The sequence below is a fragment of the Bifidobacterium sp. wkB338 genome, assembly GCF_003688325.1.
In the GTDB taxonomy this organism is placed as follows: Bacteria; Actinomycetota; Actinomycetes; order Actinomycetales; family Bifidobacteriaceae; genus Bombiscardovia; species Bombiscardovia polysaccharolytica.
In genome coordinates, this window is the sequence record NZ_NPOR01000026.1 from 1 (window position 1) to 115,343 (window position 115,343).

Annotated in this window: 89 protein-coding genes, 5 tRNA genes and 1 pseudogene (1 of these 95 running past the window's edge); 18 read left to right on the forward strand and 77 right to left on the reverse strand. The window is 61.7% G+C overall.

Annotated features, from left to right (window positions below; genetic code table 11):
• Positions 1-198 precede the first annotated feature (198 nt).
• On the reverse strand, positions 199-2,307 hold the full coding sequence (der, locus tag CI603_RS05680; RefSeq protein ID WP_121913378.1) for a bifunctional cytidylate kinase/GTPase Der: 2,109 nt from the start codon (positions 2,305-2,307) through the stop codon (positions 199-201).
• The gene (locus CI603_RS05685; RefSeq protein ID WP_121913379.1) at positions 2,304-3,077 is read right to left on the reverse strand and encodes a pseudouridine synthase; all 774 of its coding nucleotides are present in this window, start codon (positions 3,075-3,077) and stop codon (positions 2,304-2,306) included. Before CI603_RS05685 ends, der begins: the two co-directional genes overlap by 4 nt.
• Positions 3,078-3,247: 170 nt before the next feature.
• Between CI603_RS05685 and CI603_RS05690 the strand changes: the two genes are divergently transcribed.
• Positions 3,248-4,516 carry an aquaporin gene (locus CI603_RS05690; protein ID WP_121913380.1) on the forward strand — a complete coding sequence of 423 codons (1,269 nt, stop codon included), beginning with the start codon at positions 3,248-3,250 and terminating at the stop codon, positions 4,514-4,516.
• 30 nt (positions 4,517-4,546) lie between these two features.
• Here CI603_RS05690 and CI603_RS05695 read toward each other — a convergent pair whose 3' ends face one another.
• The 17 genes and pseudogenes from CI603_RS05695 to CI603_RS05775 all read right to left on the reverse strand — a co-directional run bounded on the left by CI603_RS05695 (position 4,547) and on the right by CI603_RS05775 (position 22,161).
• Positions 4,547-4,894 (reverse strand): hypothetical protein, encoded by a 348-nt coding sequence (locus CI603_RS05695; RefSeq protein ID WP_046323764.1) that lies wholly within the window; start codon positions 4,892-4,894, stop codon positions 4,547-4,549.
• Positions 4,895-5,054: 160 nt separating this feature from the next.
• Positions 5,055-6,428: an NAD-dependent succinate-semialdehyde dehydrogenase gene (locus CI603_RS05700; protein WP_121913381.1), complete on the reverse strand. Its 1,374-nt coding sequence runs from the start codon at positions 6,426-6,428 to the stop codon at positions 5,055-5,057.
• A 131-nt stretch (positions 6,429-6,559) separates the two neighbouring features.
• Positions 6,560-8,161, reverse strand: a complete 1,602-nt coding sequence (gene purH, locus CI603_RS05705; RefSeq protein ID WP_121913382.1) for a bifunctional phosphoribosylaminoimidazolecarboxamide formyltransferase/IMP cyclohydrolase — start codon at positions 8,159-8,161, stop codon at positions 6,560-6,562.
• A 52-nt stretch (positions 8,162-8,213) separates the two neighbouring features.
• Positions 8,214-9,590: a DUF6350 family protein gene (locus CI603_RS05710; RefSeq protein WP_121913383.1), complete on the reverse strand. Its 1,377-nt coding sequence runs from the start codon at positions 9,588-9,590 to the stop codon at positions 8,214-8,216.
• Positions 9,587-10,510, reverse strand: a complete 924-nt coding sequence (gene sucD, locus CI603_RS05715; protein ID WP_121913384.1) for a succinate--CoA ligase subunit alpha — start codon at positions 10,508-10,510, stop codon at positions 9,587-9,589. Before sucD ends, CI603_RS05710 begins: the two co-directional genes overlap by 4 nt.
• Positions 10,507-11,721, reverse strand: coding sequence for an ADP-forming succinate--CoA ligase subunit beta (gene sucC / locus CI603_RS05720; RefSeq protein WP_121913385.1), 1,215 nt, complete (start codon positions 11,719-11,721; stop codon positions 10,507-10,509). Before sucC ends, sucD begins: the two co-directional genes overlap by 4 nt.
• Positions 11,722-11,743: 22 nt before the next feature.
• Positions 11,744-12,328 (reverse strand): adenine phosphoribosyltransferase, encoded by a 585-nt coding sequence (locus CI603_RS05725; RefSeq protein WP_121913386.1) that lies wholly within the window; start codon positions 12,326-12,328, stop codon positions 11,744-11,746.
• 300 nt (positions 12,329-12,628) lie between these two features.
• Positions 12,629-13,051, reverse strand: a pseudogene (gene yajC / locus CI603_RS09215) (preprotein translocase subunit YajC); the annotation flags it as partial.
• 66 nt (positions 13,052-13,117) lie between these two features.
• Positions 13,118-14,194: a Holliday junction branch migration DNA helicase RuvB gene (gene ruvB / locus CI603_RS05735; protein ID WP_121913388.1), complete on the reverse strand. Its 1,077-nt coding sequence runs from the start codon at positions 14,192-14,194 to the stop codon at positions 13,118-13,120.
• A gap of 3 nt (positions 14,195-14,197) precedes the next feature.
• Positions 14,198-14,809, reverse strand: a complete 612-nt coding sequence (gene ruvA, locus CI603_RS05740) for a Holliday junction branch migration protein RuvA (protein ID WP_121913389.1) — start codon at positions 14,807-14,809, stop codon at positions 14,198-14,200.
• A gap of 42 nt (positions 14,810-14,851) precedes the next feature.
• On the reverse strand, positions 14,852-15,433 hold the full coding sequence (ruvC, locus tag CI603_RS05745) for a crossover junction endodeoxyribonuclease RuvC (protein WP_045924420.1): 582 nt from the start codon (positions 15,431-15,433) through the stop codon (positions 14,852-14,854).
• A 4-nt stretch (positions 15,434-15,437) separates the two neighbouring features.
• Positions 15,438-16,193 (reverse strand): YebC/PmpR family DNA-binding transcriptional regulator, encoded by a 756-nt coding sequence (locus CI603_RS05750; RefSeq protein WP_121913390.1) that lies wholly within the window; start codon positions 16,191-16,193, stop codon positions 15,438-15,440.
• A 61-nt stretch (positions 16,194-16,254) separates the two neighbouring features.
• Positions 16,255-17,541: a glycosyltransferase family 4 protein gene (locus CI603_RS05755; RefSeq protein WP_121913391.1), complete on the reverse strand. Its 1,287-nt coding sequence runs from the start codon at positions 17,539-17,541 to the stop codon at positions 16,255-16,257.
• The gene (locus CI603_RS05760; protein WP_121913392.1) at positions 17,516-18,526 is read right to left on the reverse strand and encodes a phosphatidylinositol mannoside acyltransferase; all 1,011 of its coding nucleotides are present in this window, start codon (positions 18,524-18,526) and stop codon (positions 17,516-17,518) included. The genes CI603_RS05755 and CI603_RS05760 overlap by 26 nt, the downstream gene beginning before the upstream one ends.
• Before the next feature lie 4 nt (positions 18,527-18,530).
• Complete coding sequence (gene pgsA, locus CI603_RS05765) at positions 18,531-19,205, reverse strand: phosphatidylinositol phosphate synthase (RefSeq protein WP_121913393.1); 675 nt, start codon at positions 19,203-19,205, stop codon at positions 18,531-18,533.
• A 3-nt stretch (positions 19,206-19,208) separates the two neighbouring features.
• A complete protein-coding gene (gene thrS / locus CI603_RS05770) occupies positions 19,209-21,254 on the reverse strand; it encodes a threonine--tRNA ligase (RefSeq protein WP_121913394.1) in 2,046 nt (681 codons plus the stop codon).
• A gap of 76 nt (positions 21,255-21,330) precedes the next feature.
• Entirely contained in the window at positions 21,331-22,161 is an 831-nt protein-coding gene (locus CI603_RS05775; RefSeq protein WP_024628113.1) for a PAC2 family protein, read from the reverse strand.
• A gap of 162 nt (positions 22,162-22,323) precedes the next feature.
• Here CI603_RS05775 and CI603_RS05780 point away from each other — a divergent pair.
• The 4 genes from CI603_RS05780 to CI603_RS05795 all read left to right on the forward strand — a co-directional run bounded on the left by CI603_RS05780 (position 22,324) and on the right by CI603_RS05795 (position 22,693).
• Positions 22,324-22,396: transfer RNA gene (locus CI603_RS05780), tRNA-Gly, on the forward strand.
• 27 nt (positions 22,397-22,423) lie between these two features.
• Positions 22,424-22,494: transfer RNA gene (locus CI603_RS05785), tRNA-Cys, on the forward strand.
• A 23-nt stretch (positions 22,495-22,517) separates the two neighbouring features.
• Positions 22,518-22,589 (forward strand) — tRNA-Val (locus CI603_RS05790).
• Between the two features lie 31 nt (positions 22,590-22,620).
• Positions 22,621-22,693: transfer RNA gene (locus tag CI603_RS05795), tRNA-Val, on the forward strand.
• A gap of 558 nt (positions 22,694-23,251) precedes the next feature.
• Here CI603_RS05795 and CI603_RS05800 read toward each other — a convergent pair.
• The 3 genes from CI603_RS05800 to uppP all read right to left on the reverse strand — a co-directional run bounded on the left by CI603_RS05800 (position 23,252) and on the right by uppP (position 29,249).
• A complete protein-coding gene (locus CI603_RS05800; RefSeq protein ID WP_121913395.1) occupies positions 23,252-23,905 on the reverse strand; it encodes a transcriptional regulator in 654 nt (217 codons plus the stop codon).
• Between the two features lie 744 nt (positions 23,906-24,649).
• Positions 24,650-27,841 carry an InlB B-repeat-containing protein gene (locus CI603_RS05805; RefSeq protein ID WP_259465494.1) on the reverse strand — a complete coding sequence of 1,064 codons (3,192 nt, stop codon included), beginning with the start codon at positions 27,839-27,841 and terminating at the stop codon, positions 24,650-24,652.
• Between the two features lie 532 nt (positions 27,842-28,373).
• A complete protein-coding gene (gene uppP, locus CI603_RS05810) occupies positions 28,374-29,249 on the reverse strand; it encodes an undecaprenyl-diphosphatase UppP (RefSeq protein WP_121913397.1) in 876 nt (291 codons plus the stop codon).
• A 145-nt stretch (positions 29,250-29,394) separates the two neighbouring features.
• On the opposite strand from uppP, the gene CI603_RS05815 reads away from it, so the two are divergent.
• On the forward strand, positions 29,395-30,189 hold the full coding sequence (locus tag CI603_RS05815; RefSeq protein WP_121913469.1) for a fructosamine kinase family protein: 795 nt from the start codon (positions 29,395-29,397) through the stop codon (positions 30,187-30,189).
• A 1-nt stretch (position 30,190) separates the two neighbouring features.
• Here CI603_RS05815 and dnaJ read toward each other — a convergent pair whose 3' ends face one another.
• Both dnaJ and hrcA read right to left on the reverse strand, forming a co-directional pair.
• The gene (gene dnaJ / locus CI603_RS05820) at positions 30,191-31,327 is read right to left on the reverse strand and encodes a molecular chaperone DnaJ (protein ID WP_110412921.1); all 1,137 of its coding nucleotides are present in this window, start codon (positions 31,325-31,327) and stop codon (positions 30,191-30,193) included.
• A gap of 85 nt (positions 31,328-31,412) precedes the next feature.
• Positions 31,413-32,486, reverse strand: a complete 1,074-nt coding sequence (gene hrcA, locus CI603_RS05825; RefSeq protein WP_121913398.1) for a heat-inducible transcriptional repressor HrcA — start codon at positions 32,484-32,486, stop codon at positions 31,413-31,415.
• A 184-nt stretch (positions 32,487-32,670) separates the two neighbouring features.
• On the opposite strand from hrcA, the gene tkt reads away from it, so the two are divergent.
• Together tkt and tal are read left to right on the forward strand one after the other, a co-directional pair.
• Positions 32,671-34,773: a transketolase gene (gene tkt, locus CI603_RS05830; RefSeq protein ID WP_121913399.1), complete on the forward strand. Its 2,103-nt coding sequence runs from the start codon at positions 32,671-32,673 to the stop codon at positions 34,771-34,773.
• A gap of 154 nt (positions 34,774-34,927) precedes the next feature.
• Positions 34,928-36,037 carry a transaldolase gene (tal, locus tag CI603_RS05835; protein ID WP_121913400.1) on the forward strand — a complete coding sequence of 370 codons (1,110 nt, stop codon included), beginning with the start codon at positions 34,928-34,930 and terminating at the stop codon, positions 36,035-36,037.
• Positions 36,038-36,113: 76 nt separating this feature from the next.
• Here the strand turns inward: tal and hemH are convergent, their stop codons facing one another.
• The 12 genes from hemH to CI603_RS05895 form a co-directional block, all read right to left on the reverse strand.
• Positions 36,114-37,037, reverse strand: coding sequence for a ferrochelatase (gene hemH, locus CI603_RS05840; RefSeq protein WP_121913401.1), 924 nt, complete (start codon positions 37,035-37,037; stop codon positions 36,114-36,116).
• Positions 37,030-38,376, reverse strand: coding sequence for an MFS transporter (locus CI603_RS05845; protein ID WP_259465495.1), 1,347 nt, complete (start codon positions 38,374-38,376; stop codon positions 37,030-37,032). The genes hemH and CI603_RS05845 overlap by 8 nt, the downstream gene beginning before the upstream one ends.
• Before the next feature lie 55 nt (positions 38,377-38,431).
• Positions 38,432-39,190, reverse strand: coding sequence for a hydrogen peroxide-dependent heme synthase (gene hemQ, locus CI603_RS05850; protein ID WP_121913403.1), 759 nt, complete (start codon positions 39,188-39,190; stop codon positions 38,432-38,434).
• Positions 39,191-39,459: 269 nt separating this feature from the next.
• A complete protein-coding gene (gene secG, locus CI603_RS05855; protein ID WP_121913404.1) occupies positions 39,460-39,708 on the reverse strand; it encodes a preprotein translocase subunit SecG in 249 nt (82 codons plus the stop codon).
• 60 nt (positions 39,709-39,768) lie between these two features.
• Positions 39,769-40,551, reverse strand: a complete 783-nt coding sequence (gene tpiA / locus CI603_RS05860) for a triose-phosphate isomerase (RefSeq protein ID WP_121913405.1) — start codon at positions 40,549-40,551, stop codon at positions 39,769-39,771.
• Positions 40,552-40,641: 90 nt separating this feature from the next.
• Positions 40,642-41,838 (reverse strand): phosphoglycerate kinase, encoded by a 1,197-nt coding sequence (locus tag CI603_RS05865; RefSeq protein WP_121913406.1) that lies wholly within the window; start codon positions 41,836-41,838, stop codon positions 40,642-40,644.
• 79 nt (positions 41,839-41,917) lie between these two features.
• On the reverse strand, positions 41,918-42,877 hold the full coding sequence (whiA, locus tag CI603_RS05870) for a DNA-binding protein WhiA (RefSeq protein ID WP_121913407.1): 960 nt from the start codon (positions 42,875-42,877) through the stop codon (positions 41,918-41,920).
• A gap of 120 nt (positions 42,878-42,997) precedes the next feature.
• Positions 42,998-43,891 (reverse strand): RNase adapter RapZ, encoded by an 894-nt coding sequence (gene rapZ / locus CI603_RS05875; RefSeq protein WP_121913408.1) that lies wholly within the window; start codon positions 43,889-43,891, stop codon positions 42,998-43,000.
• A 2-nt stretch (positions 43,892-43,893) separates the two neighbouring features.
• A complete protein-coding gene (locus CI603_RS05880; protein WP_147438287.1) occupies positions 43,894-44,937 on the reverse strand; it encodes a shikimate dehydrogenase in 1,044 nt (347 codons plus the stop codon).
• 60 nt (positions 44,938-44,997) lie between these two features.
• Positions 44,998-47,298: an excinuclease ABC subunit UvrC gene (uvrC, locus tag CI603_RS05885; protein ID WP_121913410.1), complete on the reverse strand. Its 2,301-nt coding sequence runs from the start codon at positions 47,296-47,298 to the stop codon at positions 44,998-45,000.
• Positions 47,295-50,252 carry an excinuclease ABC subunit UvrA gene (gene uvrA / locus CI603_RS05890; protein WP_121913411.1) on the reverse strand — a complete coding sequence of 986 codons (2,958 nt, stop codon included), beginning with the start codon at positions 50,250-50,252 and terminating at the stop codon, positions 47,295-47,297. The genes uvrC and uvrA overlap by 4 nt, the downstream gene beginning before the upstream one ends.
• Positions 50,253-50,378: 126 nt before the next feature.
• Complete coding sequence (locus CI603_RS05895) at positions 50,379-50,981, reverse strand: DNA-3-methyladenine glycosylase I (RefSeq protein ID WP_121913412.1); 603 nt, start codon at positions 50,979-50,981, stop codon at positions 50,379-50,381.
• 184 nt (positions 50,982-51,165) lie between these two features.
• Here CI603_RS05895 and CI603_RS05900 point away from each other — a divergent pair, with 184 nt between their 5' ends.
• Both CI603_RS05900 and CI603_RS05905 read left to right on the forward strand, forming a co-directional pair.
• Complete coding sequence (locus tag CI603_RS05900; RefSeq protein WP_147438288.1) at positions 51,166-52,398, forward strand: TspO/MBR family protein; 1,233 nt, start codon at positions 51,166-51,168, stop codon at positions 52,396-52,398.
• Between the two features lie 117 nt (positions 52,399-52,515).
• Complete coding sequence (locus tag CI603_RS05905; RefSeq protein ID WP_046322930.1) at positions 52,516-54,117, forward strand: ABC-F family ATP-binding cassette domain-containing protein; 1,602 nt, start codon at positions 52,516-52,518, stop codon at positions 54,115-54,117.
• A 49-nt stretch (positions 54,118-54,166) separates the two neighbouring features.
• On the opposite strand, the gene CI603_RS05910 is transcribed toward CI603_RS05905, so the two are convergent.
• Positions 54,167-54,856 (reverse strand): MgtC/SapB family protein, encoded by a 690-nt coding sequence (locus CI603_RS05910; RefSeq protein ID WP_015021846.1) that lies wholly within the window; start codon positions 54,854-54,856, stop codon positions 54,167-54,169.
• A gap of 137 nt (positions 54,857-54,993) precedes the next feature.
• Between CI603_RS05910 and CI603_RS05915 the strand changes: the two genes are divergently transcribed.
• From CI603_RS05915 to CI603_RS05925, 3 genes are read left to right on the forward strand one after another with little or no spacing between them, the layout of a single operon-like run.
• A complete protein-coding gene (locus CI603_RS05915) occupies positions 54,994-56,904 on the forward strand; it encodes a bifunctional ADP-dependent NAD(P)H-hydrate dehydratase/NAD(P)H-hydrate epimerase (RefSeq protein WP_121913414.1) in 1,911 nt (636 codons plus the stop codon).
• Between the two features lie 30 nt (positions 56,905-56,934).
• A complete protein-coding gene (locus CI603_RS05920) occupies positions 56,935-57,717 on the forward strand; it encodes a 2,3-diphosphoglycerate-dependent phosphoglycerate mutase (protein ID WP_121913415.1) in 783 nt (260 codons plus the stop codon).
• Between the two features lie 24 nt (positions 57,718-57,741).
• Positions 57,742-58,680, forward strand: coding sequence for a LysR family transcriptional regulator (locus CI603_RS05925; protein WP_046322935.1), 939 nt, complete (start codon positions 57,742-57,744; stop codon positions 58,678-58,680).
• 110 nt (positions 58,681-58,790) lie between these two features.
• Here CI603_RS05925 and CI603_RS05930 read toward each other — a convergent pair whose 3' ends face one another.
• The 9 genes from CI603_RS05930 to CI603_RS05970 form a co-directional block, all read right to left on the reverse strand.
• Positions 58,791-59,906 carry a thioredoxin domain-containing protein gene (locus CI603_RS05930; RefSeq protein ID WP_121913416.1) on the reverse strand — a complete coding sequence of 372 codons (1,116 nt, stop codon included), beginning with the start codon at positions 59,904-59,906 and terminating at the stop codon, positions 58,791-58,793.
• A gap of 156 nt (positions 59,907-60,062) precedes the next feature.
• Positions 60,063-60,809, reverse strand: a complete 747-nt coding sequence (pyrE, locus tag CI603_RS05935) for an orotate phosphoribosyltransferase (RefSeq protein WP_259465496.1) — start codon at positions 60,807-60,809, stop codon at positions 60,063-60,065.
• Positions 60,806-61,777: a dihydroorotate dehydrogenase gene (locus CI603_RS05940; protein ID WP_183122266.1), complete on the reverse strand. Its 972-nt coding sequence runs from the start codon at positions 61,775-61,777 to the stop codon at positions 60,806-60,808. Before CI603_RS05940 ends, pyrE begins: the two co-directional genes overlap by 4 nt.
• Positions 61,774-62,619, reverse strand: coding sequence for a dihydroorotate dehydrogenase electron transfer subunit (locus CI603_RS05945; protein WP_110425264.1), 846 nt, complete (start codon positions 62,617-62,619; stop codon positions 61,774-61,776). The genes CI603_RS05940 and CI603_RS05945 overlap by 4 nt, the downstream gene beginning before the upstream one ends.
• On the reverse strand, positions 62,616-63,677 hold the full coding sequence (pyrF, locus tag CI603_RS05950; RefSeq protein ID WP_121913417.1) for an orotidine-5'-phosphate decarboxylase: 1,062 nt from the start codon (positions 63,675-63,677) through the stop codon (positions 62,616-62,618). Before pyrF ends, CI603_RS05945 begins: the two co-directional genes overlap by 4 nt.
• Positions 63,665-65,098 carry a dihydroorotase gene (locus CI603_RS05955; RefSeq protein WP_121913418.1) on the reverse strand — a complete coding sequence of 478 codons (1,434 nt, stop codon included), beginning with the start codon at positions 65,096-65,098 and terminating at the stop codon, positions 63,665-63,667. The genes pyrF and CI603_RS05955 overlap by 13 nt, the downstream gene beginning before the upstream one ends.
• A gap of 1 nt (position 65,099) precedes the next feature.
• Entirely contained in the window at positions 65,100-65,513 is a 414-nt protein-coding gene (locus tag CI603_RS05960; protein ID WP_015021856.1) for an aspartate carbamoyltransferase regulatory subunit, read from the reverse strand.
• Complete coding sequence (pyrB, locus tag CI603_RS05965; RefSeq protein ID WP_046322941.1) at positions 65,510-66,517, reverse strand: aspartate carbamoyltransferase; 1,008 nt, start codon at positions 66,515-66,517, stop codon at positions 65,510-65,512. Before pyrB ends, CI603_RS05960 begins: the two co-directional genes overlap by 4 nt.
• Before the next feature lie 70 nt (positions 66,518-66,587).
• Complete coding sequence (locus CI603_RS05970) at positions 66,588-69,692, reverse strand: bifunctional [glutamine synthetase] adenylyltransferase/[glutamine synthetase]-adenylyl-L-tyrosine phosphorylase (protein ID WP_121913419.1); 3,105 nt, start codon at positions 69,690-69,692, stop codon at positions 66,588-66,590.
• Positions 69,693-70,410: 718 nt separating this feature from the next.
• On the opposite strand from CI603_RS05970, the gene CI603_RS05980 reads away from it, so the two are divergent.
• Positions 70,411-70,731 carry a hypothetical protein gene (locus CI603_RS05980; protein WP_121913421.1) on the forward strand — a complete coding sequence of 107 codons (321 nt, stop codon included), beginning with the start codon at positions 70,411-70,413 and terminating at the stop codon, positions 70,729-70,731.
• Positions 70,732-70,789: 58 nt separating this feature from the next.
• On the opposite strand, the gene metF is transcribed toward CI603_RS05980, so the two are convergent.
• The 12 genes from metF to lepA all read right to left on the reverse strand — a co-directional run bounded on the left by metF (position 70,790) and on the right by lepA (position 90,614).
• Entirely contained in the window at positions 70,790-71,671 is an 882-nt protein-coding gene (metF, locus tag CI603_RS05985; RefSeq protein WP_121913422.1) for a methylenetetrahydrofolate reductase [NAD(P)H], read from the reverse strand.
• Positions 71,664-74,000 (reverse strand): 5-methyltetrahydropteroyltriglutamate--homocysteine S-methyltransferase, encoded by a 2,337-nt coding sequence (gene metE / locus CI603_RS05990; protein WP_121913423.1) that lies wholly within the window; start codon positions 73,998-74,000, stop codon positions 71,664-71,666. The genes metF and metE overlap by 8 nt, the downstream gene beginning before the upstream one ends.
• A 178-nt stretch (positions 74,001-74,178) precedes the next feature.
• Positions 74,179-74,739 carry a histidine phosphatase family protein gene (locus CI603_RS05995; RefSeq protein WP_121913424.1) on the reverse strand — a complete coding sequence of 187 codons (561 nt, stop codon included), beginning with the start codon at positions 74,737-74,739 and terminating at the stop codon, positions 74,179-74,181.
• An 80-nt stretch (positions 74,740-74,819) separates the two neighbouring features.
• A complete protein-coding gene (locus CI603_RS06000; RefSeq protein ID WP_121913425.1) occupies positions 74,820-75,944 on the reverse strand; it encodes a tRNA (adenine-N1)-methyltransferase in 1,125 nt (374 codons plus the stop codon).
• A gap of 6 nt (positions 75,945-75,950) precedes the next feature.
• Positions 75,951-77,897, reverse strand: coding sequence for an ABC transporter ATP-binding protein (locus CI603_RS06005; protein ID WP_121913426.1), 1,947 nt, complete (start codon positions 77,895-77,897; stop codon positions 75,951-75,953).
• Positions 77,898-79,661, reverse strand: coding sequence for an ABC transporter ATP-binding protein (locus CI603_RS06010; RefSeq protein WP_121913427.1), 1,764 nt, complete (start codon positions 79,659-79,661; stop codon positions 77,898-77,900).
• Between the two features lie 140 nt (positions 79,662-79,801).
• Positions 79,802-80,641 carry an ABC transporter ATP-binding protein gene (locus CI603_RS06015; protein WP_121913472.1) on the reverse strand — a complete coding sequence of 280 codons (840 nt, stop codon included), beginning with the start codon at positions 80,639-80,641 and terminating at the stop codon, positions 79,802-79,804.
• 2 nt (positions 80,642-80,643) lie between these two features.
• Positions 80,644-81,096 (reverse strand): DUF2975 domain-containing protein, encoded by a 453-nt coding sequence (locus CI603_RS06020; RefSeq protein WP_232348597.1) that lies wholly within the window; start codon positions 81,094-81,096, stop codon positions 80,644-80,646.
• Between the two features lie 45 nt (positions 81,097-81,141).
• Positions 81,142-82,689, reverse strand: a complete 1,548-nt coding sequence (locus CI603_RS06025; RefSeq protein ID WP_121913428.1) for a glutamate synthase subunit beta — start codon at positions 82,687-82,689, stop codon at positions 81,142-81,144.
• 1 nt (position 82,690) lies between these two features.
• Entirely contained in the window at positions 82,691-87,265 is a 4,575-nt protein-coding gene (gene gltB, locus CI603_RS06030) for a glutamate synthase large subunit (protein ID WP_183122267.1), read from the reverse strand.
• A gap of 123 nt (positions 87,266-87,388) precedes the next feature.
• Complete coding sequence (hemW, locus tag CI603_RS06035) at positions 87,389-88,732, reverse strand: radical SAM family heme chaperone HemW (protein ID WP_121913430.1); 1,344 nt, start codon at positions 88,730-88,732, stop codon at positions 87,389-87,391.
• Positions 88,733-88,736: 4 nt separating this feature from the next.
• Positions 88,737-90,614, reverse strand: a complete 1,878-nt coding sequence (gene lepA / locus CI603_RS06040; protein WP_121913431.1) for a translation elongation factor 4 — start codon at positions 90,612-90,614, stop codon at positions 88,737-88,739.
• Positions 90,615-90,761: 147 nt separating this feature from the next.
• Between lepA and rpsT the strand changes: the two genes are divergently transcribed.
• Positions 90,762-91,022: a 30S ribosomal protein S20 gene (gene rpsT / locus CI603_RS06045; protein ID WP_046322954.1), complete on the forward strand. Its 261-nt coding sequence runs from the start codon at positions 90,762-90,764 to the stop codon at positions 91,020-91,022.
• Between the two features lie 40 nt (positions 91,023-91,062).
• Here the strand turns inward: rpsT and CI603_RS06050 are convergent, their stop codons facing one another.
• The 3 genes from CI603_RS06050 to CI603_RS06060 form a co-directional block, all read right to left on the reverse strand.
• Positions 91,063-91,869 (reverse strand): trimeric intracellular cation channel family protein, encoded by an 807-nt coding sequence (locus CI603_RS06050; protein ID WP_121913432.1) that lies wholly within the window; start codon positions 91,867-91,869, stop codon positions 91,063-91,065.
• 183 nt (positions 91,870-92,052) lie between these two features.
• Entirely contained in the window at positions 92,053-93,180 is a 1,128-nt protein-coding gene (locus CI603_RS06055; RefSeq protein ID WP_121913433.1) for a branched-chain amino acid aminotransferase, read from the reverse strand.
• 186 nt (positions 93,181-93,366) lie between these two features.
• Positions 93,367-93,990, reverse strand: a complete 624-nt coding sequence (locus CI603_RS06060) for a 50S ribosomal protein L25/general stress protein Ctc (RefSeq protein ID WP_121913434.1) — start codon at positions 93,988-93,990, stop codon at positions 93,367-93,369.
• 236 nt (positions 93,991-94,226) lie between these two features.
• On the opposite strand from CI603_RS06060, the gene CI603_RS06065 reads away from it, so the two are divergent.
• Complete coding sequence (locus CI603_RS06065) at positions 94,227-96,236, forward strand: long-chain fatty acid--CoA ligase (protein WP_121913435.1); 2,010 nt, start codon at positions 94,227-94,229, stop codon at positions 96,234-96,236.
• Between the two features lie 6 nt (positions 96,237-96,242).
• Here the strand turns inward: CI603_RS06065 and era are convergent, their stop codons facing one another.
• The 6 genes from era to CI603_RS06095 all read right to left on the reverse strand — a co-directional run bounded on the left by era (position 96,243) and on the right by CI603_RS06095 (position 101,578).
• Entirely contained in the window at positions 96,243-97,196 is a 954-nt protein-coding gene (era, locus tag CI603_RS06070; RefSeq protein ID WP_046322959.1) for a GTPase Era, read from the reverse strand.
• Positions 97,193-98,611 carry a hemolysin family protein gene (locus CI603_RS06075; RefSeq protein ID WP_121913436.1) on the reverse strand — a complete coding sequence of 473 codons (1,419 nt, stop codon included), beginning with the start codon at positions 98,609-98,611 and terminating at the stop codon, positions 97,193-97,195. Before CI603_RS06075 ends, era begins: the two co-directional genes overlap by 4 nt.
• Positions 98,604-99,158: an rRNA maturation RNase YbeY gene (gene ybeY, locus CI603_RS06080; RefSeq protein WP_046322961.1), complete on the reverse strand. Its 555-nt coding sequence runs from the start codon at positions 99,156-99,158 to the stop codon at positions 98,604-98,606. The genes CI603_RS06075 and ybeY overlap by 8 nt, the downstream gene beginning before the upstream one ends.
• Positions 99,155-100,309, reverse strand: coding sequence for a PhoH family protein (locus CI603_RS06085; RefSeq protein WP_121913437.1), 1,155 nt, complete (start codon positions 100,307-100,309; stop codon positions 99,155-99,157). The genes ybeY and CI603_RS06085 overlap by 4 nt, the downstream gene beginning before the upstream one ends.
• A 40-nt stretch (positions 100,310-100,349) precedes the next feature.
• A complete protein-coding gene (locus CI603_RS06090) occupies positions 100,350-100,697 on the reverse strand; it encodes a histidine triad nucleotide-binding protein (RefSeq protein WP_110412971.1) in 348 nt (115 codons plus the stop codon).
• A gap of 80 nt (positions 100,698-100,777) precedes the next feature.
• Positions 100,778-101,578, reverse strand: coding sequence for a 16S rRNA (uracil(1498)-N(3))-methyltransferase (locus tag CI603_RS06095; protein ID WP_121913438.1), 801 nt, complete (start codon positions 101,576-101,578; stop codon positions 100,778-100,780).
• A 118-nt stretch (positions 101,579-101,696) separates the two neighbouring features.
• Here CI603_RS06095 and CI603_RS06100 point away from each other — a divergent pair.
• Together CI603_RS06100 and CI603_RS06110 are read left to right on the forward strand one after the other, a co-directional pair.
• Positions 101,697-101,785: transfer RNA gene (locus tag CI603_RS06100), tRNA-Leu, on the forward strand.
• 249 nt (positions 101,786-102,034) lie between these two features.
• Positions 102,035-102,901: an RNA methyltransferase gene (locus CI603_RS06110; RefSeq protein ID WP_121913440.1), complete on the forward strand. Its 867-nt coding sequence runs from the start codon at positions 102,035-102,037 to the stop codon at positions 102,899-102,901.
• A gap of 280 nt (positions 102,902-103,181) precedes the next feature.
• Here the strand turns inward: CI603_RS06110 and CI603_RS06115 are convergent, their stop codons facing one another.
• From CI603_RS06115 to aroQ, 10 genes are all read right to left on the reverse strand, one after another.
• Positions 103,182-104,498: a uracil-xanthine permease family protein gene (locus CI603_RS06115; protein ID WP_121913441.1), complete on the reverse strand. Its 1,317-nt coding sequence runs from the start codon at positions 104,496-104,498 to the stop codon at positions 103,182-103,184.
• Positions 104,499-104,599: 101 nt separating this feature from the next.
• On the reverse strand, positions 104,600-105,322 hold the full coding sequence (locus CI603_RS06120; protein WP_121913442.1) for a metal-sulfur cluster assembly factor: 723 nt from the start codon (positions 105,320-105,322) through the stop codon (positions 104,600-104,602).
• The gene (sufU, locus tag CI603_RS06125) at positions 105,319-105,906 is read right to left on the reverse strand and encodes a Fe-S cluster assembly sulfur transfer protein SufU (RefSeq protein WP_121913443.1); all 588 of its coding nucleotides are present in this window, start codon (positions 105,904-105,906) and stop codon (positions 105,319-105,321) included. Before sufU ends, CI603_RS06120 begins: the two co-directional genes overlap by 4 nt.
• A 60-nt stretch (positions 105,907-105,966) precedes the next feature.
• Positions 105,967-107,241 carry a SufS family cysteine desulfurase gene (locus CI603_RS06130; RefSeq protein WP_121913444.1) on the reverse strand — a complete coding sequence of 425 codons (1,275 nt, stop codon included), beginning with the start codon at positions 107,239-107,241 and terminating at the stop codon, positions 105,967-105,969.
• A 21-nt stretch (positions 107,242-107,262) separates the two neighbouring features.
• Entirely contained in the window at positions 107,263-108,042 is a 780-nt protein-coding gene (gene sufC, locus CI603_RS06135; RefSeq protein ID WP_121913445.1) for a Fe-S cluster assembly ATPase SufC, read from the reverse strand.
• A gap of 1 nt (position 108,043) precedes the next feature.
• A complete protein-coding gene (gene sufD, locus CI603_RS06140) occupies positions 108,044-109,270 on the reverse strand; it encodes a Fe-S cluster assembly protein SufD (RefSeq protein WP_121913446.1) in 1,227 nt (408 codons plus the stop codon).
• On the reverse strand, positions 109,270-110,724 hold the full coding sequence (sufB, locus tag CI603_RS06145) for a Fe-S cluster assembly protein SufB (RefSeq protein ID WP_081581024.1): 1,455 nt from the start codon (positions 110,722-110,724) through the stop codon (positions 109,270-109,272). The genes sufD and sufB overlap by 1 nt, the downstream gene beginning before the upstream one ends.
• Before the next feature lie 260 nt (positions 110,725-110,984).
• Positions 110,985-112,649 carry a CTP synthase gene (locus CI603_RS06150; protein ID WP_046322971.1) on the reverse strand — a complete coding sequence of 555 codons (1,665 nt, stop codon included), beginning with the start codon at positions 112,647-112,649 and terminating at the stop codon, positions 110,985-110,987.
• Positions 112,650-112,714: 65 nt separating this feature from the next.
• Complete coding sequence (locus tag CI603_RS06155) at positions 112,715-115,258, reverse strand: excinuclease ABC subunit UvrA (RefSeq protein WP_121913447.1); 2,544 nt, start codon at positions 115,256-115,258, stop codon at positions 112,715-112,717.
• A protein-coding gene (gene aroQ, locus CI603_RS06160) for a type II 3-dehydroquinate dehydratase (RefSeq protein ID WP_121913448.1) crosses the window boundary here: on the reverse strand, positions 115,255-115,343 show its end. Its footprint extends 382 nt past the window's final position; 89 of the gene's 471 nt are visible here — the last part of the coding sequence; its start codon lies beyond the right edge, outside the window — the gene reads right to left on this strand; the stop codon is at positions 115,255-115,257. The genes CI603_RS06155 and aroQ overlap by 4 nt, the downstream gene beginning before the upstream one ends.

Genomic DNA, 115,343 nt, shown 5'->3' on the forward strand with positions numbered 1-115,343 from the left:
AATAGTCAAGAGATCTTGTTTAAGTGACCCAAAGGTTAATCAATAAAACCCGAATTGGGGGACAGACACAAATACTGTCAGCCAAGTTTGCATTGCGAGGCTATTGGAGTGAGATGTCGATGTGCTGCGCCGATCTGCAGGGGTATGAAAAGGTCCCTAGGCTGACTTAAGAGCCGGGCTAGGGACCTTCTACCATCCTTATTTGCGCTTCTTTTTCTCGCGGATATGCACGGAGATCTGGATGGGAGTGCCCTCGAAGCCGAACTCCTCGCGTAGGCAGCGTTCCAGATAGCGGCGATAGCCATGCTCCAGGAAGCCGGTTGCGAAGATCACGAAACGCGGCGGTCTGGTGGAGGCCTGGGTGGCGAAGAGTATCCTCGGCTGCTTGCCGCCCCGCAGAGGATGCGGGTGTGCAGCCTGAACCTTGCCTAGGAAGGAGTTGAGCTTGCCTGTCGGTATGCGCTTGTCCCACGATTCCAGAGCGGTCCGCATGGCCCTGGCCAGCCGGTTGGTGTGCCAGCCGGTCTTCGCAGACAGGTTGACCCGCTCGGCCCAGGTGACCCGGTCGAACTCGGTCTGCCAGAGCCGCTCAAGACGTTGCCGGCCGAAGTCGTCCAGCAGATCCCACTTGTTGAAGACCAGGACGATGGCCCGACCAGCGTCCACGGCCTGGCTCATGACCTTCAAGTCTTGGTCGGCTATGGGCTGGGAGGCGTCGAAGAGGATGAGCGCCAGTTCAGAACGTTCGATGGCCGCCTGCGTGCGCAGGCTGGAGTAGTACTCGGCACCCGAAATCTTGTGCAGGCGGCGCTTGATGCCGGCGGTGTCGATGAAAAGCCAGTCCTCGCCGTCCACCTGTACCACCTCGTCGACCGGATCGCGGGTGGTGCCCGCCACATCGTGAACGACGGCCCGCTCCTCGTGAGCCAGCTGGTTGAGCAAGGAGGACTTGCCCACGTTGGGTCGTCCGACCAGGGCCACCCGGCGCAGACCCTCCGGGGTGAGGAATCCCGAGGTCTTTTCGGCCTTGCTGAGCTGTTCCAGCGCCGCATCCAGCAGGTCGCCTATCCCCCGGCCGTGCATGGCGGAGATGGCATAGGGTTCGCCCAGACCCAGCTTCCAGAATTCGGATGCGGTGTAGTCGGCCATCCGGTCATCCAGCTTGTTGACGGCCAGGACGACCGGCTTGCCCGCGGCCCGCAGCATGGTGACGATCCGTTCGTCGCTGGCGGTCAGCCCCACCTGGCCATCCACGACCAGAATGACGGCATCAGCCAGTGATACGGCTACCTGCGCCTGGGATGCGATGGCGGATTCGATGCCCTCCACATCGCTCTCCCAGCCGCCAGTATCTACCAGCTTGAATTGGGTGCCTGCCCACTCGGCTTCGTAGCTGACACGGTCCCGGGTCACGCCAGGGGTGTCTTCGACCACAGCGGCACGACGGCCAAGAATCCTGTTAACCAGGGTGGACTTGCCCACGTTGGGCCTTCCCACCACAGCCAGAACGCCTACGGCCTTAGGGCCTTGGTCCTGGTCATTCTGGTTTTCAGAGCCGCCCTCCAGCAGGGCACGGTCTTCTTCATCCAGTTCGTAGTCGTCAAGGTTGCGAGCGTACTCGTCATAGGAGTCCTCCTCCATGGCCGAGGAGACCAGATCAATCAGGACCTGCAGGGTTTGTTCGAAGGTCAGATCGGAGTTGTCTACAGTAGTAACCCCGTCGGCGGCGCTCATGAAGGAGGTGACCTTGGAATCCCGGGCATCTCGGGCAGCTAGATCCTCGGCGCCGGCTGATCCGGCCTGAGCCTGGCCGCTGCGACGGGCCTGGCGGACCTCTTCACGGGCTGTCAGCAGCACACGGACCTGGGCGTCCGGGGCCACCACTGTGGTGATGTCTCGCCCTTCGGCCACCACACCCCGCTCCTGGTCGGCCATAATGGCCTGCTGAGCGGCGATGAGGACATGTCGCACAGCTGGAATCGAAGAGACCATGGAGACGTGTTCGGATACCTCGGTTGAGCGTATCTCTTCATCCACATCGCGGTCGTCCAGGCTGACTCTGGGATGTTCGGGGTCGAGCCCCATGACCAGGTGGCCGCCAGTGATGGAATCCGCCACGGCCTCGGTGATCGCCTCCTGGTCAGGCTGGTCCACGTCCAGGTCCAGTCCGCGGTCCATGCACCATAGGGTGACGGCCCGGTACATGGCGCCCGTATCCAGGTAGGCCAGGCCGAAATGCTTGGCCAGAGCCCGCGAGGTGGAGGACTTGCCTACGCCTGCCGGGCCATCGATGGCGACGGTGATCACAGTCCGACCTCCTTATCCAAGGCCTTGATCTCGGTAGCGGAGAGCACCCGGTAGGAGCCCGGGCGGATCTCGCCCAGTCGGATGGGTCCGATCTGGGTGCGCACCAGCCGGGTCACCGGGTAGCCGATGGCACCGAAGATGCGCCGGACTATCCGGTTTTTGCCCGAGTGCAGGACCACCTTGACGATGGTGTGCTCGCGGTTGTGGTCGATGATGGCGCAATGGTCCAAGCGGATTAGTCCGTCGTCCAGCTCAACTCCCTGGGTAACCAGTCGCCGGCAGACGTTGCCGCCAATGTGGCCGCTGAGTGTAGCGATATAGGTCTTCTCCACCTCGTAACGCGGGTGCATGACGTGCTGAGCCAGCTCCCCGTCGTCGGTCATGAGGATCAGGCCCTCGGAGTCATAGTCCAGCCTGCCCATGTGGAAGACCCGCTCGTAGCGGTCCCCGATGATGTCGCGCAAGGTGAACCGGCCCTTGGGATCGTCCATGGTCGAAAGGACCTTGCGGGGTTTGTTCAAGGCCAGGGTGACGTGCTTGTCGTTCAGGTGGATGCGGGATCCATCCACGCGGATCTGCTGGCGGGAGGGGTCCACCCGGCTGCCCAAGGTGGTGACCAGCTCGCCGTCGACCTCGACCCTGCCCTGGGTGATGATCTGTTCGCATTTGCGACGAGAGCCGAATCCGGCCTGGGCCAGCACCTTCTGGAGGCGGATGCCCCCCTCCCGCTGTTCGTGCGCTCTGATCGCCTGTGTGTATGGATGTGGCATCGTTCTCCCAACGTGGCCTGATAGATATGTAACGGATACCGTTCTGAGCGACCGCAGCCGCCGAAAGGTCATATCATACTATATCGGAGCCTAGGGAAGTGTTGTTGGCTTGCCCTAAGCTAGAAACTGTTGTTGTTCATTGTTGTCGAAGGGATTGCAAGGTGGGGAACATGACTATGGAAGCAAGTGCTGAGCCGGTCCTCGAACAGGCCGACGGGCAGGTTGCCGCAAAGCCCGTCCGCAGGCGGATCAGGCCCCGTGATGTTCGTTGGATTCGTGCGGCCGCCGAGCTGGTGGGCACCTTCTTGATCTGCGCGGTCATCTACCTGTCCTACAGCTTCGGCCAGCTGGTCATGGGCCAGCCAAGCGTGGTGCTGCCGGTCCTGGGAACCGCTCTGACCTACCTGGCCGTGACGGCCATGCTGGGCGGCGTCTCCGGTGGACACTTCAACCCTGCCGTCACCGTCGCCGCCATGTTCACCTCGCAAATCGGCATGGTGGACGGTCTAATCTACATCGTCGCCCAGGTGATTGGCGCTATTGGCGCCGGTGCGATCGCCGTCGCCCTTATTCCGGTCAGCAAGTCCGTGCCGGACAGGACCTGGCTCATGTTCTCTGTCAACGGTTTTTCCGGCGGTTCGCCTGCTGCAGCCACCCTGGGCCAGCAACACATCGCCTTCGGGGCGCCCATGGCCATCGTGGCTGAGCTGATCGGATGCATAATCGTGGTGGCTGCGGCCATCACCACCTTGCGCTCCGACGGCCGCGCACGTCGTAACCATGCCCTCTATACTGGGCTGGCCTACGGCGTCGGCGTGCTGGTCACCTACCCCATCACCTGTTCGGGGCTGAACCCGGCTCGGTCTACTGGCATCGCCATCTTCGCCCAGTCCAAGCACATGGCCGTCAGCCCGATCTCGCAGCTCTGGCTCTTCTGGATCTGCCCCCTGCTGGCTGCCTCTCTGGTGGCGTTGGTCATCATCATGACCAACATCATCACCGACAATATGGCCATGCGCGCCATGGGCACCGCTACTGATGCCCAGCCATTTGCACAGGCGGGCGCAGATGCTCAAGCACAAACACAACCTGATGCCTTTGCTGCGACCGGTGTCCAGACTCAGGCGGGCACTGAAGTACAGGTTGATGCCTTTGCTGCCGCGGGTGTCCAGGCTCAGGATCAATCGACCCAGGCATCTCCTGCACCGGTTCAAAACGCTCCTGCAGACACCACGGCTCAGACTGTTGATGTATCGGCTCTTTCCGATGTCGATGCTGGCCATGACGCCAATTCAGGCAAGAATGCTGAGGGTGGCCAGGATGATGTTGCCCCTGCCGATGCAGGAACCATTCCCGATCTTCAGGTAGAGCCCCTTCGCACTGCATCCAAAACAGAAGACGGTGACGAGGCATCCAAAGGCAAGCCCACTGAAAACTGAACCACCGAGGACCGAAAAGCCTGAAAGGGGTCACAGCAACAGCTGAATGCTGAAGTAGGTGACCAGAAGGCCGATGCCCAGGGCGATGCTAATGAAGGCATCGAAGGGTACTGATCGAACCTTCCAAGGGCTGCGATCCTTGAGAGTCAGACGCAGAGCGCCACAAACCAGGGCCGCGACGGACACTAGTCCAGTTGCGGCCCAGGTGTATCCGAGGAAGGCCACGAGCGCGGCAATCAGCACCACCAGAAAGATGATGCCCTCACAGATAGGACGACCCTCCTGAGCCTCCGAGACGAAGGGATGGCCTCGACCAGATGACTTGGACGGCTGCGGGGGCTTGAGATCCGGGTTCTCGGCCTTATCTGCGTCTGCCATGCTCCCCAGTTTGCGCATTCCCGACGACCTCCATTTGTTGCTGCACTTGATCTGCCGGTTCGAGCCTACCAGCGCCGCTGACGCAAAGCGACCGTGCCGCCATCGCTCTTGGACGATGACGACACGGTCGCTGTTTCAACAAGAAGCCGGAGCAGTCGAATCAGTTCTTGTGCTGGAAAATCAGATGCTCGTTGGCGAAGGTGTCGAAGCCCAGGCTGTAGAGCTCGCGGCCGTAGCCAGAGTTCTTGATGCCGCCGAAGGGCAGCTCAGGCATGGTCACCCATCCGCCGTTGATGAAGGTCATGCCGGTCTCGATGCGACGTGCGAGAGCATCCGCATGGTCAGTATCCGAGGAGAAGACCACACCGCCCAGGCCGTAGCTGGAGTCGTTGGCCAGTTCAATGGCCTCATCCTCGTTGGCCACCTTGTAAATGGAGGCCACAGGGCCGAACATCTCCTGGTTGTATACAGGGTTGTTGTGGTCGATGTCCGTCAGAACCGTCGGGGTGAAGAAGGCCCCCGGCGAATCGTAGGGTTTGTTGCCGTAGGCGACCTTGGCTCCACCTGCCACAGCGCTTTCGACCTGCTTGGCCAGGTTGTCGCGGGCGGAGACCATGCACATGGGTGCCAGCGTGGTTTCGGGGTTGCTGGGATCGCCCAGAACCGCGTGCGAGAAAGCGTCGACGATTAGCGAGACGAAGTCGTCGTAACGGTTCTCCGTGACGATGAAGCGCTTGGAGGAGGTGCAGACCTGGCCGGCGTTCATCAGCCTGGCACTTGGGGCCACCTTCTTGAGCAGATCCCAGTCAGCGTCATCCAGGACGATGAAGACGTCGTTGCCGCCCAGCTCCATGGAGGACTTCTTCAGGTTGGCTCCGGCCGACTTGGCCACGGAGGCGCCGCCGCGCTCCGACCCGGTCAGGGCCACGCCAGAGACGCGGGGATCGGCGATGGCACGGTCCACCTGGTCATAGTTGACGAAGAGGTTGGTCAGGCTGCCCTCGGGGGCTCCTGCTTCTCTTACGGTCTGCTCGAAGGCCACAGCCGAGCCTGGCACGTTGGAGGCGTGCTTGAGGATCATGGGGTTGCCCAGAATGAAGTTGGGGGCGAACACGCGCATGATCTGGTAGTAGGGGAAGTTCCAAGGCTCGACCATGAACACGATGCCGGTGGCCTGCTTGACGTAGTAGGCCTTGCCAGCGGGGTTGTCCAGGGGGACGGGAGCCAGCAGCTCCTCGGCGTGGTCGGCGAAGTAGTCGGCGATGTCTGCGCACAACTCCACCTCGGCGCGGGCTTCGCCCACCAGCTTGCCCATGTCCAGGGTCAGGTTGGCAGCCAGGGTGTCCTCGTTCTGGCGGAAGAGTTTGGCGACCTGACGCAGTTGTGTGGGACGGTCTCCGGGGCCTTCTTGCTTGCGCCAGGTCTTGTAGAGGTCATGGCCGCGGGCCAGGGCATTCTCCAGGTCCTCGTCGGTGGCATCTGGATAGGTCTTGACCAGTTGATTGTTAAAAGGATTGACTGTCTGATAGGTCACAATATCTCCTTTGAATTATGAGTACCTAGTCAGCATCATCGCTGCTCAGTTCATTCAGCATAGCACCGTATTGGACCCCGCGGTCAAGGATTTTGTCGTAGGGCGACATTTGACCGCGGGGTCCGGTTTTATCAGTGGAAGAAGTGGCGGGTTCCGGTCAGATACATGGTCAGATCGGCATTCTGGGCGGCCTTGATCACCTCGGGATCACGGATGGATCCTCCCGGCTGTACCACGGCCCTGATGCCGGCCTGGATCAGGTACTCCAGACCATCGGCGAAGGGGAAGAAGGCATCGGAAGCGGCCACCGAGCCCTTGGCCCGGTTACGGCCTTCATCCAGCGTATTGGCCCGCTCGACTGCTAGGTGGCTGGAGTCCACCCTGTTGACTTGGCCCATGCCGATGCCCACAGTCGCTCCTTGGTTGGCCAGGAGCACGGCGTTGGACTTTACGGAGCGGATGGCGCGCCAGGCGAAGGTCAAATCATCCATGGTCGCCTGGTCGGCGGGGTTGCCGGAGACCAGACGCCAGGTGGAGGGATTGTCGCCAGGGGCGTCAATCAGGTCGGGCGTCTGGACTAGTGCTCCCCCGTCGATGGGACGGATGACCGGGCGCTGACGCGGGCGGCGTTGTACAGACAGGATGCGCAGGTTCTTCTTAGTCCGCAGCAGGTCAAGGGCCTCGGGCTCATAGCCTGGTGCAACAATCACCTCGGTGAAGACCGGCTTGATCTGCTGGGCCATGGCCAGGGTGACTGTGCGGTTGGCGGCAATGACCCCGCCATAGGCGCTCATGGGGTCACAGGCGTGGGCGCGGCGGTGGGCCTGGGCGATGTCCTCACCCACGGCAAGACCGCAGGGGTTGGAGTGCTTGACTACGGCCACTGCGGGCAGGTCGGGGAAGTCCCAGACCGAGCGCCAGGCGGAATCCGCATCTACATAATTGTTGTAGCTCATTTCCTTGGCCCCGCCCAGGTGCTCTGCCGCAGCGAAGCCGTCCCGGTCCAACGGATCCAGATAGAGGGCGGCCTGCTGGTGAGGGTTCTCCCCGTAGCGTAGCTGACTTGCTAGACGCCAGGTGCGAGTCAACGTCTGGGTTGGTCTCTGATCCTCTACCTTGTCCTGCTTGTCGTCAACCCATGTGTGTGCTGTCCACTCGGCGATGGCCGCATCATAGGAGGCGGTCAGGGCGAAGGCTTTTGCAGCCAAGCGTGCGCGTTCAGCCAGGCTGAAACCGGTGCCTGAAGCAATGCGCTCGGCGGCCAGAGCATAGTCGTCCGGGTCGGTGATCACAGCCACGCTGGCATGGTTCTTGGCTGCGGCCCGGATCATGGCAGGGCCTCCGATGTCGATGCGCTCCAAGCACTGGTCAGCATTTGCACCATCAAGGACGGTCTGCTCGAAGGGGTAGAGGTTGACCACTACCAGGTCGAAGGGGGCGATGCCCAAGTCTTTGAGCTGCTGGACATGGTCGGGGTTGGTCATGTCGGCCAGCAGACCGGCGTGGATGTGCGGATCCAAGGTTTTGACCCGGCCGTCAAAGCTTTCAGGAAAGCCGGTGACCTTTTCCACCGGGGTGACCTGGACACCCAGATCCTGCAGCTTCTTTGCGGTGCTGCCGGTGGAGATGACCTCGGTGCCTGCCTGGCGGAAGGCCGATGCCAGGGCCTCAAGTCCCTGCTTGTGGTAGACCGAGACCAGTGCTCGGTTGATGGTTCGATTCGTGGTGACCATGGAAACTCCTACTCCTATGCTTGAATGCCGAGGCGCCCCGCCACCCTCGGATCTATTTGCCTGGTCTGCGGGTGGACGAGACCTGTCGTGGTGTGTCTGCTCGGTCGGTTGCTTTGGGCTCCTTTCCCTCCTGACCGCGTGATTGGTTTTGTTTTTCCTTGTTTCCCGCCTTGGCGGAAGTTTTTTTATGGTCTGCCTGGCGCAGATAGTCGATCAGGGCGTCCTTGATGATGACCAGGGCGGCGAGGATGAGGGGCAGCAGCCATACTCCCAGCAGACCAACCCCCAGGGAGGTTCCGATCATGCGTAGCGAGGAGGCAATGGGCACGCCCACCCCAGCCAGTCGCTGGCGGCCCAGAGCCCCGTTGGAGAGTTGGAAAAGCAGAGCAAGACCGAGCAGGGTGACCAGCCAGGTCAGGGCCATTGCCAGGGTTGCGATAAGGAAGCAGACTGCAGTATCTCGGGATTTTAGCCCTGCTTGACGCACGGCGGCATGAATTCTGACCCCCCAAGGACCGGTCAGCAACAGAATGCCGGCAACAACTCCTGCCAGCAGAGGTAGGTTGAGCAGGATCAGACGAACCTCCTGCCGGGAAACGGGCTCTGGGAAAAGTCCAAAGAGGGGCAGCGAGGGCAGACTGGAGGCGTGGCCCGACCAAAGGGTGAAGGTGGCCAGCCTGCCAATGTTGAAACCGTTTCCGAAGAGCCAGGAGACAGCCCAGATGATCAGGTTGGGCAGCCAGGCCAGGGACGCCAGACTTGTCATCACAGCCGAGGCAGTGCCCATACGCGTCAGTTTAAACAGGCGGCCCACATCTCCGTGATAGAGGGCGATCCAGACAACCACGGCGATCATACCGGCAACCAGCATGACTGCCAAGAGTATCGCACCGGCCGTAAGTCCAAGCCGGATGGTCATGCGGACCTGGACTGGCAGAGTTTCTTTGATGAGTTTGGCAAAAGCCTGACGGAAAGGTTCAGAGCGAACCCAAGCCCAGCCGTAACCCAGCAGAAAGACCAGGCTGGTGCGCAGAAGAATAACCGTGGTGGTGTCGACCTGAATGGTCTGGCTACCCTGCATGAGGATGAGGCTGCACAGCATCCAGACAACCAAGCCGGCAATGCAACCACCTACAGACATGCCTATGCGGCCGACCAGAGTACGGATCACCCATATCAGCAGGCCAGTCAGCAGCAGGGGGATGATGGTTAGGGTCAGGGCTCCGGCTGTGAACCCGCAGCCCTGGGTGAGCAGAGTGATCGTTTCTGTCAGGGCCACGGTGGCCATTGACAGGGATGGCCCGCCCTCCTCGATGGAAATGATGAGCAGGAGCAGGGCCATGCATGCACCGAGGGCGACGGTGTAGATAAGTATGGCTAGGAAGGCCTCTAGGGCCCCCCGGAGCCATACTTTCACCCTGTCGGTCATATGATGGCATGCTCCCGTAGCAGATCGCGGGCCAGCCGGGCAGTCTCGCCGGGTGTGGTGCCCACCTTGATGCCGACGGACTCTAGCACTTCCTTCTTGTCAGCGGCTGTGCCCTTGCCGCCCGAGATGATGGCTCCGGCGTGGCCCATCTGTTTGCCCTCCGGGGCGGTAAAGCCAGCGATGTAAGCCACGATGGGCTTGGTCATGTGGGTGGAGGCCCACTGGGCTGCCTCCTGTTCGGCCGAGCCGCCGATTTCGCCAATCATGACACAGGCCTTGGTCTCAGGATCTCGGTTGAAGGCTTGCAGAGCCTCTAGCATGGTGGTTCCCACGATGGGGTCGCCACCAATACCCAGGCAGGCGGTGAAGCCTATAGAGGACAACTCCCCCATGAGCTGATAGGTCAGGGTACCGGATTTGGAAACCAGGCCAAGCGGGCCTCGACCGGCTATGCCCTGCGGGATGATGCCCAGGTCTACACCGACGCCGTTGGGCCGGCCAGACATGGTCATCAGTCCTGGGCAGTTGGGACCGACGATGCGGCAACCGCGTTCCCTGGCCAGGGCCACGCAGTATGCGGTATCGGCCACAGGAATGCCTTCGGTGATTACCACGATTAGGGTAATGCCGGCCTCGATGGCCTCGACTATGGCATCCTTGGCGAATCTGGGCGGGACGAATACCACCGAGGTACGGGCTCCAGTCGCCTTGCACGCTGTTGCACAATCGGCGTATACGGGCACATGATGGGCCTGACCATTCGGACCGTCGAAATCCACCGTCATTCCGGCCTTGCGGGCATTGACTCCGGCCAAGATGTTGGTGCCGGCAGCCATCATGCGGGCCGTGTGAACCATGCCCTGGTGACCGGTCATGCCCTGGACCATAACGGGGGCGCCGTCCTCGATGAAGAGGGTCATCGTCCCGTCTCCTTTCCTGCCTGAGCGGCCAGGGCCACGGCCTGGTCTGCCGCCTCCTCCATGGTGCGGGCCACCTTGAGCCGAGGTTGCTGGGCCTTAGCCAGCAGGTCCAGTCCCTCTGCAGCCTCATTGCCGTCGAAGCGGACCACAATGGGCTGGTCGCCGTTTTGGTCTTGCTTGCCTGCAGCATCCATGGCTGCCAGGATGCCCTGGGCTACCTGCTGGCAAGAGGTGATACCTCCATAAACGTTGACCATGACCGAACGAACCTGGGGGTCGGAGAGGACCACGTCCAAGCTGGTGCGCATGACCTCTGGAGAGGCGCCGCCGCCGATGTCCAAGAAGTTAGCCGGTCCAATAGGAACACCCTGTCGGCGTCCAGACCCGGCGACCGCATCCAAGGAGCTCATGACCAGTCCTGCACCGTTGCCGATGACACCCACCTGGCCGTCAAGATGGACGTAGTGCAGGCCTGCGGCCTTGGCCTTGGCTTCCAAGGGATCCACCTGTGCAGGGTCCGTGAAGCGTTTCCAACCGTCGTGTCGGAAGGCTGCGTTCCCGTCCAGCGAGATCTTGGCATCGAGGGCGTCCAGATGCTTGGTGGCCTCGTCGTCCGGGTCGCCCACCTTGGCCAAGGGGTTGATCTCGACCAGGGTCGCGTCGCTGTCCTGGAAGGTGTGCCACATGCCTAAAAGTATCTGTGTGGCTTGCTCCAGATCTGCGTGGTAGAAGCCGATGCGCTCGGCCATGGTGCGGGCGGCCTGCCTGTCGAAATCCTCCAGTGGTCCAATGTGCAGGCGCCGGACCGATTCGGGGTGCTCACGGGCGATGGTCTCCACCTCGGTGCCGCCGCTGGCCGTGGCCAGGACATCGTAGTCCCGGGAGGTGCGGTCCACTGAGATGGACAGGTAGTACTCGTGCAAGATATTGCGGGCTTCGGTGACCAGGATCCCGCTGACTGGATGGCCGTCGATGTTCATGGGAAGGATGGCCTCGGCCAGTGCCACAGCCTGCTGGTGATTTTCGGCTCGCTTGACTGCTCCAGCTTGTCCCCGGTGACCGATGGTGGCCTGGCCCTTGATCATGCAGGGGTACCCGATAACGTCGGCTGCCTGCCCGGCCTCTTCAGCGGTTGAGGCATAGACAGCCCTTGGCTGGGAAATCCCATGCTCAGCGAGCAGCTGCCTGGCCTGATATTCATACAAATCCATGGTGCTGATCCCCCAATCGTGCTCAGGCGGGCATGTTCATCAGGCAGGTGACTGGGTAGGCGCCCAGAGCCTTGCGGCCATCCAACCCGTTGAGCTCCATGACGAAGCTGAAACCAGCAACCTGACCGCCAGCCTGCTCCACTAGACGTGCAGCTGCCTGGGCGGAACCGCCGGTAGCAATCAGGTCATCAACTATCAGAACTCGCTGGCCTGGTTGCAGGCAACCTTGCTCAATTTCAATGCGGGCGTTGCCATATTCAAGGGCGTATTCCTGGCTGTAGGTCGGCTCGGGGAGCTTGCCGGCCTTGCGCATGGGCAAGAAGCCCTTGCCTAGATCGCTGGCCAGCTGGGGACCAATCAGAAAGCCGCGTGCTTCAAGGCCGGCTACCAGATCGAAGTCCTCTGGCTTCACGGGGAGGGTGCGCTTCATGGCATCGAGGATGATGGCCAATCCCCTGGGATCCGACATGGCCGGAATAAAGTCCCTGAAAAGGATCCCCCTCTTGGGAAAGTCCGGAATGGTACGGATCAATGAGATCAGATAAGCGGCGTCGTCATCGCCCACCTGCTTAAGTTCTCCAACCTTGATATCGTCCGATTGAGCCATGATCTTCTTTCTGCCTTGCTCCTTGGAAGTGGTTGACGGGGCCATCATACGCGCGCCGCGTTTCCGCTCAGAGTCAACCTGACGGAAGGTGTGGCGGGCGTATAATGCTCACGACTTGGCGGAAGTCGAATCCGAAGTCTCGGATTCTTTGGATTCGTCAGAATCCTTGGACGAATCCGATTCGTCCGCGTCGTCGGACTTCTCTGCAGTCTCTGCCTTGTCTGATTTGTTCTCCGGTTCCCGCTCGGTATTCGACTTGGATCCGGCCTCATCCTTGCCCTCTGGGGCTGTAAAGTTCTTTGTGGCAGTATCGTCAGCGGTGCTTTCTTCATCATCGGCCTTGTCATCGTCTTCAGCGGCGGTGACCTCGACTGGGGCATCCGCATCCTCAGACTGGCCCTCAACCTGCTCGGGCAGGGGGTTGCCGTTTTCGTCAACCTCGTCGTCGTGAACGTAGGCGGGGACGATTGGTGGCCTGGTGATGGCCTGGATGCGCCAACGGGACTGCGAACCTTCGGAGTCGATGACTACCTGCTCCTTCTCCAGGTCAACTGAGACGACCTTGCCCAGAAGACCGGTGGTGGTGGCTACCTCGTCACCGGGCTGCAGGGACTGACGGAAGTCCTGGACGGCAGCCTGCTGCTGCTTGCTCTTGCGGGAGCTTCCCCACATCATGGCGATCATCAGGGCGATGATGACGATCATGAAAATCATGGATCCCATGGTTGTTTCCACTCCTTGTTTCGGCGGTTATCAAACGGCGATATGCATTGCTGCGAAAACCCCAGTTTAGAACAGCTTCATGACATCCTCGGGCGGTTTGCGGCCCAGGTGCTCCCAGGCCTTAGAAGTGGCCACACGCCCTTTTGGTGTACGTACCAAGAAGCCCTCGCGCACCAGGTAGGGCTCACAGACCGTTTCGACTGTCTCGGCCTCCTCGCCCACCATAGCGGCCAGGTTGTTCAGGCCCACGGGACCACCGTCGAAACTGTTGACGATGGCCTTTAGGACGGCCAAATCCAGACGGTCCAGCCCCTCGGAATCGATCTGGTAGAGGGCCAGGGCCTGCTTGACATCATCAGGCCCGACCCGGTCAAGATCGTGGACTATGGCCCAGTCACGCACACGGCGCAGGAGGCGGTTGGCGATCCTGGGCGTGCCACGGGAGCGCAGGGCCAGCTGATGGGCGGCGTCATCCTGCAGGACAATGCCTAGCACCTTGGCTGATCGCTCGACCAACTTCTCCAGCTCCTCCTCCGGGTAGAAGTCCAGGTGGGCGGTGAAGCCGAAACGGGCTCGCAGCGGCGAGGGCAGCATGCCCTCACGAGTGGTGGCTCCGATGACCGTGAATCTGGGCAGGGTCAGCGGAATGGAGGAGGCTCCGGGGCCCTTGCCCACCATGACATCCACCCGGAAGTCTTCCATGGCGATGTAGAGTAGCTCTTCGGCGGCCCTAGGCAGACGGTGGATCTCGTCTATGAAGAGCACCTCACCGGCTTCCAGAGAGCTCAGGATGGAGGCCAGGTCGCCGGCATGCTGAACAGCTGGCCCCGAGGTGACACGAATGGGAACCTCCAGCTCATGGGCAACGATCATGGCCAGGGTGGTCTTGCCCAGGCCCGGGGGGCCTGCGAGCAGAATATGATCCGGAGCCACATCCCTCTTTTTGGCAGCCTTCAAAAAGAGGCTCAACTGGGCCTTGAGCCGGGGCTGTCCGATGAACCCGTCCAGGGTTTCCGGACGCAGCTCCTCGTCGCTGACCGGCTCGCCTTCGATGGGCCTGGCCGAGACCATCCGCAGGGATTCCTCTTGCGCATCACCATTCTGGGTATCTATATACCCCGTAGACTTCTGCTTGTCAGCCATGGATCAGCGCCCCCTGTCCAGCCGGGTCAGGGCCTGCTTGAGCACCTTGGGAATGTCGGCAGACTGCAGGGGCAGGGTGTAGCCTCCATCGCGGCATGTCTGCTCAACAGCCTGCTCGGCATCACGTTGTAGCCATCCTAGGGAGATCAGTCCCTCAACCACCTGGTAGGCGCCATCGTCGGTCTGAGCTGGCCCCTGTCTGCCCGTGCCGGCATCCAAATCAAGCTTTCCGGAAAGTTCGAGGATGATCTTCTGAGCACCCTTCTTGCCTAGGCCTGGCGCCCGGGACAGGGCCGCAGCATCGCCGTCAGCCACGGCTTTGGCCAGTTGGTCTGAGTTCAGGGTGGCAAGAATGGACAGGGCCACGCGAGGTCCGATGCCGCTGACTTTCTGCAACTGGGCGAAGAGGGATTTGGAGGTGCGGCTGAGGAATCCGTAAAGGGTCAGCGCGTCCTGGGTCAGGGACAGAGCGGTGTAGACGGTGACCGTGGACTCGGCCCGCATGGAGGCTAGATCTGACTGAGGCATGCGCACCTCGAAACCCACTCCCGAAACATCAATGACCGCCGAGCCCGTTTCGATGGCGGCCACCCGCCCGGTCAGCATTGCCAGCACTTGATCACCCCTCGATAGAATCGAACGTCTGTTCGAATCAGCTTACATGTCTCGCTGGACTCCCCGGTGCTTGCCGTACTTGGCAGAGGCCTGGGCCCACTGACGCTGGGCCTGGGTCAGATGCTCCTCGCGTTCCCCGCCTTGGATGGCCCCGGCAGGCCTTAGGGCATGGCAGATGGCCTGGGCCAGAGCATCTGCGGCATCGGCAGGCTTGGGCAGCTGATTGAGCCCCAGGATGCGGGCCACCATCCGTTGCACCTGGATCTTGTCAGCCTGGCCGTTTCCGGTTACGGCCATCTTGGCCTCGGTGGGTGTGTGCAGGGCCACGGGAATCCCCCGCTGCGCAGCACCCAGCATGGCTAGCCCTGCCGCCTGAGCGGTTCCCAGCACGGTGTTGTGATTGGACTGGGCAAAGACTCGCTCGATTGATACCACGTCGGGACTGAAACGGTCCAAGGCGGCCGTCAGCCCCTGGTAAATGGCCAGCAGACGCAGGTCCTGGCTCTGTTCGGGGTCTGAGCGCACGACGTCCACATGAACAAAGGAAAGCCGGCGCGATGCACCGGCTTCAATGACGCCAACACCGCATCGGGTGAGCCCCGGGTCGACGCCGAGAACGATCATACGGTCACTCGTCGTCCAACTGGGCCATGACCTCGTCGGGCGCAGTCCAGTTGCTGTAGATATCCTGCACGTCGTCCAGATCGTCCAGGTTGTCGATCAGCTTTGAGACCTTGCGGGCGGAGTCCAGGTCCAGGGTGACCTCGCTCTTGGGGTTGAGGACCAAGTCGGCGGAGTCGTAGTCCATACCGGCATCCTGCAGGGCCTTACGGACGGTGACCATATCGCCGGGGGCAGTCAGCACGGTGTAGCTCTCGCCGTTGTCCTGCACATCCTCAGCACCTGCCTCGGCGGCCTTCTCGAAGACTGTATCGTAGTCCAGGCCCTCCGAGGGGACGATGATCTGGCCCTTGCGCTCGAAGTTGAAGCTGACCGACCCGTTTTGGGCCAGGGAGCCGCCGCCCTTGGTCAGGGTGGAACGGACCTCGGCGGCCGCACGGTTGCGGTTGTCGGTCAGGCACTCGATGATTATGCCCACGCCGGCGGGAGCGTAGCCCTCGTAGACGATGCTCTCGTAGTTGGCCGCTCCGGCCTCCTCGCCCGAGCCGCGCTTGACGGCCCTGGTGATGTTGTCTGCGGGCACGGCGGACTTCTTGGCCTTGACGATGGCGTCGTAAAGGGTGGGGTTACCGTCGGGGTCACCGCCGCCGGTGCGGGCAGCGATCTCGATGTTCTTGATCAGCTTGGCGAAGAGCTTGCCACGCTTGGCGTCGATGGCTGCTTTCTTGTGCTTGGTGGTCGCCCACTTCGAATGCCCTGACATATGTCTCCTGACGGTACGAATGCGTAAACGAATGGAATTCTAGTTCCGCTCTTTGACAATTTTACGGGTTTTCAGGCCCCTCCGTGGGGGCTTCATCGTAAAGAGAACCAACCTTCCGGCCTACCAGTCTGCCCAGCAAACCACGGCGATGATCAGGCCGAGCTGCCAGGGCCCGGGCATAGACGTCCAGAATCTGGTCGGTGACCCGCTCCCAGTCGTAGTCGCTGGCCCGACCCATTCCGCACGAAGCCAAACCCAGACGTGTGGGTCGGTCGTCCAGCAGTTCAAGGACCACCCGGGCGCAGTCCTGGGGGTCTCCGGTGGCGAACAGACGCGCGCTGTGGCCGTTCTGTGAGACATCCTTGAATGCTGGCAGGTCCGAGGCCACCACCGGGCAGCCTGCCGCCATGGCCTCGACCAGCACGATGCCGAAGCTTTCTCCCCCTGTCTGCGGGGCTACATACATATTCAGGCTGTGGTAGAAGGAGGCTTTGTCCTCGTCACTGATCCGACCCAGGAAGGTGAAGTGCTGGGCCAGTCCGGGATCAACAGCCTCAAGTACTTTCCTGGCATCCGCCTGGCCGTCACCTGCACAAAGGAAGCGGACTCCGGGCACACGCTGAAGAATCGCAGGTGCGGCCTGGGCCAAGATTCTGAACCCCTTGCGCTCTTCCTTCATCCTTCCCAGGAAGCCGATAGTGGGCTGCCGGTCGCTCCCCTGCCATTCTGGACGCGGCCTGGCATTGCGCAGAGCTCTCGTTTCGATGCCGTTGGGAATGATCTGGCTGGGGATGCCCGGCTCCAGCAGATTCCGGGCGTTCTGCATGGCTGAGGGGCTGACGAAGATAGCTTGGCTGATATTGGCCAGGTATCGGCGCAGGTAGCGCCTGGTCAGCCTCAGGGCCAGCGGGGTCGAATCGAAGGCCGCATGGAAGGTGGCCACATAGGGGCAGGGAATGAAACCGGGCCGCAGGGGCTTGTGGCTCAGGGAGGGCACCTCGGGCTCATGCAGATGCAGAATGTCGAAGTGGCCCTGCCTGACCCACTGTCTGGTCTTGTGGCCGGCTACACCAAAGTAGCTCAGGTTGGCCACGGATCCGTTGTAGGGAATGGAGAAAGAGGAGCCGGTGGTCTGTACCCAGAGGGGCATGTCCTTGGTGCGCCGGCCCGGCGCCAGAACCTGCACCTGGTGGCCGCGGTCCATAAGATGCCTGGCGAAGTCGCGGATGTGCAGTTGGACGCCTCCTGGGGTCTCGAAGGAGTAGGGCGAGATGATCCCCACCCGCAGAGGCGCCTTGATGGCGGCACGTTCCGGCTCCTGCTCAGGCCTTTGCTCGGGTGCCTTCATGCCTGTTACCTCCCTTGTTTTTGGATGCATGGGCCAGGATGAAATCCGGCAGGTCGTGCATCCGGGAAAGATCCAGATCCTCAAGGAAAATCGGTTGGAGCATGTGCCAGTCCTCGGGATGCTCGCGAATACCCTGGGCCCACTGGTCCACCCAGGCCTGGGTCAGATCGTTGATGGCCTGCTCCCGGGGCATGTCCAGGTAGGATTCGATGGCGATGGGCCCGTCCACCTGGCAGACATAGCCGTAGGGGGCCTTGGCCTGTCGGCGACGCTCCCCCGTCAGCTTTTCCCTGTGCATGTTCACGGTATAGAGGGGCAGACGGGCATCCAGTGCGATGACGGCAGGACCTGCGGCCACGCGAATCCAGGAGTCGAAGGCCTTGACGAAGACGCCTCGGCGGCTCAGGTCGCGGTCGGCCAGCAGGGGCACCACCTGGTCAGGCTTACGCAGCAGGGTTGTCAGACGACCGGTGATGTCTGGCTCGCCGGTCAGCAGGATGTTCATGCCCAGGCGGCGACGGATGTCTGCAAAGGTGTTGAGCATGCCTTGGTCCCGCAGCCGTTCTGCCACCGTGGTGACCTGCCCGACCGTGGAGCAGGCCCAGAACCCCGCGTAGTCCCAGTTGCCCTGGTGGCCCATGCCGATGGGCAGGGAGCGCAGGCCGATATCTGTCTTGGCCGGATCCGGGTAGGCGCTTCCGCCACCGTGTATACGTGCCAACAGCTGCTCCTTGGTGCGGGCCCCCACGGTCAGGGCCTCGACGAAGTAGACGAAGTAGGAGCGCATGCCCTGACGCGAGGTGCGACGCAGACTGGGATGGTCGACCTCCGGCATGACATGGCCCAGGTTGCGCTCCAGCTGCCTGACGCCGCCTATCCGAAACAACCAGCAGAAGTCGGCTGCTGCCAGGAAGAGGCCGCGCAGCAACCTCTCGGGCACCAGACGCGCATGCTGCGCCAGAAAGATGAGCAGTCGGTCCGGCATGGGCTCACTCGTGGTTGGGGTTGGCAGGCTGCGGGTTGCGGCTCATATCCTTGGCGACGTGGCTGATCCGCTGCCAGACGGTGACGATGCCCAGCAGGGCCAGCAGGACCAGGAAGCAGCTGAGCACGGCCAAGGGCAGTCCGGCCCCCGTCAGCGCCATGCCCACCAGGATGATGACCAGCCGGTCCGATCTGGTGGCGATGCCGTTCTTGGCTTCGAAGCCCTCCGCCTCTGCCCGTGCCCGGGCGTAGGAGGTCACGAAGGACGTCATGATAGCGAAGAGCGCAGCAGCCATGCCGACCTGGGCCCAGAAGTCGGGGCCTGGGTGGTTGCCATCAGCCACCCAGGCCAGTTCGTGGCGGCGCAAGTAGATGATGACACCGGTCAGGACGGCCCAGTCGGCTATCCGGTCAAGGGTGGAGTCCAGAAAGCCTCCGAATTGAGTGCCCCCGCCGGTCAGCGCGGCCACGGAACCATCCAGGGAGTCGAAGGCCACCAGGATTGCCAGGACGATGGCACCGGGCAGGAGCCAGCCGGTGAGCCCGGTCAAGATGGCGACCAGTGTGGTGCCTACGGCTCCGATGATCGTGACACCGTTGGCGCTCACGCCCAGACGAACCAGGCCGCGGGCGATGGGGGCGATGATGCGTTTCCAAGGGCGCCGTAGATGCTCGAACATTGGTCAGTCCTGACTGCAGGAGGTGTTCGCTCGGAAGTCGTCTGCCGAGTTGATCTGTGCGCGGACCTTGATGGCCTCGTTGATCCAGGCGCGGGCCTGCTCCACGGGCACTCCGTTGAGCTGGCTGCCGTCGCGGAAGCGGAAGGAGACCGCGTTCTTGGAGACATCCTCCTCGCCGGCAATCAGGATGAAGGGGGCCTTGGACTTGGCTGCGTTGCGGATCTTCTTGCCGAAGCGATCGTCGGAGCGGTCGATCTCGCAGCGGACCATGTCGTCGCGCAGCTGGTCCAGCAGGTGCTCCAGGTGGGGAGCGAACTCGTCGGCCACGGGCACGGCCTGCACCTGGACCGGGGCCAGCCAGGCCGGGAAGGCACCGGCGTAGTGCTCAAGCAAGATGGCGAAGAAGCGCTCGATGGAACCGAAGAGTGCCCGGTGAATCATGACCGGCCGCTGGTGGGAACCGTCGGCGGCGATATATTCCAGCTGGAAGCGCTCGGGCAGGTTGAAGTCCAGTTGGATGGTGGAGACCTGCCAGGTGCGCCCAATGGCATCGCGTGCCTGAACGGAGATCTTGGGGCCGTAGAAGGCGGCGCCTTCGGGGTCGTCAACCAGTTCCAACCCTGAGTCCTTGGCAACCTCGGCCAAGGTGTTGGTAGCCTCCTCCCAGACCTCGTCGGAGCCGACGAACTTGTTGGGATCCTTGGTGGACAGCTCCAGGTAGAAGTCGTTGAGGCCGAAGTCCTTGAGCACCTTGAGCACGAACTGGAGCAGGTTGGTTAGCTCGCCCCTCATCTGGTCCCGGGTGCAGTAGATGTGGGAGTCATCCTGGGTCAGGCCACGCACACGGGTCAGGCCGTGGACCTCGCCGGACTTCTCGTAGCGGTAGACGGTGCCGAATTCGAACAGCCGCAGGGGCAGTTCCTTGTAGGAGCGCTGGCGGGACTTGAAGATCAGGTTGTGCATGGGGCAGTTCATGGGCTTCAGGTAGTAGTCGAAGCCCTGGCGGGTGACCTTGCCGTCGGCATCCTTCTCTTCGTCAAGGTGCATGGGTGGGTACATGCCGTCCTTGTACCATTGCAGATGGCCCGATATCTCGTAGAGGTGGCCCTTGGTGATGTGCGGGGTCTGTACGAAGGAGTAACCGTTGCGCCTGTGCATCTCACGGGAGTAGTCCTCCATGGCGTTGATGACGGCCGCGCCCTTGGGGTGGAAGACGGGCAGTCCGGGCCCGATCTCGTCAGGGAAGGAGAAGAGGTCCATCTCGGCGCCAAGCTTGCGGTGGTCGCGGCGGGCGGCCTCCTCCAGACGGGCGGTGTAGGCCTTCATGTCGTCCTTGTTGGCCCAGGCAGTGCCGTAGATGCGCTGGAGCATGGGGTTCTTCTCGTCCCCGCGCCAGTATGCGGCTGCCGTGCGCATGAGCTTGAAGCAGCGGATGTAGCGGGTGTTGGGCAGGTGGGGGCCCCGGCAGAGGTCCTTCCAGACCGTGTTGCCTTCGCGATCCAGGTTGTCGTACATGGTCAGCTCGCCGCTGGTGGCAACCTCAGTGGCCTCCTCGCTGTTGATCTCGGCCTCCTTGGCACCTATCAGCTCCAACTTGTAGGGCTGGTCGGCCTCCTCCTTGCGAGCCTCCTCCTCGGTGACTACGCGACGTCGGAAGCTCTGGGAGGACTTGATGATCCGCTTCATCCGCTGTTCGATCTGCTTGAGGTCGTCGGGGGTGAAGGGTTTGTCCACGTCGAAGTCGTAATAGAAGCCATCCTTGATGGCCGGGCCGATGCCCAGCTTGGCGTCCGGGCGAATTTCCTGGACGGCCTGAGCCATGACGTGGGTGGCCGAGTGCCGCATGATGGCCAGTCCCTGGTCGCTCTCCAAGGTGATGGGCTCGACCTTGTCGCCCTCGTGCAGGGGTGTGTAGAGGTCACGTGGCTGCCCGTTGAGGTTGACGGCGATGATGTCCTTGTCGTCAGCAAAAAGCTGGACGCCAGTCTGATCCGCCGCCACCTCCTTCCGTTCGCCCTTGATAATGATGGAGATGCTCGACTGTGTCATGAATGCCGTCCTTGCTATCGGAGCCCGCGTTACAGGGTGCAGGCTGGACATGGTTATCGTGCCATAGCCTAGGTCGTCACTCAGACAAGGAGGGGCCTTTGTTGCCCATGGAGCGCAGATAATCCTCGGCTTCTCGGACCAGCTCTTCGGCGGCCGGCTCGTCCACCTGGGCCTGGTCGACATCCATCTCCAGACGGTGGACGTAGTTGGCCAAGTCGTCGTTGCAACGCAGCAACATCCCGGCCTGGGCCTTCCACTCGGCGGCCTTGCGGGGCAGCTCCCCCTCGTCCAGGTGGACGCCAAGCATGGCCGAAAGCCTTTGCAGCAGCTGTAGTGTGCCTTGGGCGCACTCGTCACTGCCCAGGTACTGGGGCACGGAGACCCAGATGGACTCGGTGCTGTAGCCGTCCTGGGTAGCCAGGGCATCCAGGACGGTGGGGATGCCTATGGGGCCAGAGTGACCGTCTGTGTCGGTTTTGGGCTGGTCGCCAGCCAGGTCATCGATGGGCAGAGGTCTGGTGTGGGGGCAGTCGGCGAACATGGCGCCCAGTGTGATGATGGCCTCCGCCTCATCGTCTTCGGCCCAGTGGATGCTGCGCCTGCAGAAGTCGCTCCAGTGATAGTTGGGCTCCGGGCCCATCTCCAGCAGAAGCGTGTGGGTATCATCAATCTGCACCCGGTAGATCTTGGTAGAGGGCCAGATAATTCGCCGCCGACCCTGCACGTGGCAGAGCATGGGCCGTGACATCTGATAGTCGTAGAACCCATCGCCCGGAATGCTGCCGATTTCATGGGACTCATAGACGTTCAACAGGTGGCGGATGACGTTGGTCGAGGCTGAGCACGCATCGTTCCAGCCATCGAAGGCGGCCACCATGGTGCAGTGCTGCCTGGCTTCTTCACTCATACCTCTCACCCTACCGGTAGGAAGCCCTGTACTTCGCGGCTTTGCCGTCAGCGGAGGGTGGCTCTATGACGCGGCGACACGCGCTTTTTGCCAAGTGCGGAGGTCTACGCTACAGTAGTGCAACGTGCTTCGGCAGTCACCACCACGGTGAAAGTTGAATGTGCGGGCATAGCTTAGTTGGTAAAGCGCGACCTTGCCAAGGTCGAGACCGCGGGTCCGAGTCCCGTTGCCCGCTCGAGGTTTCGAGCAGTTTAACCAATACGGTGGGTTAGCCAAGCGGTTAGGCAGCGGCCTGCAAAGCCGTATAGACGAGTTCGACTCTCGTACCCACCTCTCTCTCGAAACGAGAATGACCCGGGCGGTTGGCGCAGAGGTAGCGCACTTCCCTGACACGGAAGGGGTCACTGGTTCGAATCCAGTATCGCCCACGAGGATCACTTCGGTGGTCTTTTCCAATCCGGGCGATTGGCGCAGCGGCTAGCGCACTTCGTTCACACCGAAGGGGTCGCAGGTTCGATTCCTGCATCGCCCACCTGGATTTTCTCCTTACCCCTCCCCTATCTTCCATCTACGGATAGTTCTCAGTCAGCGATTGTCATTTTGCGAACTTTCTGAATGCTCGATGATCCCTCACCAGTCATTCCCCCGGCAAAGATGCAAGTAATAAATTATTGTTACCAGGATGACTGAAGTTTGCTGTTTATGCTTAATTACAGTGGCTGTCGGCCGGTTTTCGTGGCGGATAGCGAACGGAGTGTTGAGTATGTCCGGGACCTTGTGATAATTTGCTCTTAACAGCAGGTCGGGGGACCTGTCAGAAACGGGAGTACCTGATACATCCTTGAAGAGGTGATAGCATGAAGAAAGGCCTAGGCCAATGAGGGCATGTATCTAGCCTGGCTGAATCTGCAATGCACCCCAGCTTGAGGAAACTGTGGGCTCCCTGTTTCACCTATGTAATACTTGCGTGGTTTGTATGTATGGCCACGTTCCGGTTGTCGCCAATGGCGGCGGCCGTGCTGTAAAGCTCCTCCGGCGGCACAGAAATATACCCCCCTCTCCTGCCGCCGGAGGTCTTACTTTTTAGCCCTTATTTCAGGGCCTGCAGGTACCGGTAGAGGGTGGGAATTGATATCTTGAGCTCAGGGGCTACGATGCCCACCGCGCCTTTGATGAGGAAGATGCCCCGGTCCTTGATGTTGCGAATGATCTCCAGCCTGTCCTGCTTGGTCAGCTTGTCCATAGGAATGTTGAACTGGCGGACCTCATCTCTGGTGATTCTGCGAATGTTCTCCGCGGGCTCCTCGCTCACGTGGCGGCGGGAGGTCTCAGTGGAGATCTGCACATCGTCGGAGTCGATTGAGGACAGCGTCTGCAGCACATGGGCAGCCTGCTGCAACTCGGTAATGTTGATGCTGATGCAGAGCAGACCAATGACGGTCTGATCCCGGTTGCGGACCAGGTAGGAGGAGACCCGAAACTCGTGCTTGTTCAGCCGGCGCCCTCTGTAGTCGGAGACGAAGTCGGCCCCGTCCTGGTCGGCCCGTATGGCCAGTTGTCGGGTCTGGTCTGTGACTGCGTCGCCCAGGGAGCGTCCAGAGAGCTGGCCGTTGCGGATGAAGACGATGGAATTTTCCGGGCGTGTGATGTCATGCACCGCAATCTCGGCCATGGGACCGAAGGAATCGGCTATGAATTCTGCCAGGGGAAATACCTCTTCAAGGTTGTCTACTGTGAAATGCATGGCTGATCCTCAACATCCTAACAGGGCGGCTTGTAACCACCGGTTGGTGCTGCGGGAAGCGAAAGGTATTGGATGGCGTGATATGGTCCATCACCTCCATACCAGCCAATCGGCCTCCTCTAATCCCGTATATTAGACCTTCTTTTGTGCACTTCAGTCCTCTACATACGACCTATTGAGACCGCAGGAGTGCTGAAGTGCCGAAGGAATTTTCATGGTAACGCAAGAAGGCGGCTGAATCTTGCTTTTCGCAAACCCGGCCAGTCGTAATGGACTTGATGTTGTAGCGGAGCTGCTTTACACGAATCCTGCAGGTCTGGATGAGAGCGGAAACCTGGTAATCATGGGAAACTGAGTAATTTAGAAGCTGAGGATAAGTACCGTAGCATGCCTAGGACAAGGTACAGGAACAATGTGAGCCTGATCACGTACTTTTAGGTGTCAGCTGGATCTAAAGGCGACTTTACCAAAGATGTTGAACGGGTTTATACAAAATATGCCTATATGAGTAAACAGCGGCCAAGCTGGTTAGGGGTTTCTGCCCGTGGCCGGCTCGGCCGTGTTTCCCTCCCCTTCCAGGCGGGGGTAGGGCGTTCATGCCTGCCTTGAACTTCAGCAGGCGGAAGTGTGGTGGGGGCGCGGGAGGGAGTGTCGGCTCACTTGGGGTTGAGCCTTGACTGACACCGGTCTCCCTGCCCCCTTTTGTGGGCCGGGGCGGGGGGATTGATCCGCCTCAGGCCTGTCTTACTCGTGCGAAGCGTGTGACAGCAGGCGTGTCTCCCTCCGGTGGCGTCGGGATGCCAGGACCCCGCCCATGCCGGTCATGCCGGTGGCTAGAACGAGCAGGATGCCCTCCCCGCCCGCCTTTGGGAGCACGCCTGCAGCCAGGTACGTGTATTTGAGGGAGGTGTCCGGCTGCTGGGGTCCGCCCAGCACCGTGTAGTCCACGCTGACGGTGACCGTGCCCGGCATGTGTGCAGGCGTGGTCACCGTCACGCTGCCGCCATCGCCGGGCTTCAGTCCTGATACGGGGGTCTGGTCGAATCTGACGCCCGTGATCAGCAGCTGCAGTTTGATCTCCACCGGCACTGGAACACTCCAGTTGTTGGTGGCGCCGTCGATGATATCACCGGAAGCTTTGTCGTATTGCCAGGTGTAGGCTTTGTATCCCCAGGTGTAGGCTTTCCCGTCGCTGCCCACGGCCAGCGATCGATACATTCCGGCGCTGACCTGTGCGGCTTTCAGCCCTTTGCTCGCGTCAGTGGGGCTGGCGGGGTCGTGCACATGAATAGGAACGCTCGAAGAGCCGCCGCTGTTGTTGCCGAGCCTGCCATACTTGTCTTGTCCCCAGGCATAGGCGTATCCGTCGCTGCCCACGGCCAGTGAATGCCGGCTTCCGGCATAGACCTGTGTGGCTTTCAGCCCTTTGCTCGCGTCAGTGGGGCTGCTTGGATCGCGCACGCGCACGGGAACAGACGAACCTGCAAAGTAACCTTGGCTGTTGTTGCCAAGCTGGCCATCATCATTGAGTCCCCAGGCGTAGACGTTCCCGTCGCTGCCTATGGCTAGCGTATGACCGTCTCCGGCGCTGACCTGCACGTAGGTAAAATCCGCAGGCACGTCCGGATACGTCTTGCGATCAGGCGTCCTCACCATGACCGGCTTAGTCTGGTTGTAAGTGTCTGTCCCGTCGCCGAGCTGGCCATCTTCGTTTAATCCCCAGGCGTAGGCGTTTCCGTCGTTGCCTATGGCTAGCGTATGAGCGCCTCCGGCGCTGACCTGCACGAAGGCAAAGTTCGTGGGTGTGCCTTCAGGCTTCAGCGTTCTGTGCGACTCAAGCCAAAGGCCGCCCTCCATCCCGTCGCCGAGCTCGCCATCCCAGTCCCATCCCCAGGCGTAGACGTTCCCGTCGCTGCCCACGGCCAGCGAATCATCCTCTCCGGCGCTGATCTGTACGTAGGTGAAATCCGCTGGTAGGTCCGGACAATCCACAGGCTTGGGCACCTTGCCCGGCGTATTCCGTTCGGTTCTCGTCGTGTCGCCGAGCTCGCCATACCGGTTGAATCCCCAGCCGTAGATGTTCCCGTCGCTGCCCAGGGCCAGCGAATGGGCACCTCCGGCACTGACCTGCACGTAGGTGAAATCCGCAGACACGCCGGCAGGCTTCTGCACCATGACCGGCGTAGTCCGGTCGGTGTACGTCCCGTCGCCGAGCTGGCCATGGTCGTTTTTCCCCCAGGCGTAGGCGTTCCCGTCACTGCCCAAAGCCAAGGAAAAATTGGTCAGATAGGTATCTTTCCCTTCTTTTCCTTCGCTGACCTGGCTGAACCTGATGCCTCGCCTGGGAATGTCTGGCGGGGTGATGGTGGTCTGTTGGCCTCCTGTCTGGCTGCCTTTGTCAGGGTTGATTTTCCACGTGTTGTTGGGGTCTTTGAAGGTCCATTTGGCGGTGAGGGTAAGGTTCTGGGTGACGGGTCTGCTGAAGTCGTAGGCGACCTCCCCGATGAACCATCCGTCGAACAGGTAGCCTTGGCGAGCCGGGTCGGGGGAGGGACGCTTGGCCCTGCCGTACGGGGTGGAGACGTTCTGGTCTGCGGGTTTGGGGTTTCCGCCTTCTGCATTGAAGGTAACCATGTAAGTGGGGCTTTGCACCTCCTCCCTGGTCAGGGGCTGGTCGACCGTGTAGTTGAGACTCCTGGTGAAGGGCTGGCCGTCCTGCCTGCCGGTGATGGTGATGGCGGTTTGCCCTGGCTTGTGGGTGGGAATCTCCGCCTGCCAGGCTTTGTCGTTCTTGCTGAACGTCAATGCTTGGCCGTCCATGCTGACTGATTCCAGTGCGAGCGCGGTGCTGGTGTCGAGCCTTGCTGGTTTGCCGGGCCGACCCTGCTCGTCCAGGCTCCACCTGTATATGTCGCCCGTCCTGCTGATGGCGGTGATCCTGCCGTCGGCGGCTTCGGCGGCTTGCATGTACTGCTGATTCCCATCGGTCGTACATATGGGCGCCTCGCCGGGCTTCCAGGCCCAGATGCGGCCTTTTGAGTCTATGAGAGTTGCTTGCATAACGTTACTGCTTATGGCTGTAATGGCAGAAAGTTCAGATGAAACAAGCGGCTTTGGCTGGCTTTGTTCGTTATCCAGATAGCTAATCTGACCTGTTACGTCAAGAAGTATAAAGCCATGATCCACGGATGATATCTGAACAATGCGGCTGGTGGCCTTGACGGGTTGTATCTGATTGATATCGATGGCATCCGGCTTCCAAGTCCATACCTGGCCCTTGCTATCCAAGGCGAGCAGGCGATCAGCATTGCCAACCGCCTTGACTGCTAAGGCCTGCTTGGGCAGGCTCATGGTCTTTCCTGTCAGCTTCCCCTTACTGGTCCATGCGCATATAAGGCCATCTTGATTCACTGCTAAGAGGTGGCCAGGAGTCATGGCGATGCTGGCGTAGGTCGTGGAGTCTGAGGCGAGCAAGGCTGGTGTATCCCCGCTCCCATTCCAGGTGTAGATGCGGTGGTTCCGGCTCAAGGCCGCGTAACCGTTCCTGCCAACGACTCCAGTTATGAATCGCACGTCGCCAGACGTACTTCGAGGTGATGGCACCTGAACGGGTATCTTATCGTTCGTTGTCCACGTGAACAGGCGGCCATCGCCGGTCACACCGATCAGCTTGTCGTCACGGGCTTCCAACGTGCTAAAGGAAAGGGAATCCGCATTCGGAGGTGTAACGGTGATGCTGGTGCCGCCGGAAGCCGGACCATGGTCGGGACTCAGAGTCCAATCAGTAGCCGCGGTCCACTTGGCCTTTAAGGTGATGTCTCTGGTGACCGGGGTGCGGAAATCCATGATTCCGTCATGCTCCGCCCAGCCGTCAAAACGATAGCCGTCACGCTGCGGATTGCGAATAGGCGGTGACGCCAAGGAACCATCCGGCACAGTTACGCGTTCTGCTTTGCCTCCATTGGCGGAATCAAATACCACAGTGTGGGAATCGGCAGTAGCTGACTGGGTTTTGGCATCCTCGTGAGAATTGCTCGGAGCTGATTCAGACTGAGATTGAGCAGGCGACGGTGAAACAGATGAGGTCGTCAGCGGTGACGGAGAAGGCAGACTAGTCGGTTGTAAATTGCCAAGCGAACCGTTATCTACCGGATCGGTATAGCGACCCCCCCCCCCCGTTGATATCTGAGTCGGAGGCGAAAACTGTGCCGGCAGCCATGCCGGTCAGAAGCAGGGGTATCAGCACCAATGTCGATATGAGTGACCGAAGACCAAACCTATGACTGCGAGAATCAGCAGACGTAGACGACGTAACCACTTCAACCTCCCCAAAATTCATGATGCCTCATTGACCACAGACCTTATACAGGCCTGGACTGATTCCACCCCTAAGAACCATGGGCAACATGTGAAAAAATATTATCACTTATTCTGGAGAGCGCCGAATTCTTCGGCAGTTCTTGCAGGCTCAGTTGGCCGCCACGCCGCCTACGGCGGGGAGGGCACCGACAAAGAGCATGATGGCCACGAAGACGGCAAGGACGATCCGGTAGATGACGAATCCCCGGTAGGAGAAGCGCGAGACGATCTTCAAAAAGGCGATGATGACGATGTATCCCAGCAGGAAGCTGACAACGGTGGCGCAGATGGTCGCTCCCCAGCCGGGGAAGGCAGCGTCCGCGTTGATGTTCTTCAAGGATTTGACCGTCTCGAGGATGCCGGCGCCGAAGACGGCGGGGATGGCCATAAGGAAGCTGACCCGGGTGGCGGACTCGCGGGTGTAGCCTAGTGCGCGGCCAAAGGTCATGGTGCCGCCCGAGCGGGATACGCCGGGGATCAGGGCCAGCATCTGCCCGATGCCGAAGAGCAGGGCGTCTCGGGCATTCATCTGGCGGATCTCCTTGTTCTGGCGGCCGTGGCGGTCAAAGTAGTCCAGCAGCAGACCGAAGACGATCAGCACCACCACGGTGATCCAGAGGTTGCGCAGCTTGGTCTCGATTATCTTCTGGAAGAGCAGACCCGCCACCACGATGGGCAGGGTTCCCAGAATGATGTACCAGCCCAGGGCCGCATCATGGTCCTTGGATCCCATCCGCTCGCGCCAGGAGGAGCCGTCCTTGCCGGCCAGGCAACGGAACCAATGAGTCAGTATGCGGGCAATGTCATGCCGGAAGTAGAGCAGGACCGCCAGCTCGGTGCCGAATTGGATGATGGCTGTGAAGGCTGCGCCCGGGTCCTGGCCCAGCAGACCGCCCACAATGCGGATATGGGCGCTGGATGAGACGGGGAAATACTCAGTCAGGGCCTGCACCAGGCCGAACAGAATGGCTTCGAAGAAATTCATGGACCCCTCTTGCTATGTCGGACAACAATGGCAAGCATAGCCACCGCGCAAGGCAGGAAGAACCAAGGGCCGGGCATGTCTCGCAGAATGCCCACAATGGATCTTGTCGGAATCGACGACTCGACGAATAGGGGTGTGGATCATCATGGCCAAGACCTACAGAAAATCCAGGGGCGGGGCCCCGGCGGGATTCTTCGAGTGCGAGGGGCGCGGACTTAAATGGCTGGGCGAGGCGCAGGCGCAGGGCGGTCCCCGGGTGGTGGACGTCTACGACTGGGGCCCGGACTACCTGGACATCGAGGAGGTGACATCCGCCTCCCCCACGCCAGGCGCGGCCTACCGCTTCGGTGCCCAGCTGGCACACATGCATGATGCCGGGGCCGATCACTTCGGCTCCGCGCCCGAGGGCTACACGGGCACCTGCTATTTCGGCCCCCTGCAGGATCCGCTGCCCATGGACGTGGGTGCCTGGGACGACCCAGCCACATATTGGGCCAAGGGGCGGCTTGAACCCATGGTGAGCATGGCCATGGATCGGCGAGCACTGAACCGCGAGGACATGAAGATGACCGAAGAGGTGATCCAGGCCCTGCCGGAGTTGCTGGGTGCGGCTGCCAATGATAGGCCAGCCCGGGTCCACGGGGACCTGTGGAGCGGGAACGTCATGTGGACCAGGAACGACGGGAACACCCAAGCAGTTCTGATCGATCCTGCAGCTCACGGCGGTCATCGCGAGGAGGACCTGGCCATGCTGCAGCTGTTCGGCATCCCCTATCTAGGGCAGATTCTGGATGGCTACCAGAGCGTGCATCCGCTGGCGGACGGTTACCAGAATCGGACTACACTCTGGCAGCTCTACGCCATCGCCGGTCACTGTGCCTTCTTCGGCGGCGGCTATGTGAGCGAGTACAGGTCCATGTGCCGGTCGCTGCTGGGCTGATTCAGCTGAAGATGTCCTTGAGCTTGCCGAAGATCCCCTTGCGGCCCCCGACTCCGGCAGGCTTGGCGCTCTGCGGGACCTGCTTGGCTTCGGAGTCGTGGCTGTTGGCGAAGTCCTCAATCAGGCGGCGCTGATCGTCATCCAGCTTGGTTGGAATCTGGACCAGCACGTGGACGATGATGTCGCCGCGCTCCTCACGATTGCCCAGCCTGGTGACGCCCAGACCCTTGATGGTGATCTCCTGGTCGGGCTGGCAGCCGGCGGGAATGTCCACCTGTCGCTGGCCGTCGAAGGTCTCCAGGTCAACCTGGTGGCCCAGCACGGCCCAGGTCATGGGCACGGCAATCCAGCAATGCAGGTCTTGGCCGCTGCGAGTGTAGCGCTTGTCGGGCTTGATGGTGATGTCCACGTACAGGTCACCGGCGGCACCGCCGCCCTCGCCCACCTCGCCTTGGGAGGCCAGCCGTAGCCGGGAGCCGTCAGCCACGCCTGCGGGCACGTTGACGCCCACCTCGCGCCGGGTGCGCACACGACCGTGGCCGTTGCAGACCGGGCAGGGGTGCTCGATGATGGTGCCGTGGCCCTCGCATCGCTCGCAGGGGGCCTGGCTCATCATCTGGCCCAGCAGGGTTCGCACCACCTTCTGGGCATAGCCCTTGCCGTTGCAGACCGGGCAGGTCACCGGGGAGGTCCCTTTCTGGGCACCCGAGCCGCCGCACTCCTGGCAGAGACCATAGGTACTGATGGGGGTGCGTACAACGCCGCCAAAAATGGCGGTCTTCATGTCCACGGAGACCTGGGCCAGTGCGTCCCGGCCGGGCTGTGTGCGCGGAATGGGCCCCTGGGTGGTGCCCCCGAAGCCGCCGCCGAAGAACTGGTTGAAGACGTCGCCCATGTCGAAGGGGCCGGCTCCCTGGGAGGCCTGGGGGTCGTTGGGATCCACGCCCGCGTCGTACATACGCCGCTTCTCAGGGTCGGAGAGCACCTCGTAGGCGCTGTTGACCTCTTTAAACTTGTCCTCGTATTCAGGCCCGGCGATGTCCGGGTGGTACTTGCGGCTCATCTTGCGATAGGCACGCTTGATGTCCTGATCGCTCGCGCCGCGGTCGACTCCCAAAACCTCGTAGTAATCTGCCACCGATCATCCTTTTCGTTTGATGCCCTCTCGACCCATAGTTGCATGGGCCCACGATACCTAATGACTTGTGCCGTTGCCTTGACGGTCACGGCTCCCCGTCGCCGGCTAGAAAACCGGTCAAGTAAGAGGCCACGGCACGAACCGCGCTCATGGTCGCTGGATAGTCCATATGGGTAGGCCCGATGGAGCCCACAAACGCGACCGGCTCATCGGCTTCGGAGCCGTCGGTCTGCCTGGCCCTGGCGTGCCCGTATCCACTGGTCACCACAGAGGCATGGGCCAGTTCTGGAGTCCGGGTCTCGGTGCCGATGGCCACGCTGACCCCGTTGCTCTCGCGGGAAAGCTCGCTCTGCGCCCGCATGAGCCGCATGAGCACCACCTGCTCCTCCAAGGCATCCAGCAATGAGCCCAGATCCCCCAGGGAGACGGCCTGACTGTGGGTCAGCTGGGAAGTGCCAGCCATGTAGAGGCCGCTGGTCTGCTCTCGGGTAGCCATCTCGTCGAAGACCGTGGCCACCAGGTGCAGCATGGACTTGTCGCGGCCCTCGGTAAGGGAGTCGGCAAGCATACGGCAGCGGTCGGCGGCACGGTCCAGAGGCAGATCTTGGCATTGCCGGTTGATTTGGTCGGACAGATCCGCCAGGGCGTTCGGATCCTCCTGCAGGGGCCCGTGCAGGGTGCGCTGGACCACCCGGCCGGTGTCAGTGATGACCACCATAAGTACGGTCCCCCGACTCAATCCTATAAGCTCGGCCCTGCGCAGGTTCGAGCTGGCCAGGGAGGGTGAGGCCACCACGGCGATCTGCCCGGTAATCTGGGCCAAAAGCTGGGCGGCGTGCTGCAAGGTGTCCTCGAGGTTGACCGACCCGGATAAAAAGGCGTTGATTCCCCGCCGCTGTGCGGCGGACAGGGGCACGATGGTGGCCAGCCTGTCGACGAAGTAACGGTAGCCCTTCTGGGTGGGGATGCGGCCGGCCGAGGTGTGGGGCTGGACCAGGTATCCTTCGCTCTCCAGGGCCGCCATGTCGTTGCGCACGGTGGCGGAGCTTACTCCAAGCTGATGATTTCTGGTGAGCGAACCCGACCCTACCGGCTCGCGAGAACGAATATAGTCCTCGACAACCGCGCGCAGCACCAGCATGCGTCTGGTATTAGGCAATGTCGCTCCTTCCGTCATGGCTTCATTATTAGCACTCGGGCCATGAGAGTGCCAAAACGTCGCGCGAAGAGCCGAATTGTGTCGTCTCAAACCGATACGATGGAAACGCATTGTGAAGGTAATCGAACATTTTCGACATAAGTCGAACATGGAGACCTCTAGATTGGAAGGAAAGCAGCACCATATGGCAGATTTCACATGGTCCGAGCTCGATGAGCGGGCTGTCAAGATGGCCAAGGTCCTCTCGGCCGACGCGGTCGAGAAGGCCGGAAGCGGCCACCCTGGCTCCCCTATTTCACTGGCACCCATCGCTTACGCGCTCTACCAGCACTTCATCCGTCACGACCCCAACGACCCTGACTGGGTTGGGCGTGATCGGTTCATTCTTTCCGGCGGCCACGCCTCGCTGACCCAGTACGTGCAGCTCTACTTCTCCGGGTATGGGCTGACCCTGGACGATCTGAAGCGTTTCCGCACCGCTGGCACCCGGACCCCCGGCCACCCCGAGTACGGCCTGACCCCCGGCATCGAGATGACCACCGGCCCGCTGGGCCAGGGTCTGGCCTCGGCTGTCGGATTCGCCTATGGTCAGCGCTATGAGCGTGGTCTGCTGGATCCGGACGCACCCGAGGGTCAGTCTCCCTTCGACCATAAGGTCTGGGTCATCTGCGGCGAGGGCGACGTCGAAGAGGGAGTCTCCTCCGAGGCCAGCTCCCTGGCCGGCGACCAGCGCCTGGGCAACCTGACCGTCATCTTCGATGCCAACCACATCCAGATCGAGGGCGACACCCGCATCTCCTTGGGCGAGGACATCCTCAAGCGCTACCAGGCCTACGGCTGGTACACCGACGAGTTCAGCTTCATTCAGCCCGACGGCTCCTACAAGGAGGACGTCGAGGGCCTGGCTGCCGTCCTGGAGAAGGCCGAGCAGGTCACCGACCGGCCCAAGTTCATCAAGGTGGACACCCTGATGGCCTGGCCCACCCCCGGCAAGACCAACGATCCTTCAGCCCATGGCTCAGCCCTGGGTGCCGAGGCCGTCGCCGGCTTGAAGAAGATCCTGGGCTATGACCCGGAGCAGAGCTTCCAGGTTGACGAGGAGGCCCTGGCCCACGCACGCGAGGTCGCTCAACGCGGTCTGGCCGCCCACAAAGACTGGGATGAGAAGTACCAGGCCTGGCGCAAGGCAAACCCCGACAAGGCCGCCCTCTACGACCGCATCCATGCAGGCAAGCTGCCCGAGGGCTTCGATAAGGCCCTGGACGACCTGGAGGCTGGCTTCGAGCCCGGCTCCAAGGTAGCAACCCGCAAAGCCTCCGGCGCAGTCATCAACGCCCTGGCCCCCATCATGCCCGAGCTCTGGGGTGGATCCGCCGATCTGGGCGGCTCCAACAACACCAACATCAACGGTGCAGTCTCCTTCGCTCCTGAGGCCGACGAGACCGTCCAGTGGCCTAAAGCCAGCAAATACGGCCGCCAGCTGCATTTCGGCGTACGTGAGTTCGCCATGGGTGCCATTACCAACGGCATCCTGCTGGGTTCGGACACCAGGCCCTACAACGGGACCTTCTTCCAGTTCAGCGACTATGAGCGCCCCTCGGTGCGTCTGGCTGCCCTGATGGACATCCCTAACCTGTATGTGTGGACCCACGACTCCGTGGCCTTGGGCGAGGATGGTCCCACCCACCAGCCCATTGAGCACCTGACCGCCGTGCGTGCCATCCCCCAGATGGAGGTTGTGCGCCCGGCCGATCAATACGAGACTGCTGAGGCCTACCGTGCCTTCTTCGAGAAGGACAACACCCATCCCACGGCCATGATCTTGACAAGGCAGGGCGTGCCCACTCTGGAGGAGACCAAGGCCAAGGCACGCGAAGGCGTACGCAAGGGCGCCTACGTGTTGGTTGACACCGAGGGCCAGCCCGACGTGCTGATCATGGCCACCGGCTCTGAGGTGCAGCACGCTGTTGCTGCATCCAAGACCCTGGCCGAGCAGGGCGTCAAGGCCCGCGTCATCTCCGTGCCCTCGCTGGAGTGGTTCGAGGAGCAGGACGACGAGTACAAGGAAGCTGTTCTGCCCGCCTCCGTCAAGGCCCGTGTCTCCGTTGAGGCCGGACTGGCCACGCCTTGGTACAAGTACCTGGGCAGCTATGGCAAGCCCGTCTCCATCGAGCAGTTCGGCCTGCAGGGCAGCGGCGACGAGAACATGCGCGACCTGGGCATCACCGCCGATCATGTGGTCGAAGCAGCACAGGCCTCCCTGGAGGAAGTCCGTCGGGCCCGCTGAACCTGGCATTGTAACCAATCGGGGGCCGTCCGCGACGCCGGCCCCCTCCCCTGCAGGCACACCCTAAACGTGGCCTGCGGGAATACATTAAAACACTTCCCGGTAGTGCATAGTGAATGTGATTCCATCGGGAACCCAAATAAGGAGTGACAAGATGGCAGAAAATGCAAACACCCAGCGCACCAGCGATTCAGGTGTCTCGATCTGGCTGGACGATCTGAGCCGCACCCGCATCGAGTCGGGCAATCTGCAGCAGCTGATCGCCGAGCGCAATGTGGTGGGCGTGACCACCAACCCCTCGATTTTCCAGAAGGCACTGAGCCAGGTGGGTCCCTATGACGAACAGCTCAAGCAGCTGGGCCGCATCCCCGTTGAGGAGGCTGTCCGCGAGCTGACCACCACCGACGTGCGCAACGCCACCGACATCTTCCGCGAGGTTGCTGAGAAGACCGACTATGTGGATGGGCGCGTCTCCATCGAGGTTGATCCTCGTCTGGCCCACAACACCGAAGAGACCGAGAAGCAGGCCGAGGAACTCTGGGCTAAGGTTGGTCGGCCCAACGCCTTCATCAAGATTCCTGCCACCCTGGAGGGCCTGCCGGCCATCACCGCCACCCTGGCCAAGGGCATCTCGGTCAACGTGACCCTGATCTTTTCCCTGGAACGCTACCAGCAGGTCATCGACGCCTTCATCGAGGGCATCGCCCAGGCCGACAAGAACGGCAAGGACCTGAAGCACATCGGCTCGGTCGCTTCCTTCTTCGTCTCCCGCGTGGACACTGCTGTTGACAAGCTGCTGGAGGCTAACGGCTCTGACGAGGCCAAGTCTCTGGAGGGCAAGGCCGCTGTGGCCAACGCCCGCCTGGCCTACGAGCTCTTCGAGAAGGCCTTCGACAAGGATCCTCGCTGGGCCGATCTGGAAGCCAAGGGCGCCAAGCGTCAGCGTCCGCTCTGGGCCTCCACCGGCACCAAGAACGCCGCCTACTCCGACTGCAAGTATGTGGACGAGCTGGTGGCCCCTCACGTGGTCAACACCATGCCTGAGAAGACCCTTGAGGCCCTGGCCGCTCACGGCAACGGCGCCCCCTCTATCGAGGGCACCTACGAGGAGAGCCACCAGATCATGCAGAAGCTGGCAGACCTTGGCATCAACATCAAGGACGTGACCGACAAGCTGGAGGCCGATGGCGTTGCCGCCTTCATCAACTCCTGGGATTCGGTCCTCTCCGACGTGCAGAAGGGCATCGACCGCGTCAACGGCTGAGCACCTGACTGACAGTAGTTGCCATTAAGAATTGTGCCCCGTCCGGTTCAAACCGGCGGGGCACAATTGGTATCAGTTACTTTGCCTTGGTCTCCTCAACCACCTGCTGTAGTGTGGCGATCAGGGCTGGGCTGTCGTTGGGCATGTTCAGCCTGCTCAAGGTACCGCCAGCGGATTCGATGACTTTGGCCAGCTCGAGGTCTACGTCATAGCAGATCTCCAGGTTGTCGGCGATGAAGCCGATAGAGGCGGAGACGATGGTCTTCATGCCGCTCTTGGTGATCAGATCCTTGGCCACGGTGACGAAATCAGGCCCGATCCAGGGCTCCTGGGTACGGCCTGCTGACTGCCAGGCCAGCACGTACTGGTCCTCATTGAGGCCAGCTGCCTGAGCCACGGCATTGGACAAACCGATGACCTCATCCTTGTAGGGGTCCCCTCCCTGGATGATGCGCAGGGGCAGGGAGTGGGCGCTGAAAATCACCTTGGTATCCGGCCGGTCGGTCATCCCCTTCTTGGCAACCAGCTGGTCGCTCCAGAAATGGATCAGCTCTTGGTGGTTCCACCAGGACCGCACGGGCAGGTATTCCATACCCGGATGGGCCTCGACGGCCTTGCGGGCGCGGTTGTGGTAGTCCTCGCCCGAATAGGAGGAGTACTGCGGGGCCAGGGGCAGGCCAATGACCCTGGTGATGCCATCTGTGGCAATCTGGTCGATTGCATCCTTGATGAAGGGAGTGATGTACTTCAGTCCTTCGTAGACCTTGTAGGCACCGGGGTGGGCCTTGTCCAGCGCAGCCTGGAGACCGTCGCGCTGGGCCGTGGTGATCCTGGCCAGGGGTGAGGGAAGACCGATGGCCTTGTAGCGGCCGACCAGCTGGTCCATGAGCGGCTTGGGCGGCTCCTGCCCATGGCGGATATTGGTGTAGTACCCCTTGATGTCGGACTCCTGGTAGGGGGTGCCGTAAGCCATGAGGAGGACAGCTGTAGGTTCAGTCATTAGCAACTTCTTTCTGTGAAAATGGAATGCAGTATGTCAGGCCGATATTGACCAGGGCTATGACGATGACCACCAGGAACATGTTCCTGTAGGAGGCAAGCCCGGCCTTTCCGCCCACCTTGCCCAGTTCAATGGCCGAGGCGAAGAGCAGTGGAGCGATGGTGGTGCCGATCTTCTTGCAGGCCGACAGCCCGCCAATGGCCTGCATACGGTTCTCGGGCCCAGCCAACCTTCCGACGATGACCTGGAGCGGCGAGGACATCATGGAGCCCATGCCCACCCCCATCAGGAAGGACAGGACCATGAAGAGCTGCAGGTTGTGCAGGGTCAGGGTGATCACCAGGGCCATCAGGCCTATCAGCGACGAGGAGAAGACGAGCGTGGTCCGGTAGCCGAACTTGTCGACCAGGAGTCCGCCCAGCCAGGATCCGACCACGGAGCCCAGCCCGACGCCGACCATGACCATGCCGGCCGAGCGGACTGGAAGCCCGAAGACGGAGTGGACATAGGTTGGGATGTAGACGAAGAGGGAGAAGAACATGCCTCCCAGCGTCCCCAACAGAAGCGTCAGCCCATAGGAGGGCAGCTTCAGCAGGCGGATGGGCAGGAAGGGCATGGTGTCCTTGGCGTCGCCCAAGTTGTGCTCATGCATCAGGAAGACCGCACCGGCCACCACTGCGACCAGGAGGCACCCGATGATCAGGGCTAGGTAGGTGGTTCCGTACTGGAGGAAGGTGATTGCCACCATTAGCAGGGCCAGAGCGATGCTGAAGGAGCCCAAACCCAGGTAGTCGGTCTTCCAAGCGCGGTCGGTTTGGGAGTCGCCCATCATGAACCAGGCCAGGATGAACAAGATGGCCAGGAAGGGCAGCATCATGAAGTAGTAGGCCCGCCATCCGTGGGTGATGCCCAGGAGCATGCCGGACAAGACCGGGCTGACCATGGCGGAAAGACCGGCGATGATGCCCACCGTGGAGACCTTCCTGCCTTGGTTGTTCCTGCGGGCGCGCTGCAGAAGGACGTTCATGGACAGGACCATGATGCCGCTGTCTCCCAGGGACTGGATGAACCGGCCCAGTAGCATGACCGTATAGTTGGGCGAGACTGCCGTCATCAGACATCCAAGGAACCAGAAGGCCAGCTCCCAGAGGAAGACCTTCCTGGTCCCGTGGGCGTCGGAGAGGTTTGAGGTGATGGGGGTGCCCACCACCAAGCCTAGGGTGTAGAGTCCGACCACCCAGGAGGAGCCCATGGTGGTCAGGCCGAAGGTCCGGGTGATGGACGGCAGCATGGTCGGCACCGCTCCCCCATCCAGCTGGGTGATGAAAACGATGACCATGAAGAACCATACGGGCGTGGAAAGGATCGATCTTCGCTCTCTTGTAGACATGTTGTTACTGTCCCAATTGGTCCGTGAGCAGCTTGTCAATGCGCTCAGGATCGGTCTGGGTGCCCACCAGGAAGTAGGGGAATTCACCGTAGATGGAGCTGGCTTCGATGTAGCGCATCTCGGTGACGATCTTCTTGAACTGGACGGGGTCGTCGGCGAACAGGGTGACGCCCCACTCGTAGTCGTCCAGGCCGATAGAGCCTGTGAGGATGATGGAGACCTTGCCGGCGTAGGAACGGCCGATCTTGCCATGATCGTGCATGTAGGCCTTGCGCTGGTCGTAGGGCAGCGTGTACCAATTGGCACCTGGAACGCGGGTCTTCGACATGGGGTAGAAGCAGATGTAGGGCTTGTCTGGCGCCTTGGGGTGAAGGCTGGCATTAACGTAGGACCACCCACGGTCCGTGGTTGGCTTGCCCGAGTAGAGGCCCACCTCAGTGACCGACACATAGGAGATGGTCGGCTCCAGATAATCGGACAAGCGCAGCTTCTCCAGGGAGGTCTCGACCTCCTGGAGCTGGTCCAGGGTCTCTCTGAGGACCATCAGGCCCAAGTCGGCCTTTTGCCCATTGACCTGGCACCAGTAGTGGCTTCCCTGGCCCTGAGACTGGACCGCGTCCAGTTGTGTGGCCAGGGCCTTGAACTCATCCAGGCATTCGTGGCGTTCGATCTGCGGCAGTCGGCGCCATTTGGCCCAATCGATTTTCCAGAAGAGGTGAAGGCAGAACCAGCCCTCCAGGCTCGGTGCAGCTTGCTCAGCCATGAGCACATCCTTTCGCTTGCTTAGCTTGCACGACATTGTGTGATATGCCGTTCATTCGGCACACCGTTACTCACTTTATAGGCCAAGAGGCTGAATCGTTGGATTATCGGTGCATAGTGAATGACATATTGTGGTAATAGTCAAAGACTATGAGCCTCGCATTACTACTGGAGAAAAACTATAAGAAAAGCGGCAACAGGAACAATCACCGGATACGAAAAACCCCGGTCAATGCCGGGGTCAGGTATTTCAGGTATTGGCGGTTGGAATCAGGCCAGCTTGTATTTAGTAATGAGGTCAAGGGCGATGATGATGGCCACCCAAATTAGAGCCACAATAATGGTCAGCCGGTTCAGGTTCTTCTCGGCTGCACCCGAGGTGCCAGCGTTGGAGCCGATTCCGCCGCCGAACATATCGGACAGGCCGCCACCCTTGCCCTTGTGCAACAGAATCAGCATGGTTAGCAGTACGCTGGCAAGAATCACAACGACTTCAAGCACAATCTTGACAATGGTCACGGCATATACCTCCATGTAAGGAACTGGGAACAAGTATACAGATACCCGGCGAAAAACGCATCAGCCCTTGGCGGCCAGTCGCACGATTCGCGCGAACTCCTCCACATCCAGAGAGGCACCGCCCACCAGAAAGCCGTCCACGTCCGGCTGGCTGATCATCTGGGAGGCGTTCTTGGAGGTGACCGAGCCGCCGTAGAGGATGCGCACGGACTGGCCGGCTGGCTCTCCAAAATTGCTTGAGATGTGGTTGCGAATGGCACGTGCAGCTTGTTGGGCAGTGTCCGGAGTGGCCACCATGCCGGTGCCGATGGCCCAGACTGGTTCATATGCCACAATCAGGTTGGCCATGTCCTCCTTGGCCAGATCGCGGGTGACGTCGTTGACCTGACCCACGGCGAAGTCCAGCTGGATGCCCTGGCGGCGCTCCTCGTAGCTCTCCCCCACGCATAGGATGGGTTTCATGTCCGCAGCCAATACTGCACGGACTTGGTCGACGATGTTGGCGTCGTCCTCTGGATGGTACTTGCGCCGCTCAGAGTGGCCTACGATGACGTAGCTACAGCCCAGCTGAGCCAGCATGTCCGCGGACACATCCCCGGTGAAGGCCCCTTGGGCAGTAACGGAAACAGCCTGGGCCCCATATTCGATGGGCAGGTTGTCGGCCTCCACAAGCACCTGGACGGAACGCAGAGCAGTGAAGGCGGGCATCAGGGCCACCTGGCAACGCCTGCGGTCGAAGTGGGCGTCGCGCAGGAGCCAGGCCAGCTTCTGCACGAAATAAGTTGCTTCCAGATGGTCGAAGTTCATCTTCCAATTGCCGGCCACCAGGGGAATGCGTGCCATACCAGACCTTTCCATCTGCGCAACAACAACAATGCCGGGCCGCCGGATGCGAAACCCGGTGACCCGGCATTGCCCGTCTGTTTGCCGATTTTACTCCAGCACCTTCAGGCCAGGGAGTTCCTTGCCTTCAAGGAACTCCAGGGAGGCGCCGCCGCCGGTGGAGATGTGCGAGAAGCCATCCTCAGGGAAGCCAAGATTGCGCACGGCCGAAGCAGAGTCGCCACCACCAACGATGGTGAAAGCTCCGGCCTTGGTGGCGTCGACCAGGCCCTGAGCCACAGCCCGGGTGCCATCGGCGAATGCCGGGAACTCGAAGACACCCATGGGTCCGTTCCAGACCACGGTCTTTGAATCCACAATCTTGTCGTGGAAGAGCTTCTGAGAATCGGGACCGATGTCCAGACCCATCTTGTCTGCGGGGATGCCGTCGGCAGGAACCACCTGGTGAGGCGAATCCGCCTTGAACTCGTCAGCCACCACGATGTCAGTGGGCAGGACCAGCTCCACGCCCTTCTCGCGGGCGGTGGCAATGTAGCCCTTGACGGTGTCGACCTGATCCTCCTCCAGCAGGGAGGAGCCAACCTCATAGCCCTCAGCCTTGAGGAAGGTGAAGACCATGCCGCCGCCGATGACCAGACGGTTGGCCTTGCTGAGCAGGTTCTCGATGACACCCAGCTTGTCGGAGACCTTGGAACCGCCCAGGACCACAGTGAAGGGCCGGTCGGGGTTCTCGGTCGCCTTGGACAGGGCCTTGACTTCCTTCTCAACCAGCAGGCCTGCTGCAGAGGGCAGGAACTTGGCCACGGAGTAGTTGGAGCCCTGGGCGCGGTGGACCACGCCGAAACCATCGGAAACGAAGACATCGCCCAGGTCGGCGATCTTGCGGGCGTAGGCATCACGCTCAGCCTCGTCCTTGCTGGTCTCCTCAGGGTTGTAGCGCACGTTCTGCAGCAGGACCACATCGCCATCGTTCATGGCAGCCACCTTGGCATGGGCATCGGGACCGTAGGTGTCCTCCGCCAGAGGAACCTGCACGCCCAGCAGCTCGCCCAGGCGGTCGGCCACAGGGGCCAGACTCAGCTCGGGAACGACCTTGCCCTTGGGGCGACCCAGGTGGGCCATGAGGATAACCTTGGCGCCCTGGCCACGAAGCTGCTCGATGGTTGGCAAGGCGGCGCGGATGCGGCCGTCGTCTGTAATAGTGGTGCCGTCCAGCGGCACGTTGAAGTCCGCGCGGACGAGCACGCGCTTGCCCTTGAGATCACCGAGGCTCTTCAGTGTTTTCATGCGTATCCTTTCTGACTGCGGGTCCATGCGCCCGCTCTCCTGCCATGGTACTCAGGCAGACCGACCTGTGTGAGCTATCTCACTCTTGTTTGGTCTGTTCCTCGGATCTCTTCTTTTCGACCTTGGTGGCCAGCTGCAGCAGACGGCGGATGCGTCCGGCGATGGCATCTTTGGTGACTGGTGGATCGGCCAGGCGGCCCAGCTCTTCAAGGGAGGCCTCACGGTGGTCCAGACGAAGCTGGCCGGCTGCACGCAGATTCTCGGGGATGTCGTCGCCCAGAATTTCGAAGGCCTTGGTGACCTTGGCACTGGCCTCCACGGCTGCCTTGGCAGAGCGACGCATGTTGGCATCGTCAAAATTGGCCAGACGGTTGGCTTTGCCGCGGGATTCACCGTCGCTGCGCTTGCCGGTCCACTCCCTGGAGGACTTGGGGGCGCCCATCAGGTTGAGCATGCGCTCGATAACATCCGGGTCACGCAGGGTGACGCGCTCGGAGCTGCGCACCTGGCGGGCTTTGGCGTTGATGCCCAGACGGCGGGCGGCGCCTACCAGGGCCAAGGCGGCCTCGGATCCGGGGCAGACTATTTCTAGATAGGAGGCCTTGCCCGGGTCGGACAGCTCGCCATGGGCCAGGAAGGCCCCTCGCCAGGCGGCCTTGACCTGGGCGATATTGCCCGAGACGATGTCGGCGGGAAGGCCACGAACCGGGTGCTTGCGACGGTCCAGCAGTCCGGTCTGCAGGGCCAGGGCACCGCCTGCCCGCAGCACGCGGACCGAGTAGCGGGTCAGGTTGCCGGTGGGGGCCTGCCGCTTGACCTGGATCAGATCTGAATCATGGCCGTAGACGTCCCTGATGGTGTTCTGCAACCATTGCGCTGCTGGCAGGGAGTCGAATTGCGCTTCCACCACAATGTGGCGCTGAATGATGTGCAGACCGCCACCGAAGCGGATCATGGCCGCCGATTGTGCTTTCTTGGCAGAGGGGGGTTCGTTGTCAATCGCGGCCAGCTCGCTTTTGACATCATCAAGTAGGGCCAAGAGCCGTCCTCCTACGAAAAAATACTGAAAAATGAATACTTCTCGGCCGCACGACACACCTGCCATGCCGACCACCGGATTACTGTGATATCGAATATCTTGGACAAATTGCGCCTTTGGCTATCCGCGGGGACGGTGCGGCAGCTCGCGGGCCGAAACCGTCACCTCCATTCCCCGGGACCGCAATCGGGCGGCCAGAGCGTCGGCCATGGCCACTGAGCGGTGCTGTCCGCCAGTACAGCCAAAGGCGATGGTCACATAGTGTTTGTCTTCACGCGCATAGCCGCTGAGCGCAGTCAAGATGGCGGTGGTGTAGGCATCCAGAAACTCTTTGGCGCCCTTGCTGGCCATCACATAGTCACGGACCGGGCCGTCATGGCCGTTCAGGTCCCGTAGCTCGGGGACCCAGTAGGGGTTGGGCAGGAAGCGCACATCCGCTACGAAGTCGGCATCGATGGGCAAGCCGTACTTGAATCCGAAGCTCATGATGTGCACGCCCACTGTGGTCGGGCCGGAGCCCAGGACCATTTCATACAGGCGGGTAGAGAGCTGATGGATGCTGAGATTGGAGGTGTCGATGACCATGTCGGCACGCTCCTTGAGACCGCCTAGCAGGCGGCGCTCCTCGTGGATGCCGTCAATCAGGCGACCGGAGCCCTGCAGGGGGTGGGGTCGGCGGACGGACTCATAGCGCTTGACCAGAACCTGGTCAGAGGCATCCAAAAAGAGGATGCGGCAACGCACGCCCAGGTCGTCCAGATGGCTGAGCACAGCCGACAGGTCGTCGAAGTAGGAGCGGGAACGGACGTCGATAACGGCAGCTAGGCGGTGCAGGGAGCTTCCGGCTGATGTCATCATGTCGACCAGGGGTACAAGCAGACGCGGGGGCATGTTGTCAACCACATACCAGCCCATGTCCTCCATGGAGTCGGCAGCGCGGGTGCGGCCTGCGCCGGACATTCCCGTTATTAGCAGTACCTCGAAGCCTGCGAAGGGCGGTTTTTCCGTCGTCATCGTCATGCCTCCCTCAAGGCTCGGTCCATAGCAGCTGACGGAACAGCGGCCAGGGGTCGATCGGTCATCAGTGCCACCTGACGCACAGCTTGATAGAGCAGCATGCGTTCACCGCTGATGGCCCGAGCGCCCGCCTGACGGCAGAAGGCCTTCATGAGCGGGGTGGGTCGGGGGTTATAGACCACGTCAAGCAGGACCGAGCCCAGGCGTCCACCTTCCTTGGTACCAATGGCATCGGCGGGCTTGGCGCCATGAGTATCGGCCTTGTCGGTCTCTGCCTCGGAAGTTTTGGCGTCAGGAGTCTCAACTGTACTGAGTAGATCAGACAGGGGGTCGGCTGCTCCCGCAGGCAGGGTGGAGACGACAATATCGGCCCTGGTCAGAGCCTTTTTGGCTGTCTCAGATTGGTCCATGGCTGTGACGGCTGGCTCAGACAGATCCAATCGAGAAGCGAGGTCCAGCATGTGGTCACAGTGCTTCGGGTTGCGGGCCAGCAGGTCTACACGCTTGACTCCCAACACCTTCAAGGCGCAGAAGGCGGACTCGGCTGTGTTCCCGTTGCCTATGACCAAAGCCCGCGCTCCTCTGTACGGTTGGTCGGGCAGCCGGTCTTGTTGCCCTTGACATGCTGCCTCCAGCAGGGCAGCCAAATCGTCAGGGTCTTCATCGGCACGGCAGCGGTCGGCAGCCTCCAGCAGGGCGGCTACGATACCCTCCACATCGGTGTTGTAGAGAGACGGCCTTTTCCCGGGACTGCCTTGCTCAAAGACTGCTGTGTTGGCCACCCTCAGGGTCTCAGACCAGAAATCACTAAAGCCGCCCAAGGCGCCGACAGCACTCTTTAAGGGCATGGTCAGGCTGAGACCGGCCCAGGACGGGTCAAGACCGTGGATAAAGTCAGCCAAGCCATCAGCATCCACGCGCACACGGTCGTAGCGCCAGCCGTCCAGGCCGAGTGCGGCATAGGCTGATTTATGCAAAAGAGGCGAAAGGGAATGGCTGATTGGGTCGCCCAGGACGGCACAACGACGATCAGGTCCATTCATATCTGCAATCACGCACCAATCAAATCAGGGCATGGCTCTTTGCTAGCCTCCTGAGCCATTTTATCGCTGGCTGTCCCCGGTCTGGTCTTGGTCACTATGCAGGGTCTGATAGATAGCCTTGGCCTTGGCAGAGCCGATACCCTTGACGGCCTCCAGCTCATCCTGAGATGCCTGGCGCATACGCTTGACTGATCCGAAGTGATTGAGCAACTTCTTCTGGTAGGTGGGTCCGATGCCCGGAATCTCGTCCAGAGCCGACCGGAGAGCACCCTTGCGCCGTGTCTGACGGTGGTAGGTAATGGCGAACCGGTGAGACTCGTCTCTCACGCGCTGCAGCAGGTACATGCCCTCGGACTGGCGCTTGAGGATGATGGGATAGTCATCGTCAGGCACCCAGACCTCCTCCAGTCGCTTAGCCAGTCCGCAGAGGGCCACATCGTCCACACCGCAGTCGTGCAGGGCCCGTGCCGCGGCGGTTACCTGAGGCTTGCCGCCATCGACTACGATCAGGTTGGGTTTGTAGGCGAAGTGGCGGGCGGCGGTGTTCTGCTGAACGATGGCCCCCTCCTCCTGCTCCACCAATTCAGGCGCCTTATCGCTGGCCTTTCGCTCGGCCTCCATACTGTCACCGCTGTCACCGGCTATGTTGCCGTGACGGAAGCGCCGGGTCAGAGTCTCATAGATGGCGCTCATATCGTCCACAGCGCCCTTGCCGTCCTCGCCTCGAATGGCGAATCGACGGTACTCGGACTTCTTAGGGACGGCATCCTCAAAAACCACCATGGAGGCCACCTGGAACTGGCCACCCACGGTGTTGGAGATGTCGTAACACTCGATGCGCAGCGGAGCGCGGTCCAGCCCAAGGGCCTTGGCCACGTCGTTCATGGCCTGGGTGCGGGTGCCCATGTCGCTCATGCGGCTGAGTTTGCTACGCTGCAGGGCCTGACGGGCGTTGGCATTGGCACGGTCCATCAGGGACTTCTTCTCACCACGACTGGCCACACGGATGGTCACTGCGGATCCGCGCAGCTCCCGCAGCCACTCCTGCAAGTCGCCGGTCCGATCCGGCTGGATAGGGACAATGACCTCGGGAGGCACCGGGGAGATGGGGGCCAGCAGGTCGGCACGTCCGGTCTGATCCTGATGCTGGTGTCGGCTCCTGGTGGCCTTGGCCCGAGCTTCGGCATCCAGGGCCGTGACCTTCTGGGTGGAGCCCATGGCATCCCTGTCCTGGCTGATGGAGACGGGTGTGTCCGACTCCGTTGGCAGCTTGTGAAGTTCGCTGTCGTTCTCATTCATCAGATCCGAGTAGACCTGCACCAGCAGGTCGCTGATCAGCTCGCTGTCGGAGACGTCCTCGACCCGCTCCACGCTCCAGTTGCGTTCGCCGCGGATGGCTCCAGAGCGCACGAAGAAAGCGTGTACCGAGGCCTCCAGTTCGTCCGAGGCCACGCCGAAGACATCCACATCCACGTTGGAGGCGAAGGCCACGGCGTTCTGCTCGATGACCGTATCCAGCATGGCGATCTGGTCGCGCAGACGGGCGGCCTTCTCGAAGTCCAGCTCCTTACTGGCCTTCTGCATGCTCCTGGTCAGGCTGGCCCGGTAGCTCTTGCCCAGCCTGCCTGTGATGACCCCAGTCAGCTCCGTGCAGAGACGACGGTGGTCGCTTGCGCTGATCCGGCCCACGCAGGGTGCCGAGCACTTGCCGATGGAGGCCAGCAGGCAGGGGCGCCCGCTGAGCTTGGCCTTGCGGAAGACGCCGGGAGTGCAGGTGCGCACCGGATAGGTCTTGAGCAAGGCATCCAGGGTGTGCTTCATGTCCCAGACCTTGGCGTAGGGGCCGAAGTAGCGGGTGTCATGCCGCTTACGCACGCGGGTCATCCAGACCCGGGGGAACTCCTCTCCCACGGAGACAGCCAGGTAGGGGTAGGTCTTGTCGTCACGCAGCTTGACGTTGAAGCGGGGGTCGAACTCCTTGATCCAGGTGTATTCAAGGGTCAGGGACTCCAGGTCGGTGCCCACGACGGTCCACTCCAGACTCCGGGCCGTCAGCACCATGGTCTGGGTGCGAGGATGCAGGTTTTCCAGGGGCTGGAAGTAATTGGTCAGGCGGTTACGCAGGTTCTTGGCCTTGCCCACATAGATGACCCGTCCATCGCCGTCCCGCCACTTGTAGACCCCCGGCTGGGCAGGGATGTCCGAGGTCTTGGGGCGGAAGAGGTCGCGGCTGTCCCCCAGCAGGGGTGCACCGTTCTTGTTGACGCCGGTGGTGGTGCCAGTGGCGGACTCTTCCTCCAGGGCTTGAGCGGTGCGTCGCCATACCTGCGGCGTGTGCCGCTCGAAGCAGCTGCGGGTCATGATCGTGCAGCCTTGGCTACCTTGGTGGGATCCAGCATGGGCTTCAAATACTTGCCTGTCCAGCTGTCTGGATTGGCAGCCACCTGCTCGGGAGTCCCTTGGGCCACAACAGTGCCGCCGCCGTCGCCGCCCTCGGGTCCAAGGTCGATGATCCAGTCAGCGGTTTTGATCACGTCCAGGTTGTGCTCGATGACGATGACCGTGTTGCCTTTGTCGACCAGGCCGTGGAGGACCTTGAGCAGCTTACGGACATCCTCGAAGTGCAGGCCCGTGGTGGGCTCGTCCAGGATGTAGACGGTCTTGCCGTCGGAGCGTCGCTGCAGTTCGGTGGCCAGCTTGACCCGCTGGGACTCGCCTCCGGACAGGGTGGGTGCTGGCTGACCCAACCGGATGTAGCCCAGACCCACGTCCACCAGGGTGTCCAGGTAGCGGGCGATGGAGGGATAGGCCTTGAAGAAGTGGGCCGCCTCCTCGATGGGCATGTCCAGCACGTCCGAGACGGTCTTGCCGTTGTAGGTGACTTCCAAAGTCTCCCTGTTGTAGCGCTTGCCGTGGCAGGTCTCGCACTGCACGTAGACGTCGGGCAGGAAGTTCATCTCGATCTTGATGGTTCCGTCACCGTGGCAGGTCTCGCAACGGCCGCCCTTGACGTTGAAGGAGAAGCGGCCGGGACCATAGCCGCGCACCTGGGCCTCCGGGGTCTTGGCGAAGAGCTGGCGGATCTTGTCCCAGACGCCGGTATAGGTGGCCGGGTTGGAGCGCGGGGTGCGACCGATGGGGTTCTGGTCCACATGGATGACCTTGCGCACCTGGTCCACGCCCTCCACCCGGGTGTGCTTGCCAGGCACGATGCGGGCGTTGTTGAGCTGGTCGGCCAGGACCGGATAGAGGATGGAGTTGACCAGTGTGGACTTGCCGGAGCCGGAGACGCCGGTGACCAGTGTCATGACCCCCAGCGGGAAGGAGACCTTGAGGTTTTTCAGGTTGTTCTCCCGAGCCCCTACCACGGTCAGCTGTCGGGTCCTGCTGGTCTTGCGGCGGCGCTTGGGCACCTCGATGGAACGACGTCCGGCAATGTAGTCTGCGGTGATTGAACGCGAGGCCTTGACCAGGTCCTGCGAGCGCCCTGAGAAGATGACTTCACCGCCATGTTCGCCCGCCCCCGGGCCAATATCGACCAGCCAGTCGGCCTGGCGTATGGTGTCCTCGTCATGCTCGACCACAATCAGTGTGTTGCCCAGGTCGCGCAGCCGCTGCAGGGTTTTGATCAGCCGATCGTTGTCCCGCTGGTGCAGGCCGATGGAGGGCTCGTCCAGAACGTACATGACGCCCACCAGGCCCGAGCCGATCTGCGTGGCCAGACGGATGCGCTGGGCCTCGCCACCGGAGAGGGTGGCTGCGGCCCGAGACAGGGTCAGGTAGTTCAGACCCACGTCGTTGAGGAAGCGCAGGCGGGCACGGATCTCTTTGAGGACCTCGCCGGCGATCTTGGCCTGGGCGCCCTCCATATGCAGGCCTTCCACCCACTTCAGGCTGGCTGATACGGCCATATCGCAGACCTGGGCGATGGACAGGCCGTCCACGGTCACAGCCAGGACCTCGGGCTTCAAGCGCTTGCCATGGCAGACCTGGCAAGGCACCTCGCGCATGTATGACTCGTAATACTGCTTCATAGGCTGCGAGTCGGTCTCGTCGTGGCGACGCATCAGGGTGCGGACCACGCCCTCGAATCCGGTGGTGTACTCGCGCAGGCGGCCCCAGCGGTTCCGATAGGAGACATCCACCTTGAAGTCGTGCCCGTACATGACGGCATGGCGGACTTCTTCGGGAAGGTCTTTCCAGGGGGTCGAGGTGGAGAAGCCCATTTCCTTGGCCAGACCATCCAGCAGGTGGCCGTAGAAGCGCTGCTGGCTCTTGGTGCCGCTCCAGGGTTCCACGGCCCCGTCCTTGAGGCTCTTCTCCGGGTCGGGCACTACCAGCTCAGGGTCGATCTCCAGGTTGAACCCCAGACCGGTGCAGGCCGGGCAGGCTCCATAGGGGGCGTTGAAGGAGAAGGTCCGTGGCTCGATCTCGTCCAGTTCCAGCTCGTGGCCGTTGGGGCAGGACCGCTTCTCGGAGAAGGGCTGGCGGCGCTCGGGATCCTTGGCATCCATATCCACGAAGTCGGCAACCACGGTGCCCTTGGCCAGTCGCAGGGCAGTCTCCACGGAGTCGGTCAGCCGCTGGCGCATGCCTTCGCGGATGACTAGTCTGTCCACCACCACCTCGATGGTGTGCTTCTTCTGCTTGGTCAGCTTGATGGAGTCGGACAGCTGGTGCATGTCCCCGTCGATAATGGCCCGAGAGTAGCCGTCGGAGCGCAGGAGCTCCAGGGTCTCCACGAACTCGCCCTTGCGGCCCTTGACGATGGGGGCCAGCAGCTGGAAACGGGTCCCTTCCGGCCTGGACATAAGGGTGTCGACGATCTGCTGCGGCGACTGGGCGCGCACCTCGGCCCCACAGACCGGGCAGTGGGGAATGCCGGTTCTGGCGAAAAGCAGGCGCAGGTAGTCGTAGACCTCGGTGATGGTTCCCACAGTGGACCGGGGGTTGCGGTTGGTGGTTTTCTGGTCAATGGAGACCGCCGGGCTCAGGCCCTCGATGAAGTCCACATCGGGCTTGTCCATCTGGCCCAGGAACTGGCGGGCATAGGCGGAAAGGGACTCCACGTAGCGGCGCTGACCCTCTGCGAAGAGGGTGTCGAAGGCCAGAGAGGACTTGCCGGAGCCTGACAGGCCGGTGAAGACCACCATCCGGTTGCGGGGTATGGACAGGTTGACGTTCTTAAGGTTGTGGGCCCGGGCGCCTTGTATAACGATTTTTCGATCGTTGGGCACCATGGACAGGTCCGCCACCAGGGACCCCTTGGATTCGATCATGCGCGGGTTTTCGATGGCCGCGTCCACTATCGACATAGGCTTGTTCTGCTGCTTCACGTGCTTCCCATCCGCTTCCCTGAAGACCCATGGCCAAGGCTGAGGCCAAAGCCTGACCATAATATCGCCTGGGCCGAATAATTCGAACAGGTGTTCGATGACGGCTTAGATGGACAAGTTCGGCGAATCAAGAGGCGGGCGGTTGCAACCGTTGAGGAAGCAGTCGTGCTGGTGATCGTTGATCATGCCGGCCGCCTGGAGGAAGGAGTGGACGGTCACCGGGCCCAGGAAGCGCAGGCCCAGGTCGCGCATGTCCTTGCATACGATGGCTGACAGGTGGTCGTAGCGCGGTATGGAGGGATCGTCCGGGTAGTCGTGGTTGATTGTCAGCCCACCGGTAAAGGACCAGCAGTAGCGGTCGAATTCCTCCCCGGGGAATTGGCTGGCGATCACGGCGGCATTGGCCACCGTGGCTTCGATCTTGCGTCGATTGCGGATGATGGCAGGGTCGGCCATGAGACGGTCGATTCGGTCGGTGTCGAAGGCGGCGACCGCTTGAATGTCGAAGTTGTTGAAATCCTTGAAGAAAGCCTGACGACGATGCAGGATCAGCTGCCAGCTGAGCCCGCACTGGAATATCTCCAGGGAGAGCATAGCGAAGAGCCTCTGGGAGCCATGCAGGGGGCGGCCCCACTCATGGTCGTGGTAGCTGCGCATGAGCGGGTCGTCTACCCGAGCCCAGTCGCATCTATGTGAAGGTTCGGCCATGCTGTACTCCCCTTTCCGGCATTCGGCTTCAGGCTAGCACCGGCGGCAGTCCTGACCGGGTGGTCAATACCACCGAGCCAGGCTGGCCGATTTAGAGTTGAAGCAGAGGCCGGTCGGCCCATGCCCGGGGCCATCCCCATGGCGGCAGTACGGTTGCGTCCGGCAAGGAGAGGAAGCATGTGCCATGACTGACAAGGACAATCCGCGCAGACTCTGGACCGACAAGGAGGATCCGGTCGAGAGAGCCAAGCGTACCTCCCCTGCCATGCAGGGCAGCCAATCAGCCAAAAATTCAGCAAGTGCAGGTTCCACGAAATCGAGCTCTGCATCGGCAACTCGGAGTTCGACAGATGCACGTTCGGCATCTTCAAATTCGTCGGCTTCGAATTCATCAACTCCAGACTTGTCTGCTTCGGATTCATCGCTTTCGGGTACTGCAGCCAAGCAGTCACATGATTCATCAAAGATGGCAGCGGCTGGGAAAACCAGTGCTGATGAGACCGCCAATGGAGGCAAAGGTCGCTCTGATCGCAACAGCAATGAAGCGACGCAGGGATCAAATCGTGCTCAGGAACAAGCAAAGGAGCAGCATCAAAAGCAGGGTCAGCCTGAAAAGGAACAGGAATCTTCCAAGGGCCGCGGCTGGAAGCTCTTCGAGGACATCCTGCTCTGGGTGGCCTGGGTGGCAATGGTGGGCTTCAACGGCTATGCGGAGGTCTACCATTTCAATGACACGACCGTGGGTGGCCTGGCCCGCAAGGTCAACCTCTGGATCATGCCCGCCGGCTACGTTTTTGCCATCTGGGGGGTCATCTACATTGCCCTGGCCATCTGGCTCTTCCGCTTCTGCCTGGCGGGCCCCAGCCGCAAACGCCTGGGATTCCTGCCCTTCACGCTGAGCGGGTTGCTCTTTGTGGCCACTTGCTGCCTGAATATCGCCTGGCTGGCTCTCTGGCACATGGAGCGCAACTTCTGGGCCCTGGTCATCATCCTCATTCTGACTGTGCTGGCCTGGATGCTCTATGCCCTCGTGCGCAGGGACGCCACCAAGGCCGGAACCCCGACCGCCGCCAAGGCCCTGGACTGGATTCCCCTGTCCATGTACGCCAGCTGGCTGAGCGTGGCCACCCTGGTCAACGCAGGATACACGGTGGTCGCCGGGCACAAGGTCAGCAATGCCGTCCAGGGATTTGCCACCATCATCGTGGTCGGCGCACTCCTGGCCGTAGCCTATCTGATGAACAGGCATGGCAAGGACTGGGTCTTCGGCCTGGTGGTCATCTGGGCATGCCTGGGCATCGGCATCAGGATCTTCTCCTTCGCGGCCGCCATGGGTGTGTTGGTCATCGCCCTGACGGCCGTGGGCGCCTTCCTGGTCTACTTCCCCTGGAGCAAGTTCAGACTGGTCCGTCGCTGATTCATCCACGACTCATCCATTGCCCCGTCAGCCGAGACGCACTGGCGGGGCTTGCTTCTTGCTACCATGATTCCTTGCAAGTTTTGAATCCACAAGGAAAGCGGGGTCGGAGGCGGCATGGCTATTGAGGCGCAGGGACTTGAGATCCGAATAGGTGCCCGACTACTGCTGCAAGCCACCGACTTCCATGTGACCAAGGGCGACCGCATCGGCCTGGTGGGCCGCAACGGCGCCGGCAAGACCACGTTGACCAGGGTCATCACCGGAGACATGCTCCCCTCGGCCGGCAAGGTGCGGGTGACCGGACAGCTGGGATACCTGCCCCAGTCCACACATGCGGGTGATTCCGAACAAAGCGCCCTGGACCGGGTAATGAGCGCCAGGGACATCGCATCCATCATCCAGCGGATGCGTAAGGCTGAGACCGAGATGACCAATCCGGATCCCAAAATCATGGAAAAGGCCATGAAGCGCTACGACAAGGCCCAGCAGGACTTTGAGAACGCCGGAGGCTATGCGGCCCAATCACAGGCCATCGTCATGGGTGAGAGCCTGGGGCTCAGCCAAGAGACACTGCAGCAGGCACTGGGTACCCTCTCCGGCGGTCAGCGCCGACGGGTCGAACTGGCCAGAATCCTCTTCTCCGATGCCGACACCCTGATTCTGGACGAGCCCACCAACCATTTGGATGCCGACTCCATTGAGTGGCTCAAAGGCTACCTGCGCCGGTTCGAGGGCGGCTTCCTGATCATCTCCCACTCCACCGAGTTGCTTGACGAGACCGTCAACCGCATCTGGCATCTGGATGCCCAGCGCTCCTGCATCGACATGTACACCATGGGATGGAAGGCCTATCTGCGCCAGCGGGTGGTGGACGAGGAGCGCCGACGCCGCGAACGCGAGGTGGCCGAGAAGAAGGCCGACCGCCTGATGCGGCAGGGCATCCGCCTGCACGCCAAGGCAACCAAGGCCGTGGCCGCCCAGAACATGATGCGCCGCGCCCAGCGCCTGCTGGCCGACACCCAAGAGGCGGAAAAGGCCGAAAAGGTGGCCGACCTGCGCTTCCCGGATCCCGCTCCCTGCGGCCGCACGCCCATCATGGCCGAGGACCTGTCCAAGGCCTACGGATCCAACATTGTCTTCGCCGGCATCAACCTGGCCATCGACAAGGGCTCCCGGGTGGTCATCCTGGGGTACAACGGCGCTGGCAAGACCACCACCCTGCGGTTGCTGGCCGGCATCGAGCAGCCCGACACGGGCAAGGTGACCCTGGGGCATGGGGCCAAGATCGGCTACTTCGCTCAGGAGCACGACACCCTGGATAACGATGTCACCGTTCTGGAGAACCTACAGCATGTGGCCCCGGACCTGGACAACACCCAGGCGCGGACCATCCTGGGCTCCTTCCTCTTCTCAGGGGACGACGCCATGAAGCCCACCAAGGTTCTTTCGGGCGGCGAGAAGACCCGCCTGGCCCTGGCCACCCTGGTGACCAGCCGGGCCAACGTCCTGCTGCTGGACGAGCCCACCAACAACCTGGACCCCGCCTCGCGGGACGAGATACTCAAGGCCATCGCCAAGTACGAGGGGGCCATCGTGCTGGTCACCCACGACGAGGGGGCCGTCAAGGCGCTCAACCCTGAACGGGTGCTGCTCATGCCCGACGGTGATGAGGATCTCTGGAGCGACGACTATCTGGATCTGGTGGCTGAAGAGTAGGTAGCCACCTATTGGCCCATGGCTGTGGGTCGTCTGTGTCGCCAGCGAGTCAGTCGTCCTCCCCCAGGACCTCAACCCCTTTGACCCCTGGAGTCTGGCCTATGGATTCGACCAGCTCGGTCACGTCCCCCTTGCCCAACAGGTTGACGGTGACATCGGCGCCCTTCCAGGCATCCCGGTGCAGCTCGTGGATGGTCAGCACCCGGGACTCGAAGCCCATGCGGGTGGCCAGCAGCAGGGATTCACGCAGGCAGCCGTGGCCGTCTTGATATACGATGCGCAGAACTGTGTTCTGACGGTTGCGCAGGAACCACTTGAGGATGGGTGCGATGACCAGAACGGCCAGGAAGTAGAAGACGACAGCCAGAATGGCGATGGCGAAGAGCTGGACCCCGCAGGCCATGCCCACAGCAGCGGCTACCCAAATGGCACTGGCCGTCGTCAGACCCTTGACAGAATCGTGGTTGAAGAAGATGACCCCGGCGCCGATGAAGCCGATGCCCGAGGCCACTCCGGCCGCAATTCGGGAGGCATCCCAAGAGTAGTTGCCTACAGCGGCTTGGATGCCGTAAAGGGAGACCATGGTGAACAGGCAGCTGCCCAGACCCACAAGAATATGGGTGCGGATGCCAGCGTCATGTTTGAGGAACTCGCGCTCGAAACCGATCAGGCCACATAGGACCACCGTCAGGACCACTGCCATAATCTGGCCCTGGTTCGGCATTGCGAATCCCTGCATGAATTTCCTTCCCTGCCCTCGTAAATAGGCAGACCTTATAACGCTTGCAGGACATGGCCATCGGATAGAGTGGAGCCAGCACGTGGCCGGCCGTGCCGCCGCCGCACGTGGACCTTTTGAATGAGGGGTGTGATGCCATGAAGCCGTCACCAGATGAACGCCGCGAAGCTCGGCGGACCCTGGCCACCAGCGCCTATTCCGCCGACATGATCCGATCCCTGGAGCAGCCGTTTTTGGATGACGGGGTGCCTCTGATGCGCATTGCCGCCGGATCCCTGGCCTCCGTGGCCGATGTCATGCTGACCCAGGCTGGGCTGGAGCCGGCAGGCGCCAGGATCGTCCTGCTGGCAGGGGCCGGCAACAATGGCGGCGACGGGCTCTATGCCTCAGCTGACCTGGCCGGGCACGGGGCCGACGTGACTGTGGTGGCCACCGGACGCAGCCTGCACCAGGGTGGTCTGGACGCTCTTCTACGCGCCGGCGGAGTGGTCGCGGCCCTGGATCCCCAGGCAGCCATCCCCGGCTGCGAGACCCCCTCCGGACCGGACCAAGCATCCGAGGAGCTGGACCAGGCTCTGGAGCTGTGCCGACAGGCGGATCTGATTATCGATGCTATGACGGGTATCGGCCTCAAGGGGGCGTTGCGCGGCATTCCCGCTGCTCTGGCCGCAGAACTGGGCATGGAGAGCGGTCTGCCCGACAGACCAGCCTGGCACGACCCCGCCGGCCAGGATAGGCCCTTGGTGCTGGCCGTGGATACCCCCTCCGGTTTGGACGTGGACGAGGGCACACTTCCCGGTGCCTACATTCCGGCAGATGTGACCGTGACCATGGGAGCCATGAAACCCTGCCTGATGCTGCCCCCGGCCGCCTATGTCTGCGGCAGAATCGTCCTGGTTGACTTCGGTTTTGACACCTCGGCCCTGGTTCCCAGCGTCTCCTGCATGAGCGCTGAGGACTGCGCCAGTCTCCTGAGAGCGCCTCGGGTAAATGACACCAAGTACAGTCGGGGCGTGGTCGGCCTGGTCACCGGATCCGCCCTCTACCATGGCGCCGGACTGCTCTCCAGCAAGGCTGCTGCCAACGGCAACGTGGGCATGATCCGTTACTGCGGCCCCGAGCAGGTGGGCGACCTGATCCTGCAGGAGCTGCCCGAGACCGTCCTGGGCCGCGGAAGGGTTGAATCCTGGGTTCTGGGCTCTGGTGTACCCACCAGACAAGCACAGGAGGCAGCTGGACCTCAAGGCCAGGACGATCAGCGTGATCTGATTGCCGATATACTCAGTCGTCAGGCCGCCGACCTGGACGAGGATGAAGCAGCAGCTGACCCGCCGGTAGTAGCCGATGCCGGTGCTTTGGATCTGCTGCCGGACCGGCTGGGCCCGCGCACGGTGCTTACCCCACATGCTGGCGAAATGGCCGCATTACTCGACTCACATGGAGAGAACGTGGACGGCGACCAGGTCATGGCCGAACCCCTGCACTGGGCAATCCGAGCCTGTCAGCTGACCGGGGCCACCATTCTGCTCAAGGGGGCCATCACATTGGTCGTCGGCGAGGACGACACCGACCGTCCCCGCGTCATGACCACCGGCTTCGGCCCAGCATGGCTGTCTACAGCCGGATCAGGAGACGTGCTCTCCGGAACCATCGGGGCCATACTGGCACAAAATGCCGGACCAATCCAGGATGATGCCACGCTGATGGTGGATCTAACAGCTGCTGCGGCCTTCGTGCACGGGCTTGCCGGTTCTCTGGCCAGCGGAGGCAGGCAGACCGGCTGGGAGCAACCGCTGATCTTCGACCCGCGTAAGCCTCAGGATTTTGCGGATCTGGTAGCCCACCAGGACAGCCAGCAGGAGGGTCACGGGATAGCTTCAGGGCTTATGGGGCAGCCGATCCGTGCCGGCCAGGTGGCCGATGCTCTGCCCAAGGCTATAGGTCTGGTCATGTCAAGAGCCGCAGGGACTGCTGATCAAATCGACCAATCCGCCCAGGAAGGCGACGATGCTTCCCTCTTCTTCGAAAACAGCTCGCTCTGGTTCTAAAAACACGTCATCAGAAAAGGAGTCGATTTGATGACCTCGCAGCTCATCGTCATGCGTCACGGAGAAAGCGTCTGGACTCAGAAGTCGGTCAACCGTTTCGCCGGTTGGGTGGACGTGCCCCTGACGGATCGCGGACTGCAACAGGCCCGCCATGCCGGACAGCTGCTCAAGGAATCAGGCCTGTTGCCCGACATGGTCTTCACCTCTCTGCTGACCCGCAGCATCGTCACTGCCAACACGGTGCTGGACCTGGTTGATCGAGCCTGGATTCCGGTAGAGCGCACCTGGCGGCTGAACGAGCGCCACTATGGCGCATTCCAGGGACAGACGCGACCGGCCATGCTGGAACGCTATGGTCAGCAGCAATTCGACATTTACCGACGTTCCTACGATGTTAGGCCGCCTGCCATCGAAACCGATTCACCATACTTTCAGGGACCGGATCCACGCTATTACCCTGCCATGGGCGACGGGCTGGACAGCCAGAATCCGGCCGAGATCCGCGCCGAGTGCCTCAAGGATCTGCTGCTCCGTCTGCATCCCTACTGGCGAAGCCGGATAGCCCCCAGCCTGGCCCAAGGTCGGACTGTGCTCATCGTCACCCATGGTTCCGTGGTTCGGAGCCTGATCAAGGTCCTTGAAGACGTTGACGACACGGATATCCGGTCCATCAACGTGCCCACGGGCGTTCCTATGGTCTACAACTTCAAGACCGATGAAGATGGCAATCTTCAAGTCATGGGTCCGGGTCGCTATCTTGATCAGAAGGCTGCGAACCGGGGCATAGCTGAAACCGCGGCCCTGGGCCGATAGAGACTTGGGTATAGATTTGCTTACATGACACTGCTCCAACTGCGCTACATCGTCAAGATTGTCGAATGCGGCTCCATGAACGAGGCCTCGCACGAGCTCTACATCTCCCAGCCGGCTCTGAGCTCATCGGTCAAGGAGCTGGAAAACGAGCTGGGCATCGAAATCTTCACCCGCCACTCCCAAGGGATTGCTCTGACAGTAGACGGGGCGGAATTCCTTACCTATGCCAGGCAGATTCTGGATCAGACCGATCTGCTGGAGGCCCGCTACCGGCAGGTCAGGCCCCGCAAGCAGCTCTGCCGGGTTTCAACCCAGCACTACATGTTCGCTGTGGAAGCTTTCGTGGAGATGATCAACTCCATCGATTCGGATGAGTACGAATTCACCATACGAGAGACGCGCACCAGGGACATCATCGACCAGGTGGCCACTCTTCAGTCCGAGATAGGCATCATCTACGAGTCCGACTTCAACAAACGGGTCCTGTCCAAGATGCTGCGTGAGAAACACCTGGACTTCCATCCCCTCTTCCGTGCAGATCTGCATGTCTTTATCGCCCGGACCAACCCCTTGGCTGATCGGGCCATGGTGACCATGAAGGACTTGGAGCCCTACCCCTTCCTGCAGTATGAGCAGGGCGAGGAGGGTTCCTTCTATTTTGCAGAGGAGGCAGTCTGGCCCGACTACTCCCCCAAGCAAATCACCGTGAGCGACCGGGCCACCATGCTCAACTTCATCGTCGGGCTCAACGCCTACACGGTCTGCACTGGCATCGACAACGAGGACCTGAACAACGAGAAGATTGTCAGTGTCCCCCTGGAGTCGGATGAATCCATGCTTTTGGGCTGGATCGTCAACAGCCGGACCAAGCTGTCCCATGCCGCCGAACTCTACTTGGACAAGCTACGCCAGGTGGTGTCCAACCACGGATATTCGCTGATCGAGCAGGAGTCAAGCAAGTAATAGTCAGGCAAGCGATAGCCGAACCGACAAAGGCTTAACAGGCAAACAACCGAACTGATAACGGCAATCCTTAATTTTTGCCACAGATCATATCCCTTAGCAGTTGCCGCTTATTCTGCTTTCAGCGCTGTTCCTTGGGCTCCGATGGATGGCATCTTCCCTTGGTGACCCACATCCTGCGATTTCAGTCCCAGGGCTTTGAGCAGGGCCCGGTCCAGATGTTCCAGGCCTCCCTGGCTCTTTGCAGCTGCGGTCAGATCCCAGACTTTGCCGTTGATCATGATGGTGGGGGTCGAGAACTCTCCTTTGGCATCCTTGGCGTCCTTGCGGGTGATGGCATAGGCGCTGACCTTGTCCACCCATGGTCTGTAGGTGCCTTGGGCAAAACGGTCTGCCAGGGACCTGGGCACGCCCGCCCCTACGGCCTGGTCGGCCAGGCGCGCGTCGGAGACGGCCTGATAGGAGCTTTCATTGGGCTGGAAGTCGGCAGCAAAGACGGCGGCGGCGAAGGCCGGCAGATGATCCGGATCCTCCTGGGCCACCATAGCCAAGGCGTTGTCCACGCGGCTGGAGTACTGGTCACTGGAGGCCGAATCAAGGAAGTTCAAAAAGTTGTAGGTGACGTTGATCTGGCCTGCGCTAATCATACGCTGCAGCTGGGGATCGATGACCCGGCCCACCTTGCCACACCATGGGCACATGGGATCCATGAAGATTTCAAGGATAGGCACACCAGCAACCTTCTTCTTGCTGCCGACTCCCTTAGCTGGGACGGTCAGCCCTCCCTGGTCGTCGGCAACTGACGGCTTGACGGTGACCGCTTGCAGTGCCTTGTAGGCCTTGGCATCCCCAGTGGGGCCCTTGCTGACTTGGGCGGTCGATACTTCCGACGAAGGCTTTTGGGCTGACTGGTCGTCTCCTGAACGGTTAGTCCACAGCATGTAGAAGCCGGCTACAAGCACCAGCACAAGAGCAATCACAACCAGTATTAGCGGTAGCCTCCGAGACCGCTGAGCAGGCCGGCCTGGCTCTTCCGGTTCCTCAACAGTCGAAGGACGCTCATCAGCAGGTTCTGCCTCATCCGAAGATTTCTCTGCACTAGTTGCTGTGTCAGAAACGGCAGGCTTGGCCGTCTCCTCTGAATTCGTCTGAGGAGCGGCATTCACTTCGTCGACCTCAGTCTGGTCCGGTTCCTCATGACCATTCTGCTCCAGCGGTTTCGTCATGATCCATGGCCTTCCTTGCGATGATGATCCGTCGGCGTGCCCGTCGGACCTTTACCAATCTACACGAGGGTCATCCGACAGAATGACCATTCGAAGAATGTGCGTCAATGCGGCCCTGCACGCACAATCAACATATCGATATGAGCCAGGATTTGCTCAGGCACCGTAGCGCGCCAGATAGTTCCTGGCGGCATCGGCCGTGCGCTGGTCCAGAATGGGCGACCCGTCCGGACCCTTCATAGTGGCGGCCGCGCCAAAGATCTGGCGGACGTTGACGATGCTGATGACCGGGAAGTGGAACTCGTCCATGATGGACTCCACAGCCGAGCCTTGGCCCTGTCCGGTGCGCTCCATTCGGTCCACGGAGAGCACTAGGCCGACGATGGTCACCTTGGCCTGGGACATGATCTTGGGCACCACCTGTCGGACCGCAGTCCCGGCGGTCATGACATCATCCACCAGCAGCACCCTCATGCCATCCCTGAGCTGGGTGCCGACCATGAGGCCTCCATCGCCATGGTCCTTGACCTCCTTGCGGTCAAAGGTGTAGCCGACCGGCATGCTGTGCGCCCCGCTCAGCGCTATGGCGGTGGAGACGGCCAGGGGAATTCCCTTGTAGGCCGGGCCGAATACCGTGTCGATGTCGGCGGGCAGGGTCCCCTGCTTCACAGCCTGTACAATGGTCCGGGCGTAAAACTCCCCCAGCAGGGCAATCAGCCGTCCGTCATTGAAGGCCCCGGCGTTGATGAAGTAGGGCGAGCGCCGCCCTGACTTCAGGGTGAAGTCACCGAACTTGAGCGCTCCGCTCTGCAGCAGGAAGCTGGTGAAACCCTCCTGGATGCGGCGGGTCTGCTCCAGGGCATCCCCGTCATGGTCGTTGTTTTCTGCTGCGGTTGCGCTCATCGCCAGCACTTCCCTTTCTTGAGCAATTCGGCCAGATCGGGCCGCTCGTCTAAAAGATCATCCAGTTCGCGGGCCACCCTCATGGGCGCCACAGGGTCCACCAGGGCCGCAGCGCCCACCTCCACGGCGTTGGCCCCCGCATAGAGGAATTCCAAGGCCGTGCGTCCCGAGTCGATTCCTCCGATGCCGATGATGGGAATGTCGGGCAATGCCTGGCGCACCCGCCAGACGAAGGACAAAGCGATGGGCAGGATGCAAGGGCCTGAGACACCACCGGTGCCTTGGGCCAGGATAGGCTTGCCTGTATTGATGTCGATGCGCATGCCCACCAGGGTGTTGATCAGGCTGAGGGCATCTGCTCCCCCATCAACGGCCGCTCGGGCCACCTCCACAATGTCCGTGACGTTGGGGGTCAGCTTGATCACCATGGGCTTGTCGGTCAGACCCCGCAGCCGGGTGATCAACCGATTCAGAGCCTTGGCATCAGTGCCTACGGACATCCCTCCATGTGAGACGTTGGGGCAGGAGACGTTGATCTCCAACATATCCGCCGGGGAGTCTGCCAGCCGTTCCACAACGATGGCGTAGTCCTCGTCGCTGTGGCCGGCCACGTTGGTGACCACGGTGGCTCCCAGGGCCTTGAGCCTGGGCAGTTCGTCCACCAGGTAATGGTCCACGCCCGGGTTCTGCAGGCCAACAGAGTTGACCATGCCGGCTGGGCTCTCGGCGGTCCTGGGCGTTGGGTTACCTTCCCAGGGAACCGGCGAAACCCCCTTGGTGGAAATGGCGCCCATCTGGGAGACGTCGTAATAACCCCCGCAGGCATCCAGGTTGAATGTGCCCGAGGCGGTACCCACCGGGTTCTTCCAAGGCGTGCCGGCCACAACAGTGCCATGCCGCCAGACGTGCGGCTCCAGAGGATCCATGGCTATGGCCGTCTGCATTTCTGCGATTGTCCGCTGGCTCATCGCGGCATCTCCTTGCTTCCTTCTGCATCCCAGATAAGACGATCGGCAGCGAAGACCGGGCCGTCCTTGCAGACCTTGAGCCTGCCGTCAACGGTATCGACCACGCAGGCGACGCAGGTACCATAGCCGCAACCCATTCGGGACTCCATGCAGCACTGGGCAGGCAGGCCGGTCTTGCGGGCCCAGGCGGCCACGGCTCGCATCATGGGCAAGGGTCCGCAGGTCAGGATGATGGTCCGTTCGGTATCGATGTCGCCGCTAACCCGATCCAAGAGGGTTATGACATCCCCGGAGGCATTGTCGATGGACTCCAGCCGATCGGTCAGCGAGCCCATGATGGCATCGGCGAACCGATGGTCCCGGTAGCCCAGCAGGGCGGTGGTGCTTACACCGGACCGGCCTTGGAGGCATTGGGCTGCGCGAATCAGCGGAGGAACACCCAAGCCGCCGCCTACCAGCAGATAGTCTGCGGGCTTCTCCAGGTCGAAGCCATGGCCCAGGGGCCCAAGCAGGTCCACAGCCATACCCGGTTGCAGGAGGGAGAATTCATTGGTCCCCTGGCCAACTACGGCGAAGATAATCTCGATCTGCTCGCCCGCCAGAACCCGGCTGATACCGAAGGGTCTGGGCATCATGGTCATGCGGTCTGCAGAGTAAAGGTTGATGAAGGCTCCTGCAGGGGCATGGGCGGCCAGGTAAGGGTCGCGGATGGTCATTCGCCAGACCTGCCGGTCCAGGGGCTCCATGCCGGTGACCTGGGCAGTACGCCGTCCAGGCAGCCGACCTGCCCGTTCGGCCTGTTCTTCCACCCGACTGGTGGATATAAAGAGGTTGGTTTTCATCGGGCCTCCTTGATCGCCTGATTGAGATCGTCCTTCATAGCCTGCGCAGCTTGGCGGGCATCGCGGGTGACCATGCCCAGGGCCGCCTGAACGCTGAGCTGCGGGCTGTAGTCCGGATCCTTCCGCCAAGCTGCGATGATTCCCCGAGAGGAGTTGACCACAGCGCCGCCGCCGGACTGGTCGAACATGGGCACCACGTCGGCCGCTGAACCGCCCTGCGCTCCGTAACCGGGGACCAGGAAAAAGGTGTGGGGCATGGCCTGCCGCAGAAGGGCGCCATCCTCAGGATGGGTGGCGCCGACCACAGCACCAAGCCTGGAGTAACCCGATTCCCCGATGGAGGATTGTCCCCAGGATTCCACCAGATCTCCCAGGCGCTGATAAATGGTTCCCCCGCCTGAGGCCGTGTCCAGGCCCAGTTCCTGGATTTGGCTGCCCGAGGGATTGGATGTGCGCACCAGGGCGAACAAGTCGCCCTGGATGTGCTCGGCAGCCTGCAGGAAGGGTTCCACCCCGTCGGAGCCCAGGTAGACATTGATGGTCAGGGCATCCTCGTACCAGGGGAATCTCCCGCCACTGTGAGCCGGCCCGTCGATCGTCTGCCCAGGAGTGAAGGGTAGAGGGAGCCCGTCCAGGTGGGCGGCGTAGGCCTCAGCCGTGGAGCCGATGTCACCGCGCTTGACATCCCCGATGACATAGAGGCCACGGTCGGCTGCGGCTCGGCAGGTGCCGGTGTAGGCCCTGATGCCCCAAGGTCCCAGTGCCTCGTACATGGCAATCTGAGGCTTGACTGCAGGCACCAGGTCGGCCACGCCTTCCAGGATGGCCAGGTTAAAGCGCAGATAAGCCCTGGCCAGGTGGTCCGCCCAGACAGCCTGAGCCTGTTCGCCCTGGGTCTGTTGCAGGTCCTTAGGGTCCAGGCCCATCTGAGCCATGCTCCGGGCTGCGCGCTGTCTGGCCTGTTCGATCAGCTGGCTGGGCAGCAGTTCCGGTCGCGGATCCAGACCGACCACGGTCGGATTGTTCTTGTCCTGGACGAGCGCAGTCAGTCGGTCCATGCTCGGATCCTTTCCCTGGTGATGACGCGGCTTGTGGGCAGGCGGGAGAATACCAGACGCCCATCCTTTATGGTGGCCATGACCCGTCCGGCCAGCCCTGCTCCGGCGAAAGGGGTGTTCCGTGACTTGGAATGGAAGCGGCTGGGATCTACCTCCCACTTGGCCTCGGGGTCCAAGATGACCAGGTCAACAGGTGGCAGATTGGCATCGCTGTGACGGTCGGCCTCCAGCTGCAGGTGACCGGCTTTATTGACCTTGTTCGCCGTATGCGAGGGCAGGTCTTCGGGCAGGAGCCGACGCATGCCCATGAGCTCGGCTGGAGCCAGGGACATGAGTTCGATCAGGCGGTCATGGCTGACGAGTCCGCTCTCGACCAGGACCTGGTTGCAGACTGCATAGGCAGTTTCCAGACCGATGATGCCGTTGGGGGCATCCTTGAGCCCCAGTTCCTTCTCAGCGCTGGTGTGGGGGGCATGGTCGGTGGCAATCATGTCCACGGTGCCGTCGGCTACGGCCTCAAGTGCAGCCTGCTGGTCAGCGCGGGAGCGCAGTGGAGGGTTCATCTTGGCCATGCTGCCGCAACGCAGCAGGTCCTCGTCGCAGAGGGCCAGATAGTGGGGTGCGGTCTCGCAGGTGACCGGCAACCCACGGGTCTTGGCCCGGCGAACAGCCTCGAATCCCCCGGCAGTGCTGACATGCTGCAGATGCACCCGGGTGCCGGTACGTTCTGCCAGTTCGATGTCCCGATTGATAATGGCGGTCTCGGTGGAGGCGGGAATCCCTTCCAGCCCCAGCCTGCGGCTGACGGCCCCCAGGTTGACCTGACCATGCTCGTGGTGTTCACAGTGATCCAGGATGGGCAGGTCGAATTCTCGGGCATTGGCAGCAACGGCCTCCAGGGTCTGATCGGTTACTGCCGATCCGTCATCGCTGATGGCCACTACAGGATGGTCGTATCCGTGGCCAGGCAGGTGACTCGACCAGTCGTCTGGGTTTGAGGCCTGCCTGCCGGCCCGGTCCAGAGTGGCCGCCACGCAGAGGTCGTAGTCCACCGGCAGGCTCAGCCCATGGTCCTGCTCGTAGGATTCCAGGTAGTCGATGATCGTACGCCCATCGGCCATCCTCGCACGGCCGTCCATGGCTGGCTGGGTATTGGGCATGAGCAGTATCAGCCCGTAGCCTCCGGCAGCTGCGGCAGCTGTGCCGGTGACCATGTCTTCTTTGTCAGTTTGGCCAGGGTCGCGCAGGTGGACGTGCGGGTCTACCAGGGCCGGAGCCAGTACCAGCCCCGAGGCGTCTATCTGATCCACCTCTGCCGACATGGCGCCGGTCTCGTCAATCAGCGTGCTGTCAGCCGTCTGGGGAAGCACCAGATCGACCGCCCTGCCGGTGCGCCAATCAGTCAACCCCAGCAGCCGCATGTCAGTCTTCTGCCTTCTCGTCGCAGTAGTCGCAGCGATAGACGCCGGCAGCGTCCAGGTGGAAGCGCTGGTCCACACCAGTCTCCACCGTGGTGACGCAACGAGGGTTGACGCAGGTGATGACGTTGACCAGATGGTTTGGCCGGTCAGGCTGATGCTTGCTGACGATCCGGCCCTGCCTGACTACATCGACGGTGGCCTCGGGAGCGATGAACCCAAGGGCGGTCAGGTCCAGATCACCGGTCTGCTCGATCTTGATGATGTCCTTGGAACCGTACTTGCGGCTGTCCGTATTCATGATCAGGGCCAGCCGGGTCTTCGCCGGGTCCACGCGCAGGTAGTGCAAGACCTTCAGGGCTGTGCCCGCACGAACGTGGTCGATGATGATGCCGTCAACAATGCTGGTGACCTTCATGCCGCCACCTCCTTCTGCTTGCGATAACCGGGCAGCTCGTCGCCCAGCAAGGCGCTCTCCAGGGCCATTCTGACCAGCATGCCGTTGCGAACCTGCTGGAAGTAGGCCGCACGCGGATCATCGTCCACCTCCACGGCAATTTCGTTGACTCTGGGCAACGGATGGAGGATGGCCATGTCGGGGCGCGCAGCCCGAAGCTTGTCGGCATCCAGAATGTAGGTGTCACGCAGACGCAGGTAGTCGTCTTCGTTGAAGAATCGCTCCTGCTGGACGCGGGTCATATAGAGCACGTCCAAGTCGCCGATGACACCGTTCAGATCCCCGGTCTCACGGTAGGTGCAATCGGCCGAAGAGCGGATCCGTTCCAGAACGTATTCGGGAGTGCGCAGCTCGTCGGGGCTGATCAGGACGAAGTCCACGTGGCCCAGTCGGCAGAGGGTGGTGATCAGGGAGTGGACGGTACGACCGAAGGTCAGGTCCCCGCACAGACCGATGGTCAGATGGTTCAGCCGACCCTTGCGGGCACGGATGGTGGCCAGGTCGGTCAGGGTTTGGGTCGGGTGCATGTGCCCACCGTCACCGGCGTTGATGACTGGGACCGTAGCCGCCTGGGAGGCCACCAAGGCAGCACCCTCCTTAGGGTGGCGGATGGCCACGATGTCGGCGTAGTTGGAGACCGTCTTCAGAGTGTCGCTGATGGACTCCCCCTTGGAAACGCTGGCCAGCTGGGCGCCGGCGAATCCTATGACCTGACCTCCCAGACGGAGCATGGCCGTCTCGAAGCTGAGCCGTGTGCGGGTGCTGGGTTCATAGAAGAGCGTGGCCAGGACCCGGCCGTCGCAGGTGTGGGCCACCTGACGGCGATGGGTGTCTATGTAGGCCGCACGATCCAGCAGGTCCAGGATCTGGGTCATGGGAATGTCGTCGAGGGTAACCACACTTCGCCCACGAAGCGGAACGACGGCGGAAGAGGTGTTGGATGCGTGATCAACTTGTTGGGACAACGGCTCACCTTCCTCAAGGTGGCCACCTTATGTGACCTGAACAAGCATACGACCCCGGATGGACCCAGAGTCAGCGGCCGTAAAAGAGTCGTTCCATGACCTGCCTACAGCGGCGCATGGCCGCCAGCAGCTCGTTGACGAAGTGCTGGCCCCGGTGGGCCGGGTAGCCCAGGCAGACCGCGATGCCCCCCAGAACCTGCCCGTCGTCGGGCAGGATGTCCGCCTGGGAGACACGTCCGGACCAGAGGAAGTTGGCGTTCCGGGCTGCGGTGCAGAGCACCCAGCTGCGGCGCAGGGCCTTGGCATCCTTGGCCTCTATGAGTCCCGCAGACTCCAAGGCATCCAAGGCGGTCAGCGTCCCGGTGACCTGTAGCTCAGGCAGATCGTGGGCGTGACGCAGCTGGAGGAGCTGAACCGCCCATTCCACGTCAGACAGCCCTCCCCGGCCTAGCTTCAGATGCCGATCCCGACGCACGCCGCGCGGAAGTCGCTCCGCCTCCATTCGGGCTTTAAGACGGCGGATCTGCCCTAGCTCCTCCTCATTGGGCGGCTGTTCGGGATAGCGAAGCGGATTGGCTATACCCTCCAGGAAATCCTTGGCCAGAGCAGCATTCCCAGCTGCGAATCTGGCACGGATCAGGGCCTGATGTTCCCAGGTTTCTGACCAGTCGCGGTAGTAGCGCTGGTAGGAGTCCAGGGAACGCACCAGAGGCCCCTGACGTCCTTCGGGACGCAGGTCGAAGTCCAGGTCGATGCCGGGCTCCAGGCTGGCCGGTCCAGCCAGGACGGCCCGCAGATCGGCAGTCACGCCACGTGCGAATTCAGCCGCCTGGTCCTGGTCGGCACCTGATGCGGGACGGTATACCAGCATGATGTCGGCGTCCGAGTTGAAGTTGACCTCCCTGCCCCCGTAACGGCCCATGGCAATCAGGGCCATTTCTGCCGGCGCTTGACGCGGTTCTTCATCACTCGAACCTGTCTGACCCAGACGGTTGCCCACGGCCCAGTCCAGGGCGGCATCGATAGCTGCATCGTAAACATCGGACATGCCCGCTAGGCAGGCCTGCTGATCGTCCACACCGCTCATCCAACCCAACCCGATCCGCTCGATTTCCTGGCGGCGCATGGCCCGCACTGCAGTGGCGAAATCCTCCAGCGAGTCCGCATGCCGGGTTCGGTAAGCTGCAGCGCGCTTGTCCAAGGTGGCTCGATCACGGGGGATCATATCCTGATCGTGACCCAGCCAGGTCACCGACTGGACGGATCGAGCCAGGGCGCCGGACAGGTAACGCGAGTTGGACAGGATATGGCAGAGGCGGCGGGCTGCGGAGGTGGAGTCCCGTAGAAAGCCCAGGTAGGTGCTCTTGCCGCCGAAGTGCTCCTCCAGGGTTCGCCAGCCCAGGAGTCCCATGTCAGGGTCTTGCCCCTCCCCCAGCCACTGGAGGACGGCGGGCATGAGAATCCGGTTGATACGTGCCGATCGAGTGACCCCTGTGGTCAGGGCCGTGACATGGCGAATGGCTGCATCAGGGTCTGCGAAGCCAATAGATGCGAATCTGGCACGTGCCGCTTGGGGGCGCAGGCTGACCTCATCCTCGTCCACCTGGGCGTTGATGGGCAGCATGGGACGGAAATAGATGGCCTGGTGAAGGTTGCGGACCTCGATCCTAGTGGCTTGGTATTGGGCCAGCATCTGGTCGGCATGCAGTCCGAAGGCCCGGGCCAGTCGCCGAAGATCACGGTTGTTCTCCAGCTCTTCCAGGCTGGGTAGCCGATGGCCAGGGGCGCCTGAACGGTTGATTTTTGGAAAGAGGTGGGTGCGACGCAGCTGCCACATCTGCAGACGATGCTCCATGACCCGCTCAAACCGGTAGTCATGGTCCAGCTGGTCGCCGTGCTTGCGTGAAATGTAGCCGCCGCGCGATAGGGCCTGCAGGGCATCCAGGGTGGCCGGACATCGCAGATCCTCGTCGCTGGAGCCATGAACCAGCTGGAGCATTTGGACGGTGAATTCCACGTCCCGCAGTCCGCCCTGGCCCAACTTAATCTCGCGCTCCTTGCGGTCCTCTGGTATCAGCCGCTCCACACGCTGGCGCATCCGCTGGCAATCGTAGACGAAGTTGGGTCGCTGACATGCTCCCCAGACCAGGGACTCGACCATGGCCGAATAGTCCTCGCCCAGGTCCTTGTCGCCCGCAACCGGACGGGCCTTGAGCAGGGCCTGGAACTCCCAATTCTCAGCCCATTGGGCATAGTAGTCAGCGTAGGAGGCCAGACGGCGCACCAGAGGGCCGTCACGTCCCTCGGGCCTCAGGGTAGTATCGACCTTCCAGAGCGGCGGTTCGGTCGAACCGGGGATGACCGACTGGCAGACCCGCTGCAGGAGGACGGCCATGGCAGTACCCACGGCGATGGGTTCTGTCTCGCTTGTGTCCGCCCCCGAAGCCGGCTCCACCAAGTACATGAGATCCACATCGGACACGTAGTTGAGTTCCTGGGCACCCAGCTTGCCCATGCCAATGACCGTCAGACGGCATGAATCCGCATTGGGAACCTGACGACTGGCGATGCTCAGAGCCCCTTGTATTGCAGCGTCGGCCATGTCCGACAAAGCGCGGCTGATTTCCGGCTCCAGCTCTAGAGGATCCTCTGCTGCCAGATCCCGGGCCATGACGGCAGCCAGCTGCAGCCGGTATTCGAACCGCAGCGCATCGGCGTAGGTCGCCAGCGAGGGCACGGAGTCCGAATTTGCCTCCGCCTTATCCAAGGCGTCAAGAACCCGCTTCTGTCTGGTTTCCGCCGTGCAGTCAGCCAGGTGGTCAGGGTCGAAGGTGGCCGCTTCTACCAACTCCGGCCGCGAGCGCATCAGTCGGCCCATGGCCTCCGAGGCCCCCAACACCCTGATCAGCGACTGGGCGGCCTCTTTGTTTTCCATTGGGGATCCGGCAAGAAAGTCCGGCCGGGCTCCCTGTGGATACTGCTCCAGAATTCGTATCAGCCCAGCAAGGACTTCGTCCGGATCACAGGCCTGGTCGAGGCTCTGGACCAGGGTTTGCTCCAGCTCCTGATCGTCCACCAGGCGGGCAAGCCGATCCAGCCTGACCCGGGCCTTGTCCAGGTCGTGCAGCCCAAGGTGTATTAGGGTCGAAGTGGACGGTCGCGCCGGATCTGCCATGACTTATCCCCTGCCTTTCCTCAGGCTCCGCAACGCCTCTTATATATGCAGAACCGGTACAGGCATTATAGGGGTGACGGGTCGTCAGCCCTTGCGGCCATCCCGGAATGCGCAGTATATGTAGTGAAAATCAGAATGGGCCTTGTAAACAGGCTGCCGTTCTACGCTGCCTCAACCAGAGAAAGGATACAACAGCCAATGTCGGCGGATCATAGGCGATGCCGTTATCCGCATCACAATGCGACGAATCCCGAGGTAGTGGTCCTGGGAGGCATTCTGAGCACAACCTAAGACCTGTTTCAAATCCCCTCGGGGAGACCCTTCAACGTACGCTTTCCCTGACACCATGGTTTCTATAGAGGTGCTTACTATCCGCCACCCATTATCGATTTCGCTCTGTGGCGGCTAGGATGGCTGTCGATAGCGCCCACAAACACATTGATGTGTCAACAAAGTCCGCAGGTCGATCATCGTAGAGGAAGTGACCTGGAATGCATGAAACGGCTATCCTGATGCAGATGGACGAGCCGATGACCTCCTTGTCTGTCATGCAGTCCGTTGAGTTGCTCAGCTACATTAAGAGGATGCGTTCCGAGGGCCGCAGCATTCTCCATCTGTCGCGATTTGCTGGACGTTTGCGCTGTTTTCGAACGCATAGCGGTCATGTGTGGCGCCAGAAAAGCCTTACCCGAACAATCATGAACGAAGGAATCCTAGAATGCAACTGACCGATATCCTCCTGACCGTCGCCTGTGCCCTGATAGGACTGGCATGGGGACTGATTTGCGGACTTCTGCCGAAGAAAAACGACCGACTTTCCGATTCGCAACAACGCTGGACACCGGTCTTACCTCTGGTCGGGGTCGGTTTGGTGGTGATTCTCATTCTGTTGGGACGTGATCTGGCCTCCTGGATAACCATCGGAGCGATGGTTCTTGGGCTGTTGATTGGCATAATACCGCCGCTGAACAGAGTTGCGCTCAAAGCCTGCCCATGGCTGAGGCCCCGCACCGATGATCAAGGCCGAAAACGTCGCTGAAAGCCGGAAATCACGCTTTTACGGTCATCGGTGCGGGGCCTAAACTGCTTTTATTCGGTCATTTCTGGCTATTGACCGGCTCCTCCTTGGCGCCAACCTGTCGGAAGAGATGACGGACGTTGTGCCAGATGCGTCTGGTGACGCCGGAGTGGTTCATGGAATAGAGGTGGATGCCGTCCACTCCATGGGCCACTAGGTCGGCGATCTGCTGTGAGGCGTAGATGATGCCCGCCTCGCGCAGGCTGGCCCGGTCGTCGCCCCAACGTCCCAGGATGGACTCAACCGCAGCCGGAATCCGCGCCTTGCAGACTTCGCTCATGTGCCGTACCTGGCCCTCGTTGGTGATGGGCATGATGCCAGCCTCAATGGGCACCTGGATGCCGGCTGCCCTTGCCCGGTCCAGGAAGTCCAGAAAATCAGCGTTGTCGTAGAAGAGTTGCGAAACCAGATGATCCACGCCGGAATCGACCTTGATTCGCAGATTCTCCATGTCCTCCTCGGGCGAGGCGGCCTCCGGGTGGGTCTCCGGATAACAAGCTCCGTATATCGACAGGTTGGGCCGACGGGAGCGGATGTAGGCTGCAAGGTCGCTAGCATGTTCGAATACTCCGGCGGGCTCACGGCCCTCCACGCTGTCGCCGCGTAGGGCCAGCACCGCTGCCACCCCTGCGTCATCAAACATGTCCAGTGCCTGGTCGATCACCTCGCGGTCCGCATACTGGGCGGTCAAGTGCGCCACGGCCGGGATGCCATATTCGGTATGTATGGTCTTGGCTATGCGGGCCGTGGCCGTGCGATCCGAGCGCCGACCGGTCCCGTAAGTCACCGAGATGAAGTCGGGCATCAGCCCCTCAAGCCCATCCAGGGTGTCATAGATGGTGCCCACCGGGGCATCACGCTTGGGGGGAAAGACCTCCAGGGAAAAGATAGGCTCATGCATGATCCGACTCCTGACTGGACGATAGCTCCGCGCGCACCTGATGGGCGGCGGCCACCATGTGCTCCAGGCTGGGCCAGGTCTCCTTATCGCCTCGGGTCTTGAGTCCGCAGTCGGGATTGATCCATACCTTGGCCGCATCGAGCTTCTTCAGTATGGCGTGGATCCGGTCCACGATCTCCTCGGTGGAGGGGATGCGCGGCGAGTGGATGTCGTAGACTCCAGGGCCTGCCTCGGTCTCGAACTTGGCCTCCTGAATGGCATCAAGAACGGTCAGATCGGAGCGGGAGGCTTCGAAGGAGATCACATCGGCGTCCATGGCATCAATGTCCTTGATGATGTCGTTGAACTCCGAGTAGCACATGTGGGTGTGAATTTGGGTAGTGGGTTTAACCCCGGAATGTACCAGCCGGAAGGCGGGAATGGCCCAGTCCAGGTATCGGCTGTGCCAGTCGGAGCGCCTTAGCGGCAGCTTCTCGCGCAGGGCGGCCTCGTCGATCTGGATGATGCGGATGCCCGCAGCCTCCAAGTCCAGGACCTCATCACGGATGGCCAGGGCCAGCTGGCGGGTCTGCTGCTTGTGATCGATGTCCTCGCGGGGCCAGGACCAGTTGAGAATGGTCACCGGACCGGTCAGCATCCCCTTGACCACATGGTTGGTACGGGACTGGGCGTATGAGGACCAGCGCACGGTGATGGGCCGGGCGCGGGAAATGTCCCCCCAGACGATTGGAGGCTTGACGCAGCGGGTGCCATAGGACTGGACCCAGGCATTCCGGGTAAAGAGGTAGCCCTTGAGGTTCTGGCCGAAGTATTCGACCATGTCGTTGCGCTCGAACTCGCCATGGACCAGAACGTCCAGGCCGATCTGCTCCTGGTGGTCGATGACCTGGTCGATTTTGCGGGCGATGAAGCTGTCGTAGTCCTCCTGGCTGATCTCCTTCTTGCGAAGGCGGGCCCGCTCGGCGCGGACCTCGGCGGTCTGGGGGAAGGAGCCGATGGTGGTGGTTGGCAGCAGGGGCAAACCCAGCTCCTGGGCCTGGATCCTCTGGCGCTCGGGCCGAGCCGGGGTGCGTACAAAGTCCTCGTCCTTAAGACCGGCCAGGCGTTGCTGCACCTGGGAGTCGGGCTGTACGCGGCTGCCGTCGAAGAGTCTCTGGTTATCGGCAAGAGTCTTGCTGGAACGGCGTTGGTCCTCGTCGACATCAGCCAGCTGAGCCAGGTCGTGCAGCTCGCCCAGCTTCTCCAGGGCGAAAGCGAAGTGAGGCCGCACGGTGTCGGCATCCAGCCCATCCTCGTCGGCCACGGTGTAGGGCACATGCAGGAGGGAGCATGCGGTGGACACCACCACGTTCGAGGTCACCTGGTGCAGGGCATCCAGCAAGCCCAGGCTGACTGCGTAGTCGTTGCGCCAGATGTTGCGACCGTTGACCAGGCCGGCAAAGATGGTGGTTCCATCCGGCACGCCGTGCTCCTTCAGGGCCGCCAGATTCTCATCCCTGCCCTCGACCAGATCCAGGCCGATGCCATCGAAGCCAAGGTCAGCCAGCCGATCGTAGCAGTCGCCCACATGGCCGAAGTAGGTGTTGAGGAGGATACGGACCTTGCCCTTGTCACTCTCGCGGGCTTTGAGAATGGGCTGGTAGAGGGTCTCGAAGAGATCCTGGTCGCCCCGTTCCTTGTCCAGGACCAGGTAGGGTTCGTCCAGCTGCACCCAGTCGGCGTTAAGGCCGATGAACCGCTCCAGAATAGTCGCATAGGCTTTGGCCAGGTCCCGGACCAGTACCGGGTCGGGATCCAGCAGCTCGCCCTGGGGGCCGCGTGCCAGCTTGAGGAAGGTGTATGGGCCGATCAGCACCGGCTTGGCGGCGACGCCCTGCTCGCGCGCCTCCTGGAACTCTTTGAAGGGCTTGTCGCCTTCAAGAACAATTTTGGTGTCCTGATCGATCTCGGGAACCAGGTAGTGGTAATTGGTGGTGAACCACTTCTTCATAGGCAGGGCGGTCACGTCACCCTGCTCCCCCTGGTATCCGCGGCCCATGGCGAAGAGGGTGTCCTCGGGGCCCAGGCCCAGCTTCCGATAGCGCTTAGGCACGACGCCCAGGAGGATAGAAGTGTCCAAGACCTGGTCATAGTAGCTGAAATCATTGACGGGAATCAGGTCGACGCCGGCCTCCTGCTGAAGCTGCCAATGCCTGGCACGCAGGTCCGCGGCCGTGCGCCGGACCTCGTCCAGATTCCGTTCGCCCTTCCAGTAGCCTTCGATGGCCCTCTTGAGTTCACGATGCGCACCGATGCGCGGGAACCCGGACACGGATGTAATCGCTGCCATGAAACCTCCCAGTTTCGTCCTGATGTCTTCGGTCAGCCTATCAGCGGCGGGGGGCGGCGGGTAATTGGTGCAAATAAGGTGTCGCCATAACTTGAATCGATAACGACAGGACTACAGGCAGGGGACTGTTGGTCACTAAGACTGCCTCTGAAGGGTTGCCTATAGCTCGTTCCGCCAGTCAGTCCTCCAGGTCCTGGGGGCCGAGAATGCCAAGCAAACGGGCCTGATGGGTTCCCCAGTCGGTCAAGGGTCGCTCAGAGCCCAGAAGAACCATGGTGGCCGGGGGCAGTCCAAGATTGAGCAGGTCCAAAAGGTCGGGATCGGAGTTGTCCTCGGCCAGCCACTGTGAGCAGATAGACATGGTGGGTTCGTGCCCTAGGATCAGGACCCGGCGGTCACGGTCCTCGGTCTGCGCCAGTTCGTTGAAGACTGCCTGCATGCCCGATTCATAGAGGGATTCCCGGTAATCGACACGGGGTCCGTCGCCCAGAGGTTTGAGCATGCCGTCCAGGGTCTGACGGGCTCGGGGCGCACCCGAGCAGATGATGCGGTCGGGAACCAGACCCAAAGCAGTCAATCCACGGCCCATGATCCGGGCCTGTTTCTGGCCACGGTCGGTCAGCTGACGGCTGCGATCGCCCTGTGACCCCTGGCGATCGGTCTTGGCGTGACGCATAAGCATAAGAGTTCGGCTACACCTGCGCAGATCCTCGGCCTTCAGTCCTTTTCGTAAACCCATGCATGCTTCCTTTCCCGAAGTTCAAATCAGGCATCTTTTCCATTATGGCAAAGCTGACTGAAGGTGCGGGTCATGGGCGATCAGCCTTCCTGACCCCGGCCTCCCTGCAGGGTGCGCACCTGATGGTCCAGGTCGCGCAACACCTTGCGCAGCTTACGATCGGAGACCCGGCGCAGCTCCAGATCCTCCACGTTCTGCATCTCACGCTCCTGACTGAATTTACTAATCGTGTCAGGCCGCCGGCTCTGATCCACATCGGTTTGGTAGTCCTTGGTGGCCCGGACATGCTTGCGAAGAGCCTGCTGGCCCGGAGCCATGGCTCTGCTAATCAAGAGGAAGCCGGTGTGTCCGATCATCTCATGCTCTGGCCGGACCGCTAGGCCGTCGGCCTTCCAGGAGCGCTCCAGACTCTCCATGATTTCTGGCTCAGTCCACCGTCCGTCGGCGCGCAGGGCCTCGGCCAGCCGGCTAAGCTGGGTGGTGGTGGTCACGTAGGCGGTCAGCACGCCGCCGGGGGCCATGACACGATAAGCGTGTTCCAGACGGTTCCATGGGTCCAGCATGTCCAGAACGATACGGTCGAATCCGTCCTCTGGCAGGTCTGCAGCAATGGCATCAAAGTCGCCGGTACGCAGATCCCACTGGGCTGGGCGCTGCCCAAAGAAGACGGTGGCGTTGTCCATAGCCACCCGGGCGAACTCCTCCCGCCGTTCGATGCTGGTCAGCTTCCCCTCTGTGCCAATGGCATCCAGAAGACCCAGACTCATGGCCCCTGATCCGGCTCCTGACTCCAGAACCCTCATGCCGGGACGGATGTCGCCCAGAAGGATGACTCGAGCCACATCCTTGGGGTACATGATCTGAGCGCCCCGAGGCATGGAGAGAATGTAGTCCTCAAGCCGTGGACGCATAACAGTGAAAGCCCATCCCCCGATGCCTCGTGAGGACTTCCAAGGCTTGGCCCTGTCAGGCGCTTCTGTGTCAGTACTGGCATCCTGTTTGTGGCGCATCTGCCGCCACTTGTCGGCCGAGATGGTCACTACCACGGATCCCTCGGGCAGACCAATCATGGCCTCGTGCGGCAGGAGGCCATGGTCGGTCTGGGTCAAACCTCCAGGTTCCAGCATGACCGTCAACTTGCGGCCACGCCGGTCGGTCAGCTGGACCCGCTCCCCTATGCTCAGCGGACCGCGTCTAAGGCTCATGCCTCCTCAGCCCTCCTCGCCCTTGGTGAACTGAGAGTTGTAGAGGGATGCATAGGCGCCGCCACGCTCCAGCAGCTGGTCATGGGTGCCCTGCTCAACCACCGAGCCGTGGTTGACCACCAGAATCAGGTCGGCGTCGCGGATGGTGGACAGCCTGTGCGCTATGACGAAGGAGGTCCTGCCCTTGCGCAGAGTGTTCATAGCCTGCTGGACCAGCAGCTCGGTCCTGGTGTCCACCGAGGATGTGGCCTCGTCCAGGATCAGGATGTCGGGGTCAGACAGGAAGGCCCGGCAGATGGTCATCAGCTGGCGTTCGCCCTGGCTTAGCTCGCTGCTGTCCTCATTGAGGACCGTATCGTAGCCCTGGGGCAGCTTGCGGATGAACTCGTCCACGTGTGTGGCCTTGGCCCCGTCGATCATGGTCTGCTCTGGGATGGTCTGTCCCTCGTCCAGCCCGTAGAGCAGGTTGTCGCGGACGGTCCCGTCAAAGAGCCAGGTGTCCTGCAGGACCATACCGAAGTGGCTGCGCAGGTCGTGACGGGTCACCCTGGAGGTGTCCACGCCGTCGATGGTGATGCGCCCGCCCTGGATCTCGTAGAAGCGCATGAGCAGGTTGACCAGGGTCGTCTTGCCCGCCCCGGTGGGCCCGACGATGGCTATGGTCTGTCCGGGTCTGGCCTCAATGGAAAGGTCTTTAATCAGCGGTTCGGCCGGATCATAGGAGAAGCGGACATGGTCGAAGCGGACATGGCCCTCGACCTTGCCTCCGGTCTCCTGGCCCAGATGGTCGGGATGCTCGATGTCCGGCACCTCCTCGGCCTCGTCCAGAAAGTCGAAGACCCTGCGGCAGGAGGCAAGGGAGGACTGGAGCATGGTGCCCATGGAGGCCAGCTGACCGATAGGTTGTGAGGCCTGACGGGTGTACTGGGTGAAGGCCTGCAGACCGCCCAGACTCATGCTGCCGTTGAGCACGTGCACGCCGCCGATGATGACTACAATCACGAAGCTCAGGTTGCCGAAGAAGGTAGACATGGGCGTGACCAGAGCCGAGAAGAAGGAGGCCTTGAAGCTGGCCTGATAGAGCTCCTGGTTGCGCTCCTCGAACTCCTCTTCAGCCTTACGCTGATGGCCGAAGGCCCGAACCACCATGTGACCGGAGAACATCTCCTCCACGTGGCTGTTGACCTGGCCGGTGCGGATCCACTGCCGGGTGAACTGGGGCTGGGTCTTCTTGAGGATGAAGCCCGCGCACAGGGCCATGACCGGGATGATGATGAAGGCGATCAGTGTCAGCAGGGGCGAGATGGTCAGCATCATGATGAAGGCGCCGATGATGGAAAAGACCGAGAAGATCAGCTCGCCCAGAATCTGCTGCAGAGTTCCCGAGATGTTGTCGATGTCGTTGGTGGTCCGGCTCATGACCTCGCCGCGCGGGGTCCGATCGAAGTACTGCAGGGGCAGCCGGTCCAGCTTGTCCTCAATCTGTCTGCGCATGGTATAGACCGCGTCTGAGACCAGCCGGGTCATCAGGAAGTTCTGCACCAGCCTGACCAGGATGGAGACCAGGTAGATGCCGATGACGAACATTAGGATAGTGCCGAAGCGCCCCCAGTCGATCCCCACGCCCACCTGGACGTTCATGGAGTCGATCATCCGGGCGAACTTGTCCTGACCGCGAGACTGCAGATAGGTGACCACAGCCTGCTTGGGAGTGCCGGGCTTGGCGCCCATCTTGACCAGCATGGACCCCAATAGCCCCTCGAAGAGGACGTTGGTGGCCTCGCCCATTACCTTGGGACCGATGACAATCATGGCCACGGCGGTCATGCCGGCAAGGACCATGACGATGACCCTCCAGGGGCTGGCCAACAGATAATGGACCAGCCGGCCCACGGTGTGACGGCGACCACCCACGGCCTGCGAGCCTGTATTTACGCTCAAGTCCTTTGCCATCTACTCGGCCCTCCCCTCGTCAATGCTGAGCTCTTCCACGTCGGGACCCTGACCGCCCTGGGATTGGACGATCTCCTGGTAGGTTGGGCAGTCCTTCATGAGCTGGTCGTGGGTGCCCCGGCCGACGATGCGTCCACGGTCCAGGACCAGAATCTGGTCGGCCTCGCGGATGGAAGCCGCCCGCTGGGCCACGACGATCTGGGTGGCCTCTCGGGTGACCGGCACCAGGGCCTCGTGCAGGGCCCGGTCGGTGGTCATGTCCAGTGCGGAGAAGGAGTCGTCGAAGGTGTAGATGCGGGGATTGCGCAGGATGGCCCTGGCCATGCAAAGACGCTGCTTCTGCCCGCCAGAGAAGTTGGTACCACCCTCGGCCACACGGGCATCCAGGCCCTCGGGGATCTCACGCACAAAGTCCTCGGCCTGGGCGATGCGCAAGGCTTCCCAAATGCGGTCGTCGTCGGCGTCGGGGTCCCCATAGTGCATGTTGTCGCGGATGGTCCCGGTGAAGAGAGTGGCTTTTTGCGGGACTGGCCCGAATATCAGGGCCAGCTGGTCGGGGTCGTACTCACGCACGTCGTGCCCGTCCACCAGGACCTGGCCATCGGTGACGTCGAACATGCGGTTGGAAAGTCTGATGATGGTGGACTTGCCGGATCCCGTGGCCCCGATAATTGCCGTGGTTGTCCCCGGCCGTGCGGTGAAGGAGATGTCCGAAAGGACCGGGTCCTGGGCGCCCGGGTAGCTGAAGTCCACGTGCTTGAACTCCAGCAGTCCCTGGGGGTGCTCGTTGCGGTAGGGATGCTCGGGTGCTGCAATCTCGCTGGTGGCCTCCAGGACCTCATTGATCCTTCGGGCGGCCACAGCGGCCCTGGGCAGCATGACTGACATCATGGCGGCCATCATCAGGCCTGACAGGATGATCATCAGGTACTGGATGAAGGCCTGCAGGGCGCCGATCTGCATGGCCCCGGAGTCGATGCGGCGGCCGCCGAACCACATGATGGCCACATTGGACATGTTCAGCAGGAACCACATGAGCGGCACCATCATGCTCATCAGCCGGCCGGTGGAGATCAGAACACCATAGACGTCGCGGTTCGCTTTGTCGAAACGTGCCGCCTCGGTCTTCTCACGGACGAAGGCGCGGATGACCCGCACGCCTGAGATCTGCTCACGGACCAGACGGTTGACGGAATCCAGCATGTTCTGCAAGCGGGTGAACAGGGGTCCCATCCTGCCCATGAGTACCAGGGCCACCAAGAGGATAAGGGGGACGATGACCGCCAACGACCAGGTCAGGGGGCCGTCTTGGCGCAAGGCCAAAACCAGACCGCCGATCAGCATGACCGGGGCCTGCAGGATGATCATCAGGGTCTGCATGGTAGTCATTTGCATCTGCTGAACGTCATTGGTGGTGCGTGTGATCAGGGATCCCGCCGAGAAGCGCTCGATCTCGTTGAGGCTGAAGCCCTCCACCGAGGCAAACAGGTCCCTGCGCAGCTCGTAGCCCATCCTCATGGACAGACGGGTGGCGCAGTAGACGGCGACCACATTGGCCACAATCTGAATGGCGGTGATCCCCATCATCTCCCAGCCAATCCTGTAGATGGCATCCTGGTCGCCTACGGCAACGCCCTTGTCGATGATGTCCGCCTGCAGGTTGGGCAGATAAAGGTTCAAGGCCGTCTGCGCCACCTGGAAGAGCACCAGAACGGCCACCTGGAGCCAGTAAGGCCGCAGGTAGCGGGTCCATATCTTGATCACGTCAACATCCTTCACGCATACAGGTCTGCCGCGGTCCCTGGGCAGACAAACCACCACAGTCTATACCCGCGCCTCGGTGAACGAATTTGCTATTCCTTGAGCTGATACGGGCATGTCAGAACTTCGGCGGCAAGTGGTCTTCAGACGGCGAAGGCACCCCAACGTCCGTCGCGGTGGACCACGGTCAGGTCCAGACCGAAGAGCTCGCTCAGGCGTGGACCGGTCAGTCCACCCTCCAGGGGCCCCTGGTAGACGATGGTGCCAGGATCCGGATCGCCTGTGTCTGCAGTGTCCACAGGACGTCGTCCCATCATGGCTATCCGATCGAAGCCCAGAGGAATCTCCTCAAGCCGGTGGGTGACCAGGATGACCGTCCTGTCCCTGTCCTCCCTGCCTATGTCGCTCAAGGCCCTGAGCACCAGCTCACGGCCACCCAGGTCCAGTCCTGTGGTCGGCTCGTCCAGAATGAGCAGGTCGGGATTGGCCATCAGCGCCCGGCATATCAGCACCCGGCCGCGCTCACCCTCGGAGAGCCGGTACATGCGCTTGCCCTTGAGGTAGGCGATGCCGAACCGATCCATCAAGGCCAGGGTGGCCTCCTCCTGCTCGGCCGTGAAGGTCTCCCTCCAGCGGCCGGTAGTGTCGCTGAAGGCGGTCAGCACCACGTCGTAGGGATCCTCCTGGGGGCTGATGGTCTTGGCCAGGCCAGCCGAGGCCAGACCAATCCGATGCCGGTAGGAGAAGACGTTCACCTTGCCCAGCCGGTTGCCCAGGATCTCTACGCTGCCGGTGCTGGGGAAGCCTCTGGTGCTCATCATGGCCACCAGGGTGGATTTGCCCACGCCGTTGGGTCCGAAGAGTACCCACTTCTGCCCGCGGCCCACCTCAAGATTGACATCATCAAGAATGACCCGGCCCTGACGGCGGAATCCCACATGCTGCATGAGCACAGCCTGCTTTTCTGCCACGCTTTCGGTCATGGTCACAGGGCCGTTCCGTAGGAGTCCAGTCGGGGATTGTCCCGGTTGCCTCCCACCAGGAAGAGCCCCAGCACGCCCAGGCAGAAGACCGCCGCGATGGCGATGGTGGCCCAGATTGGAACGTGGGGCAGCCACATGCAGACCAGGAAGGCCAAGCCGGAGCAAATGATCAGGGCCCAGACCAGGATTCGCAGCCACTGACGCACACCACTAGGAGCCTTCAACAGACGGGGGTTGCGATTGTTGGGGTCCACGGAGTCTTTCTGCACCAGGTCATCTGTGTGCCCGGTGGGCTTCCACTCGGCGTCCTGGCCAGCCTCCAGCCGACGGGAACGCTCCTGCAAGGCCCGTTCGTCCATCACTCCGGCCCTGCCTTTGGCCGCCATCCTCCGGTCGTCGCTGCCGCCACGGCGGCTCCGCTTGGCCTGCGCCCTACGTTCAGCGCGGTTGGTCATATCCCACTGCCTCCATCCCTTCGATCGGCACCATACCTTTTCATATTAGCGTGGGTACCGGTCGGCCGCAGGCAGAGTCATGGCGCGCTCATCGGCTCGAATAGGAGCAGGCAGTTCTGTGGCGCCGGTCAGATACCGGTCCACTGCCGCCGCGCAGGAACGACCCTCGGCCAGCGCCCAGACCACCAGGGACTGGCCGCGTCCGGCATCACCGCACACAAAAATCCCGTCACGGTCGGTGGCATAGTCGGCATCACGGGCCACGTTGCCGCGAGGGTCCAGCCCTACGCCGGTCTGTCCTGTTAGGGTGACCGTCTCCGGATGGGCAAAGCCAATGCTGATCAGCACCAGGTCTGCAGGCAGGACTCGCTCGGTGTCGGGATGGGGGATGATCCGGTCCTGGTCGTCACGACTGACATCCACCACGCGAACGCCTCGCACTCGTCCCTCATCGTCCCTGTCGAAGCCGGTGGGGGCGCTGGTCTGATCCAGGTTGATTCGGTCATCAGCCCCGGCACCTAGGTATTCCAGGCTGTCCACCGCGTATTCGTAGTGGCCGCCCTCCTCCATGGAGGAGGTGGGATTGTAAAGCCTGGCGTAAGTTGGCCAGGGCCGGTTATCAGGCCTGGATGAGGGTTCCCGAGGCCGGATCTGCAGGACGGTAACCGACTTGGCGCCCTCTCGAAGAGCCGTGCCCAAACAGTCCGACCCGGTGTCGCCGCCGCCGATGATGACGACGTTCTTGTCGGATGCATCGATGTCGTTGATGGGCTCGCGGCCCATGAGTTTACGGGTGGGGTCAGGCAGAAAGTCCATGGCGTAGTGGATACCCTTCAGCTCCCGTCCGGGCAGGTCCACACGCCGGGGTTCGGTGGAACCGATGGCCACCACCAGGGCATCGTATCGGGCACGCAGCTGGTCCCAACCCAGTTCTCGGCCGATTTCAACGCCAGTGCGGAATCGGGTCCCCTCGGCCTCCATCTGCTCCAACCGGCGATCCAGCAGGGACTTCTCCAGCTTGAAGGCGGGAATGCCGTAACGCAAGAGGCCACCTATGGCATCGGCGCGCTCATAGACAACTACCGTGTGTCCGGCCCTGGTCAACTGCTGGGCGCAGGCCAACCCTGCTGGACCCGACCCGACCACAGCCACAGTCATGTCGGTCAACCGCTGCGGAGGCCGGGGCTTCACCAAGCCTAGGGACCAGGCCTGGTCGATGATGGTCTGCTCGTCAAGCTTGATGGTGGTGGCCGGTTGGTGGATCGAGAGCACGCAGGAGGACTCGCAGGGAGCCGGACAGATTCGTCCGGTGAACTCCGGGAAGTTGTTGGTCAGGCTCAACCGCTCGTAGGCCTCCTCCCAGCGGCCCCGGGACAGCAGGTCGTTGAACTCGGGGATCAGGTTGCCCAGAGGGCAGCCGGTCATGCAGAAGGGGGTGCCGCAGTCCATGCAGCGGGCGGCCTGCTCGGCGGTCCAGGGCCCGGGGCCGGTGGACTGGTGTACATCCCGCCAGTCCTTCAGACGTTCAGCGACCGGGCGCTCGGCCAGTTCGTGCCGGGTACGTACCTTGAGAAATCCCTTGGGGTCGACCATATTAGTGCGCTCCTTCCATGACCTGGGCGTAGGTGGCATCCCAGACGCCGGGCTCGTTGAAGTCCACCTGCTCACGTTCGGCCTCTTCCATGGCCTGCTTCATGGCCAAATAACGACGGGGTACCAGATGGGTGAACCGGGCCAGCGCGCTTGGCCAGTCCGCAAGCAGGGCGGCTGCAGCCTTTGAGCCAGTCAGCCGGACATGCTCCGCTATCAGTTCCTTGAGCATGGCCGCCTGGTCCTGGTCGGGCTCCAGGGCCAGCAGGGAGCCGTCATTCCAGGCTTCAGGATTGAGCCGAGAGGTATCCATATCCAGCAGGTAGACATCCCCTCCTGAGAAGCCAGCGCCGAAGTTGCGTCCAGTGGAACCCAGAACCACCACCAGGCCACCGGTCATGTACTCGCAACCGTGGTCGCCCAGGCCCTCGACCACGAAGCGGCCGCCACCGTTGCGCACGGCAAAGCGCTCACCGGCCCGTCCAGCCACGAACATATCGCCTGAGGTGGCACCGAATCCTGCCACGTTGCCGCAGATGACGGTCTCGTGAGGATCGAAGCGAACTCCCTGGGCAGCGTGGAGGACCAGACGGCCGCCGGACAGACCCTTGCCTGCATAGTCGTTGGCCTCACCGATCACCCGAATGGTCTCGCCCCTAGGAATGAAGGCGCCCAGGGATTGTCCGGCAGAACCTGTCAGCGTGATGTCCACGGTGTTCGGGGGCAGGCCGGCCGCACCGTATTTGCGGGTGATCCTGTAGCCCAGCATCGTACCTACGCTCCGGTTGACGTTGCGCACGGTTCCCTTGATGGCCACCGGTCGACCCTCGTCCAAGGCTTCGACGGCCTGATTGATCAGGTCCACATCCAGTGACTTATCCAACTCGTGGTCTTGGGCCTGAGTGTGGTGCAGCACAGTGCCCGGAGTGGGGCCCGGCTTGCGCAGAATGGCATCCAGGTCGATGCCCTTGCTCTTCCAGGTCTGCACGGAAGGGTCCCGGCGCAGACACTCCACGTGACCGACCGCCTCCTCCAGACTGGCGAAGCCCAAGGAGGCCAGAATTTCCCGTACCTGGCGAGCCATGAACATGAAGAAGTTGATCAGATCCTCGGGCCGACCGGTGAAGCGGGAGCGCAGCTCAGGATCCTGGGTGGCTATGCCCTGGGGGCAGGTGTTCTTGTGGCAGGCCCGCATCATGACGCAGCCCTCCACCTGGAGCGCCGTGGTGGCGAAACCGAACTCCTCGGCCCCCAGCAGAGCGGCTATGACAACGTCGCGGCCAGTTTTGAGCTCCCCGTCGCACTGGACCACAATCCGCGAGCGCAGGTCGTTCATGACCAGGGTCTGCTGGGTCTCGGCCAGGCCCAGCTCCCAGGGGGTGCCCGCGTGCTTGATGGCATTGAGGGGCGCCGCTCCCGTTCCACCGTCCTGGCCGGAGATGAGGACCACGTCGGCATGGCATTTGGCCACGCCTGCGGCCACGGTTCCCACCCCGTGCTCGGAGACCAGCTTGACGTGGATGCGAGCCCGCGGGTTGGCCATCTTCAGGTCATGGATGAGCTGCTTGAGATCCTCGATGGAATAGATGTCATGGTGGGGCGGAGGGGAGATGAGCTCGACCCCAGGTGTGGAGCGCCTGACCTGAGCGATCCAGGGTGGAACCTTGGCGCCGGGAAGGTGGCCGCCCTCCCCCGGCTTGGCTCCCTGGGCCAGCTTGATCTGCAGGTCGGTGGCCGAAACCAGATAGTCGCTGGTGACCCCGAATCGGGCCGAGGCCACCTGCTTGATGCGGCTGGTCCGGGCCGGGTCTGCGATTCGATCCGGGGACTCGCCGCCTTCGCCCGAGTTGGACCTGGCCCCGAGCCGATTCATGGCCACTGCCATGGTCTCATGGGCTTCTTGGGAAATGGACCCGTAGCTCATAGCTCCAGTAGAGAAGCGGGTAACGATGGACTCGGCGGCCTCCACCTGGTCCAACGGTATGGGCGCCCTGTCGGAGTGCAGTTCCATGAGGCCGCGCAGGGTCATGCCCTGCTTGGCCGCCGCGTTCACATGGTCGGTGTAGGCCCTGAAGAGCCCGTAGTCCCCTCGTTTGGTGGACTGCTGGAGCAGGAAGATGGACTCTGGGTCGTTCAGGTGGTCCTCGCCGGTGCGGCGCCAGTGGTAGTTGCCGCCTGTTTCCAGATCATGCCCGGAGCCAGCGGTCCACTCAATGGGATAGGCCACCCGATGGCGCTGGGCCACCTCGGCGGCGATCTCATCCAGGCCTATGCCGCCCACCAGGGAGGTAGTGCCCGTGAACCAGCGGTCGATGACCTCCCGACTGAGTCCGACGGCCTCGAAGAGCTGGGAGCCGCGGTAGGACATGATGGTGCTCACGCCCATCTTGCTCATGATTTTGAGGACCCCGGTGCTCAAAGCCCGGACCAGGTTGTCGGAGGCCTTTTTGGCATCCACGTGCAAGTCCCCGCTGTTGGCCAGATTCTCCACAGACTCCAGTGCCAGGTAGGGATTGACGCAGGCTGCGCCATAGGCAATCAGCAGGGCCACGTGGTGGACCTCGCGCACGTCGCCGGCCTCCACCGCCAGGGAGACCTGGGTGCGCGTGTGCTGACGAAGCAGATGGTGCTGTACGGCCCCGGTCAGCAGCAGGGAGGGTATGGGTCCCCAAATGTGGTTGGAGTCCCGGTCGGACAGGACAAGCACATTGCAGCCCTCCTCGATGGCCTGATCCACCTCCCTTTCGATGGCTTCCAGACGCTCCTCAAGCGCCTTGCCGCCTCCGGCCACCTGATAGAGGCCGCGGATCAGACGGGGGCGGAAGCGGCCTTCCAGGACCGGTGCCCGGTCCAGACGCTTGATCTGCGCCATCTGGACGGAGTTCACCACTGGCAGGTCGATGTGAATCTTCCAAGCGTGCTCGGGGGTGTCCTCCAAAAGATTGGGCTCGGGCCCGATGGCCGAGGCGATGCTGGTCACCAGCTCCTCACGCTCCCAGTCCAGGGGCGGATTGGTGACCTGGGCGAACTTCTGGGTGAAGTAGTCGAAGAGCATGCGGGACCGGCGTGAGAGCACGGCGATGGGCGCGTCATTGCCCATTGAGCCGATGGGCTCACTGCCGGTTTCGGCCATGGGACCCAACAGCATGGTCAGGTCCTCCCGGGTGTAGCCGAAGGCCTGCTGCCGACGGTGGACCGAGATGCGCGAGTAATTGACATGCTCACGCTCGGGCAGATCGTCCAGGCGGACGGTGCGCTCGGAAACCCACTTCCTGTAGGGGTGCAGACCGGCCAGCTGGCGCTTGATCTCGCTGTCGGGCACTATCCGGCCCTCTTTGGTGTCGGCCAGGAACATGCGCCCCGGCTCCAGCCTGCCCTTGGAGACGATGGACTCCTGGGGCGTGTCCTCTAGGACACCGGCCTCCGAGGCCAGGACCAGGTGGCCGTCATCGGTCAGCTGCCAGCGGCCAGGGCGCAGGCCATTGCGGTCCAACTGGGCACCCACCAGGGTTCCGTCGGTGAATACGATGGCCGCCGGGCCGTCCCAGGGCTCGATCAGGGTGTCGTTGTACTCGTAGAAGGCTTTCAGATCCGGATCCATGTCCGGATCCTGCTGCCAGGCCGGAGGCATCATCATGGAGACGGCGTGGGGCAAGGACCGACCCGACAGGTGGAGTAGCTCCAGGGTCTCGTCGAAGGTGCCCGAGTCCGAGGCTCCCGGGGTGTTGACCGGCAGCAGCGGGGCCATGTCGCCCAGCAGCTCCGAGCTCAGCATTCCTTCCCGGGCTGACATCCAGTTGCGGTTGCCCTGAATGGTGTTGATCTCCCCGTTGTGGGCGATCATCCTGAAGGGCTGGGCCAAGGGCCAGGATGGGAAGGTGTTGGTTGAGAAGCGGGAATGGACGATGGCCAGGCGGGCCTTCATGGCCGGATCACTCAGGTCCGGGAAGAATCCCTGCAGCTGCTTGGTGGTCAGCATGCCCTTGTAGGTGATGGTTCGACAGGACAGGGATGCGAAGTAGACGCCCAGCTCGTGCTCCGCCCGCTTACGAACCCGGTAGCCCAGCCGCTCCAGATCCAGATCTCCACGGCCCTCAGGACCGGCGTCACACATGATGGGCATGAGGAAGCGGGGCATGGAGGCCAGAGCCTGCAGACCCAATCCGTCCGGATCGGTGGGTACTGACCGCCAGGCCAGAACGCGCAGCCCCTCCTGGCCGGCAATGGAGGCGATGGCCTCCTCCTGACCGGCAGCCTGAGCCGGGTCCCTATCCAAGAAGGCCATGCCCGCCAGATAGTGGCCAGCTTCGGGCAGATTCCGGTAGACCCGGGTGCGCATGAACTCGTCGGGCATAGAGAGCATGATGCCGGCCCCATCGCCGGTGTTGGGCTCGGCTCCCACGGCTCCTCGGTGGTCCAGGTTAATCAAGACGCGGATGCCCTGCTCGACGATCAGTCTTTCGTCCCGTCGGTTGAGGGTGGCAACCATGCCGAAACCGCAGGCATCGTGTTCCGTATCAGGGTCATAGAGCCCTTGGGGGCCGCGGACATGCAAATCGAGAGGGGCCGTGAATGACACCGCAATCACCTCGTTCGTGGACGGGGGCGGGGCCGGCATGCTCCGCCCTTGAGGAGCCTTGTCAATGGTGAATCAACAGAATAATGCATCCACAGGTGACATCCGTGTAACGTTCCGCAGTGTCTAACGAATTCCTACCGCCTCTAGAACCTGATCGATGACTAGATCGTTGAGCAGGCGGCCCCGGCGGGTCACCTGAATTCTGTCAGGCACGGGCAGCAGGAGGCCCTGATCGACCAGATCCTTGAGGATCTTCGGATCGGCCGGACGACCGGCCAGCCTGGTCAGTCGATCCAGTCCCAGGCCTTCGGGCAGGCGCAGGGCCAGCATGACCGTCTCCTCCAGGTCCTGCCTCCAGCCCAGAAGCTCGGCATCCTGCCAGGGCACATGTCCTGCATCCATGGCGGCCGCCCAGTCCCTTGGGTGGGCGATGTCCCAGGAGCGGATGGCCCGTGCACGCCGTTCCCCCAGACCGGGCTCCGGCGAAAGCCACCAGCGTACCCCGGGATCGGCCTCTTGAGCTGCTGCTTTTCCGGTGGCCCTGAACCCGGGCGAAACGGAGGAGACGGGCTCCGGTTCCCAGGCTTCTTCCATCGGTGCCATGCCTGTGCCCTCCCCTTCCAAAGCACGATAGTGGGAGTGGGCGCCAGGCCCGATGCCGGCCCAGTCTACGTTGTGCCAATAGCCTAGGTTGTGACGACTCTCCTGGCCGGGGCGGGCCCAGTTTGAGATCTCATACCAGTAGAGGCCCGCCTCGGAGAGCATGTCGTCGGCCATCTCGTACTTGGTCGCCTCGTCATCGTCATCGGGCGCGGGCAGTTGGCCCCGGCGCACTGCACGGCCCATCTTAGTGGTGGGCTCCAGGGTCAGGGCGTAGGCGGAGACATGCTCCACGCCCAGGTCCAGAGCCGCCTGCAGGCTGGTCCGCCAATCCTCAAGCCGCTCCCCCGGCGTCCCGTAGATCAGGTCCACACTAGCCCTGAGACCCAAGTCTTTAGCAGCGGCCACGTCAGTGGTCACATTGGCCGGGGTATGGGTACGATCCAGGGTTGCCAGGACGCTGGGCACCGCTGACTGCATGCCGAAAGAAACGCGATTGATGCCGCCCCGGAGTAACTGCTTCAGGTAGGTCCGATTCACAGTGTCGGGATTGGCCTCGGTGGTGATCTCGGCCCCGGAGGACAGGCCCCAGAGGTCGGCTACGGCCTCGACCATGCGCACCAGATCCTGGGCCGGCAGAATGGTCGGGGTACCTCCACCGAAGAAGATGGTGGACACGGGCGGCTCTATCAGCCCCCTAGAGGTCTGCCAGTCGCGAACCATGCGCATCTCCTGGATGGCCAGGTCGGCGTAATGCTCACGGCTGGCGCCACCGCCCAGGTCACAGGCCGTATAGGTGTTGAAGTCGCAGTAGCCGCAACGGCGCATGCAGAAGGGCACATGGATGTAGACCTGGTAGGATCCCACCCGTTCAGCCCTCCTTCTTAGCGGCGGCCCGGATTTTGTCCTTGGTGTCCCGATCCTGGGCCTGGCCCGTGCTCAGGGCGGCGATGAAGGCCTCTTGGGGCACCTCGACATGTCCCAGCATCTTCATGCGCTTCTTGCCGGCCTTCTGCTTCTCCAGCAGCTTGCGCTTGCGGGTGATGTCGCCCCCATAGCACTTTGCCAGCACATCCTTGCGCAAGGCGCTGATGGTCTCCCGGGCGATGATCCGGGACCCTATGGCCGCCTGTATCGGTATCTCGAACTGCTGGCGGGGAATCAGCTTGCGCAGCTTTTTGGTCATCATCACCCCATAGGCGTAGGCCTTGTCCTTGTGGACGATTGCCGAGAAGGCATCAATCTTCTCCCCCTGGATGAGGATGTCCACCTTGACCAGGTCGGCGGACTGGGTCCCGTCGGGCTGATAGTCAAGGCTAGCGTAGCCCTTGGTTCGACTCTTCAGCTGGTCGAAGAAGTCGAAGACGATCTCGGCCAAGGGTATCTTGTAGTGCATCTCGACGCGCTCGGGACTCAGGTACTCCATGGTCCCCATCTGCCCGCGATGGTCCTGGCAGAGCTCCATGACCGGTCCGATGAACTCCTTGGGGGTGATGATATCGGCGCTGACAACGGGTTCCAGAATCTGACGAACCTTGCCATCGGGGAACTCGCTTGGGTTGGTCACCGTGTGCTCGCTGCCGTCCTCCATGGTGACCTGATAAGTGACGTTGGGGGCCGTGGCGATCAGGTCCATGCCGAACTCCCTGCTCAGGCGCTCGGTGACAATCTCCATGTGCAGCAGCCCCAGGAAGCCACAGCGGAAGCCGAAGCCCAGGGCCACCGAGGTCTCCGGTTCATATACCAGAGCAGCATCGTTGAGCTTGAGCTTGTCCAGGGCGTCGCGCAACTCGGGGAACTGGGCGTTGTCGATGGGGAAAAGCCCGGAATAGACCATGGGCTGGGGGTCCTGATAGCCGGGCAGGGGCTCTTTGGCAGGATTTGCCTCGGTGGTGACCGTGTCGCCCACCTTGGACTGGCTGACGTCCTTGACGCCGGTGATGACGTAGCCGACCTCACCGGCGCCCAGGGCCTTGGTGGGGGTCATGTCGGGGCTGATGACACCCAACTCGATGGGGTCATGCACGGTCCCCCGGCCCATCATCCGAATCTTCTGGCGCTCCTTGAGTTCACCATCCACCATCCTGATATAGGTGACGATTCCCCGGTAGGAGTCATAGACCGAGTCGAAAATCAGAGCCCGGGCCGGGGCCTTGGGATCCCCCTTAGGGGCTGGCACTTGGTCCACGATCCGGTCCACCAGTTCGCGGATACCTTGGCCGGTCTTGCCCGACACCCGGAGCACCTCGTCCGTTGAGCAACCGATCAGGTTGGCAATCTCCTCGGCATGCTTGTCCGGCTCGGCCGAGGGTAGGTCGATTTTGTTGAGGACAGGGATAATGGTCAGATCATCCTCCAGGGCCATATACAGATTGGAGAGGGTCTGCGCCTCAATGCCCTGGGTGGCGTCCACCAGCAGTACCGCGCCCTCGCAGGCTTCCAGAGCCCGGGAGACCTCGTAGGTAAAGTCCACATGACCGGGGGTGTCAATCATTCCCAGGGTGTATTCGATGCCGTCCTTGACCCAGGGCAGGCGAACGGCCTGGGATTTGATGGTGATCCCGCGCTCCTGCTCGATGTCCATCCTGTCTAGGAACCGATCGTGCATCTCGCGCTTGGGCACGATTCCGCTCAGCTGCAGAATCCGGTCGGCCACCGTGGATTTTCCGTGATCGATGTGGGCGATGATGCAGAAGTTGCGGATCAGCGATTGGTCGGTGAATCCTGGTTGGTTCTTGGCTTCCTGCACCGGTCTGCTCTCCTCACACGTACGTCTGGTCTAACGATTCTAGACGATGCCCTGGGCCGAAGCGCCCGCTCCAAGAGGATTCTTCTCCCGGTCGGGTGCTATTATGGTGGGTTGTCTGTACAGATACATTCATCGTTTGGAGCAACATTGGCAAACATCAAGTCGCAGAAGAAGCGGGTCATCACCAACGAAAAGGCGCACCTGCGCAACAAGGAGGTCAAGAGCGCAATCAAGACCTCAGTGCGTTCCGTGCGTAACGCCGTGGATGCCGGTGACAAGGAGGCCGCTCAGGCTGCTTACCAGGTGGCCGCCCGTCGTCTGGACAAGGCTGCAGGAAAGGGTGTAATCCACCGCAACCAGGCCGCCAACCGCAAGTCCGGTCTGGCCAACGCCGTCAACGCCCTCTGAACCGGGTGCCCTATAAGGGCCGGTGATCCAAGCGCTTGGATCACCGGCCCTTTTTGGTATCCGAATTCGCATCCGGATTTTCACCGGTATCCTCGTCGGTGTGCTTGATGGTGACGCTGATATTCGACCGGCCGCGCATCAGATGACGGATGGCCCTGGCCAGCTGGGCATCGTTGAGCGGCAGCCGGGCCGAGCGCCGGTCCACTGCCCCAGGCACCAGAATGTCGAATTTTACCGAGATGATGCGCAGGACGACCACCAGGGCCACGATGGCCAGGTCCAGAGCCATGTCGACCCGTGCCGGATAGAGCCCGTGCTGCTGGGCGCGCGTGGAGGCTAGGGTCAGCAGGCAGCCGATCAGGGAAGGCAGAGCGTACCAATGCTGGTCCTGGATGACCGCAGGCACCTGGTTGAGAAGGATGTCTCGCAGCAGGCCGCCTACCAGGGCCGTGGCCATGCCCATAAAGATGGCCGTCATGCCCCCGGTTCCACACATCAAAGCCTTGGCGGTCCCGTTGACAGCGAAAGACCCCAGGGCCATGGCATCGGTGACCAGCATGGACCAGGTCATCCTACTGATTTCAGGATGAGCGACAGCTACGACCAGGCCGGATGCCAGGGTAACGATGACCGAGCCCTTATCGGTGATGCCGCTGGGTGGCACTTGACCCAGCAGGACATCACGGACCACCCCGCCGCCCAAGGCGCTGATCCACGAAACCAGCAGAATGGCGATGATATCATAGCCCTTGCGCACAGCAGCCAGACCGCCTGAAAGACCGCAACTTAGGATGCCCAGGTACTCGATGACCATGAAGATCAGGTTCCCCTCCAAGGCCGTCTTCATCCCGCGCCTCTCCTCCCGAACTCTTCCCGCACTCAGGTCCGTCTATAGATTAGCCAAACACACAGCAGAACAGGCCGGTGATGTGCGCAAGGCCACAAACATGAGAGAAAGCGACCCAAGGCGGAATATCACCCTGAAGCCGCTTTCCTTTCAAGACCTATCAGGCAGTAATGGAGTCAGCGCTCAGCAGACCTTCCACATCCAGTCGTGCGGATCCTCGATCTCGCCCAGCTGGATGCCCAGGAGCTCGTTGCGGAAGTCCATAGTAACCTTGCCTGAACCACCATCGGCCACCTCAACGTCGAAGTTCTCAGACTTGAAGCGCCCGATCGGTGTGATTATGGCGGCGGTCCCGCAGGCGAACACCTCGGTGACCTCGCCGGAGCGGATGTCGTCCAGCAGCGTGTCCAGACGGATCATGGTCTCAACCACGTCACGGCCTTGGTCCTGGGCCAGGGTGATCAGGGAGTTGCGGGTGACGCCGGGCAGAATGGTTCCGGTCAGGCTGGGGGTCTCCAGGTGTCCGTCCTTGTGGACGGTGAACATGTTCATGCCGCCAAGCTCCTCCAGGTAGGTCTTAGTGGCTGCGTCGACGAAGCAGACCTGCTCGCATCCGTGCTCAGCACCGCGGTTCTCACCCAGCAGGGATGCCGCATAGTTGCCGCCGCACTTGGCGAAGCCGGTGCCGCCGGGGCCGGTGCGGAACCACTTGTCTTCCACCCAGATGCTGACCGGCTTGACACCGCCAGCGAAGTAGGGTCCCGAGGGCGAGGCGATGACGCAATAATCCACCGCATGTGGAGCGCGCACACCCAGGAAAGGCTCGGAGGCGAACATATAGGGGCGCATATAGAGCGTATACTCACGACGCTTGGGCACCCAGGCCGCGTCACGGCGGACCAGGGCCGCGACCGATCCCAAGAAGTCATCGGGCTCGAGCGGAGGCAGGGCCAGACGCTTGGCGGAATTGTAGAAGCGCTGAGCATTGGCATCGGGCCGGAAGAGCCAGATGGAGCCGTCGTCATGGTAGTAGGCCTTGAGTCCCTCAAAGGCCTCCTGGGCATAGTGAAGCACCGAGGCGCCCGGATCCAGGCTGAGCGGTCCGTAGGGCTCAACCCTGCGGTCCTTCCAGCCGTCGTTTGAAGTCCATCCCATGTGGGCCATGTTGTCTGAGAAGAGCTGGCCGAAGGCAGGCTTATCAATCAGCCGGGCACGCTCCTCGTCAGAGGCGGGATGATCGTTGGGAATGACCTTGAAAGCGTCCGCCAACTCATTGAGTGCCTTCGGGTCGTGATGTGATTGCTCTGCCATTATCTACCACTTCTTCTTGCTACTGTATTGGTTGCTCGGGCGCTATGCTTATGGCGATGCCCGGTACCCGAACTATCGCATAGGCAGACCCTGACCCGTTCAGCGTATTTCGCATAGTGACCGTTATAGACAAAAAGGCCGCAGGATCGTGATGATCCCACGGCCTTGAAGATCGAACCTCTTGGTTCACTCGCTCTGTTCGTCGGCCTCCGGGGCAGCTTCCGCCTCGGTCTGTCCGGTTTCCTCGGTGGGGGTCTCCAGGCTCTCCTCCTTGGGGATCTCGACGGAGACGATGGATTCCTCCATATCGTCGATGATCAGCTCGGAGCCTTCGGGCAGCTTGATGTCCTTGGCCAGGATCTTGTCGCCCTCTGCCAGGCCCTCAACACTGATATCGATGCGCTCGGGCAGGTTGGACACGTCGGCCCGGACCTGCAGATTCTGGGTGTCGACAAAGGCCACGGCAGCGCCCTTGGTCTCGCCGCTGACGAAGACAGGCACCTCCACGGTGACCTTCTCGCCGGCGCGGACCTCATAGAAGTCGATGTGCTCTACCTGGCGCTTGACCGGGTTGCGCTGCACGTCCTTGACCACCGCCGTCTTGGTCTGTCCGCCGAAGCTGATGGAGAAGAGGGCGTTGGCGCGACGCAGGGCTAAAGTGGTCTCGCGCATGGGCAGCTTGATGTAGTCGGGCTGGGCGCCGCCGGCGTAGATGGTGGCGGGGATCTGCTGGGCCACGCGCATGCGGCGTGCCGCCCCCTTGCCAAATTGGTCGCGGACTTCGCCCTCGAGCTTAATTGTGTTAGCCATGTTGGCTTCCTTCCTTGAGTGGTTCCTCAAGACCGACCTGGGCCGGTCCTGGCGCATCGCCGCGTCGGATTCCGGACCGCCCAAAAGGAAAGGCTGCCGATGATCCAGCCGAGTCGATAACGGAGGCCATGAAAGCCTCCCTCGCCAAAGCAACGTGCCTACTTTAGCACCGGGCCCGCCCTTCTCCAAGTAAACGGCTATTCTGGACATATCCCGCGATTATTGAAGGAGACAACGTGTCGTTACTAGCATCGGTCAAATCTTTTGTGGCACACCAGGTGGGTCATGGGGAGGGACCGACCGGCGAGGAGGCCGCGGATCCATCAGGTGCCGCCCAGGAAGCCCTCGCCCTGCCCAATACGCATTTCTGGTCAGCTGACTACGCCACCACCACGCGCATGGATCCAGCCTCGGGACTGCTTTCAGCCACCACCGCCGGTATGGGTCCAGTGCCAGACGACATGACCGTCTACGACATCTACGCTGATCGGGCCCGCCGCACTCCTGACCAGCCGGTTCTGCACTTTGTGGAGAACGGCAGCTGGACCTACCGGACCGGCCGAGAGATTCTGCACGACATCAGGACCACCGCTAAGGGCTTCATGCACTACGGGCTGAAGAAGGGCGATGCCGTGGCCTTCATGTGCAGGACAAGCTATGAGTGGGACATCGTGGATGCCGCGGTCCTCTCCATTGGCGGGGTCATCGCCACCATCTACGACACCGACTCGGCCGAGCAAATCCGATTCATCATCAACAACTCCGATGCCAGGCTACTGGTGGTGCAGACCACAGAGATGCGCGCCAAGGCCGAGGGTGCCGACAAAGAGTGCCCCACCCTGGAACGGATCGCCTGTCTGGAATCCGGGGCACTGCAGGAACTGCAGGCCTATGGGGAATCGGTCAGCGACGCCGAGCTTGACGAGCGGATCAACTCCATTCACAAGACCGATCTCTGCTCCATCGTCTACACATCCGGTTCCACTGCGGCGCCCAAGGGCGTGGAGATGACACACGAGCACTACTGCCAGCTGGCCAGAAACCTGAACGCTTTCATTCCCAATCTGACCCACGATCCGGATGGATCCATCCTGCTCTTCCTGCCCCAAGCCCACACGTTTGCTCGGGCCATCAGCTACGGGGTCGTCTACGGGACCATGCACGTCTACATCTCCTCTGGTCTGGCTACCCTGCTGTCCGATCTGCAGGAGTCCAAGCCAACGGTCATCATCGGCGTACCCAGGGTCTTCGAGAAGGTTTACAACGCCGCATCCCAGAAGGCCGGGCACGGCATCAAGGGCCGGATCTTCAACGGGGCGGCCCGGGCTGCACGCACCTACATGGAGGACATCTCCCGTCAGGGCTGGCCGACCAGGCGCAGCGCCCTGCGGAGAGCCGTATATGACCCGCTGGTCTATTCTTCTCTGCGCCAGGTCCTGGGCGGGCGGGCCAAGTGGATTGTCTCCGGAGGAGCTCCCCTGGACCCGGAGCTGCTGGGGTTCTTCCGCGGCGCCAATGTTCCGGTCTATGAGGGCTACGGCCTGACTGAGACCACTGCACCCTGCGCCTTCAACCCCCTGGGCACCCCCTACCATCGGGGCTCGGTGGGCATCCCCTTCCCAGGATTCACCATCCGCATCGCCTCGGACAGCGAGGTGCAGATCAAGGGCATCTGTGTATTCCACCGCTACCACAAGAATGAGGAGGCCACCCGCGATTCCTTCACCGAGGACGGCTGGTACGCCACCGGCGACCTGGGACGGCTCTCCCGAGACGGGTTCCTCTTCCTGACCGGGCGCAAGAAGGACCTGATCATCACGGCCGGCGGCAAGAACGTCTCCCCCAGGCCCATCGAGGAGGTCATCGAGCGCTCCGAAATTGTCTCCCAGGCCCTGGTTCTGGGCGACAAGCGCCCCTTCATCTCAGCCCTGGTCACCCTGAACGAAACAGCCCTGCGTCCCTGGCTGGCCTCCAAGGGTATGGATCGCAACATGTCCCTTCAGGAGGCAGCACAGAACGCCGTGGTCCGGGCCGAGGTCCAAGAGTATGTGGACCGGGCCAACGAGGGCGTCTCCCGGGCCGAGTCGGTGCGCAAGTTTATCATCCTGCCCGAGGAGTTCACCCAGGACAATGGTCTGATGACACCATCCATGAAGGTGATCAGGCCCAAGGTCATCGAGCGCTACGCTGACCTGCTGAACACCCGGATGTATACAGCCAAGCGCACCCCGGCACCCCGCCGCTGAACACGATCAGAACCCCAGGCGTTCCAACTGCTTGGGGTCGGTCTGCCAGTTGCGGGCGACCTTGACGTGCAAATCCAACCGGACCTTGCGACCCATGGTCCGGTTGACGGCGGTGCGCAACTTCTTCTTCACGCGCACCAGGTGCTCGGCCCCCCGCCCGATGACGATGGGCTTCTGGGAGTCACGCTCTACGTAAATGCCTATATGGACCGTGTCGCGCCCGCCCTCTGGATCCGGATCGATGGACTCCACACGAACTGCCAGGGAGTGGGGCAGCTCGTCATTGAGCTCCTCCAGGTAGGCTCCGCGAACCAGCTCAGCAATCATGTCCTCGGGACGCTCCTCGGTCAGCTGGTCGTCAGGATATAGTTGAGGGCCTTCGGGCATGACATCCATTAAAACCTTGGCCACCTCGTCCACATTGTCAGCCTCCAGGGCGCTGACCGGAACAATCTGGGAAAAGTCGGCGAAGGCCCCGATCTGCAGGAGCTTGTCCACCAGCTGGCTTTTGCTCAGCTGGTCGATCTTTGTCACTACGGCGATCAGAGGCTTTCGCCAAATCCACTTGCCGTCCTTATCCTTATGGGCGAAATCGGACCGCAACCGGCTGAGAATGCGACGGTCGCCTGGACCGATGGCCTGGTCTGCAGGCAGCAGGAACGCAATGGCATCCACGTCCGACAGGGAGGCCTCCACCACGTCGTTGAGCCGTTGGCCCAACAAGGTACGCGGGCGATGGATGCCTGGGGTGTCAACCAAGACCACCTGAGCCTCGGGGCGGGTCATTATCCCACGGATGGCCTTGCGGGTAGTCTCTGGCCTTGAGGACGCTATGGCGATGGGCCTGCCTACCAGGGCGTTCATGAGCGTGGACTTGCCCACATTGGGTCGGCCCACTACCGCCACGAAACCCGATCGGTGGACCGGTGCCTTGCCCTCGCTCTGTTCTTCCTTGGTCATGAATTCTCCTGACTGTCCTGCTCAGATTGATCCCTGTCGGCCTGTTCGTCTTCTAGCTCCGCACCGTCTTCCAGGTCCAGGGCGATGTTGGATCCGTTGGCTGGCTCGACCACGATGGTGGCGATCTTCTTGCGACGGCCGACCGCCTCGCCGGCGGTCAATCTTATTCCTCGGGTCACCGCCGATGAGCCTGAAACTGGCACGGAGCCCAGCAGCTTGGTCAACAAACCGTAGACCGTATCTACGTCATCTTCGTCAATGGTGATCTCGTAGAGCTCCTCCAGGTCGGCGATAGGCGTGCGGACCGGCAACTGCCAAGTGTGCGGGCCGATCTGCTTGGGCTCGTCGTGCTGGACCCGGTCGTGCTCATCCTCCAGCTCGCCCACGATCTGCTCGATGGCATCCTCAATGGTGACCAAACCGGCTATGCCCCCGTACTCGTCCACAACCACAGCCAGGTGATGGCGTGAGCGTTGCATGTAGTGGAAGAGGTCGTCCACGGGCTTGGACTCTGGCACCAGAACGGGACGACGGATGATGGAAGCAACTGATCTGTCACCCTTGCGGTTGAAGGCCAGAGCACGGACCACGTCCTTCAAATAGACGATACCGACCAGGTCATCCACGTCTTCACCAATGGCGGGAATACGGGAGAATCCCGACCGGGAGAAGAGCTTCAGAGCCGAATCCAAACTGGCATCCTTGGAGATGCAGATCATGTCGGTGCGAGGAACCATGATTTCGCGTGTCAGCGTAGTCGATAGTGTCAGCACATTCTTCAACATCTCGGAGATCTCAGGATCGAAGGCACCGGCCTCCACCAGCTGGTCGACCATGGCCCGCCCCTGTTCGATCTGGATCTTCTCCAGTTCCTCGTCGTCGGAAAGTTCGCCGCGAAGGTTTTTGCGGGCACTGGCTTCAGCCTGCCGCCGACGCTTGAAGGGGGTCAACAGAACAGCCATCCCGACCAGACGCACGTGTTTAAGCAACGCTTCCATGGGCTGACGGGAACGACCACGAGGGCCCAGGGTGACGGAGATGGCAGCCACCAGGATGGCCATGACCACTCCGCACAGCAGCTGCTCCCAGAGGGGCATACCACCAAGAGCAGCCATGCAGGCCACCAGGACGCCGACCATGATGTCACAGATGATGCGGAAAAAGGCACAGGCGCTTCCAGTCACCTGCCGCTGGGAGATTAGGTTCTGGGCCCGATGAATGCGGTCGATTCGCTTCATCCTGGAGAACTGACTGAGTTCCTGGTCGGTCTGCAGGCCCAGAATCAAATTGTTGAGACTGGATCGGGTCACTCTGTTGAGCGCCCCCTGGGCCTCGGCCAGCGCCAGGGAGAGTACGACCAAGGCGATGATGGCCAAAGCCATGACCACCATGGCGGCTATGGTCCGCTCATTCATGGGATTTGCCTCTCTGAGAGGCACCACGGCCGTATCGCTCATAGATCTCCAGGGCATTGGTGGCTCCGGCCGGCAACGCGGCATTGGCAATCGGCCCCTGGCGCAAGGCCAGGAAGGTCAGCAGCAGCTGGCGCTGCAATCCGAACATCTGCGCCTCTTGCTCCCTGCTGGCGTGGTCGTATCCAAGCAGGTGCAGGGTGCCGTGAATCGCCAGCAGCAGCATCTCCTCCATGGTGGAATGACCGGCAGCTAGAGCCTGCTGTGCCGCCACCCAGGGACAAATGACGATGTCGCCCAGGATGCCCTCCTGCCGATGGTTCTCGTCGCCGGGACGCAGCTCGTCCATAGGGAAGCTCATGACATCAGTAGGGCCGACCAGGTTCATCCAGCGCTCGTGCAGCACCGCCATGGGCTCGGGATCGTTGAAGATGATAGTCATGTCGGACTGGGTGCTCACCCGCATCTGGTCCAGCACCCACACTCCCAAATCGGAGAAGGTTTTGGCATCGATCAGCCATTGGGTCTCGTTGGTCACTTCAACGCTCATGCCTGCTCCCGTCCCCGGCTGCGGGCTTGATCGGCGCGGTCGTAGGCCCGGACAATCTGCCCGACCAGCTGATTGCGCACCACATCGGCCGCCTGCAGGTGCACGAAGGCAATATCGTCGATGCCGCACAGAACCTGTTCGATAGTGGCCAGACCAGATGCAGGCCCGCCCAAATCCACCTGGGTGACGTCGCCGGTGATGACCATCTTGGTGTTGAAGCCCAGGCGGGTCAGGAACATCTTCATCTGCCTGCGAGTGGTGTTCTGCGCTTCGTCCAGGATGACGAAGGCATCGTTCAGGGTGCGCCCCCGCATGTAGGCCAGCGGGGCCACTTCAATGGTCTCATCGGCCAGAAGGCGGTGGAGCCGCGAGGTGCCCAGCATGTCGGCCAGGGCATCGTAGAGGGGCCGCAGATAGGGGTCGACCTTCTCATTGAGGGTGCCAGGCAGAAAGCCCAGGCTCTCTCCCGCCTCCACAGCAGGCCGGGTCAGGATGATGCGACCGATGCGACCGGCTCGGAATTCCTGAACGGCCTTGGCCACTGCCAAATAGGTCTTGCCGGTGCCGGCCGGACCAATGCCGAAGGTGATGGTATGCGTTTCAATGGCGGCCACATAGGCGGACTGGCCAGCGGTCTTGGGCCTGATCGGACCCTTGGAAGCCTGGGTCAGAGGGCGGCGACGAACTGCAGCAGAGGCTGCCTGACGTGGCTGGTCGATGCTTTCCAGAGTGTTGTTCCCCTCCGACTCTGCAATGGCTGTCTGCCCATAATCGCGGTCTACAGAAGTATGGTCTATCGTATTGCGGTCCTGAGTATTGCGGTCTGTAATTTTCTGTTCTTCCGGATGGGAGTAATCGGCTGCGTCGGCGTTCCCCAAACGGCGGTGATCCAGTATTCGCCCCACCTGATCGGCATCCACGGGAACCTGATCGGCGTTCTGCATGAGTTCGGTCAGTAGATCCCTGATCTGTGCCGCCTCAACGTCGCCCTGCCGGTCCTGAGCCCGCAGCATAATCCGGTTGCCACGAACCAGGATAGACACTGCCGGGAAGGCATGCTCGATCCTGTCAATGACTGCGTCTTCCGGCCCCAACACCTGAACCGGGTCGATTCCCTCCGGAATCTCCAGGGTTCGCGTAGTTACCGCCACGGATTCCCTTCCTGCACGATGACGATGGTGAACATGGGCTTCACTCGGGCAACACCTGTCCGGTCAGGACGTGGGCGTGGACATGAAAGACCGATTGGCCGGCATCCTCCCCCGTGTTGAAGATCAGCCGGTAGGCTCCGTGGAAATCCTGGTCGGCGATCTGCTGCGCCACCTGGACGATGTGGGCCAGGGTGTTGGGATCGGCCTTGGCCAATTCAGCCACGGACGCGTAGTGGTGACGCGGGACGATCAGGACATGGACGGCGGCCTTGGGGTTGGCATCCTTGAAAGCGTAGACGGTCTCATCCTCATAGACCTTTTCGCTGGGTACCTCCCCTGCCACAATTCTGCAGAAAATGCAACCCTCCTGCCGGTCGTCATCGCTCATGACCACTCCTCACTGTTTGCTGACAATGCTGTTTTCGTTGTTTCCCATCTTATGGGCGAGGATGTATATTGTGCGCGACTTCATGCGCTGGGCTCAGGGGCTTCCGACTGCCAGCGACCCAGCATGTCCGCCAGCAGGGTCAGGGCCACAGGTCCGGCCAGAGCGGCTCGGAGAATGTTCCCGCCCAACCGGACCGGCAGGGCCCCTTCCCTCATCATGGCCTGGACCTCCTGATCGGCAATGCCACCCTCAGGACCCACAACCACGGCGACCGAGGAACCAGCCGGCAACTTGTCGACACGTTTACGAACTGCATCCCATCCAAGGTCAGCATCCTGGTGCAGGACCAGAACCAGGCTTCCCAGATCGGTCGCCTTCCGACACCAGGAGGCCAGACTATGGCTGTCCACCTTGCTCAACAATCGAGGACGATAGGCCCTCCGACTCTGCTCGGTGGCCGCATTCAAGGCGGTCTGCCAGTGCCGTTCGTTGCGGCCGGTCCGCCATTTGGCTATGGACCGGTCAGCCTGCCAGGGCATGACCTGATCGACTCCGATCTGGGTGGCCATGTCGATGGCCTGCTCGTCCCTGCCGCCCTTGGCCAGGGCCTGAACAAGAATCAGTTCCTTCTCGGGAGGTGCCTGCCGCCCCACAGCGGTGACCTCCACCAAGCCGGTCGAAACATCCCTGACCAGGGCGCTGATGCGCAGTCCACTTCCGTCCGATAGATCCAGCTGGTCCCCATTCTTCAGCCTCATGGAGCCCAGGGCATGGCGACGGATGCGCTCGGGCAGGGTCAGGCGCCAGCCTGTATGGAGCTCATCGCTGGCCAATGGGGAATCATCATGGTCGGGATCCAGCAGGAAGAGGGGTGCAGTCATGGTGTTAGGCTACAGCTCGCCACCGAAAAGCACTCTCGATGACGACACGCTCCTCCAATCGCCCAGTGCGCGATGCCGCCCAAGATGCTATGATTATCTCCGTTGCGATTACGCACCTGTCCGGGTGGCGGAATGGTAGACGCGCTAGCTTGAGGTGCTAGTGCCTATATATATACAGGCGTACGGGTTCAACTCCCGTTCCGGACACTCAATCTCCCCTCGATGGGAACTATCAAGGTTCACATCTTTCATGCTTTTTGCTTTTATTGAAAAAAATTTATGTATGCTGACAATCGTTATTTTCACTAGTCCGGCTGACCAATACGGCTCTTTTGGACTCATTATTCGCATTTTTCATCAAAATGACCCATGCTTGATTTTCGGTTGTGCCACCTATGCTGTTGACAGAACAAGGCTCAGTCAGCGGTCCCAGGACCAGAAGGAGGAACAGCAGGCGTGCTCAGGGTGAGAATCGACTCCATCGAGGATGACAGAATCGAGGCTTATACCAGGCTGACCGAGCCGCAACTGCGCAATCGTCTGGAACCAGCTAAGGGCCTGTTCATCGCGGAGTCCCCCAAAGTCATCGCCCGTGCTCTGGATGCCGGGGTTGAGCCCATCTCCTTCCTGGTGGAAGAACCCTGGCTGGAGGGGATGCATTCAATGTTCGACCAGGTGGACGCAGCCTTCGGACACAACGTTCCCGTCTACGTGGCCAGCCCTGCACAGCTCAAGACCATAACCGGGTACCGGCTTCATCGAGGCGCGCTAGCGGCCATGCGACGCTGGCCTTTGCCCACCGTTGAGCAAATCTGTCGACCGGCAAGGCGAGTGGCCGTCATGGAAAACATAGTTGATCACACCAACATCGGCGCCCTGATGCGTTCTGCGGCAGCCCTGCAGGTGGACGCGGTCCTGGTCACCCCCTCCTGCTCTGACCCCCTTTACCGCAGGGCCGCACGAGTCTCCATGGGCACGGTCTTTCAAGTTCCCTGGACCAGGATCGGCGGCGATGACATCCACGCCTGGCCCGATCAGGGCATGCACCAACTGCATGATCTGGGCTTCACCACGGCGGCCATGGCCCTGAACCGGGATGCCATCAGCCTGGATGAATTGGCTGAACGCCTAGGTCCAGGGCGGAACCAGATCGATCGCCTGGCCCTGATCTTCGGCACAGAAGGCGACGGGCTGAGCCACAGGACCATCGCCCGGGCGGACCTGACCGTGCGCATCCCCATGAGCCACGACGTGGACAGTCTGAACGTGGCTGCATCAAGCGCCGTGGCTTTCTATGCAACCAGACCCGAACACGATAGCTGAGCCAAGTCTGGCAACTACGCCCAGACAGCCAGTTGAGCTCGTTAACAAACTGACCGAGCCGGCCAACTGATTCCTGCCAACCAACTGAACCCACCTGGCAACTGACAGGGCTATTGAATTGAACCCATGCTACCGAGCGGATTCGTGGTGTCTCAGCCGCTTCACTCCATGACCGAGTCGAGTACTGAATACCGGACAGCCATAGGCATTAGGCGATACTTTCCAGCATGCAATGTTCCAGAATCAGGCAACCACCGAGTGTCGGATGCCGTCGACGCAATCAGCTCTGCTGGGATGCGACCTGCGAATCCTCATGAATGTAGTCGTCCGGATCGATGGTCCCCCGCCAGCGGCCGATGGCCTTGAGACCGTGGTACATGACCAGAGTGGCGACCGAGCCGATGGCGATGCCGTTGAAGCTGACCCCGGCCACCGCGAAGGTGAAGTCCGCGATGCCCACGATCATGACGACGGCGCCCACGGTCATGTTGACGGACTTACCGAAGTCCACCTTGTTCTCCACCCAGATACGGATGCCAAGCATACCGATCATGCCATAGAGCATGGTGGTAACCCCGCCCAGAACGCCGGTGGGAATGGTGTTGATGATGGCCCCGAACTTGGGGCACAGGGAGAGCAGGAAGGCAAAGATGGCGGCACACCAGTAGGCGGCCGTGGAGTAAACCTTGGTGGCTGCCATGACGCCGATGTTCTCTGCGTAAGTAGTGGTGCCCGAGCCTCCGCCCAGCCCGGCAAGCGTAGTGCCCAGTCCGTCGGCCATCAGGGCGGTTCCGATCTGATCGTCATAATCTCGGCCGGTCATCAGAGCCACCGACTTGACGTGACCGATGTTCTCGGCCACCAGGACCAGCACTACTGGGATGAACATGGCCAAGACAGACGGGTCGGCCTGAGGAGTGTGGAAGTGAGGTAGACCGAACCAGGCAGCCTTTTCCACAGCAGCGAAGTCCACCTGGCCCTGGGTGACTGCGAAGATGTAGCCGACAATGACGCCCAAAAGGATGTTGAGACGGCCGATCAGGCCCTTGAAGAGGACGGCTATCAGCATGACAGCCACCAGGGTGATCAGGGCGGTCAGCGGGGCGGATTTGAAGTTCTTCCAAGCCGAAGGGGCCAGGTTGAAGCCGATGATGGCTACAATGGCACCATTGACCACCGGGGGCATAATCATATCGATCCATCGCGAGCCTGCAAAGTGAACGATCAGGCCAATCAGGAAGAGCAGGGCGCCGGTCACCATGATCCCGAAGGATGCCACAGCCAGACCCTTGTGGGCGGTGGTCACTGCCAGGACTGGGGCGATGAAGCCGAATGAACTGCCCAGGTAGGAGGGCAAACGGTTGCGGTTGATCAGCAGGAAGAGGGCCGTGGACATGGCCGTGAAGAAGAGGGTGGTAGAGGGGTCGAATCCGGTCAGAATGGGGACCAGGAAGGTGGAGCCAAACATGGCAATGACATGCTGGGCGCCGATGCCAGCCGTACGTGGCCATGTGAGTCGCTCATCGGGTTCCACGACCTCACCCGGAGCCAATGTTTTCCCGTCGCCGTGCAGTTTCCAGCCCATGGACAATGCCATTTCACTGTGCTTTCTCTCATGCGCCGTGCCGGTCACGGCGGACCGGAATCATCAGTATATTCGCATGGGAGGACCCGGGTTGGTCCACCGAAAGGATGGTCTCACTGATAGGTGGGCATGTTCTCGAAATTGAACCCGATGGCTGCCAGCTGCTCGCGACCCTCAGGAGTGATCATGTCCAGGGTCCAGCGCGGCGACCAGGTCCAGTCGATGCGGAACTCCTCGACCAGGCCCGCCAGGACGCTGGCGCACTGGTCCTCGATCAGGTCAGTCAGCGGACAGGCCGGCGTGGTCAGGGTCATGGTGATGATGGCCCTTCCCAGTTCGTCGATTTCAATGCCATAGACCAACCCCAGGTCGACCACATCGATGCCCAGCTCGGGATCGATGACCTGGTGCAGGGCCTCCCTGACATCCTCGGCTGTGGCCCGGCCGATGTCGTCGACGGCCTTGAGAGGGATGGCCTCTTCAACGGCTGCCTCGGCATCAGCGGCATTCTGGTCCGCAGTCTTGGTGCTGTTGTCGACTGGCATGCTGGCCGAGGATTGGTCGTTCGAGTCCCGGTCCGCTGACGCATCTTCAGTGGAAGCTTCAGGGATGGCTTCGTCGGCATGTCGATCGTCAGACTTGGCTGAATCGGACTTCTTGTCCGCCTGGCCGTCAACCTGACGCATGGAACCGCCTTCGGCCGACTTAAGAACCGTTTCAGCACCCAAGGGATTGCTGGCCAGCGCCTGTGCCGTGCCGGGATCGCTGATGGCCCTGCCCACCGAGGCCAGGATGGAGTCCTGGGGTTCGGGCACCAGATTCGTATTACCGCTCATACCTGCTCCTCCTTCTCACCTTTGTCGCCGTCTCGTCCGGCTGACAGGGCTTGGGCCACCGAGGCCTTCATGCCCTCCCAGCCCAGCAGGGCGCACTTGATTCGCATGGGATACTTGGACACGCCCTGGAAGACCATGGCATCGCCAAGAGCGTCCTGTGCCTTCTCGTCCTCTAGTCCGGCTCCGCGCGACTCCATGAGCTTGCGGAAGTCGGCAGCCAGATCCATGGCATGATCGACGGTCTGCCCCTGGACCAGATCCACCATGATGGACAGGCTGGCCTGGCTGATTGAGCAACCCGAACCCTGCCAGACGATCCGCTGGATGAGGTCGGGACCACCTTGCTCGCCGGGGGCCACCTCCACATGTATGGTGGCCTGATCCCCGCAGGTGGGATTGAACTGGTGGGACTCGGCAGCCAGGCAGGCCTCGTGCTCCACCCTGATGGTCACGCCGTCGCCACCCGGGTCCTCCCCAGCATCAGCCCGATCCCCTACACGCCCGTGAGGATCCCGGGCTGCGTCCAGGATCACCTCCTGGTACATCTGCTCCAATTCCTCGTCATCCATCCCGAAATCCGCCATGTCCTTAAACCTGCCAGTATGTCTTTGCCAAAACCGTCGATGCGCTGCCGGTGAAGACCTTCAAGCCACCCGGAAGAACCTGCGGACCCCGGAGACGGCGTCCAGCAGGGCATCCGTGTCGGCTACAGTATTGTACACGCCGGTCGAGGCCCGGTTGGAGGCCATCAGACCGAAGTGTCGATGGACTGGCTGAGCGCAGTGGTGTCCCACGCGGATGGCAATGCCGCGTGAATCCACGTACTGGCCCACGTCATGGGGGTGGACCCCCTGCACATCGAAGGCGACCGTGCCGATCCGGTCCTTCGGAGTGGTTGGCCCCAGAATGCGTACCCCGTCCAACTCCCCCAGCCTCAACAGACCGGCGGTGATGGCCTTCTCGTGTTCGGCCACGTTCTCCATGCCCAGATCCATCAGCCAATCGGCGGCTACCCCAGCACCGATCATCTGAGCCACCGGCTGGGTGCCGGCCTCGAACCGGGCCGGAGGATCCATGTAGCTGGCTGGACGGTCCAGATAGGCCAGCTCCACCATGGATCCGCCGAATGATGCCGGAGGCAGGGCCTCAAGTAGCTCTCGGCGGCCATAGAGGAAGCCCACACCGGTGGGGCCATACATCTTGTGCGCACTCCAGGCGGCGAAGTCCACACCCATGGCGTGCAGATCGATAGGCAGGTGAGGCACCGACTGACACACGTCCAGCACCACCAGGGCGCCCACTTGATGGGCACGGCGGACAATGGGCTTGATGTCTGTGATGGCACCAGTCACGTTGCTGACGTGGGTCACCGCGACCACCTTGGTCCGCTCGGTTATGACCTGATCGGCTGTATCTGCCAGAACACGGCCTTCCGAGTCCAGATCGAAGTACTTGAGGACTGCTCCGGTCCGATAGCAAAGCTCCTGGAAGGGCAGCAGGACCGAGTGGTGCTCGGCCTTGCTGACCACGACTTCATCCCCGGGCTTCAGCGCAAATCGACGCGCCGCCTTGCCTCCGCGACCCAGACTGGCGTTGCCGAAGGCGGTGGCGAGCAGGTTCAGAGCAGCCGTGGCCCCGGCGGTGACGACAATCTCCTCGCTGCCCTCCTGGCCTTCTGCGCCGACCAGGGCAGCCACACGTGAGCGCGCGTGCTCGAAAGCCACAGTGCTGCGGGCGGCCAGTTCGTGGGCGCCCCTGTGCACCCCGGCATTGTCCTTCAGGTAGAAGTCCCGAACGGCATCGATGACCGCCAGGGGTTTCTGGGCAGTGGCAGCCGAATCCAGATAGACCAGAGGGTGGCCATGCACCTGCTGGTCCAGGATCGGAAACTGCTGTCGAATGCTGTCATCAATGACCATTGCGGACCTCTTCTCTTATCCTCAGGCCAGGGCTGATTCAGAGTCGGCGCCCTCGGGCAGGTACTGGTCGTACCCGGTCTCCTCCAGGGTGTCGGCCAGCTCAGGGCCACCGGTCTTCACAAAGCGGCCGTCGGCGAAAACGTGAACGATATCAGGCTTGATGTATTTGAGGATCCTGGTGTAGTGGGTAACCATGAGCACACCCATGCCGGTATTCTCCTTGGCCCTGTTGACACCTTCGGAGACGATGCGCAGGGCATCCACGTCCAGACCGGAGTCGGTTTCGTCCAGGATGGCGAACTTAGGCTTGAGCAGCTCCAGCTGCAAGACCTCGGCACGCTTCTTCTCTCCGCCTGAGAAGCCCTCGTTGACCGAGCGCTGGGCAAACTTGGGATCCATGCGTAGCCGCTTCATGGCTTCATTCAGATCCTTGGCCCACTGACGGATGGCCGGGGCCTTGCCGTCGACCTCGGTCTTGGCGGTACGCAGGAAGTTGGTCATGGATACACCGGGCACCTCGACCGGGTACTGCATGGCCAAGAAGAGCCCGGCCTTGGCTCGCTCGTCCGGGGTCATCTTGAGCAGATCTTGCCCATCCAGCAGGGCCTGGCCTGAATCCACCTCGTACTTGGGATGCCCGGCCAGGGTGTAGGCCAGGGTGGACTTCCCCGACCCGTTGGGACCCATGATGGCGTGGGTCTCGCCGGAGTGGACGGTCAGCGTGGCCCCCTTGAGGATCTGCTTGCGACCCTCCTTGGTCTCCACCGAGACGTGCAGATCCTTGATTTCCAATGTGGACATGTCAGTTCTCCTCCAAAACGTGCTGCATCTCTTGATCCTCGCCGGCCGCCAGCCTGCGGTCGATGACCCCCATCAGGTGCCCGGAGACGCTGGGGACGTCAATCTCCTCCACCAGTTCACCGAAGAAGCCTCGAACCACCAGCTTGCGGGCCTCCTGCTCGGGAATGCCGCGGGACTGCAAGTAGAAGAGCTCCTCGTCGTCGAAGCGTCCGACCGAGCTCGCATGGCCCGCCCCGATGATGTCGCCGTTCTCGATTTCAAGGTTGGGCTCAGAATCGGCGATGGCCCCAGGGGTCAGAACCAGGTTCCGGTTGAGCTCGTATGAGTCGGTTCCAGGCGCAGTCGGCTGAATGAGCGCGTTGCCCACCCAGGTGGTGTGCGCGCCGATTCCGTCCAAGGCACCCTTGTAGACCACACGGGACTTGCAGTTGGGATGGTTGTGCACCACCATGGTCCGGTGTTCCATGTGCTGGCCGGGATCGACGAAGTAGATGCCCAGCATGTTCAGGTCGCCCTGCTCGCCGCCGAAGTCCTGGTCCATGCGCAGCCGCACGACATCGCTGCCCAGACTGACCACAGAGTGGCGCAGGGAGGCCTCGGCGCCCAGGTGAATGCGGTGGTTGCCTACATGCTTGCTGCCCTTGTCCCACTCCTGGATGAAGGTGGTCGACATCTGCGAATTGTCACCGATGTCGATTTCAATCCCCTCAGCCAGACGTGCCTGGCCCTGGTGCTCGACCACCAGATCGGCCTTGGTGCCCGCTTCGGCCTTGATCACCAAGTGGAAAGCATCCAGTTCGGGGCCGCCACCGTTGACACGGACCAGCACAGGCTGATCCAGCGTGCCCTTGAGGTTGACCACAGTCGCCTGCTTACCGCTCGCCCACTCCACGGCTGCCGCTCGGTCGCTGGGCTTGAGGACGGTGCCGCAGGGAGCCTGATCCATGGGAATCTGGCTGAAGCTGACCTGATCTGCGGGCGGTTCGGACCCGTCGATCATGGTGACTGAGACCTTGGTCAGACCGCTGGGCTTGAAGACAGTGAAGAACTCCTCCATCCGGTCGATGGGGGTGAACCGCCAGTCATCCTGCTTGCGGGTAGGCATGGGGAAGTCATCAGGGTTGAAGGAACGTGGCTCCTTGTCGGCACTGGACGGCATGGTGGCCGGGAAAGCATAGGGATCCTTGGGATCCGCATGCGGAATGGTTATTTCGCTGTTTTGTGACATCAGCCTACCGAACCCTCCATCTGCAATTCGACCAAGCGGTTAAGCTCCAACGCGTACTCCATAGGCAGCTGCCGGGAAATGGGCTCCACGAACCCCCGCACGATCATGCCCATGGCCTCCTTCTCCTCCAGGCCGCGGCTCATCAGATAGAAGAGCTGGTCCTCGGAGACCTTGGAGACGGTGGCCTCATGAGCCATGGAAACGTCGTCCTCGCGAACATCCACGTGCGGGTAGGTATCCGAACGAGAGTAGTCGTCCACCAGCAAGGCGTCGCAGACCACCGAAGAAGAGGACTTCTCGGCGCCTTTGATGATCTTGACCAGGCCTCGGTAAGCGGCCCTTCCCCCGTTGCGGGAGATGGACTTGGAGACGATGGTGGATGAGGTATGGGGTGCCAGGTGAATCATCTTGGCGCCCGTGTCCTGGTACTGCCCCTTGCCGGCGAAGCCCAGGGAGAGGGTCTCGGCCTTGGCGTAGGGCTCGGCCAGGATGCAGGCCGGATATTTCATGGTCGCCTTGGACCCGATGTTGCCGTCCACCCACTCCATGGTGCCGCCCTCGCGCACATAGGCACGCTGAGTGACCAGGTTGTAGACGTTGTTGGACCAGTTCTGGACCGTGGTGTAGCGCACACGGGCATGAGGTTCGACCACAATCTCCACGTTGGCCGCGTGCAAAGAGTCAGTGGAGTAAATGGGTGCTGTGCAGCCCTCCACGTAATGGACGTAGGAACCCTCGTCGGCAATGATCAGCGTGCGCTCGAACTGGCCCATGTTGGGTGTGTTGATACGGAAGTAGGCCTGCAGGGGGATGTCCACATGAACTCCCTTGGGCACGTAGACGAAGGATCCGCCCGACCAGGCCGCCGTGTTCAGTGCGGCGAACTTGTTGTCGTCCGGGGGGATGACCGTGGCGAAGTACTTGCGGAAGAGGTCCGGGTACTCTTTCAAGGCCGTGTCCGTATCCAGGAAGATGACCCCTTGTTTACGCAAGTCGTCGCGGATGGAGTTGTAGATGACCTCAGACTCGTACTGGGCGGCAACACCGGAGACCAGCCGCTTCTTCTCGGCCTCAGGGATGCCCAGCCGGTCATAGGTGGTGCGGATGTCGTCGGGCAGGTCCTTCCAGTCCTTGGCCTGCTCCTTTAAGGGCTTGACATAGTACTTGAAGTCGTCGGCATCGAACCCGCTTAAATCCACGCCCCACTTGGGCATGGGCTTTTCCATGAAGGCCCGATAGCCCTTTAGACGCATCTGCAGCATCCAATCAGGCTCGCCCTTGTCGGCCGAGATGGCCCGGACCACGTCCTCGTCAATGCCCTTGTGGGCATTGCGCCCGGCATCATCGGAGTCGTGCCAGCCATAGGTATAGTCGCCGAACTCGGAGATGATCTGGTCGTCTTTTTTGATTTTTTCTTCGTTGACGCGGGAGCGGTCGGCCACGTACTGGCTCATTTCCACATCCCGCGATGTGTCTGTCCGCTGCGAGGTGCTGTCCACGAGCTGAGACCTCCTAACACACGCACGGCCGCCATATGCGGCCGTTCACACCATTACAGGATAACCGGGACCATAGTGAACCGCCAGACCACGGCTTACGCTCTCTAAGGAATCCGGCCCTTCCTCTTGACAACAGTACCGATACGGACAATCGCCCGCTTCCCATAAGAGGGAAACGGGCGATCATAGTCAACGTTTTTGAAAACGGATTGACCTCAGGCGGCCTCCTGGCCTCCGTGCTCCAGGCTGGCCTTGACCAGGCCGGCGAAGAGGGGGTGCGGCTTGGTGGGCCGGGACTTGAACTCCGGGTGAGCCTGGGTGCCCACGTAGAAGGGATGCTGGTCCTGGGAGAGCTCTACGAACTCGGTCAGCTGCCCGTCCGGGCTGGTGCCCGAGATGTGCAGGCCGGCCTTGTCCAGCCGCTCCTTGTAGGCCACGTTGACCTCATAGCGGTGGCGGTGACGCTCGGAGATCTCGGTCGAGCCATAGAGCCGGGCCACCAAGGAATCTGGCTTGAGCACTGCTGGATAGGCGCCCAGCCGCATGGTGTGGCCCATGTCGCCATGGCCGGCCACGATGTCCTTCTGTTCCTCCATGGTGGCGATGACCGGGTTTTCGCAGTCAGGCTCGAACTCCGAGGAGTTGGCGTCCTCCAGCCCCAGGACGTGGCGGGCGAACTCGATGACCATGGACTGCAGACCCAGGCAGAGTCCCAGGGCAGGCAGGCCAGTCTCGCGGGCGTAGCGAAGGGCGCCAATCTTGCCCTCGATGCCGCGGATGCCGAAGCCGCCGGGGACCACGATGCCATCCACGCCCTCCAGGGCCTTGCGGGCACCATCCATGGTCTCGCAGGTGTCGGCTGCCACCAGCTTGACCTGGACCTGGGAACGGTTGGCGAAGCCGCCGGCCTTCAGCGCCTCGATAACCGACAGGTAGGCGTCAGGCAGGTCGATGTACTTGCCCACGATGGCGATGGCCACCTTGGTACGGGGATTGTGGACTCGGTCCAGCAGGTCCTCCCACTCGTTCCAGTCGACGTCGTGGAAGGGCAACCCCAGCTTACGCACCACGTAGGTGTCAAGGCCCTCCTTATAGAGGATCTTGGGCACGTCGTAGATGCTGGGCGCATCCACGCAGTTGACTACGCCCTCGGCATCCACGTCGCACATGAGGGAGATCTTGTCCTTGATGCCTTGATTGAGCGGCCGGTCGGAGCGCAGCACCAGGGCATCGGGGGCGATGCCCAGCTGGCGCAGGGCCATGACCGAGTGCTGGGTGGGCTTGGTCTTGAGCTCGTGGGCAGCGGCCACGTAGGGCACCAGGGAGACATGGACGAACATGCAGTTGTCCGGGCCGATGTCCCGACGCACCTCGCGGGCGGCTTCCATGAAGGGCTGGGACTCGATGTCGCCCACAGTCCCGCCGATCTCGGTGATGATCACGTCCACATCGTCGCTGGCCTGGGCCCGCATGCGGCTCTTGATTTCGTTGGTCACATGGGGAATGACCTGGACGCACTGGCCCAGGTATTCCCCCGCCCGCTCCTTGCGAAGAACAGACTGGTAAATCTGACCGGTGGTCACGTTGGCCTTCTGGGAGAGGAAGACATCGGTGAAACGCTCATAGTGGCCGATGTCCAGATCGGTTTCGGCCCCGTCCTCGGTCACGTAGACTTCGCCGTGTTGGAAGGGGTTCATGGTCCCCGGATCGACGTTGATGTAGGGATCCAGCTTCTGTTGAAGAACGCGGATTCCGCGGCTTCTCAGCAGTCGGCCCAGAGATGATGCGGTCAGTCCCTTGCCCAGTGAAGAGACCACGCCGCCGGTGACGAAAATGTGTTTGGTGATATGCCCTTGCGAATTTCCATGTTCTCTGACCATGGAACTTCAGCCTATCAGGCAGGAGCGACCAGAAACCGGCCAACACTCGAGGAGTACGGAAGGTTTCAGGGACGGCTCAGATGCAGGTGGTCAGCCAGGTAGCGACCGGTCACTGAATCAGGGTTGCGGGCCACAGATTCAGGGTCGCCCTGAGCTACGATTCTTCCGCCACGATCGCCGCCGCCCGGACCCATATCGACCACATGGTCGGCGTTGGCAATCATATCCAGATCGTGCTCGATGAAGACCACCGTGGCCCCCTTGCTGATCAGACGCTCCAGCACTCCAATCAGGACGCGCACATCCAAGGGATGCAGACCTGTGGTGGGCTCATCCAGGACGAACATGGAACCATTCTGCCTGCGGCCCAATTCGTTGGACAGTTTCAGCCGCTGGGCCTCCCCGCCAGACAGGGAGGGAGTGTCCTCTCCCAGGGTCAAGTAGTCAAGGCCCAGGTCTTTCAAGGTCTGCAAGCCTCGGCGAATGGCCGTGTACTCGCGGCCCTGCGCAAAGACCTCCAGGACCCGGCCCACCTCCATGGTCAGCAGATCGGGCAAGCTCAGCGGCTTGGAGTGTGCCGGTGTGGACAGACGGTAATGCTCGGCCTCCGGACGGTATCGACGACCCTGACAGCTGGGGCAGGTGATGGGGATGTCGGGCAGGAACTGCACGTCCAGGCTGATCTGGCCGGTTCCGTCGCACTGGGGACAGCGCAGTGATCCTGTGTTGTATGAGAATGCTGAGATGCCCAGCTTGTCCTTTTTCGCCTGGTCGGTGACCGCGAAGAGGCGGCGCAACCGGTCCATGAGCCCTGAGTAGGTGGCCACCGTGGAGCGCACGTTGATGCCTATTGGCGAGGAATCCACCAGGCGAACCCTGTCGATGCCGGCTGGGTCCAGACTGTGCACATGTTTGGGCATGGGATCACCCTGGATGCGGGCCTGCAGGGCCGGGACCAGGGACTCCAGGATCATGGTGGTCTTGCCTGAGCCGGATACGCCGGTAACAGCCGTCATGCACCCACGAGGAATGGCCAGATCCAGAGGGCGGACCGTGTGAATGAGTCCTGACTGCATGCGAATCCATCCACCCTCTGCAGGCATAGGGTGACGGTCCCGTACCAGAACCGGCTCGCTTCCGTCCAGAAAACCTGCGATGCGCGAGTCCGGATCCGCAGCGATCCGTTCAGGAGCTCCCTGGGCCAGGATCCTGCCGCCGCGCTCCCCTGCCCCGGGACCCATTTCGATCAGATAATCGGCTGATTCTAGGACCTTGACATCGTGGTCAACGAAAACCACCGAATTGCCATCAGCCAGCAGGTCGCGCATGACCCCTATAAGCCCCTCCAGGTTGGCAGGATGCAGACCGGTCGAGGGCTCGTCCAACACATAGAGCACGCCTGTGGTCTCATTGCGCACCGCCCTGGCTAGCTGGGCCCGCTGCCTCTCACCTGTGGACAGGGATGCGCTGGAGCGGTCCAAGGTCAGGTAGCTCAGTCCCAACTGAATCAACCGCCTGCCCATCTCGTCCAGGGTCCTGCAGAGGGCCGAAGCCATGGGCTGCATGGGTTCAGGCAGTGTGGGCGGCAACTTTCGTCCCCAGCCCAGCACCTTGTCCAGGGGCCAGGAGGTAACCGTGGCCAGATTGTCCCCATTGATCTCAGGCAGACGCGCTCGCTGGTTGAGCCGGGTACCCTTGCAGTCCGGGCAGGTCCGCTCAGTCAGAAACTTAGCCACCTTGGCCAGTCGCTTGTCATCATCAGCCCTCTTGAGCTCCTCGGTCACGGTCAAGCGTGCGTTGCGGAAAGTGAAGTCCAGCTCGTGAACCCCCTTGACCGAAGTAATGGTGATGTGCTTCTTCTCAGCCGGCCCCTCGAAAACGATCTTCCGCTCCCGATCGGTCAGGTCCCGCCAAGGTACGTCGGTGCGGACTCCGAACTCGCGGACGATGTCTGGCTGGACGTTGAAACCGAAGGTTCGCCAAGGCACAACGGCACCCTGGTCGATAGTCAGACTGTCATCGGGAACCAGGGTGGCATCGTCCACCTCGCGCACGGTCCCGGTCCCCTGGCAGGTAGGGCAGGCTCCCAGAGAGTTGAAGGCCAGCTCCTCAGCGCTGGGAGGCTCCACTTTAGCGCCGCAAGTAGGGCAGGCGATGGGCATCTCGGCTGCCACAGCCAGAGTGGGCTCCTGGCGATGACCGTTGGGGCAGACATGGCTGGCCAGCCGGGAAAACATCAGCCGGAGTACGTTGAGCAGCTCGGTGGCGGTGCCGAAAGTGGAGCGCATGCCGCCCACGCCCGGCCGTTGACGCAGAGCTAAAGCCGGGGGCAGAAAGCGCACCGAGTCCACCTGGGGGCGCTGGGCCTGGGTCATCCGCCTCCTGGTGTAGGTGGATAAGGATTCCAAATAACGCCGGGACCCCTCGGCGTAGAGAACCCCCAGAGCCAGGGAGGACTTACCGGAGCCCGAGACCCCGGCAATGCCCACCAAGTGATTCAAAGGAATGTCGACATCCAGATTGCGCAGGTTGTGGACCCTGGCGCCGCGAACAAGGATGGCCTTGGGCGGTGCGGAGAGTTTCTTGCCGGTCTCTCCGCTCTCACTCATGCGCTCTCCAACAGATGGGCAACAGCTTCCAGGGCAAGCCGGTAGCCGTAGAAGCCCATGCCGGTGATGGTGCCGGTGGCCACCG

What these genes read in the sequence shown, in the direction of transcription:
- CI603_RS05685 (WP_121913379.1), bottom strand. Translation starts at nt 3,077, where the DNA reads ATGCCACATCCATACACACAGGCGATCAGAGCGCACGAACAGCGGGAG.
- CI603_RS05690 (WP_121913380.1), top strand. Translation starts at nt 3,248, where the DNA reads ATGACTATGGAAGCAAGTGCTGAGCCGGTCCTCGAACAGGCCGACGGG.
- CI603_RS05695 (WP_046323764.1), bottom strand. Translation starts at nt 4,894, where the DNA reads ATGGCAGACGCAGATAAGGCCGAGAACCCGGATCTCAAGCCCCCGCAG.
- purH (WP_121913382.1), bottom strand. Translation starts at nt 8,161, where the DNA reads ATGGTCACCACGAATCGAACCATCAACCGAGCACTGGTCTCGGTCTAC.
- CI603_RS05710 (WP_121913383.1), bottom strand. Translation starts at nt 9,590, where the DNA reads ATGACCGACAGGGTGAAAGTATGGCTCCGGGGGGCCCTAGAGGCCTTC.
- sucD (WP_121913384.1), bottom strand. Translation starts at nt 10,510, where the DNA reads ATGACCCTCTTCATCGAGGACGGCGCCCCCGTTATGGTCCAGGGCATG.
- sucC (WP_121913385.1), bottom strand. Translation starts at nt 11,721, where the DNA reads ATGGATTTGTATGAATATCAGGCCAGGCAGCTGCTCGCTGAGCATGGG.
- CI603_RS05725 (WP_121913386.1), bottom strand. Translation starts at nt 12,328, where the DNA reads ATGGCTCAATCGGACGATATCAAGGTTGGAGAACTTAAGCAGGTGGGC.
- ruvB (WP_121913388.1), bottom strand. Translation starts at nt 14,194, where the DNA reads ATGGCTGACAAGCAGAAGTCTACGGGGTATATAGATACCCAGAATGGT.
- ruvC (WP_045924420.1), bottom strand. Translation starts at nt 15,433, where the DNA reads ATGATCGTTCTCGGCGTCGACCCGGGGCTCACCCGATGCGGTGTTGGC.
- CI603_RS05750 (WP_121913390.1), bottom strand. Translation starts at nt 16,193, where the DNA reads ATGTCAGGGCATTCGAAGTGGGCGACCACCAAGCACAAGAAAGCAGCC.
- CI603_RS05755 (WP_121913391.1), bottom strand. Translation starts at nt 17,541, where the DNA reads ATGAAGGCACCCGAGCAAAGGCCTGAGCAGGAGCCGGAACGTGCCGCC.
- CI603_RS05760 (WP_121913392.1), bottom strand. Translation starts at nt 18,526, where the DNA reads ATGCCGGACCGACTGCTCATCTTTCTGGCGCAGCATGCGCGTCTGGTG.
- pgsA (WP_121913393.1), bottom strand. Translation starts at nt 19,205, where the DNA reads ATGTTCGAGCATCTACGGCGCCCTTGGAAACGCATCATCGCCCCCATC.
- thrS (WP_121913394.1), bottom strand. Translation starts at nt 21,254, where the DNA reads ATGACACAGTCGAGCATCTCCATCATTATCAAGGGCGAACGGAAGGAG.
- CI603_RS05775 (WP_024628113.1), bottom strand. Translation starts at nt 22,161, where the DNA reads ATGAGTGAAGAAGCCAGGCAGCACTGCACCATGGTGGCCGCCTTCGAT.
- CI603_RS05800 (WP_121913395.1), bottom strand. Translation starts at nt 23,905, where the DNA reads ATGCATTTCACAGTAGACAACCTTGAAGAGGTATTTCCCCTGGCAGAA.
- uppP (WP_121913397.1), bottom strand. Translation starts at nt 29,249, where the DNA reads ATGAATTTCTTCGAAGCCATTCTGTTCGGCCTGGTGCAGGCCCTGACT.
- CI603_RS05815 (WP_121913469.1), top strand. Translation starts at nt 29,395, where the DNA reads ATGGCCAAGACCTACAGAAAATCCAGGGGCGGGGCCCCGGCGGGATTC.
- tkt (WP_121913399.1), top strand. Translation starts at nt 32,671, where the DNA reads ATGGCAGATTTCACATGGTCCGAGCTCGATGAGCGGGCTGTCAAGATG.
- tal (WP_121913400.1), top strand. Translation starts at nt 34,928, where the DNA reads ATGGCAGAAAATGCAAACACCCAGCGCACCAGCGATTCAGGTGTCTCG.
- hemH (WP_121913401.1), bottom strand. Translation starts at nt 37,037, where the DNA reads ATGACTGAACCTACAGCTGTCCTCCTCATGGCTTACGGCACCCCCTAC.
- CI603_RS05845 (WP_259465495.1), bottom strand. Translation starts at nt 38,376, where the DNA reads ATGGTCATCGTTTTCATCACCCAGCTGGATGGGGGAGCGGTGCCGACC.
- hemQ (WP_121913403.1), bottom strand. Translation starts at nt 39,190, where the DNA reads ATGGCTGAGCAAGCTGCACCGAGCCTGGAGGGCTGGTTCTGCCTTCAC.
- tpiA (WP_121913405.1), bottom strand. Translation starts at nt 40,551, where the DNA reads ATGGCACGCATTCCCCTGGTGGCCGGCAATTGGAAGATGAACTTCGAC.
- CI603_RS05865 (WP_121913406.1), bottom strand. Translation starts at nt 41,838, where the DNA reads ATGAAAACACTGAAGAGCCTCGGTGATCTCAAGGGCAAGCGCGTGCTC.
- rapZ (WP_121913408.1), bottom strand. Translation starts at nt 43,891, where the DNA reads ATGACGACGGAAAAACCGCCCTTCGCAGGCTTCGAGGTACTGCTAATA.
- CI603_RS05880 (WP_147438287.1), bottom strand. Translation starts at nt 44,937, where the DNA reads ATGAATGGACCTGATCGTCGTTGTGCCGTCCTGGGCGACCCAATCAGC.
- uvrC (WP_121913410.1), bottom strand. Translation starts at nt 47,298, where the DNA reads ATGACCCGCAGCTGCTTCGAGCGGCACACGCCGCAGGTATGGCGACGC.
- uvrA (WP_121913411.1), bottom strand. Translation starts at nt 50,252, where the DNA reads ATGTCGATAGTGGACGCGGCCATCGAAAACCCGCGCATGATCGAATCC.
- CI603_RS05895 (WP_121913412.1), bottom strand. Translation starts at nt 50,981, where the DNA reads ATGGCCGAACCTTCACATAGATGCGACTGGGCTCGGGTAGACGACCCG.
- CI603_RS05900 (WP_147438288.1), top strand. Translation starts at nt 51,166, where the DNA reads ATGACTGACAAGGACAATCCGCGCAGACTCTGGACCGACAAGGAGGAT.
- CI603_RS05905 (WP_046322930.1), top strand. Translation starts at nt 52,516, where the DNA reads ATGGCTATTGAGGCGCAGGGACTTGAGATCCGAATAGGTGCCCGACTA.
- CI603_RS05910 (WP_015021846.1), bottom strand. Translation starts at nt 54,856, where the DNA reads ATGCAGGGATTCGCAATGCCGAACCAGGGCCAGATTATGGCAGTGGTC.
- CI603_RS05915 (WP_121913414.1), top strand. Translation starts at nt 54,994, where the DNA reads ATGAAGCCGTCACCAGATGAACGCCGCGAAGCTCGGCGGACCCTGGCC.
- CI603_RS05920 (WP_121913415.1), top strand. Translation starts at nt 56,935, where the DNA reads ATGACCTCGCAGCTCATCGTCATGCGTCACGGAGAAAGCGTCTGGACT.
- CI603_RS05925 (WP_046322935.1), top strand. Translation starts at nt 57,742, where the DNA reads ATGACACTGCTCCAACTGCGCTACATCGTCAAGATTGTCGAATGCGGC.
- CI603_RS05930 (WP_121913416.1), bottom strand. Translation starts at nt 59,906, where the DNA reads ATGACGAAACCGCTGGAGCAGAATGGTCATGAGGAACCGGACCAGACT.
- pyrE (WP_259465496.1), bottom strand. Translation starts at nt 60,809, where the DNA reads ATGAGCGCAACCGCAGCAGAAAACAACGACCATGACGGGGATGCCCTG.
- CI603_RS05940 (WP_183122266.1), bottom strand. Translation starts at nt 61,777, where the DNA reads ATGAGCCAGCGGACAATCGCAGAAATGCAGACGGCCATAGCCATGGAT.
- CI603_RS05945 (WP_110425264.1), bottom strand. Translation starts at nt 62,619, where the DNA reads ATGAAAACCAACCTCTTTATATCCACCAGTCGGGTGGAAGAACAGGCC.
- pyrF (WP_121913417.1), bottom strand. Translation starts at nt 63,677, where the DNA reads ATGGACCGACTGACTGCGCTCGTCCAGGACAAGAACAATCCGACCGTG.
- CI603_RS05955 (WP_121913418.1), bottom strand. Translation starts at nt 65,098, where the DNA reads ATGCGGCTGCTGGGGTTGACTGATTGGCGCACCGGCAGGGCGGTCGAT.
- CI603_RS05960 (WP_015021856.1), bottom strand. Translation starts at nt 65,513, where the DNA reads ATGAAGGTCACCAGCATTGTTGACGGCATCATCATCGACCACGTTCGT.
- CI603_RS05970 (WP_121913419.1), bottom strand. Translation starts at nt 69,692, where the DNA reads ATGGCAGATCCGGCGCGACCGTCCACTTCGACCCTAATACACCTTGGG.
- CI603_RS05980 (WP_121913421.1), top strand. Translation starts at nt 70,411, where the DNA reads ATGCAACTGACCGATATCCTCCTGACCGTCGCCTGTGCCCTGATAGGA.
- metF (WP_121913422.1), bottom strand. Translation starts at nt 71,671, where the DNA reads ATGCATGAGCCTATCTTTTCCCTGGAGGTCTTTCCCCCCAAGCGTGAT.
- metE (WP_121913423.1), bottom strand. Translation starts at nt 74,000, where the DNA reads ATGGCAGCGATTACATCCGTGTCCGGGTTCCCGCGCATCGGTGCGCAT.
- CI603_RS05995 (WP_121913424.1), bottom strand. Translation starts at nt 74,739, where the DNA reads ATGGGTTTACGAAAAGGACTGAAGGCCGAGGATCTGCGCAGGTGTAGC.
- CI603_RS06000 (WP_121913425.1), bottom strand. Translation starts at nt 75,944, where the DNA reads ATGAGCCTTAGACGCGGTCCGCTGAGCATAGGGGAGCGGGTCCAGCTG.
- CI603_RS06005 (WP_121913426.1), bottom strand. Translation starts at nt 77,897, where the DNA reads ATGGCAAAGGACTTGAGCGTAAATACAGGCTCGCAGGCCGTGGGTGGT.
- CI603_RS06015 (WP_121913472.1), bottom strand. Translation starts at nt 80,641, where the DNA reads ATGACCGAAAGCGTGGCAGAAAAGCAGGCTGTGCTCATGCAGCATGTG.
- CI603_RS06020 (WP_232348597.1), bottom strand. Translation starts at nt 81,096, where the DNA reads ATGACCAACCGCGCTGAACGTAGGGCGCAGGCCAAGCGGAGCCGCCGT.
- CI603_RS06025 (WP_121913428.1), bottom strand. Translation starts at nt 82,689, where the DNA reads ATGGTCGACCCCAAGGGATTTCTCAAGGTACGTACCCGGCACGAACTG.
- CI603_RS06050 (WP_121913432.1), bottom strand. Translation starts at nt 91,869, where the DNA reads ATGAAGACGGCCTTGGAGGGGAACCTGATCTTCATGGTCATCGAGTAC.
- CI603_RS06055 (WP_121913433.1), bottom strand. Translation starts at nt 93,180, where the DNA reads ATGGCAGAGCAATCACATCACGACCCGAAGGCACTCAATGAGTTGGCG.
- CI603_RS06060 (WP_121913434.1), bottom strand. Translation starts at nt 93,990, where the DNA reads ATGGCTAACACAATTAAGCTCGAGGGCGAAGTCCGCGACCAATTTGGC.
- era (WP_046322959.1), bottom strand. Translation starts at nt 97,196, where the DNA reads ATGACCAAGGAAGAACAGAGCGAGGGCAAGGCACCGGTCCACCGATCG.
- CI603_RS06075 (WP_121913436.1), bottom strand. Translation starts at nt 98,611, where the DNA reads ATGAATGAGCGGACCATAGCCGCCATGGTGGTCATGGCTTTGGCCATC.
- ybeY (WP_046322961.1), bottom strand. Translation starts at nt 99,158, where the DNA reads ATGAGCGTTGAAGTGACCAACGAGACCCAATGGCTGATCGATGCCAAA.
- CI603_RS06090 (WP_110412971.1), bottom strand. Translation starts at nt 100,697, where the DNA reads ATGAGCGATGACGACCGGCAGGAGGGTTGCATTTTCTGCAGAATTGTG.
- CI603_RS06095 (WP_121913438.1), bottom strand. Translation starts at nt 101,578, where the DNA reads ATGACTGCACCCCTCTTCCTGCTGGATCCCGACCATGATGATTCCCCA.
- CI603_RS06115 (WP_121913441.1), bottom strand. Translation starts at nt 104,498, where the DNA reads ATGGCATTGTCCATGGGCTGGAAACTGCACGGCGACGGGAAAACATTG.
- CI603_RS06120 (WP_121913442.1), bottom strand. Translation starts at nt 105,322, where the DNA reads ATGAGCGGTAATACGAATCTGGTGCCCGAACCCCAGGACTCCATCCTG.
- sufU (WP_121913443.1), bottom strand. Translation starts at nt 105,906, where the DNA reads ATGGCGGATTTCGGGATGGATGACGAGGAATTGGAGCAGATGTACCAG.
- CI603_RS06130 (WP_121913444.1), bottom strand. Translation starts at nt 107,241, where the DNA reads ATGGTCATTGATGACAGCATTCGACAGCAGTTTCCGATCCTGGACCAG.
- sufC (WP_121913445.1), bottom strand. Translation starts at nt 108,042, where the DNA reads ATGTCCACATTGGAAATCAAGGATCTGCACGTCTCGGTGGAGACCAAG.
- sufD (WP_121913446.1), bottom strand. Translation starts at nt 109,270, where the DNA reads ATGTCACAAAACAGCGAAATAACCATTCCGCATGCGGATCCCAAGGAT.
- sufB (WP_081581024.1), bottom strand. Translation starts at nt 110,724, where the DNA reads ATGAGCCAGTACGTGGCCGACCGCTCCCGCGTCAACGAAGAAAAAATC.
- CI603_RS06150 (WP_046322971.1), bottom strand. Translation starts at nt 112,649, where the DNA reads ATGGTCAGAGAACATGGAAATTCGCAAGGGCATATCACCAAACACATT.
- CI603_RS06155 (WP_121913447.1), bottom strand. Translation starts at nt 115,258, where the DNA reads ATGAGTGAGAGCGGAGAGACCGGCAAGAAACTCTCCGCACCGCCCAAG.